Annotated in this window: 110 protein-coding genes and 1 tRNA gene (2 of these 111 only partly in view); 69 read left to right on the top strand and 42 right to left on the bottom strand. The window is 70.7% G+C overall.

The genetic code is table 11. The annotated features are described in order from the left end of the window. The 17 genes from ACFVU2_RS13765 to ACFVU2_RS13685 all read left to right on the top strand — a co-directional run. A protein-coding gene (locus tag ACFVU2_RS13765) for a TlyA family RNA methyltransferase (protein WP_387875218.1) crosses the window boundary here: on the top strand, positions 1 to 435 show its 3' portion. Its footprint begins 357 nt before the window's first position; only the last 435 of its 792 coding nucleotides appear in the window; its start codon lies beyond the left edge, outside the window; it ends in the stop codon at positions 433 to 435. Positions 436 to 569: 134 nt separating this feature from the next. Further along, positions 570 to 1,487, top strand: a complete 918-nt coding sequence (locus tag ACFVU2_RS13760; RefSeq protein WP_387875216.1) for an NAD kinase — start codon at positions 570 to 572, stop codon at positions 1,485 to 1,487. Continuing rightward, the gene (recN, locus tag ACFVU2_RS13755) at positions 1,480 to 3,204 is read left to right on the top strand and encodes a DNA repair protein RecN (RefSeq protein WP_387875214.1); all 1,725 of its coding nucleotides are present in this window, start codon (positions 1,480 to 1,482) and stop codon (positions 3,202 to 3,204) included. Before ACFVU2_RS13760 ends, recN begins: the two co-directional genes overlap by 8 nt. Positions 3,205 to 3,249: 45 nt before the next feature. Next, positions 3,250 to 4,977, top strand: a complete 1,728-nt coding sequence (locus ACFVU2_RS13750; RefSeq protein ID WP_387875771.1) for a CTP synthase — start codon at positions 3,250 to 3,252, stop codon at positions 4,975 to 4,977. Further along, entirely contained in the window at positions 4,977 to 5,609 is a 633-nt protein-coding gene (locus tag ACFVU2_RS13745) for an NUDIX domain-containing protein (protein ID WP_387875212.1), read from the top strand. Before ACFVU2_RS13750 ends, ACFVU2_RS13745 begins: the two co-directional genes overlap by 1 nt. Then, positions 5,606 to 6,511: a site-specific tyrosine recombinase XerD gene (xerD, locus tag ACFVU2_RS13740; RefSeq protein ID WP_387875211.1), complete on the top strand. Its 906-nt coding sequence runs from the start codon at positions 5,606 to 5,608 to the stop codon at positions 6,509 to 6,511. Before ACFVU2_RS13745 ends, xerD begins: the two co-directional genes overlap by 4 nt. Before the next feature lie 117 nt (positions 6,512 to 6,628). Further along, the gene (locus ACFVU2_RS13735) at positions 6,629 to 7,528 is read left to right on the top strand and encodes a ParA family protein (RefSeq protein WP_387875209.1); all 900 of its coding nucleotides are present in this window, start codon (positions 6,629 to 6,631) and stop codon (positions 7,526 to 7,528) included. Next, a complete protein-coding gene (locus ACFVU2_RS13730; RefSeq protein ID WP_387875207.1) occupies positions 7,512 to 8,360 on the top strand; it encodes a segregation and condensation protein A in 849 nt (282 codons plus the stop codon). Before ACFVU2_RS13735 ends, ACFVU2_RS13730 begins: the two co-directional genes overlap by 17 nt. Next, the gene (gene scpB, locus ACFVU2_RS13725) at positions 8,350 to 8,985 is read left to right on the top strand and encodes an SMC-Scp complex subunit ScpB (protein WP_387875204.1); all 636 of its coding nucleotides are present in this window, start codon (positions 8,350 to 8,352) and stop codon (positions 8,983 to 8,985) included. Before ACFVU2_RS13730 ends, scpB begins: the two co-directional genes overlap by 11 nt. Beyond that, entirely contained in the window at positions 8,975 to 9,751 is a 777-nt protein-coding gene (locus ACFVU2_RS13720) for a pseudouridine synthase (protein ID WP_387875201.1), read from the top strand. The genes scpB and ACFVU2_RS13720 overlap by 11 nt, the downstream gene beginning before the upstream one ends. Before the next feature lie 26 nt (positions 9,752 to 9,777). After that, positions 9,778 to 10,866, top strand: coding sequence for a prephenate dehydrogenase (locus ACFVU2_RS13715; protein WP_387875199.1), 1,089 nt, complete (start codon positions 9,778 to 9,780; stop codon positions 10,864 to 10,866). Further along, entirely contained in the window at positions 10,863 to 11,561 is a 699-nt protein-coding gene (gene cmk, locus ACFVU2_RS13710; RefSeq protein ID WP_387875196.1) for a (d)CMP kinase, read from the top strand. The genes ACFVU2_RS13715 and cmk overlap by 4 nt, the downstream gene beginning before the upstream one ends. Continuing rightward, the gene (gene der, locus ACFVU2_RS13705; RefSeq protein WP_387875194.1) at positions 11,554 to 13,059 is read left to right on the top strand and encodes a ribosome biogenesis GTPase Der; all 1,506 of its coding nucleotides are present in this window, start codon (positions 11,554 to 11,556) and stop codon (positions 13,057 to 13,059) included. The genes cmk and der overlap by 8 nt, the downstream gene beginning before the upstream one ends. A 227-nt stretch (positions 13,060 to 13,286) precedes the next feature. Next, on the top strand, positions 13,287 to 15,623 hold the full coding sequence (locus ACFVU2_RS13700; protein WP_387875192.1) for a glycosyltransferase family 2 protein: 2,337 nt from the start codon (positions 13,287 to 13,289) through the stop codon (positions 15,621 to 15,623). Then, on the top strand, positions 15,623 to 17,233 hold the full coding sequence (locus ACFVU2_RS13695) for a chitinase (RefSeq protein ID WP_387875189.1): 1,611 nt from the start codon (positions 15,623 to 15,625) through the stop codon (positions 17,231 to 17,233). Before ACFVU2_RS13700 ends, ACFVU2_RS13695 begins: the two co-directional genes overlap by 1 nt. 250 nt (positions 17,234 to 17,483) lie before the next feature. Next, positions 17,484 to 17,557: transfer RNA gene (locus ACFVU2_RS13690), tRNA-Pro, on the top strand. 523 nt (positions 17,558 to 18,080) lie between these two features. After that, positions 18,081 to 20,486 (top strand): hypothetical protein, encoded by a 2,406-nt coding sequence (locus tag ACFVU2_RS13685; RefSeq protein ID WP_387875186.1) that lies wholly within the window; start codon positions 18,081 to 18,083, stop codon positions 20,484 to 20,486. 40 nt (positions 20,487 to 20,526) lie between these two features. On the opposite strand, the gene ACFVU2_RS13680 is transcribed toward ACFVU2_RS13685, so the two are convergent. From ACFVU2_RS13680 to ACFVU2_RS13670, 3 genes are all read right to left on the bottom strand, one after another. After that, a complete protein-coding gene (locus tag ACFVU2_RS13680; RefSeq protein WP_387875184.1) occupies positions 20,527 to 21,807 on the bottom strand; it encodes an RNA polymerase sigma factor in 1,281 nt (426 codons plus the stop codon). Further along, complete coding sequence (locus ACFVU2_RS13675; protein WP_387875182.1) at positions 21,804 to 22,184, bottom strand: YciI family protein; 381 nt, start codon at positions 22,182 to 22,184, stop codon at positions 21,804 to 21,806. The genes ACFVU2_RS13680 and ACFVU2_RS13675 overlap by 4 nt, the downstream gene beginning before the upstream one ends. A 126-nt stretch (positions 22,185 to 22,310) precedes the next feature. Continuing rightward, positions 22,311 to 22,913, bottom strand: a complete 603-nt coding sequence (locus tag ACFVU2_RS13670) for a TetR/AcrR family transcriptional regulator (protein WP_387875179.1) — start codon at positions 22,911 to 22,913, stop codon at positions 22,311 to 22,313. 94 nt (positions 22,914 to 23,007) lie between these two features. Here ACFVU2_RS13670 and ACFVU2_RS13665 point away from each other — a divergent pair, with 94 nt between their 5' ends. Together ACFVU2_RS13665 and ACFVU2_RS13660 are read left to right on the top strand one after the other, a co-directional pair. Next, positions 23,008 to 24,696 carry an amidohydrolase gene (locus tag ACFVU2_RS13665; protein ID WP_387875177.1) on the top strand — a complete coding sequence of 563 codons (1,689 nt, stop codon included), beginning with the start codon at positions 23,008 to 23,010 and terminating at the stop codon, positions 24,694 to 24,696. 88 nt (positions 24,697 to 24,784) lie between these two features. Next, on the top strand, positions 24,785 to 26,173 hold the full coding sequence (locus ACFVU2_RS13660) for an APC family permease (RefSeq protein ID WP_387875175.1): 1,389 nt from the start codon (positions 24,785 to 24,787) through the stop codon (positions 26,171 to 26,173). A gap of 30 nt (positions 26,174 to 26,203) precedes the next feature. On the opposite strand, the gene ACFVU2_RS13655 is transcribed toward ACFVU2_RS13660, so the two are convergent. The 3 genes from ACFVU2_RS13655 to ACFVU2_RS13645 all read right to left on the bottom strand — a co-directional run bounded on the left by ACFVU2_RS13655 (position 26,204) and on the right by ACFVU2_RS13645 (position 28,349). Then, a complete protein-coding gene (locus ACFVU2_RS13655) occupies positions 26,204 to 26,560 on the bottom strand; it encodes a hypothetical protein (RefSeq protein WP_387875173.1) in 357 nt (118 codons plus the stop codon). Positions 26,561 to 26,606: 46 nt separating this feature from the next. Further along, positions 26,607 to 26,729: a hypothetical protein gene (locus ACFVU2_RS13650; RefSeq protein ID WP_387875170.1), complete on the bottom strand. Its 123-nt coding sequence runs from the start codon at positions 26,727 to 26,729 to the stop codon at positions 26,607 to 26,609. 189 nt (positions 26,730 to 26,918) lie between these two features. Next, positions 26,919 to 28,349 (bottom strand): MFS transporter, encoded by a 1,431-nt coding sequence (locus ACFVU2_RS13645; protein ID WP_387875167.1) that lies wholly within the window; start codon positions 28,347 to 28,349, stop codon positions 26,919 to 26,921. A 64-nt stretch (positions 28,350 to 28,413) separates the two neighbouring features. Between ACFVU2_RS13645 and ACFVU2_RS13640 the strand changes: the two genes are divergently transcribed. The 6 genes from ACFVU2_RS13640 (at position 28,414) to ACFVU2_RS13615 (ending at position 34,237) form a co-directional block, all read left to right on the top strand. Beyond that, positions 28,414 to 29,004 (top strand): TetR family transcriptional regulator, encoded by a 591-nt coding sequence (locus tag ACFVU2_RS13640; RefSeq protein WP_387875165.1) that lies wholly within the window; start codon positions 28,414 to 28,416, stop codon positions 29,002 to 29,004. A 205-nt stretch (positions 29,005 to 29,209) separates the two neighbouring features. Continuing rightward, positions 29,210 to 30,319, top strand: a complete 1,110-nt coding sequence (locus tag ACFVU2_RS13635) for an ABC transporter substrate-binding protein (protein WP_387875162.1) — start codon at positions 29,210 to 29,212, stop codon at positions 30,317 to 30,319. Beyond that, the gene (locus tag ACFVU2_RS13630) at positions 30,316 to 31,101 is read left to right on the top strand and encodes an ABC transporter ATP-binding protein (protein ID WP_387875159.1); all 786 of its coding nucleotides are present in this window, start codon (positions 30,316 to 30,318) and stop codon (positions 31,099 to 31,101) included. The genes ACFVU2_RS13635 and ACFVU2_RS13630 overlap by 4 nt, the downstream gene beginning before the upstream one ends. Further along, positions 31,094 to 31,939, top strand: a complete 846-nt coding sequence (locus ACFVU2_RS13625; RefSeq protein WP_387875157.1) for an ABC transporter permease — start codon at positions 31,094 to 31,096, stop codon at positions 31,937 to 31,939. The genes ACFVU2_RS13630 and ACFVU2_RS13625 overlap by 8 nt, the downstream gene beginning before the upstream one ends. A 46-nt stretch (positions 31,940 to 31,985) precedes the next feature. Beyond that, positions 31,986 to 33,350, top strand: coding sequence for an NtaA/DmoA family FMN-dependent monooxygenase (locus tag ACFVU2_RS13620; RefSeq protein ID WP_387875154.1), 1,365 nt, complete (start codon positions 31,986 to 31,988; stop codon positions 33,348 to 33,350). 5 nt (positions 33,351 to 33,355) lie between these two features. Next, positions 33,356 to 34,237: a ribokinase gene (locus tag ACFVU2_RS13615; protein ID WP_387875768.1), complete on the top strand. Its 882-nt coding sequence runs from the start codon at positions 33,356 to 33,358 to the stop codon at positions 34,235 to 34,237. 28 nt (positions 34,238 to 34,265) lie between these two features. On the opposite strand, the gene ACFVU2_RS13610 is transcribed toward ACFVU2_RS13615, so the two are convergent. Continuing rightward, on the bottom strand, positions 34,266 to 34,844 hold the full coding sequence (locus ACFVU2_RS13610) for a PadR family transcriptional regulator (protein ID WP_387875151.1): 579 nt from the start codon (positions 34,842 to 34,844) through the stop codon (positions 34,266 to 34,268). 138 nt (positions 34,845 to 34,982) lie between these two features. Here ACFVU2_RS13610 and ACFVU2_RS13605 point away from each other — a divergent pair, with 138 nt between their 5' ends. Both ACFVU2_RS13605 and ACFVU2_RS13600 read left to right on the top strand, forming a co-directional pair. Next, positions 34,983 to 35,486: a flavin reductase family protein gene (locus tag ACFVU2_RS13605; protein ID WP_387875149.1), complete on the top strand. Its 504-nt coding sequence runs from the start codon at positions 34,983 to 34,985 to the stop codon at positions 35,484 to 35,486. Positions 35,487 to 35,491: 5 nt separating this feature from the next. Further along, positions 35,492 to 35,875, top strand: coding sequence for a riboflavin kinase (locus tag ACFVU2_RS13600; protein WP_387875146.1), 384 nt, complete (start codon positions 35,492 to 35,494; stop codon positions 35,873 to 35,875). Between the two features lie 38 nt (positions 35,876 to 35,913). Here ACFVU2_RS13600 and ACFVU2_RS13595 read toward each other — a convergent pair whose 3' ends face one another. The 3 genes from ACFVU2_RS13595 to ACFVU2_RS13585 are packed head-to-tail and all read right to left on the bottom strand — an operon-like array spanning position 35,914 to position 38,670. Next, a complete protein-coding gene (locus ACFVU2_RS13595; RefSeq protein ID WP_387875144.1) occupies positions 35,914 to 36,795 on the bottom strand; it encodes a LysM peptidoglycan-binding domain-containing protein in 882 nt (293 codons plus the stop codon). A gap of 56 nt (positions 36,796 to 36,851) precedes the next feature. After that, the gene (locus tag ACFVU2_RS13590) at positions 36,852 to 37,757 is read right to left on the bottom strand and encodes a serine hydrolase (RefSeq protein WP_387875141.1); all 906 of its coding nucleotides are present in this window, start codon (positions 37,755 to 37,757) and stop codon (positions 36,852 to 36,854) included. Then, entirely contained in the window at positions 37,750 to 38,670 is a 921-nt protein-coding gene (locus ACFVU2_RS13585) for a LysR family transcriptional regulator (RefSeq protein WP_387875138.1), read from the bottom strand. The genes ACFVU2_RS13590 and ACFVU2_RS13585 overlap by 8 nt, the downstream gene beginning before the upstream one ends. An 87-nt stretch (positions 38,671 to 38,757) precedes the next feature. Here ACFVU2_RS13585 and bla point away from each other — a divergent pair, with 87 nt between their 5' ends. Further along, positions 38,758 to 39,681, top strand: coding sequence for a class A beta-lactamase (gene bla, locus ACFVU2_RS13580; RefSeq protein WP_387875135.1), 924 nt, complete (start codon positions 38,758 to 38,760; stop codon positions 39,679 to 39,681). Between the two features lie 15 nt (positions 39,682 to 39,696). Here bla and msrA read toward each other — a convergent pair whose 3' ends face one another. The 3 genes from msrA to ACFVU2_RS13565 form a co-directional block, all read right to left on the bottom strand. Beyond that, positions 39,697 to 40,209, bottom strand: a complete 513-nt coding sequence (gene msrA, locus ACFVU2_RS13575; protein WP_387875132.1) for a peptide-methionine (S)-S-oxide reductase MsrA — start codon at positions 40,207 to 40,209, stop codon at positions 39,697 to 39,699. Then, entirely contained in the window at positions 40,209 to 40,661 is a 453-nt protein-coding gene (msrB, locus tag ACFVU2_RS13570) for a peptide-methionine (R)-S-oxide reductase MsrB (protein ID WP_387875129.1), read from the bottom strand. The genes msrA and msrB overlap by 1 nt, the downstream gene beginning before the upstream one ends. Before the next feature lie 85 nt (positions 40,662 to 40,746). Continuing rightward, on the bottom strand, positions 40,747 to 41,334 hold the full coding sequence (locus tag ACFVU2_RS13565; protein WP_387875127.1) for a hypothetical protein: 588 nt from the start codon (positions 41,332 to 41,334) through the stop codon (positions 40,747 to 40,749). A 161-nt stretch (positions 41,335 to 41,495) separates the two neighbouring features. Here ACFVU2_RS13565 and ACFVU2_RS13560 point away from each other — a divergent pair, with 161 nt between their 5' ends. The 10 genes from ACFVU2_RS13560 to ACFVU2_RS13515 all read left to right on the top strand — a co-directional run bounded on the left by ACFVU2_RS13560 (position 41,496) and on the right by ACFVU2_RS13515 (position 52,033). Beyond that, the gene (locus tag ACFVU2_RS13560) at positions 41,496 to 42,050 is read left to right on the top strand and encodes a PadR family transcriptional regulator (RefSeq protein WP_387875124.1); all 555 of its coding nucleotides are present in this window, start codon (positions 41,496 to 41,498) and stop codon (positions 42,048 to 42,050) included. A gap of 4 nt (positions 42,051 to 42,054) precedes the next feature. Next, on the top strand, positions 42,055 to 43,776 hold the full coding sequence (locus ACFVU2_RS13555; protein WP_387875121.1) for an ABC1 kinase family protein: 1,722 nt from the start codon (positions 42,055 to 42,057) through the stop codon (positions 43,774 to 43,776). A gap of 107 nt (positions 43,777 to 43,883) precedes the next feature. Further along, a complete protein-coding gene (locus ACFVU2_RS13550) occupies positions 43,884 to 44,408 on the top strand; it encodes a hypothetical protein (RefSeq protein ID WP_387875119.1) in 525 nt (174 codons plus the stop codon). A gap of 100 nt (positions 44,409 to 44,508) precedes the next feature. Continuing rightward, entirely contained in the window at positions 44,509 to 45,483 is a 975-nt protein-coding gene (locus ACFVU2_RS13545) for a PfkB family carbohydrate kinase (RefSeq protein WP_387875116.1), read from the top strand. Then, the gene (locus ACFVU2_RS13540; RefSeq protein ID WP_387875113.1) at positions 45,480 to 47,858 is read left to right on the top strand and encodes an extracellular solute-binding protein; all 2,379 of its coding nucleotides are present in this window, start codon (positions 45,480 to 45,482) and stop codon (positions 47,856 to 47,858) included. The genes ACFVU2_RS13545 and ACFVU2_RS13540 overlap by 4 nt, the downstream gene beginning before the upstream one ends. An 85-nt stretch (positions 47,859 to 47,943) precedes the next feature. Continuing rightward, positions 47,944 to 48,843, top strand: a complete 900-nt coding sequence (locus tag ACFVU2_RS13535; protein ID WP_387875111.1) for a carbohydrate ABC transporter permease — start codon at positions 47,944 to 47,946, stop codon at positions 48,841 to 48,843. A 1-nt stretch (position 48,844) separates the two neighbouring features. Further along, entirely contained in the window at positions 48,845 to 49,699 is an 855-nt protein-coding gene (locus ACFVU2_RS13530) for a carbohydrate ABC transporter permease (RefSeq protein WP_387875109.1), read from the top strand. Further along, positions 49,696 to 50,766 (top strand): nucleoside hydrolase, encoded by a 1,071-nt coding sequence (locus tag ACFVU2_RS13525; RefSeq protein ID WP_387875107.1) that lies wholly within the window; start codon positions 49,696 to 49,698, stop codon positions 50,764 to 50,766. The genes ACFVU2_RS13530 and ACFVU2_RS13525 overlap by 4 nt, the downstream gene beginning before the upstream one ends. Further along, a complete protein-coding gene (locus tag ACFVU2_RS13520; protein ID WP_387875104.1) occupies positions 50,763 to 51,515 on the top strand; it encodes a sulfite exporter TauE/SafE family protein in 753 nt (250 codons plus the stop codon). Before ACFVU2_RS13525 ends, ACFVU2_RS13520 begins: the two co-directional genes overlap by 4 nt. Positions 51,516 to 51,541: 26 nt before the next feature. Continuing rightward, positions 51,542 to 52,033 carry a hypothetical protein gene (locus ACFVU2_RS13515; protein WP_387875102.1) on the top strand — a complete coding sequence of 164 codons (492 nt, stop codon included), beginning with the start codon at positions 51,542 to 51,544 and terminating at the stop codon, positions 52,031 to 52,033. Here the strand turns inward: ACFVU2_RS13515 and ACFVU2_RS13510 are convergent, their stop codons facing one another. Further along, positions 52,034 to 53,185 carry a hypothetical protein gene (locus ACFVU2_RS13510; RefSeq protein WP_387875099.1) on the bottom strand — a complete coding sequence of 384 codons (1,152 nt, stop codon included), beginning with the start codon at positions 53,183 to 53,185 and terminating at the stop codon, positions 52,034 to 52,036. Between the two features lie 241 nt (positions 53,186 to 53,426). On the opposite strand from ACFVU2_RS13510, the gene ACFVU2_RS13505 reads away from it, so the two are divergent. Then, positions 53,427 to 53,720 (top strand): hypothetical protein, encoded by a 294-nt coding sequence (locus tag ACFVU2_RS13505; protein ID WP_387875097.1) that lies wholly within the window; start codon positions 53,427 to 53,429, stop codon positions 53,718 to 53,720. Here the strand turns inward: ACFVU2_RS13505 and ACFVU2_RS13500 are convergent. The 5 genes from ACFVU2_RS13500 to ACFVU2_RS13480 all read right to left on the bottom strand — a co-directional run bounded on the left by ACFVU2_RS13500 (position 53,704) and on the right by ACFVU2_RS13480 (position 60,276). Continuing rightward, complete coding sequence (locus ACFVU2_RS13500; protein ID WP_387875094.1) at positions 53,704 to 55,503, bottom strand: 2-isopropylmalate synthase; 1,800 nt, start codon at positions 55,501 to 55,503, stop codon at positions 53,704 to 53,706. The two genes, ACFVU2_RS13505 and ACFVU2_RS13500, sit on opposite strands and share 17 nt — an antisense overlap. A 178-nt stretch (positions 55,504 to 55,681) precedes the next feature. Further along, complete coding sequence (locus tag ACFVU2_RS13495; RefSeq protein WP_387875091.1) at positions 55,682 to 56,047, bottom strand: DoxX family protein; 366 nt, start codon at positions 56,045 to 56,047, stop codon at positions 55,682 to 55,684. Between the two features lie 79 nt (positions 56,048 to 56,126). Next, on the bottom strand, positions 56,127 to 57,890 hold the full coding sequence (locus ACFVU2_RS13490) for a DUF4434 domain-containing protein (protein WP_387875088.1): 1,764 nt from the start codon (positions 57,888 to 57,890) through the stop codon (positions 56,127 to 56,129). A gap of 129 nt (positions 57,891 to 58,019) precedes the next feature. Beyond that, entirely contained in the window at positions 58,020 to 59,528 is a 1,509-nt protein-coding gene (locus ACFVU2_RS13485) for a DUF4127 family protein (protein WP_387875087.1), read from the bottom strand. Between the two features lie 34 nt (positions 59,529 to 59,562). Next, complete coding sequence (locus ACFVU2_RS13480; RefSeq protein ID WP_387875085.1) at positions 59,563 to 60,276, bottom strand: GntR family transcriptional regulator; 714 nt, start codon at positions 60,274 to 60,276, stop codon at positions 59,563 to 59,565. Positions 60,277 to 60,465: 189 nt separating this feature from the next. On the opposite strand from ACFVU2_RS13480, the gene ACFVU2_RS13475 reads away from it, so the two are divergent. Genes ACFVU2_RS13475 through ACFVU2_RS13450 form a run of 6 tightly spaced genes read left to right on the top strand, consistent with a single transcriptional unit; the run spans position 60,466 to position 65,828 of the window. Next, positions 60,466 to 61,752: an ABC transporter substrate-binding protein gene (locus ACFVU2_RS13475; protein ID WP_387875083.1), complete on the top strand. Its 1,287-nt coding sequence runs from the start codon at positions 60,466 to 60,468 to the stop codon at positions 61,750 to 61,752. Beyond that, positions 61,752 to 62,675 (top strand): carbohydrate ABC transporter permease, encoded by a 924-nt coding sequence (locus ACFVU2_RS13470; RefSeq protein WP_387875080.1) that lies wholly within the window; start codon positions 61,752 to 61,754, stop codon positions 62,673 to 62,675. Before ACFVU2_RS13475 ends, ACFVU2_RS13470 begins: the two co-directional genes overlap by 1 nt. Continuing rightward, positions 62,656 to 63,561: a carbohydrate ABC transporter permease gene (locus tag ACFVU2_RS13465; protein ID WP_387875078.1), complete on the top strand. Its 906-nt coding sequence runs from the start codon at positions 62,656 to 62,658 to the stop codon at positions 63,559 to 63,561. The genes ACFVU2_RS13470 and ACFVU2_RS13465 overlap by 20 nt, the downstream gene beginning before the upstream one ends. Beyond that, positions 63,542 to 64,270: an N-acetylmannosamine-6-phosphate 2-epimerase gene (locus ACFVU2_RS13460; RefSeq protein WP_387875076.1), complete on the top strand. Its 729-nt coding sequence runs from the start codon at positions 63,542 to 63,544 to the stop codon at positions 64,268 to 64,270. Before ACFVU2_RS13465 ends, ACFVU2_RS13460 begins: the two co-directional genes overlap by 20 nt. Next, on the top strand, positions 64,267 to 65,187 hold the full coding sequence (locus ACFVU2_RS13455) for an ROK family protein (protein ID WP_387875073.1): 921 nt from the start codon (positions 64,267 to 64,269) through the stop codon (positions 65,185 to 65,187). Before ACFVU2_RS13460 ends, ACFVU2_RS13455 begins: the two co-directional genes overlap by 4 nt. 56 nt (positions 65,188 to 65,243) lie before the next feature. Further along, positions 65,244 to 65,828 carry a YdeI family protein gene (locus ACFVU2_RS13450; protein ID WP_387875070.1) on the top strand — a complete coding sequence of 195 codons (585 nt, stop codon included), beginning with the start codon at positions 65,244 to 65,246 and terminating at the stop codon, positions 65,826 to 65,828. A 76-nt stretch (positions 65,829 to 65,904) separates the two neighbouring features. Here ACFVU2_RS13450 and ACFVU2_RS13445 read toward each other — a convergent pair whose 3' ends face one another. Both ACFVU2_RS13445 and ACFVU2_RS13440 read right to left on the bottom strand, forming a co-directional pair. Continuing rightward, a complete protein-coding gene (locus ACFVU2_RS13445; RefSeq protein ID WP_387875067.1) occupies positions 65,905 to 66,969 on the bottom strand; it encodes an SDR family NAD(P)-dependent oxidoreductase in 1,065 nt (354 codons plus the stop codon). Next, complete coding sequence (locus ACFVU2_RS13440; RefSeq protein ID WP_387875064.1) at positions 66,966 to 68,648, bottom strand: FAD-dependent oxidoreductase; 1,683 nt, start codon at positions 68,646 to 68,648, stop codon at positions 66,966 to 66,968. Before ACFVU2_RS13440 ends, ACFVU2_RS13445 begins: the two co-directional genes overlap by 4 nt. Positions 68,649 to 68,693: 45 nt before the next feature. On the opposite strand from ACFVU2_RS13440, the gene ACFVU2_RS13435 reads away from it, so the two are divergent. Continuing rightward, positions 68,694 to 69,245 carry a TetR family transcriptional regulator gene (locus ACFVU2_RS13435; protein WP_387875061.1) on the top strand — a complete coding sequence of 184 codons (552 nt, stop codon included), beginning with the start codon at positions 68,694 to 68,696 and terminating at the stop codon, positions 69,243 to 69,245. Positions 69,246 to 69,312: 67 nt separating this feature from the next. After that, positions 69,313 to 69,639 (top strand): hypothetical protein, encoded by a 327-nt coding sequence (locus ACFVU2_RS13430; protein ID WP_387875059.1) that lies wholly within the window; start codon positions 69,313 to 69,315, stop codon positions 69,637 to 69,639. A 42-nt stretch (positions 69,640 to 69,681) separates the two neighbouring features. Here ACFVU2_RS13430 and ACFVU2_RS13425 read toward each other — a convergent pair whose 3' ends face one another. Beyond that, positions 69,682 to 70,083, bottom strand: a complete 402-nt coding sequence (locus ACFVU2_RS13425) for a MarR family winged helix-turn-helix transcriptional regulator (protein WP_387875056.1) — start codon at positions 70,081 to 70,083, stop codon at positions 69,682 to 69,684. 112 nt (positions 70,084 to 70,195) lie between these two features. On the opposite strand from ACFVU2_RS13425, the gene ACFVU2_RS13420 reads away from it, so the two are divergent. Next, positions 70,196 to 71,269, top strand: a complete 1,074-nt coding sequence (locus ACFVU2_RS13420) for a hypothetical protein (RefSeq protein WP_387875054.1) — start codon at positions 70,196 to 70,198, stop codon at positions 71,267 to 71,269. 5 nt (positions 71,270 to 71,274) lie between these two features. Here the strand turns inward: ACFVU2_RS13420 and ACFVU2_RS13415 are convergent, their stop codons facing one another. Both ACFVU2_RS13415 and ACFVU2_RS13410 read right to left on the bottom strand, forming a co-directional pair. Continuing rightward, a complete protein-coding gene (locus ACFVU2_RS13415; protein ID WP_387875051.1) occupies positions 71,275 to 71,994 on the bottom strand; it encodes a hypothetical protein in 720 nt (239 codons plus the stop codon). A 1-nt stretch (position 71,995) separates the two neighbouring features. Then, a complete protein-coding gene (locus tag ACFVU2_RS13410) occupies positions 71,996 to 72,481 on the bottom strand; it encodes a hypothetical protein (protein WP_387875049.1) in 486 nt (161 codons plus the stop codon). A 174-nt stretch (positions 72,482 to 72,655) separates the two neighbouring features. Here ACFVU2_RS13410 and ACFVU2_RS13405 point away from each other — a divergent pair, with 174 nt between their 5' ends. From ACFVU2_RS13405 to nhaA, 3 genes are read left to right on the top strand one after another with little or no spacing between them, the layout of a single operon-like run. Continuing rightward, the gene (locus tag ACFVU2_RS13405) at positions 72,656 to 73,762 is read left to right on the top strand and encodes a hypothetical protein (protein WP_387875046.1); all 1,107 of its coding nucleotides are present in this window, start codon (positions 72,656 to 72,658) and stop codon (positions 73,760 to 73,762) included. Between the two features lie 49 nt (positions 73,763 to 73,811). Continuing rightward, entirely contained in the window at positions 73,812 to 75,155 is a 1,344-nt protein-coding gene (locus tag ACFVU2_RS13400) for an MFS transporter (RefSeq protein WP_387875043.1), read from the top strand. Between the two features lie 17 nt (positions 75,156 to 75,172). Further along, positions 75,173 to 77,053: a Na+/H+ antiporter NhaA gene (gene nhaA / locus ACFVU2_RS13395; RefSeq protein WP_387875040.1), complete on the top strand. Its 1,881-nt coding sequence runs from the start codon at positions 75,173 to 75,175 to the stop codon at positions 77,051 to 77,053. On the opposite strand, the gene ACFVU2_RS13390 is transcribed toward nhaA, so the two are convergent. The 8 genes from ACFVU2_RS13390 to ACFVU2_RS13355 all read right to left on the bottom strand — a co-directional run bounded on the left by ACFVU2_RS13390 (position 77,010) and on the right by ACFVU2_RS13355 (position 83,659). Next, the gene (locus tag ACFVU2_RS13390) at positions 77,010 to 77,696 is read right to left on the bottom strand and encodes an alpha/beta hydrolase (protein ID WP_387875038.1); all 687 of its coding nucleotides are present in this window, start codon (positions 77,694 to 77,696) and stop codon (positions 77,010 to 77,012) included. The genes nhaA and ACFVU2_RS13390 overlap by 44 nt on opposite strands. After that, entirely contained in the window at positions 77,693 to 78,604 is a 912-nt protein-coding gene (locus tag ACFVU2_RS13385) for a VOC family protein (protein WP_387875035.1), read from the bottom strand. The genes ACFVU2_RS13390 and ACFVU2_RS13385 overlap by 4 nt, the downstream gene beginning before the upstream one ends. Positions 78,605 to 78,787: 183 nt before the next feature. Then, positions 78,788 to 79,435: an NADPH-dependent F420 reductase gene (locus ACFVU2_RS13380; protein ID WP_387875032.1), complete on the bottom strand. Its 648-nt coding sequence runs from the start codon at positions 79,433 to 79,435 to the stop codon at positions 78,788 to 78,790. Positions 79,436 to 79,516: 81 nt separating this feature from the next. Next, complete coding sequence (locus ACFVU2_RS13375; protein WP_387875029.1) at positions 79,517 to 80,707, bottom strand: OmpA family protein; 1,191 nt, start codon at positions 80,705 to 80,707, stop codon at positions 79,517 to 79,519. A gap of 16 nt (positions 80,708 to 80,723) precedes the next feature. Further along, positions 80,724 to 81,623, bottom strand: coding sequence for a hypothetical protein (locus ACFVU2_RS13370; RefSeq protein WP_387875027.1), 900 nt, complete (start codon positions 81,621 to 81,623; stop codon positions 80,724 to 80,726). A gap of 24 nt (positions 81,624 to 81,647) precedes the next feature. After that, positions 81,648 to 82,001 (bottom strand): hypothetical protein, encoded by a 354-nt coding sequence (locus ACFVU2_RS13365; RefSeq protein ID WP_387875024.1) that lies wholly within the window; start codon positions 81,999 to 82,001, stop codon positions 81,648 to 81,650. Next, on the bottom strand, positions 81,988 to 82,611 hold the full coding sequence (locus ACFVU2_RS13360) for a hypothetical protein (protein WP_387875021.1): 624 nt from the start codon (positions 82,609 to 82,611) through the stop codon (positions 81,988 to 81,990). Before ACFVU2_RS13360 ends, ACFVU2_RS13365 begins: the two co-directional genes overlap by 14 nt. A gap of 88 nt (positions 82,612 to 82,699) precedes the next feature. Next, positions 82,700 to 83,659, bottom strand: coding sequence for a DUF1996 domain-containing protein (locus tag ACFVU2_RS13355; protein WP_387875018.1), 960 nt, complete (start codon positions 83,657 to 83,659; stop codon positions 82,700 to 82,702). A gap of 122 nt (positions 83,660 to 83,781) precedes the next feature. Here ACFVU2_RS13355 and ACFVU2_RS13350 point away from each other — a divergent pair, with 122 nt between their 5' ends. The 7 genes from ACFVU2_RS13350 (at position 83,782) to ACFVU2_RS13320 (ending at position 88,649) form a co-directional block, all read left to right on the top strand. Continuing rightward, on the top strand, positions 83,782 to 84,471 hold the full coding sequence (locus ACFVU2_RS13350; protein ID WP_387875015.1) for a response regulator transcription factor: 690 nt from the start codon (positions 83,782 to 83,784) through the stop codon (positions 84,469 to 84,471). Beyond that, positions 84,464 to 85,864 (top strand): ATP-binding protein, encoded by a 1,401-nt coding sequence (locus ACFVU2_RS13345; protein WP_387875012.1) that lies wholly within the window; start codon positions 84,464 to 84,466, stop codon positions 85,862 to 85,864. Before ACFVU2_RS13350 ends, ACFVU2_RS13345 begins: the two co-directional genes overlap by 8 nt. A gap of 23 nt (positions 85,865 to 85,887) precedes the next feature. Further along, a complete protein-coding gene (locus ACFVU2_RS13340) occupies positions 85,888 to 86,472 on the top strand; it encodes a DUF5666 domain-containing protein (RefSeq protein ID WP_387875008.1) in 585 nt (194 codons plus the stop codon). A gap of 71 nt (positions 86,473 to 86,543) precedes the next feature. Beyond that, a complete protein-coding gene (locus ACFVU2_RS13335) occupies positions 86,544 to 87,221 on the top strand; it encodes a FadR/GntR family transcriptional regulator (protein ID WP_387875005.1) in 678 nt (225 codons plus the stop codon). Next, positions 87,218 to 88,051: an ABC transporter ATP-binding protein gene (locus ACFVU2_RS13330; protein ID WP_387875002.1), complete on the top strand. Its 834-nt coding sequence runs from the start codon at positions 87,218 to 87,220 to the stop codon at positions 88,049 to 88,051. The genes ACFVU2_RS13335 and ACFVU2_RS13330 overlap by 4 nt, the downstream gene beginning before the upstream one ends. Before the next feature lie 56 nt (positions 88,052 to 88,107). Continuing rightward, on the top strand, positions 88,108 to 88,386 hold the full coding sequence (locus tag ACFVU2_RS13325; protein ID WP_387874999.1) for a type II toxin-antitoxin system Phd/YefM family antitoxin: 279 nt from the start codon (positions 88,108 to 88,110) through the stop codon (positions 88,384 to 88,386). Beyond that, positions 88,383 to 88,649, top strand: a complete 267-nt coding sequence (locus tag ACFVU2_RS13320) for a type II toxin-antitoxin system RelE/ParE family toxin (protein WP_387874997.1) — start codon at positions 88,383 to 88,385, stop codon at positions 88,647 to 88,649. The genes ACFVU2_RS13325 and ACFVU2_RS13320 overlap by 4 nt, the downstream gene beginning before the upstream one ends. A 2-nt stretch (positions 88,650 to 88,651) precedes the next feature. Here ACFVU2_RS13320 and ACFVU2_RS13315 read toward each other — a convergent pair whose 3' ends face one another. After that, entirely contained in the window at positions 88,652 to 89,596 is a 945-nt protein-coding gene (locus tag ACFVU2_RS13315) for an NAD(P)/FAD-dependent oxidoreductase (protein ID WP_387874994.1), read from the bottom strand. Between the two features lie 65 nt (positions 89,597 to 89,661). Here ACFVU2_RS13315 and ACFVU2_RS13310 point away from each other — a divergent pair, with 65 nt between their 5' ends. Further along, positions 89,662 to 90,270 (top strand): helix-turn-helix domain-containing protein, encoded by a 609-nt coding sequence (locus tag ACFVU2_RS13310; RefSeq protein ID WP_387874992.1) that lies wholly within the window; start codon positions 89,662 to 89,664, stop codon positions 90,268 to 90,270. An 11-nt stretch (positions 90,271 to 90,281) separates the two neighbouring features. Next, positions 90,282 to 91,076, top strand: a complete 795-nt coding sequence (locus tag ACFVU2_RS13305; RefSeq protein ID WP_387874989.1) for an alpha/beta fold hydrolase — start codon at positions 90,282 to 90,284, stop codon at positions 91,074 to 91,076. Between the two features lie 17 nt (positions 91,077 to 91,093). On the opposite strand, the gene ACFVU2_RS13300 is transcribed toward ACFVU2_RS13305, so the two are convergent. Next, positions 91,094 to 92,485, bottom strand: a complete 1,392-nt coding sequence (locus ACFVU2_RS13300; protein ID WP_387874986.1) for a DUF2252 domain-containing protein — start codon at positions 92,483 to 92,485, stop codon at positions 91,094 to 91,096. A 100-nt stretch (positions 92,486 to 92,585) separates the two neighbouring features. Here ACFVU2_RS13300 and ACFVU2_RS13295 point away from each other — a divergent pair, with 100 nt between their 5' ends. Continuing rightward, positions 92,586 to 92,930 carry a hypothetical protein gene (locus ACFVU2_RS13295; protein ID WP_387874984.1) on the top strand — a complete coding sequence of 115 codons (345 nt, stop codon included), beginning with the start codon at positions 92,586 to 92,588 and terminating at the stop codon, positions 92,928 to 92,930. Here ACFVU2_RS13295 and ACFVU2_RS13290 read toward each other — a convergent pair. Continuing rightward, complete coding sequence (locus ACFVU2_RS13290) at positions 92,920 to 93,129, bottom strand: hypothetical protein (protein ID WP_387874981.1); 210 nt, start codon at positions 93,127 to 93,129, stop codon at positions 92,920 to 92,922. The two genes, ACFVU2_RS13295 and ACFVU2_RS13290, sit on opposite strands and share 11 nt — an antisense overlap. A 56-nt stretch (positions 93,130 to 93,185) precedes the next feature. Here ACFVU2_RS13290 and ACFVU2_RS13285 point away from each other — a divergent pair, with 56 nt between their 5' ends. Both ACFVU2_RS13285 and ACFVU2_RS13280 read left to right on the top strand, forming a co-directional pair. Next, complete coding sequence (locus ACFVU2_RS13285) at positions 93,186 to 94,277, top strand: ATP-binding protein (protein WP_387874978.1); 1,092 nt, start codon at positions 93,186 to 93,188, stop codon at positions 94,275 to 94,277. A 7-nt stretch (positions 94,278 to 94,284) separates the two neighbouring features. Further along, entirely contained in the window at positions 94,285 to 94,821 is a 537-nt protein-coding gene (locus ACFVU2_RS13280; protein WP_387874975.1) for a hypothetical protein, read from the top strand. Positions 94,822 to 94,845: 24 nt separating this feature from the next. On the opposite strand, the gene ACFVU2_RS13275 is transcribed toward ACFVU2_RS13280, so the two are convergent. From ACFVU2_RS13275 to ACFVU2_RS13260, 4 genes are read right to left on the bottom strand one after another with little or no spacing between them, the layout of a single operon-like run. Next, positions 94,846 to 95,517, bottom strand: a complete 672-nt coding sequence (locus tag ACFVU2_RS13275) for a GAP family protein (protein ID WP_387874973.1) — start codon at positions 95,515 to 95,517, stop codon at positions 94,846 to 94,848. A gap of 35 nt (positions 95,518 to 95,552) precedes the next feature. After that, positions 95,553 to 96,752: an AI-2E family transporter gene (locus tag ACFVU2_RS13270; RefSeq protein WP_387874971.1), complete on the bottom strand. Its 1,200-nt coding sequence runs from the start codon at positions 96,750 to 96,752 to the stop codon at positions 95,553 to 95,555. Continuing rightward, positions 96,739 to 98,451 (bottom strand): SulP family inorganic anion transporter, encoded by a 1,713-nt coding sequence (locus ACFVU2_RS13265; protein WP_387874970.1) that lies wholly within the window; start codon positions 98,449 to 98,451, stop codon positions 96,739 to 96,741. Before ACFVU2_RS13265 ends, ACFVU2_RS13270 begins: the two co-directional genes overlap by 14 nt. Before the next feature lie 39 nt (positions 98,452 to 98,490). After that, complete coding sequence (locus tag ACFVU2_RS13260; protein ID WP_387874967.1) at positions 98,491 to 98,955, bottom strand: SHOCT domain-containing protein; 465 nt, start codon at positions 98,953 to 98,955, stop codon at positions 98,491 to 98,493. 234 nt (positions 98,956 to 99,189) lie between these two features. Here ACFVU2_RS13260 and ACFVU2_RS13255 point away from each other — a divergent pair, with 234 nt between their 5' ends. The 4 genes from ACFVU2_RS13255 (at position 99,190) to ACFVU2_RS13240 (ending at position 105,997) form a co-directional block, all read left to right on the top strand. Next, positions 99,190 to 100,911, top strand: coding sequence for a fibronectin type III domain-containing protein (locus tag ACFVU2_RS13255; protein WP_387874965.1), 1,722 nt, complete (start codon positions 99,190 to 99,192; stop codon positions 100,909 to 100,911). Next, complete coding sequence (locus tag ACFVU2_RS13250; RefSeq protein WP_387874963.1) at positions 100,908 to 101,837, top strand: immunoglobulin-like domain-containing protein; 930 nt, start codon at positions 100,908 to 100,910, stop codon at positions 101,835 to 101,837. Before ACFVU2_RS13255 ends, ACFVU2_RS13250 begins: the two co-directional genes overlap by 4 nt. A 198-nt stretch (positions 101,838 to 102,035) precedes the next feature. Beyond that, complete coding sequence (locus tag ACFVU2_RS13245; protein ID WP_387875765.1) at positions 102,036 to 104,390, top strand: arylsulfatase; 2,355 nt, start codon at positions 102,036 to 102,038, stop codon at positions 104,388 to 104,390. A 5-nt stretch (positions 104,391 to 104,395) separates the two neighbouring features. Then, positions 104,396 to 105,997, top strand: a complete 1,602-nt coding sequence (locus ACFVU2_RS13240; protein WP_387874960.1) for a SulP family inorganic anion transporter — start codon at positions 104,396 to 104,398, stop codon at positions 105,995 to 105,997. Between the two features lie 20 nt (positions 105,998 to 106,017). On the opposite strand, the gene ACFVU2_RS13235 is transcribed toward ACFVU2_RS13240, so the two are convergent. Beyond that, entirely contained in the window at positions 106,018 to 107,280 is a 1,263-nt protein-coding gene (locus tag ACFVU2_RS13235; protein ID WP_387874958.1) for an amidohydrolase family protein, read from the bottom strand. 114 nt (positions 107,281 to 107,394) lie between these two features. On the opposite strand from ACFVU2_RS13235, the gene ACFVU2_RS13230 reads away from it, so the two are divergent. After that, positions 107,395 to 107,967, top strand: coding sequence for a TetR family transcriptional regulator (locus ACFVU2_RS13230; protein WP_387874955.1), 573 nt, complete (start codon positions 107,395 to 107,397; stop codon positions 107,965 to 107,967). 51 nt (positions 107,968 to 108,018) lie between these two features. Here the strand turns inward: ACFVU2_RS13230 and ACFVU2_RS13225 are convergent, their stop codons facing one another. Both ACFVU2_RS13225 and ACFVU2_RS13220 read right to left on the bottom strand, forming a co-directional pair. Further along, positions 108,019 to 108,936 carry a hypothetical protein gene (locus tag ACFVU2_RS13225; protein WP_387874952.1) on the bottom strand — a complete coding sequence of 306 codons (918 nt, stop codon included), beginning with the start codon at positions 108,934 to 108,936 and terminating at the stop codon, positions 108,019 to 108,021. 10 nt (positions 108,937 to 108,946) lie between these two features. After that, positions 108,947 to 109,786, bottom strand: coding sequence for a helix-turn-helix transcriptional regulator (locus ACFVU2_RS13220; protein ID WP_387874951.1), 840 nt, complete (start codon positions 109,784 to 109,786; stop codon positions 108,947 to 108,949). A 102-nt stretch (positions 109,787 to 109,888) separates the two neighbouring features. On the opposite strand from ACFVU2_RS13220, the gene ACFVU2_RS13215 reads away from it, so the two are divergent. Beyond that, on the top strand, positions 109,889 to 110,478 hold the 5' portion of the coding sequence (locus ACFVU2_RS13215) for an SDR family oxidoreductase (protein ID WP_387874949.1). Its footprint extends 205 nt past the window's final position; 590 of the gene's 795 nt are visible here — the first part of the coding sequence; its start codon is at positions 109,889 to 109,891; its stop codon lies beyond the right edge, outside the window.

Below are 110,478 nucleotides of genomic sequence, written 5' to 3'. Positions count from 1 at the left end.
CTCGACGAGCGGCTGTCGTCGTTCGAGGGCGTCAACGTGCGCTCCTTGAGCGCGGAGCAGCTGGAGGGGCTGACCGGATCGCCGGCGCGGCCCGACCTCGTCGTCGCCGACCTGTCGTTCATCTCGCTCGGCCAGGTGCTCCCCGCCCTGCGCGGCACGGCGGAGCCGGGGGCGGACTTCGTCCTGCTGGTCAAGCCGCAGTTCGAGGTCGGGCGCACCGGCGTCCGCGAAGGCATCGTCCACGACCCGGTCCTGCGGGCGGACGCCCTCACCGGGGTGCTCTGGGCGGGGTTCGATCTGGGACTCGGCACGGCGGGCGTGATCGCGTCGCCGATCGCGGGATCGCACGGGAACCGCGAGTTCCTCATCCACCTGACGGAGCGCGGGGCCAACCCGACGCAGTGGCTCGACCGGGCGCAGGAGCTCGCCGGCTGACCGCGGGAGGCACGGGCCGCAGCGCACGCGGAACATCCCGTGAATTCTCCACAGGTGCGAAGGAACGGCCCAGACCGGGCCGATTCTCCGACAGAATGGAAATGACGAAGGCGACCGGAGGGAGAGTGTCGGGTATGGGAGCAGCGACGCGATACATCCTCGTCGTCGCGCACACCGGTCGTCAGGACTCCCTCGCCGCAGGCGTGCGCGTGTGCACCCAGCTGCTCGAGGCGGGCGTCGTCCCGGTGCTCAGCGCGGACGAGCGACGCGACCTCCTCGCGGCGGAACCGGGGCTCGACCGGATCGCACTCCTGGGCGAGGAGGTGCCGGCGAGCGAGCTGGAGCTGGTGATCGTGCTCGGTGGCGACGGCACCATCCTCCGCGCGGCCGAACTGGTCCGCGGCTGCAGCGCCCCCCTGCTCGGTGTGAACCTCGGCCACGTCGGCTTCCTGGCGGAGAGCGAGCGCGACGACCTCGAGATCGCGGTCGCCCGCGGTCTCGCCAAGGACTACGAGGTGGAGGAGCGCATGACGCTCTCCGCGCGCGTGAAGGTCGGCGAGATGGTCGTCTACGAGAGCTGGGCCCTCAACGAGGCGACGGTCGAGAAGGCCAGCCGCGAGCGCATGCTCGAAGTCGTCATCGAGGTCGACGGCCGCCCCATGTCGAGCTTCGGGTGCGACGGCGTCGTGATGTCGACTCCGACCGGCTCGACCGCCTACTCGTTCTCCGCGGGGGGACCGGTCGTCTGGCCGGGCGTCGCCGCGCTGCTGCTGGTGCCGCTCAGCGCCCACGCCCTGTTCTCGCGACCGCTCGTCGTCGACGCGGAGTCGTCACTCGCGGTCGAGCTCCTGGACCGCACCGGCGGCGCGGGCATCCTCTGGTGCGACGGCCGCCGCGCCTTCGATCTGCCGAGCGGTGCCCGTGTGGTCGTCCGCCGGTCGCCCATCCCGGTGCGACTGGCACGCCTGCACCCGGGGCCGTTCACCGACCGGCTGGTGCACAAGTTCGATCTTCCCGTCACGGGATGGAGGGGGCCCGCCGGCCGTGACTGACACGCGTGGAGCGATCGAGGAGATCTCGATCAAGGACCTGGGCGTGATCGCCGACGCCTCCCTGCCGCTGGGCTCGGGATTCACGGCCATCACCGGCGAGACCGGCGCGGGCAAAACCATGGTGGTGTCCGCGCTCGGACTGCTGCTCGGCTCGCGGGCCGACACCGGCGCCGTGCGCCTCGGCAGCGGCCAGGCGTGGGTGGAGGGCCGCTGGCGCGTTGCCGACGCGGGCGACGTCGTCGAGCGGGTCCGCGACGCGGGCGGCGACGTCGACGAGCTGGGCGGGGGAGCGGCCGAGCTGGTGCTGAGCCGGTCGGTCTCCGCTGAAGGTCGCTCGCGGGCCGTCGTGGGCGGCCGCAGCGCCCCGGTGAGCGTTCTGACGGAGCTCGGCGAGCAACTTGTCGTCGTGCACGGGCAGTCCGATCAGATCCGTTTGCGGTCGGCCGTCGCGCAGCGCGAGGCGCTCGACCGGTTCGCCGGTCCCGCCTTCGGCGCCGCGGTCGAGGCGTATGCGCAGGTCTTCCACCGCTGGCGCGACAACCGGTCCGAGCTCGACGAGCTCGTCGCCGACCGCGACCGGCGGTCGAGGGAGGCGGACGACCTCCGGCTCGCGATGTCCGAGATCGAGACGGCCGCGCCGCAGCCGAGCGAGGACGACGAGCTCGCGGAGCGCGCCGAGCGCCTCACCAATCTCGAAGAGCTGCGGCTCGCCGCGGCAGGCGCCCGCGAGCTGCTCTCCGCCGAGGAGTCCGAGGGCGCCGACGCGCTCGGACTGCTCGACAACGCTCGCCGGCAGCTGGAGCGCATGGCGCCCCACGACACGGCCCTCGGGCCGCTCGCCGAGGCCGTGGCCAACGCCAACTACCTCGTCTCCGACGTCGCCGCCCAGCTGTCGAGCTACCTCGACGGGCTCGACACCGACGGCGCTCACGAGCTCGAGATCGTCCAGGAACGGCGGTCGGAGCTCGCCGTCCTGGTCCGCAAGTACGGCCCCGCGCTCGACGACGTGATCCGCACCCTCGAGACCGGCAGCCTGCGACTGCTGGAGCTCGACGGCGACGCCGACCGCATCGACGAGCTGACCCGCGAGGTGGAGGCCGACCAGGCCCTCGCCGCCGAGCTCGCCGCCGACCTGAGCGCCCGCCGCCGAGAGGCCGCCGAACGGCTCTCCGCGGCGGTCTCGGACGAGCTCTCCGCCCTCGCGATGCCGGACGCGCGCGTGGTCATCGACGTCACCGAGCGCGACGAGTACTCGGCCACCGGCCGCGACCAGGTCTCGATCCTCCTGCAGCCGCATCCCGGCGCGGAGCCGCGCCCGCTCGGCAAGGGCGCATCGGGCGGCGAGCTCTCGCGCGTGATGCTCGCGATCGAGGTCGTCATCGCCGGCGCCGACCCGGTGCCGACGTTCATCTTCGACGAGATCGACGCGGGCGTCGGCGGGGCGTCTGCGACCGAGATCGGCCGCCGGCTCGCCCGGCTCGCCGAGAGCGCGCAGGTCATCGTCGTCACCCACCTCGCCCAGGTGGCCGCCTTCGCGACGAACCATCTCACCGTGGTGAAGGGCAACGACGGCTCGGTCACCGCCTCCAGCGTCCGCCGCCTCGACGGCGACGAGCGCATCGCCGAGATGGCGCGGTTGCTCTCCGGCCTGCCCGACTCCGAGAGCGGCCTGGCGCACGCCCGCGAGCTCGTCGAGATGGCCGCCGCCGCACGCTGACTGTCCGTGGTGCACGCCGCGCTTCGTGCGGCGGGCACCGAGCCGATGGTGATAAGCTGCAAGCCCGTGGTGGATAAATCTGAAGCGGGCATCTCGAACGGCATTACCAAGCACATCTTTGTGACCGGTGGTGTCGTTTCTTCGTTGGGCAAGGGCCTCACAGCGGCCTCCCTGGGCAACCTTCTGACCGCACGCGGACTCCGCGTCGTGATGCAGAAGCTCGACCCCTATCTGAACGTGGATCCGGGCACGATGAACCCGTTCCAGCACGGCGAGGTCTTCGTGACCGACGACGGCGCCGAGACGGACCTCGACATCGGCCACTACGAGCGGTTCCTCGACATCAATCTCGGCCAGTCGGCCAACGTGACCACCGGCCAGATCTACTCGAACGTGATCGCCAAGGAGCGCCGCGGCGAGTACCTCGGCGACACCGTCCAGGTCATCCCGCACATCACCGACGAGATCAAGCGCCGCATGCGCCTCCAGGCCCAGCCCGGGCCGGACGGCGAAGCCGCTCCCGACGTCATCATCACCGAGATCGGCGGCACCGTCGGCGACATCGAGTCGCAGCCGTTCATCGAGTCGGCCCGCCAGGTGCGTCACGAGCTCGGCCGCAAGAACTGCTTCTTCGTGCACGTCTCGCTCGTGCCGTTCATGAACGCGTCCGGCGAGCAGAAGACCAAGCCGACGCAGCACTCCGTCGCCGCGCTCCGCTCGATCGGCATCCAGCCCGACGCCCTCGTGCTCCGCAGCGACCGCCCGGTCTCCGAGAGCAACAAACGCAAGATCGCGCTCATGTGCGACGTGGACGAGGCGGCCGTGGTCAACGCGGTCGACGTGCCGAGCATCTACGACATCCCGACCATGCTGCACGACCAGGGGCTCGACGCCTACATCATCGACCAGCTCGGCCTCGACAAGGCGGCCGACGTCGACTGGAACGGCTGGGCGCGCCTGCTGGAGGCCGTGCACGACCCGAAGCACGAGGTCGTCATCGGGCTGGTCGGCAAGTACATCGACCTGCCCGACGCGTACCTCTCGGTCACCGAGGCGCTGCGGGCCGGCGGCTTCGCGCACCAGACCAAGGTGAAGCTCAAGTGGATCCCGTCCGACGAGTGCCAGACGCCCGAGGGGGCGGCCGCGCAGCTGAGCGACGTGGACGGCATCTGCGTGCCCGGCGGCTTCGGCGTGCGCGGCATCGAGGGCAAGGTCGGAGCCCTGCGCTTCGCCCGCGAGAACGGCATCCCCGCGCTCGGCCTGTGCCTCGGCCTGCAGTGCATGGTCATCGAGTACGCCCGCCACGAGGCCGGTCTGACCGGAGCCTCGTCGTCGGAGTTCGATCCCGAGACCGAGTTCCCCGTCATCGCGACGATGGCGGAGCAGGTCGAGATCATCGCCGGCGGCGACCTGGGCGGCACCATGCGCCTCGGCCTCTACCCGGCCGTGCTCGCCGAGGGCTCCCTCGCCGCCGACCTGTACGGGGCGGACGAGGCGAGCGAGCGCCACCGCCACCGCTACGAGGTCAACAACAACTACCGCGAGCAGATCGCCGATGCCGGCCTGTGGTTCTCGGGCACCTCGCCCGACGGCCACCTGGTCGAGTACGTCGAGCTGCCGCGCGACGTGCACCCGTTCTACATCGGCACCCAGGCCCACCCGGAGCTGCGGTCGCGCCCGAACAACGCGCACCCGCTGTTCGCCGGACTCGTCGGCGCGGCGCTCGAGCGCCAGAAGGCGAGCCTGCTCTTCGAAGTCGCCGCGGAGGGCTGATGAGCGACCGCCTGCTGTCGGACGAGCCGTTCCGCCCCGAGATCGTCTCGTCCGAGATGGTGTTCGACGGCAAGATCTGGGACGTGCGACGTGACGTGTTCCGCTACAACGGCGCCGAGATCACGCGCGAATACGTCGATCACACCGGCGCCGTGGCGGTGCTCGCACTGGACGAGCAGGGGCGGGTGCTCCTGATCAAGCAGTACCGGCATCCGGTGCGGCACCGCGACTGGGAGATCCCGGCCGGTCTGCTCGACATCCGCGGCGAGGACCCGCTGACCGCGGTGCAGCGCGAGCTGGCCGAGGAGGCCGACCTCGTCGCGGACGAGTGGAACGTGCTGGCCGACATCTTCACGAGCCCCGGCGGCAACGACGAGGCGATCCGCATCTACCTCGCACGTGGCGCGCGCCCGGCCCCACAGGTCTTCGCCCGCGAGGAGGAGGAGGCCGACATCGAGACGGTGTGGCTCCCACTCGACGACGCCGTGGACGCCGTGCTCGCCCGGACGGTGCACAACGCACCGCTCATCATCGCGCTGCTGGCCGCCCGGACGGCCCGCGAGAAGGGCTGGGCCACGCTCGGTGCGGCCGACGAGCCGTGGCCGACCCACCCGAAGCTCGGCAAGGGATGACCGCAGCGGCGGAGGTGGACGCCTTCCTGAGGCACGTGACGATCGAGCGCGGCCTCTCGGCGAACACCGTCGCCGCCTACCGGCGCGATCTCGCCGTCTACACGGCGTGGCTCCAGGAGCGGGGGGTCGCCGAGCTCCGGGAGGTGACCTCGCCGATGGTCTCGGAGTTCGTGGCCCACCTCGGGACGCGGGAGGAGCGACCGCTCACGGCATCCTCCCTCGCCCGGGTGCTCTCGACGGTCCGGAGCTTCCACCGTTTCCTGCTCGAGGAGGGACGGGTCGAGCGGGACGTCGCCCACGAGGTGCGTCCGCCGAAGCTCCCGAGCCGCCTCCCGAAGGCGATCACGATCGACCAGGTGGGTGCGCTGCTGGCCGCGACCGACGGCGAGGAGGTCGCGAACCTGCGCGACAAAGCGCTGCTCGAGCTCATGTACGCGACGGGCGCCCGCGTCAGCGAGGCCGTCGGCCTGAACGTCGACGACGTGATCGACGCCGACATCGTGCGGCTCACCGGCAAGGGCAGCAAGCAGCGCATCGTCCCGCTCGGCAGTTTCGCGCGCACCGCCGTCGACGCCTATCTCGTGCGGGCGCGACCGCTGCTCTCGAGCAAGGGGCGTGCGACGCCCGCGCTCTTCCTCGGGATGCGAGGCGCGCGGCTCTCCCGTCAGAACGCGTGGCTCATCATCCGGGCCGCGGCCGAACGGGCCCACCTGCCCGTCGAGATCTCGCCGCACACCCTGCGCCACTCCTTCGCCACGCACCTCCTGGCCGGAGGGGCGGACGTGCGCGTGGTGCAGGAGCTGCTCGGCCACTCGTCCGTCGCGACGACGCAGATCTACACCCTGGTCACGGCCGACACCCTGCGCGACGTGTACACGTCGGCGCACCCGCGGGCGCGCTAGAGCCAGCCCGGCAGCGCGCCCCGCGAACCGCCGCCCGGACGCCCGGCGGCGGCGGTTCGCCGCGGATAGACTGTCCCCTTGAACAGACCGCCTACGAGAGGGACGAGGAACACCCCGGTGACGCGCAACGACGAGGTCAGGACCGAGCTTCCCGGCATGGACGAGGCTTCCCTCACCACGAAGCTCGGACCCACCGGGCGACCCCTGCGCGCGTTCCCCGCACCCTCCCCGCTCGCCCAGCACGGCCCGGCCCGGATCGTGGCCCTCTGCAACCAGAAGGGCGGGGTCGGCAAGACCACGACCTCCATCAACCTCGGCGCCACCCTCGCGGACTACGGACGCCGGGTGCTGGCCGTCGACTTCGACCCGCAGGGGGCGCTCTCGGCCGGTCTCGGCGCGCAGACGCACGACGTGCCGACGATCTACGACCTGCTGCTGAACCGCAACGCGGACGTGCAGGGCGCCATCCAGACCACCAGCGTCCCCGGGCTCGACATCATCCCGGCGAACATCGACCTGTCGGCCGCCGAGGTCCACCTCGTCAACGAGGTCGCCCGCGAGCAAATCCTCGCCTCGGTGCTGCGCAAGGTGAGCGCCGACTACGACGTCATCCTGATCGACTGCCAGCCGTCGCTGGGCATCCTGACCGTCAACGCCCTGACCGCGAGCCACGGAGTGCTCATCCCGCTGGAGTGCGAGTACTTCGCGCTGCGCGGCGTCGCGCTGCTGATCGAGACGATCGACAAGGTGCGCGAGCGGCTCAACCCGGCGATCGAGCTCGACGGCATCCTGGCGACCATGTACGACTCGCGGACCCTGCACTCGCGCGAGGTGCTAGAGCGCGTCGTGGACGCGTTCGGCGACCGGGTGCTCGAGACGGTGATCTCGCGCACGGTGAAGTTCCCGGATGCATCGGTCGCGGCCGCGCCGATCACCCAGTTCGCGCCCGAGCACGCCGCCGCTGAGGCCTACCGTCAGCTCGCGCGGGAACTGATCTTCCGTGGCGCCGTCGCCTGACGACGCGCCGCAGGGCACCCTGGCGACCCCGCCCGCCGCGGGCCCGGAGGGAGCCGGCTTCCGCGTCGCGGTCGGGGAGTTCGAGGGGCCGTTCGACCTCCTGCTCTCCCTGATCACCAAGCACGAGCTCGACATCACCGAGATCTCGCTGAGCCGGGTGACCGACGAGTTCATCGCCTACCTGCGCGCCCTCGACACCGAGGACAGCCTGGACGAGGCGAGCGAGTTCCTGCTCGTCGCCGCCACCCTGCTCGACCTGAAGGTCGCCGGCCTGCTGCCCCAGGGCGAGCTCGTCGACGCGGAGGACGTGGCGCTGCTGGAGGCGCGCGACCTGCTCTTCGCCCGGCTGCTGCAGTACCGCGCGTTCAAAGAGGCGTCGGCGTGGTTCGCGGGGACGCTGGAGGCCGAGAGCAGCAGGCACACCCGCACGGTGCGGCTGGAGGACAAGTTCCGGCAGCGCGACCCCGAGCTGGTATGGACCCTCGGGCTCGACGACTTCGCGGCGCTCGCCACCCTGGCGATGACACCGCGCGAGATCCCCGTCGTGGGGCTCGACCACCTCCACGCGCCACTCGTCAGCATCCGGGAGCAGGCGGCCGTCGTCGTCAGCCTGCTGCGCGGAGGCGACCAGCTGACCTTCCGTCAGCTCGTGGCCGGAGCGGAGCAGAAGGGCGTCGTGATCGCCCGGTTCCTCGCCGTGCTCGAGCTGTACCGGCACGCGGCCATCGCCTTCGAACAGCTGGAGCCGTTGGGCGAGCTGACACTGCGCTGGACGGCGGAGCACTGGTCGCAGGAGAACCTGTCCACCCTGGGAGCGGATTATGACGGTTGAGAACCTGTCGGAGGTCACCGAGACGGAGGCCACCGACACCACCGAGGTCCCGGCGCCGGTCGGCGACGCCGACATCGAGCGCGCCCTCGAGGCGATCCTCATGGTCGCCGACGAGCCGATGAGCATCGTGACCCTGGCGACCGCCGTCGGAGCGCCCGTGAAGCGGGTCCGCCAGGCGATCGACGTGCTGGTCGAGGACTTCGACGGCGAGGCCCCGGGCGGGAGCGTGCGTCGCGGCTTCGAGCTGCGCGAGGTCGGCGGAGGCTGGCGCGTCTACGTCCGCGCCGAGTACGACCAGGTGGTCGCCGGCTACGTGCTGCAGCAGAACCCCACCAAGCTGTCGCAGGCCGCGCTCGAGACCCTCGCCGTGATCGCCTACAAGCAGCCGATCAGCCGCGGCGCCATCGCCTCCATCCGCGCGGTCAACGTCGACTCCGTCGTGCGCACGCTGCTGGGCCGCGGGCTCATCACCGAACTCTTCACCGACAGCGAGACGGGGGCCATCAACTACGGCACCACCGATCTGCTGCTCACCCAACTCGGCATCAACTCCGTGGACGAGCTGCCCAAGATCTCCCCGCTGCTGGCGGATGGAGCGGAAGGATTCGATGCCGATGTCCGATGAGGATGAGCGCGTGGACGCCCCGCAGGGCGAACGCCTCCAGAAGGTCATGGCCGCGGCGGGGGTCGCCTCCCGCCGCGTCTCCGAGCAGCTGATCGTCGAGGGCCGCGTGGCCGTCAACGGCCAGGTGGTCACCGAGCTCGGGCGGCGCATCGACCCGGAGAACGACCGTGTCGCCGTCGACGGCACCGCGGTGCAGCTCGACACCAGCCGACGCTACGTCATGCTCAACAAGCCCGTGGGCGTCGTGAGCTCCATGCGCGACGAGCAGGGCCGGCCCGACCTCTCCCGCTTCACCGCGGACTTCGAGGAGCGCCTCTTCAACGTGGGGCGGCTGGATGCGGAGACCTCCGGGCTGCTGATCCTCACCAACGACGGCGAGCTCGCGCATGTGCTCGCGCACCCCAGCTTCGGCGTCACGAAGACCTACATCGCCCGCGTGCGCGGCCAGGTCACGCCGCAGACGATCGCGCGCCTGACCCGCGGGGTCGAGCTGGAGGACGGCCCGATCTCCGCCGACCGCGCCCGCCTGCTCCAGGGAGGCGGCGGGGCGAACGACAGCCTCGTGGAGCTCACCCTGCACTCCGGCCGCAACCGGATCGTGCGCCGCATGATGGCGGAGGTCGGGCATCCCGTGATCGAGCTCGTCCGCCGGCAGTTCGGGCCCCTGCACCTCGGCACCCTCAAGGTCGGTGCGATGCGCGACCTGACGAAGGAGGAGCTGGGCAAGCTGCTCACCATCTCCCGCGAGGGCGACGCTCCGAGCTGACCCGCCGTGCTGACTAAGGTGGATCCGTGAACGAAACCGCCTCCCGGCTCGCCGGTCCCGTCCGCGTCGTCGGTGCAGGGCTGCTCGGCGCCTCCGTCGGACTCGGGCTGCGCGCCCGGGGCGTCGACGTGCTGCTCGCCGACGCCTCGCCCGCCCACCTGCGGCTGGCCGCCGACTATGGAGCGGGACGCGCGGACGACGGGGGAGCGGAGCCCGCGCTGATCGTGGTCGCGGTGCCGCCGGACCTGGTCTCGCGCGTCGTCGCGGAGGAGCTCGCCGCGCATCCCGCGGCCGTCGTCACCGACGTCGCCAGCGTGAAGGTCGCCCCGCTCGCCGAGCTGCAGCAGGCAGGCGTCGACCTCTCCCGCTACGTCGGATCGCACCCGCTCGCCGGCCGCGAGCGCGGCGGCCCCAGTGCGGCCCGCGCCGACCTCTTCATCGGCCGCCCCTGGGTGGTCGCGGCCCGGCCCGAGAACCCGCGCGAGGCCGTCAGCCTGGTGGAGGCGCTCATCCTGGACCTCGGCGCGACGCCGGTCGAGATGGCCGCCGCCGACCACGACGCGGCGGTCGCCCTCGTCTCGCACGCCCCCCAGATCGTGTCGAGCCTGATGGCCAAGCGCCTCGCCGGCTCCACGGACGCCGCCCTCGGCCTCGCCGGCCAGGGCGTGCGCGACGTCACCCGCATCGCGGCGAGCGAGCCCGAGTTGTGGGTGCAGATCCTCGGGGCGAACGCGCCGGCGATCGTGGAGATCCTGCACGCCTACCGGGACGACCTCGACCGCGTGCTCTCCGCCCTGGGAGATGTGGATGCCGCCGGATCGCGCCGCGCGATCGCGGAGGAGATCGCCGGGGGCAACGTCGGCGTCGCGCGCCTGCCCGGCAAGCACGGCCAGGACAAGCGGTACAGCTCCGTGGTCGTGATGGTGGAGGACCGCCCGGGCGAGCTCGCGCGCCTCCTGAACGAATTGGGCGACCTCGACGTGAACCTGGAGGACCTGCGGCTGGAGCACTCGCCGGGAGCCGCGTTCGGCCTCGCCGAGATCGCGGTGCTGCCCGAGGTGCTGACCCGCACCGTGAACGACCTGACCGACCGCGGCTGGAGGATCGCCGGATGACAGAGCTCGCACAGACCCCGATCGTGGTGGCGGTCGACGGCCCCGCCGGCAGCGGCAAGTCGTCGGTCTCGAAGGCGACCGCCCGCCGGCTCGGCTGGGCCTACCTCGACACCGGCGCCGCCTACCGCGCCCTCAGCTGGTACGTGGTGCACCGCGACGTCGACCCGACCGATGCGGCCGCGGTGATCGACTCGCTGCCCGACTTCGACTACCGGATCGGCACGGACCCGGCCGGCGCCGACCCCGCGGACACCGGTGTCTTCGTGGGCGACCACGACGTGACCGAGGCCATCCGCGAGCCCGAGGTCACCGCCGTGGTGAGCGCCATCGCCCGGGTCCCGGAGGTGCGGGCGTTCCTCACCGCGCTCTTCCGCGACATCGTGCGGCGCACCGACAAGCCGGGCATCGTGGTCGAAGGCCGGGACATCACCACGGTCGTCTGCCCCGATGCGCCCGTGCGCATCCTGCTCACCGCCGACGAATCCGTTAGAATTGCCAGACGTTCTGCTGAGCTGATCGGCCATTCCGCCGCCCACGTCGGCGAGGCGCTGCTCCGGAGGGACGCGGCCGACTCGCGTGTGGTCGACTTCATGAACGCCGCGGACGGTGTGACCACCGTCGACTCCACCGACCTCGACTTCGACCAGACCGTGGATGCGGTCATCCAGGTCGTACAGAAAGAGACCCATGTCTGACATCGAAAACGAGCCCCTGGGCGCCGACGACCTCGTCGAGCGGCTGGCCGAGCTGGACGACGGTCTCGCCGTCCAGCGCGCCGCCGCCCTCCGCAGCGGCCTCGACGACTACGAGCTCGACGAGAGCGACCTCGACATCCTCGAGACCGTCAGCGAGGACCCGAACGCGATCACGTTCCTCCCCGCCCTGCCGGTGCTCGCCATCGTCGGCCGCCCCAACGTGGGCAAGTCCGCGCTGGTCAACCGCATCCTCGGCCGCCGTGAGGCCGTCGTGGAGGACACCCCGGGTGTCACGCGCGACCGCGTGTCGTACCAGGCGGAGTGGAACGGCCGCCGCTTCACGGTCGTCGACACCGGCGGCTGGGAGCCCGACGCCCGCGGCATCGACGCGTCCGTCGCCGCCCAGGCGGAGGTCGCGATCGACCTCGCCGACGCCGTGCTGTTCGTCGTCGACGCCGTCGTGGGAGCGACCGCGACCGACGAGCACGTCGTCCGCATGCTCCGCAAGAGCGACAAGCCGGTCTTCCTCGCCGCCAACAAGGTGGACGACGCCCGCCAGGAGCCGTACGCGACCGAGCTGTGGTCGCTGGGCCTCGGCGAGCCGCGCCCCGTCTCGGCCCTGCACGGCCGCGGCGTCGCCGACCTGCTCGACGACATCCTGAAGGCGCTGCCCGAGGTCTCGGCCGTCGCCAAGCAGGAGGTCGGCGGACCCCGCCGCGTCGCGATCGTCGGCCGGCCGAACGTCGGCAAGTCCTCCCTCCTGAACAAGGCCGCGGGGGAGGAGCGCGTGGTCGTCAACGAGCTCGCCGGCACCACCCGCGACCCGGTGGACGAGCAGGTCGAGCTGGGCGGCAAGGTGTGGCGCTTCGTCGACACCGCCGGCATCCGCCGCCGGGTGCACCTGCAGCAGGGCGCCGACTTCTACGCGTCGCTGCGCACCTCCACTGCGCTGGAGAAGGCGGAGGTCGCGGTCGTGGTGCTCGACGTGAGCCAGCCGATCAGCGAGCAGGACGTGCGCATCATCGACCTCGTGCTCGAGTCGGGCCGTGCGCTGGTGCTGGCCTTCAACAAGTGGGACCTGCTGGACGACGAGCGCCGCCGCTACCTGGAGCGCGAGATCGAGCAGGATCTCGCCCACGTCGCGTGGGCGCCGCGCGTCAACATCTCGGCCCGCACCGGCCGCCACCTCGAGAAGCTCGTCCCGGCGCTGGAGCTGGCGCTCGAGTCGTGGGACACCCGCATCCCGACCGGCAAGTTCAACGCCTTCCTGGCCGAGCTCACCGCCGCCCACCCGCACCCCGTGCGCGGTGGCAAGCAGCCGCGCATCCTGTTCGGCACGCAGGCGACGAGCCGCCCGCCGACATTCGTGGTCTTCACCACCGGGTTCCTGGACCCGGGCTACCGGCGCTACATCATCCGCCGGCTGCGCGAGGTCTACGGCTTCGAGGGCACGCCCATCGTGCTCAACATGCGCGTGCGCGAGAAGCGCCAGCGCTAGCGCGGCGCCTCTTCGCATCCCCCGTGGGCCGCTGGGCCAGGCGGCGTCAAGCGGACACGCGGGAGCGCATCCTGAGAGAAAGGGTGACGAGTCACCCCCAGATCGGGGGCGACCATGTTGGGGGTATTTGTCCCCCGCTGTGTCCTCACTAATGTGGACATCCGAGAGCTACCCGACCGCGCCGACCCGAAGGTGCGGGCTCTCTGTATAAGGACGCATACCCGACCATGAGTTCTACAAGTTCATATTCCCCTGCCCGAAAGCGCCAGCTCGGCTCCGAGAAGCGCACGACTCCGCTCCTGACGGTCCACCCGAAGCCGTCCGACCGCAAGGTCACGTGGAGCCGTGTCGCCATCGTGCTGACGATCGTCTTCTGGGCGATCTACGTGGTGACGACGATCATCCGCCAGTTCCTCGTGCTCGGCACGCAGGACTTCCGCTTCACCATGGAGGCGATCGGCTACACCGTCGTCGTCACCTTCCTCACCTTCTCCGCGCTGATGTACCTCGTCGCCCGTCAGGGCGCCCTCCAGCGCTTCCAGAAGCACGTGCGTGTTCCCCGCGCCGAGCTCGACCGCCACTTCTCCGAGAACCAGCCGACCATCACGGTGCTGGTGCCCTCCTACGCGGAGGAGCCGGAGGTCGTCCGCATGACGCTGCTCTCGGCCGCGCTGCAGGAGTTCCCCTCCAAGCGGGTCGTGCTGCTGCTGGACGACAACCCCAACCCGACCGACCCGGCCGTGATCGAGCGCCTCGAGGCCACCCGCGACCTCGCCCGCAGCATCAGCGACCAGCTGTCGGAGCCGCGCTTCCGCTTCACGGACGCGCTGCTGCGCTTCGAGCTGGGCGAGGGCAGCGCGTTCGCCTCCGCCGACGACGCCCGCGAGCTCGCCGACCACTACACCTGGGCCGCCGAGTGGCTGTACGCCCAGGCCGACGCCCACACGATCGACGACCACGTCGACAAGTTCTTCTCCGACCAGGTGCTGCGCGCCCTCGGCGACGACCTGGCCCTCACCGGGGAGGCCGTGCGCGCCGCGATCGACGAGGGCGCGACCCTCTCGACCGAGCGCGTCGCCCAGCTCTACCGCCGCCTGACCTGGACCTTCGACGCCGAGCTCGCCGTCTTCGAGCGCAAGCAGTGGGCCTCCCTCTCGCACGAGGCCAACAAGGCGATGAACCTGAACGCCTACATCGGCCTCATGGGTGGCGTGTACCGGGTCGAGGAGACGCCGGACGGCCCCATCCTGAGCCCGGTCCCCGCCGGCCAGCGCCGCCCGGGCGACATCGAGATCCCCGACAGCGACTTCCTGCTGACGCTCGACGCCGACTCGATCCTGCTGCGCGAGTACTGCCTGCGCCTGACGTACTTCCTGCAGCAGCCGGACAACGCCCGGGTCGCCGTCACCCAGACCCCGTACTCGTCGTTCCGCGGCGCCGGCACCCGCATCGAGCGCCTCGCCGGTGCGACCACCGACATCCAGCACATCCTGCACCAGGGCAAGTCGTACTACGGCGCGACCTTCTGGGTGGGCGCGAACGCGGTCATCCGCAAGCGCGCGCTGGAGGACATCGTCGAGACCGAGTTCGTCGGCGGCTTCGAGGTGCGCCGGTACATCCAGGACCGCACCGTCATCGAGGACACCGAGTCGAGCATCGACCTCGGCACCCACGGCTGGACGCTGCAGAACTACCCGGAGCGCCTCAGCTACTCGGCCACCCCGCCGGACTTCGGCTCCCTGATCGTGCAGCGTCGCCGTTGGGCGAACGGCGGTCTGCTGATCCTCCCGAAGCTGTGGCGTCAGGTGAAGGAGCGCAAGCGCCGCGGGGAGAACGTCTCGCGCATCGAGCTGCTACTGCGTGTGAACTACATGGCCTCGATCTGCTGGGCGAGCTTCGGCCTCGTCTTCCTGCTGGCCTACCCGTACGACGGCCGCCTGCTCAGCCCGATGGTGCTGCTGGCCGCGTTGCCGTACTTCATCAGCCAGGCGAGCGACCTGCGCTACTCCGGCTACAAGGCCACCGACATCTTCCGCATCTACGGCTTCAACCTGATCCTGCTGCCGGTGAACCTGGCCGGTGTGCTCAAGTCGATCCAGCAGTCGCTGACCGGCAAGAAGATCCCCTTCGCCCGTACCCCGAAGGTCAAGAACCGCACCGCCTCGCCGCTGCTCTACGTGGTCGCGCCGCTGGCGATGGTCGCCTTCTCGCTGTTCACCCTGTGGCGCGACTGGAACGCGCAGAACTGGGGCAACGCCGCGTTCGCCGCCTTCAACGCGACCCTCGCGATCTGGGCGATCATCTCCTACATCGGCATCGGCGCCACCATCGTCGACATCTGGCTCGGTCTGACCAAGCCGCTGTACGTCGAGAAGGGCAAGAAGCAGGCCGCCGCGGCGCCGCAGCCCGTCACGGAGTCGATCGACTGGCGTTCGGTGCTGTACCACGGCCACTCCGGCGGGGACGTGCCCCACGTGGAGCGTGCTGCCGCGGCCGGCTCCGTGCCGACCGGGTCCGTGACCGGCGACGCCGTGCTCGGCGATTCCGAGAAGCAGGCCGCCTGATGGCTCGCGACACGAAGGCCGCCGAGGCGGCCCAGATCGAGCGCGCCCAGGCGCCCGAGTCCACCTCCGGCCGCCGCCTCGGATTCTGGCGGGTCGTCGGTGCGACGCTCGTCCTCGCCCTGCTCGTCACCGGTGGTGTCGTCGGCTTCCAGTGGTGGAGCGCCCGCGCCGCCGTCGACTCGAAGCCGTGGTTCGCCTCCTACGTCGACGTGACCGCCACCCCGCGGTTCGCGTTCGAGAACATGGGCGCCACCGACTCCAAGGACGCCGTGCTCTCGTTCGTCGTCTCGTCGAAGGAGGACGCCTGCACCCCCTCGTGGGGCGCCGCGTACACCCTCGACCAGGCGCGTTCCTCTCTCGACCTCGACCGTCGCATCGCACGCCTGCAGCAGCAGGGCGGGACCGTCGCCGTCTCGTTCGGCGGACTGAACAACGACGAGCTCGCCGTGAAGTGCACGGACGAGTCCGCGCTGAAGAGCGCGTACTCCGCCGTCGTCGACCGGTACAAGGTCGGCACCATCGACCTCGACCTCGAGGGCAACGGCCTGACCGACACCGCGGCCGCCGACCGCCGGGCCTCCGCCATCGCCGACCTGCAGAAGGAGCGTCGCGCCGCCGGCAAGAGCCTCGCCGTGTGGCTGACCCTGCCCGTCTCGCCCAGCGGCATGACCTCCGACGGCACCAACGCCATCGCCGCCATGCTCAAGGCCAAGGTCGACATCGCCGGCGTCAACGTCATGACCATGGACTTCGGCCAGTCGAAGGACGCCAAGAAGTCCATGGCGCAGAACGCGCAGGCCGCCGTCACCGCCGCCCAGCGTCAGCTCGGCGTGCTCTACGACCGTGCCGACCTGCACCAGAGCGATCCCAGCCTGTGGGCCAAGATCGGCGCCACCCCGATGATCGGCCAGAACGACGTCGAGGACGAGGTGTTCAGCCTCAAGGACGCCACCGCCTTCAACACCTGGGCCGTCTCCGAGGGCGTCGGACGCATGTCCATGTGGTCCGCCAACCGGGACAAGACCTGCGGGTCGAACTACGTCGACACCTCCGTCGTCTCCGACGCCTGCTCCGGTGTCAGCCAGGGCAAGCAGACCTTCGCCGGCATCCTCTCCAAGGGTTTCGACGGTCACATCTCGCTCGGCGAGTCGTCCGTGACCACCGCGGAGCCCACCAGCACTGCCGTCGCCGACGATCCCGCCACCTCCCCGTACGCCATCTGGACCCAGACCAACTCGTACCTCAAGGGCACCAAGGTCGTGTGGCACCGGAACGTGTACGTCGCCAAGTGGTGGACCAAGGGCGACGTGCCCGACAATCCCGTCCTGAACGCGTGGGAGACCCCGTGGGAGCTCGTCGGGCCCGTGCTGCCCGGTGAGACGCCCATCCCGCAGCCCACCGTGCCTGCCGGCACCTACCCCGAGTGGACCGGCACTGCACAGTTCGACAAGGGTCAGCGTGTGCTGTTCGACGGCGTGCCCTTCGAGGCCAAGTGGTGGACCCAGGGCGACAGCCCCGAGGCCGCCAGCTCGGACCCCGACTCGTCCCCCTGGACCCCGCTCACCCAGGACGAGATCGATCAGATCCTCGGCGGTTCCACCGCCGGATGAGACTCGGCGGCGGGATGCAGACCCCCTGCTCGCATCCCGTCGTCGACCCAACTGGACACATCCGCTGCGGGGCGGAGGTTCCAGGCGTCGAAACGCGCCGGCTTCGTCGGGAAGCCACCAGACGCGCGTCCGACGCCGTGTCGGCGGGGCCGTCAACGCGCCTTCGGGTTGGTGCACGACGCACCCCCGCCGACACGCTAAGATAGTGGAGTTGCCTCGCTTGGTGCCTAGCGCCTGGGTGGGGGAACGACGGGCTGTGGCGCAGCTTGGTAGCGCACTTGACTGGGGGTCAAGGGGTCGCAGGTTCAAATCCTGTCAGCCCGACGTCACGACAAAAAGAGAAGGGTTCCGAGTCGCTCTGCGACTTGGGGCCCTTCTCTTTTTGTCGTGACTCGCTGCTGTCTACCCGGGTCCCCGCCGCGAGGGGCCCCAGGCGCCGTCAAACGCGAAGCGTGCAGGCGGCGTTTGGGGGAGCGGTGGGGTGCAGCCCGTGGTGACATGCGTTGTAGCCGGAGCGCGAAGCGGTTCGGTGACTTGGGTCGCACGGTCGTCGAAACTGCTCGCAGACCGTCCGATCCGAGATCCCGAATCGCTGCGATGAGTACACCGCATTGATGGCCGGTACCGTCATCTACACAGTGTGCTTCGGAGGCGACGAGCGCGCGTAGTCACTCCTTGGCTGCCGCAGATCTCGCAAAATGTGGCTCCAACGGGGCACAGACGTTGAGAATAGACGCAGTTATTCTGGCTGCAGTCTCGCACCCGGGGGTCAACGTTGCCATCGCCTTTGCTTTCAAAGAACCAGCTGCTCGAAAAGTATCCGAGCGACGAATGGCGAGAAAGATTCATGAGACTTAGTGATCTCACCGAACTACTCGCGGAATGCATCATCCGCAGTGACTACTCGGTTCCCGACGAATTCAACACTGCCATAGCGTTCACCCCGTATGGTTCGGGCTTCGTGCAGAAGCTCATGCAGAAATATGGAGTCAAGCAGGCAAACGGCGTCCCCGCCGTATTGAAGACAAAAGACGTTCGGTTGATGTGCTTCTTGGCCTTCACTCACCTGGATGTCCTGGTGGACGTCATGGCAACGGACATTCAAGCGCTAGAAGTGTCGATTGGCGAACAGGTCCTAGCTAAAAGGATTCGCTACCCGTTTGTCTTTGGTCGAGAGCTATACGATCGGGCTGCGGACCTGTTTCCGACAGAGCGTACGTCGCTGAGCATCGAGGAAACAGACGAGCTTCTTGACGGAACGAGCCCAGGCGTGTTGCAGGCTGGGCCATACCTGTTGGGACCTTTCGGCCTACTGAAGAGTAGTCAGATGCGGGACATTTCGGTGTACCGAGGTGTGCCACTTTTCCACTGCGCGGACGCTGACTGCGATCGAGTGCATCACACGGAGTTGGCGACGGATTTCGACGCATCGGTGAATCAGAACCGAGACAAGCTACGTCGACTCCTCGACCTGGAGTCCAAGGAGAGCTCGGCCTGGGGGAGCTTTCTGTCAGAAATTAGCGGCTACGAGACCGCATATTTCGCAGAGGCTGCCACAGAAACGTTGCCGTTTCTTTTGGGCGATGGCCTAAGTGATGGAGAGCTTCTGAAACTCGCGGTATCGCTCGCCCAAGCCAAGGAGAGTGCCCTGACAGCATCGCTGACGACACTGCCCGAGCCGCTTGCCTTCGAGAGAGGGCGCTTCACACGGACTTTGAATCGAGCAGAGCTCCTTCAACTCGTACTAACGTGCTCCGACGAGAGCATCGTCTCCACTTTGGACAACCTCGTGCGACGTCGTCTGATCGAGGTGCCCGCAGGTGAGATTCGACGTCCTAAGGTCAACCAAGGCGCCAGATTTGGAGCATTCGCGTTACAAGCGCAGCTTGGCGAGCACGGCGTGGCGATGCGGCCGGCGCACACTAGCGTTGCAACCGCACGGTTCCGACGCTTGCTCGATCGGTTGTACGAGGCCGGGAAGGTTGATGAATCGGAGTTGGATTGGCAGCTCCGAGGTGTCGACGCGCCGGAGCGTGACGACAAGCTGGAGGAGTTCTTTCGCAACGGACATCCGCGGGAGGTTCTGAAACGCCTCGTGTTCTCTCGATATGGGGACATGGTGACGGCTAGTCAGGAACTAGGTATCCGACTACTCGCCATCGGGGAGCAATCTGATGATGAGTTACTGGACGCGATCTTCTGGAAACTTGGATTTCGAGTCCCGCCCAGGTCTGGCGAGCACTCGCGGTTCTGGCGGCTGCATGAGAGCCTCCACCGGCTAACCAGCGAGGCGGGCGTTTCGACCTTAAGCGACGTTGAATCCATCCGGTCCGTGGCGAGCAACTACTTCGTCTCACTCGAAGAACTCCTGGTTGACGCTCTGCACTTCAGTACTTGGGCATTGCTCACGGACCACTACTCCGAAAATCAGCGGTTCGTATACGATCCCGATGACTGCAGGCCACAGGTGGTCTCCCGTCTTCAAGACATTGCAGAGCGAAACGCGAACGAGTTCGAAAAACTCACATACACCGAGGAGCGAAACGAGCTGTTCGCGTTGTGCCGCGGGTTCGCGTTAGTTGCGGGAGAGCTGAACGACATGCGCTCGCACAAGTCGGACTTCCTGCGTCCGGAGGCGGACTGGCCGACATACAGCAGGCATACTGGTCTGCAAGACTTTCCGTTCACGCACACGGTGCCGTTCCTAGATTTGAGCGTACGGGCGCAGGACGAGGTAGTAGCTACGCTGAAAGATCTCTCCGCGAGGCTGGTGAATGCGCAGGTATCGGATGTCCGTAACAGCTATCTCCATTTCCGCAGATCGAACGCAGAGTTGGACCAGATGGTCGCTGCTCTTGAGGCAACCTCCCATGCGGTCGAGGAGCTTGAGCGGACAGGGCTGGCGAGAATGCTTTACCGACAGGTGAACATGAAAATGGATGAGTGGGGACGAAGTACTACAACCCTGCGAAGCGAGTCTGGTCGAGAGGTCACTTTCGCCCGACCGTCGCGCCTTGATTGGATCGGACTACCGGCGACGTCGATTGCCCAGTACGTAATGCCAATAGCCAAAATGGGCGAGCCTCCAGAGAGGCTTCGCTTTATTCCGGGTGAGTCATCCGAATACAGCAAGATGTGGCAGGGCTATCCTCGCAGGCGGCTCAGAAACGAGGATGCGTTCGTGGGCGACGCTGCAGTTGGCAAGAACTTTGAGCGTCACAGCGAGATTCGTCAGCCGGTAGTTGCGAAGTAACCCAAGAGCCGGTTTTCGTCCGCGTAGCGCGTTGACAACTTCAGGATCGTGCGCCGTGAGGGCGACCCGCTTGGCCAAATAGCGAGCGACAGTCAGCGGAGGCCACGCTCGTTGAAGGCAGCGCGCATGGCCTCCACGAGATCTGCGTGACGCGCGCTGCCGGGTCGGGGGAGAGCCCAACTGCATCTCCTGAACCGCTTTCGCCCGCCTCCTCCTCCAGCGCCACCCAAAGCCGCCGCGCCGGGTCGAACGTGTCGGGGATGCCGTCGAGGGCGGCGAGGCCCGCCGCCGCCCCGTCGAGTCGCGCGGTCACCGCGGCGAGCGAGACGCGCGCACCGAGGGTGGGGGAGACCTCCACCAGCGCCGCCGTCAGCGCCCGGACCGCCGGCCAGTCGGTCTCCGTGCCGAAGAAGCGAGCAACGTGCGCCGACTGGATCGCGGCTTCGAGCTGGAAGCGGCGCCCCGCCGACGGTGACGCGGAAGCCAGCTCGTGCGCCCGCGTCAGATACGCCTCGCCCTCCGCGATGAGGCCCGCATCCCAGAGGGCAGGATCCTGCGCGTCGAGCGGCACGAACACCCCGTCGACCTCGCGGGCGGCCGCGCGCGACGACGACAGCGCGATCAGCGCCGCGAGCCCAAACGCCTCGGGTTCATCGCCGAGCAGCGCGGCCAGCGTTACCGCCAGGTACAGCGCCTCACCGGCGAGCGACGTCTCGCTCGTACTGTCCCAGTCGATCGCGAAGGCGCCGTAGATCGCCTCCAACACAGCAGGCAGCCGGTCGGCCATCTGGTCGCGCGACGGGACGGTGAACGGGATCCCCGCATCCCGGATGCGGCGCTTCGCCCTCACAAGCCGCTGGGCCATTGCGGATGGCGGGACGGCGAAAGCCTGCGCGATCTGGGCAGCCTCCAGTCCGAGCACGGTCTGCAGCATGAGCGGCGTGCGGATGCTCACGTCGATCGCCGGATGCGCGCACACGAACAGCAGTTCGAGCCGCTTGTCCGGGAGGGCGTCGAGGTCGGGGAAGGCCGCATCGATGTCGATCACGCCGTCTCCTTCCTCCAGTGGTGCGGATGTGCGGCGGGCGGCCGACTTGAACACGTCGCGCTGGCGGTTGCGGGCGACGGTGAGGAGCCAGCCTTCGGGGTTGTCGGGGATGCCGCGGCGCGGCCAGGTGGTGAGCGCCTGTTCGAAGGCGTCGGCCAGGGCGTCCTCGGCGAGCGCGAGGTCGCGGGTCGGAGCCGCGAGGATCGCGACCAGCCGGCCGTAGGATGCGCGAGCGGTGCGTTCCGCGACCGCCCGCGCATCCGCGGCCGTCATGGCGCGGAGACCCACTCGCCGTCGACGACGTACGTCGCGGTCGGGCGCACCTCGACCGGGCCCCACGTGACGGACGGCGCCTGCTTCGCCCACGCGAGGGCGGCATCCAGGTCGGGGACGTCGATGACGACGGTGCCGCCGAGCTGCTCCTTGGTGTCGGCGAACGGGCCGTCCTGGATCTGCGGGCCCGCCTCGGTCACGCGGAGCGTGGTCGTCGCGGACGACGGCTGCAGCACCTCGGCCGAGCGGAGCACACCGGCGGCGTGCAGGTCTCGCGCGTACTTCGCGAAAGCGGCCATGCCCTCGGCGAGTGCGGCCTCGTCGAGTTCGCCGCTGGCGGCCATCTCGGGGTAGTGCATCAGGATCGTGTAGCGCATGGTGAGAGTGTCCTTCCGGATCGTTCGATGATGACACTGGGATGACGATCGGGCCAGGCCGGAATCGACACTTCTGCCGGAATCGACACTTCTGCCGGAATCGACACTTCTGCGCGGATCAGCTGCTCACACCCGCGTCGGCGCCCCCAGCCCTTCCGCCGCCGCGACCATCGCGGCTCGCGCCGACTCCACCGTGATCAGGCTGTTCCCCGCGACGATGTGGAGGCCGTAGGCATCCTCCAGCGCCACCAGGTTCATTGCGAGGGTCGGCACCTCCAGCCGCGGCGCGAACACCCCGGCGGCGACTCCGCGTTCCAGGATGCCGGTGTACGTGGCCAGCTGCCGCAGGTACATCCGCTCGACCAGTTCGTCGTGCAGCTGCGACGTGCCGGCCAGCACGTCGAACTCGTAGAGCAGCCGCATCAGCGCATCATCCGGGCCGCTCGGCAGCCCCTCCCGGATCGCCGCCGCCAACTGCAGCTGCGGCGAAGCGATCTCGGCGACGACCGCATCCCGGTGGTCGCAGAACCGCTCCAGGCCGGCCCGGTGCGCCTCCACGAGCAAGGCGTCGAGGTCTTCGTAGTAGTAGAGGATCGCCCCGCGGGTGAGCCCGGCCTTCTCGGCCACATCGGCCAGCGACAGCGAGCGGAGGCCGTGCTCGCCGACGGCCGTGAGCGCCGCCTCGACGAGGTCGGCGCGGCGTTCATCCTGCTTGCGGGGGCGGGCCATCAGTTGACACTAGCCGATCGGCGTGAGACGCTTTCGGAATTCTTTGACGCGAGTGTCAAAGAATGATCCAGTTCATCGCCGAGAGGGATTTCCCGTGACCGACCTGCTCCTCACCAACGCGTCCGTCCGCACGTTCGACGACGCCCGGCCCTGGGCGCAGGCCGTCGGGATCACCGACGGTCGCATCAGCTACGTCGGCACCCTCGACGATGCGCCCGCCGCCCGCGAGACCCGCGACCTCGGCGGCGCCTCCCTTACACCCGGCGTCATCGACAGCCACAACCACCTGCTGCTCGGCTTCGACCAGGACGCGGTCAGCCTGGAGGGCGCCGACACCCTCGAGGAGGTGCGCCGTCGCATCCGCGAGCTCGCCGAGCGCCGCCCGGATCTCGACTGGATCTGCGCCGAGAACGCCGTCTACTCCATCGTCAGCGGCCGCCGCCCGAACGCCGACGACCTCGCCGGTCTCACCGACCGCCCGATCTTCGTCACCACCTACGACCAGCACTCGGTCTGGCTCGACGAGAAGGCGATGCGCGTGCTCGGCATCGCCGACGGCGGCGACATCCCGTGGGGGAGGCCCGAACGCCGCGCCGACGGCAGCCCGACCGGCTGGGTCACCGACTTCTACACCAGCGCTATGACCACCGCGGGGCTCGCGGGACTGCAGCGCGACATCCCGATGTACTCGCCCGAGCGCCGCTACCGCAAGCTCGTCGGCAGTCTCGAGCTCGCGACCGCCAGCGGCATCACCACCGTGGTGGAACCGCAGGTGCCGCTCGCCGAGATCGACCTGATGTACCGGGCGCAGGCGGAGGGGAGGCTCAGCTCCCGCGTGATCACCGCGCTGTTCCACCCGATCGATGCCGACGCCGCCTTCCGCCGCGACCTGCGCGACGCGGTCGACTCCGCCCCGCAGGACGACCGCCTCCGGTTCGGCCCCGTCAAGCTCTACGCGGACGACGTGATCGAACCGCACACGGCGTGGATGCTCGACGACTACGCCGACCAGCCCGGCCACCGCGGCCACCCGAGCGCCGCGGTCGGAGAGCTCACCCGCATCGTCACCGAGCTCGACCGCCTCGGTTTCCAGACCCACACGCACGCGACCGGCGACGGCGGCATCCGGCTGGCGCTGGATGCGATCGAGCACGCCGCCCGCACCAACGGCACCGTCGACCGCCGCCACGGCATCGTGCACGTCGAGTGCCTGCACCCCGACGACCTGCCCCGCTTCGCCGCCCTCGGCATCACCGCGGCGATGCAGCCCCGGCACTGCTCTCCCGACCTCGTCGCGGGCACGTGGATGGAGAACGTCGGCGAGCAGCGCTGGGACCGCGCCTGGCGCATCCGCTCGCTCATGGCCTCCGGAGCGCACGTCGCCCTGTCGAGCGACTGGCAGGTGGGGGAGATGGACCCGCTCGTCGGCTTCTACTCCGCCCTCACCCGCGCCGGCCTCGACGGCCGCGCCGCGTGGACGCCGGGCGAGCGCACGACGCTCGACGACGCCCTGCGCGGCTACACCGGCGAGGGGGCCTGGGCCTGGCACTCCGACGGCGACCTCGGGGTGATCCGCGTCGGGGCGACGGCCGACCTCGTCGCCTGGTCGGACGACCTCTACGCCCACGAGGCGGACCCGGCCGGCCTGCTCGACCAGCGGGCCGAACTGACCATCGTCGGCGGCGAGATCGTCCACGACGCCTCCACCGCCCCGGCCACGCCCACCACCTACGGCGGGCTCGCGCACTGCTCCGCCCATGCCGAGAGCACGCCGGCGCACTGATCGCACGGCACACCCTCCACCAGAACATCCCTCCACCCGAACCTCCCTCCACCCGAACCTCCCTCCCACCGTCGCGAAGGAAACCCCCATGTCCCAGCTCGACCCGGCCATCGCCCCGTCCCGGACCGCGGAGGCGCCGCACGCGCCCGGCGCTCCCGGCCTCCGCCGCACGCTGAAGCTGCGGCACATCGTCTTCCTCGGCCTCGCCTACATGGCGCCGCTCGCGGTCTTCGACACGTTCGGGATCGTCGCCGACGTCACGCACGGGCACGTGCCCCTCGCCTACCTCGTCGTGCTCGTCGCCGTGCTGATCACGGCGCTCAGCTACTCCCGGATGGTCAAGGTCTTCCCGATGGCCGGCTCGGCGTACACGTACACGCGGGAGGCGATCAACCCGCACCTCGGGTTCCTGGTCGGCTGGGCGGCCACGCTCGACTACCTGCTGCTGCCGATGATCAACGCACTGCTGTCGGCGATCTACATGTCGGCGGCGTTCCCGGCCGTGCCGTCGTGGGTGTGGATCCTGTCGACCATCGTGATCTGCACGGTGATGAACCTGATCGGCGTCCAGATCGCGGCGAAGGTGAACGTGATCCTCGTCGTCATCCAGGTCGTCGTGGCCGTCGCGTTCGTCGGCCTGACGATCAAGAACATCGTGGACGGCGCGAACGGGGCGTCGTTCTCGATGACCCCCTTCTTCTCGCCCGGCCTCGACGTGCCCGCCATCGGCGCCGGGGCGGCCATCCTCGCGCTGTCGTTCCTGGGGTTCGACGCGGTCAGCACGCTCGCCGAGGAGGCGGAGAAGCCGCGCCGCGACATCCCGCGCGCCATCCTGATCATCGTCGCCGTCGCCGGCGTGTTCTTCGTCGGCGTCACCTACACGATGCAGGTGCTCTTCCCCGACGTCGCGACGGTCGGCAACATCGTCGGGGCCTCGCCCGAGATCGCGAAGTACATCGGAGGAGCGGCATTCCAGGCCGTCTTCATCGGCGGCTACATGGTCGCCGTGCTCGGCTGCGGCATCACCCAGCAGATGAGCGCCGCCCGACTGCTCTACGCGATGGGGAGGGACGGCGCGCTGCCCAAGCGATTCTTCGGCTCGCTGAACCGCGCGGGGGTGCCCGCGGCGAACGTCCTGCTCATCGCGGCGCTCGCATGCTCGGCGGTGTTCCTCGACCTGGGGCGGGCGGCCTCCCTCATCAACTTCGGCGCGTTCGTCGCCTTCATCTTCGTGAACCTGGCGGTGATCTTCACCTACATCCGGTTCGTGAAGGAGCGCGGCTGGCGGGTCGCGCTCGGCTACCTCGTGCTCCCGGGGCTGGGCGTGGCGATCAACGTCGCCCTCTTCTTCAGCCTCGAGCCGAGCGCGATGATCGTCGGAGGTATCTGGGTGGCGATCGGGCTGGCGTACCTGCTGTGGCGCACCCGGTTCTTCCGGGTGAGCCCGCCGCCGCTGCACGGGCCTACCGACCTGTAGCGGACCGGCGCCCGGCTACTCCACCTCGCCCTACTCCACCTCGCCGGGCGCCTCCACCTCACCGTCGGCGTCGCGCCGGGTGCCTTCCAGCACGGCGTCGTTCGGCCGCCCGCTCGGGCCGTATCGGAGGGCGCGGGGCAGGTCGCAGGCGTGCGCGAACTCACGCAGATCGAAGTTCGGGTCGGCGTGTAGCAGCACCTGGCCCACCACCCAGGCGACATTCGTCTTGACGCGCCCGGTCTCCTCGTCGGAGAGCACCTGGTCCGAGCGCTGCGCGTCGTCGTCGTCCAGCCGTCGATGCCCCGCCTGGTCGGTGCGGTACGGGGCGTCCGACCAGTCGTGGGCCCGGATCTCGGCCGCGAACTCGGCGGCGAGACGGCTCAGCACGCGTCAGCCTGCCTGATCGTCGACAGCCGGGTCGCCGGGCCTCGGTTCATCGGTCATCGGCTCCACCGCCCGACGCCGTGTCCTCGCCCTCTTCGCGCGGCTCGCCCTCGCTGCCGGAACCGTCGGGCAGATCGTCCGGGTCGGGCCGTGCGTCCTTCTCGTGGTCCATGCGCGCGCTCCTTCGTGTCGGTTGCGTTGCGACCGTACGCCGCCGGGCGCTCCGGCGGCAGGGGGTTGCGGGCGGGCGAGCGGGTGACCTCGGGGCTGTAGACGGCGACTGCGTCACCGCGGTACGACTGCGCTCCCGCGACGGGGCGCACTCGTACCGCGGGGGCGCAGTCGTCTGCCCACTCGGTGCTCAGTCGCCGAGCACGCCCTCCGGGATCGCCGTCTCGGCGCCCTTCTTCGGGTGGGGGATGAACGCGGCGAGGATCACACACAGCACGGCCGCGCCGAGCCCGAGAGCGAGCGTGATCATGAAGCCGGACTCGCTCGGCCCGACCACGCCGTGCACCGTGGTCACCGACTGCGCCAGGATCGCGCCGACCACGGCCGCGGCGACCGAGGTGCCGAGCGAGCGCATGAGGGCGTTGAGGCCGTTGGCGGCACCCGTCTCGCTCGCCGGGACGGCGCGCATGATGAGCGCGGGCATCGCCGCGTAGCCGAGGCCGACGCCGATGCCGAGCAGGATGTTCACGATCAGGATCTGCCAGAACTCCGCATGGAACAGCAGAGCGGCGCCGTAGCTGACGGCGATCACCGCGGCGCCTGCCACGAGCAGCGGCTTGGGCCCGCGGATCCGCTCCAGACGCCCGGCGACCGGGGACATCGCCATCATGGCGAGGCCCGAGGGGGCGAGGACCATCGCCGCCACGACGAGGGAGAGGCCGAGGCCGATCCCGGTCGCGGTCGGGAGCTCGAGCAGCTGCGGGAAGACGACGTTGGAGGCGAAGAGCGCGAAGCCCATCGCGACCGACGCGAGGTTGGTCAGGAGCACGGCGCCGCGTGCGGACACCCGCAGGTCGACCAGGGGATCCTTCACCCGCAGCTCGTAGACGCCCCACACCAGCAGGATGACCACGCCGCCGATCAGGAAGCCGAGGGTGCGGCCGTCACCCCAGCCCCATTCGCCGCCGCGGGAGATGGCGATGAGCGTGCCGACGAGGCCGAGGGCCAGGCCGATGATGCCGACGACGTCGAGGCGGCCGGGGGAGCGGAGGGTGCTCGCGGGGACGACGACGGCGTACAGCACGAAGCAGGCGATGGCGATGCCCGCGGCGAGCCAGAAGAGCGCGTGCCAGTCGAAGTTCGCGGCGACGAACGCGCTGAGCGGCAGGCCGAGCGCGCCTCCCACGCCCAGGGTCGCACTGACCAGGGCGATCGCCGAGCCGAGTCGCTTGGCGGGCAGCACGTCGCGGAGGATGGAGATGCCGAGCGGGATGACGCCGGCGGCCATTCCCTGCAGCACGCGCGCGATGATCATCGGGACCAGCGTCTCGGACAGGGCGGCGAGGATCGCGCCGCACGCCTGCAGCAGCAGGAGCGCCATCGCGATCCGCCGCTTGCCGTACATGTCGCCCAGCCGGCCGGCGATCGGGGTGCAGACCGCGGCCGCCACGAGGGTGGCGGTGATGACCCAGGGGGTGTCGTCGCTCGACGCCGAGAGGAGTCTCGGCAGTTCGGGCTGGATCGGGATCAGGATCGTCTGCATGAACGACGCGCCGAGGCCGGCGAATGCGAGCACGGCGATGATGAGCCCGAACGGTCTGTGCGGGGCGGTGGATTCCACAGGGGTCCTCTCGTGAGACGGAGTCGCAGCGACGAGCTACCGTATCATGACTAGACTCGCTGACATGAACAACGACGTCCGCGAGCGGAGCCGCGAGATCCTGCGCGCGGAGATGGCCAATGCGGCGTCGGACTTCTGCGCCGATCACGGCTTCAGCTCCGTCACCGTCGAGGACATCGCCCGCGGCATCGGGATCTCGCGCGCCACGTTCTTCCGCTACTTCGCGTCGAAGGAGGATGCCGTCGTGACCGCGGCGCGCCTCGGGCGCCACTCGCTGACGGCCTCCATCGCCGAACTCGACATCCCGACGGGGACGAACGCGCTGTCCGTCGTGCGGGCCGCTCTGGAATCGACCGTCGTCGCGGCGCGCGCCGAACCGGACCGCGTGCGCTCGCGCATCGCCATGATCCGCCAGGAGCCGGCCCTCAAGTCGCGGCTCGCGGCCGACCGGGCCGAGGAGTCCCAGGCTCTCGCCGCCGCTCTGGAGGCGATGATCGCCGACCCGCTCGACGCCCGCGCGGTGGCGGTCACCGCGATGGCCGCCACCGACCTCGCCTGGGGCCTGTGGTCGGCCGACGACCGCAGCGACCTGGGTGATCAGCTCGACCGGGCGTTCGCGCTGGTCGCCGCCGTCGGGGACGTCGCGATCGGCTGAGGCCGCGCCTCCGCGCCTCTGCGCCTCCGCTCCTCCATTCGCCCCGTCGCTTGCCGCCGCCCGCGGGCGTCATTCGTCGCGCCGGAAAAAAGACCGCCCACCCCTTTGTAACGATTCCTCGACAACCTTGTTCAGTCAATCTTGACTATGTTACTTTGACCTAGCCATCCAACGACGGACCCGGCAAGGAAGGAATCCCGTTCCCGTGACCACACACCTTCACTCGAGCACGCGGCGTCTGGCCGCCGGTGTCGCCGGCCTCGCCGCCGTGCTCCTCGCCCTCTCCGGCTGCGCCGCGAACACGGGCAGCCCCGCGTCCACCGACGACGCCGGCGTGCTCATCGACAAGGCGTCCTGCGACCGCAACCGCGCGGCCGGACCGATCTCCTACATCTCCGGCTACGGCTACTCGGCCAGCGCCGGCCAGATGGACGTGTTCCTCGCCAAGGAGCTCGGCTACTTCAAGGCCCTCTGCCTCGACGTCGAGATCAACGCCTCCGGGGCGAACGGCCAGCAGCTCGTCGCGAGCGGGCAGGCGCAGTTCACCGCGCTCGGCTCCGCCTCCGACGTGATGCTCGCCGCCGCGAACAGCAAGAACCTGACCGCGGTCGCCACCTACGGCACCACCTCGCCGTTCTCGATCTTCGCGAACGAGAGCGTGAAGTCACTCAAGGACCTCGAGGGCAAGAAGCTCGGCTACTTCATCAACCTGACGCCCATCGCCTCCGCGATGCTGGACGACGCGGGCGTCGACGTCTCCAAGGTCGAGCTGGTCAAGATGACCAACTACGACCCGACGGTCGTCACCCGCGGCCAGGTCGACGCGATCGTCGGCTACGCGTCCAATCAGCCCGAGAAGCTGCGCGCGGCGGGGCTGCCGTTCACCGAATTCCTCCCGGAGGACTACGGAGTGAAGGGCACCTACAACGTCATGGAGGCCAACACCGGCTTCCTGAAGAAGAACCGCGAGGTCGTCGCGGACTTCATGCGCGCCGACCTCAAGGCGGTCGAGTACTGCCTCGCGAACAAAGACAAGTGCGTCGACATGATCTCGAAGCTCGCAGCCGACAACAACCAAGGCTCGGCGTTCCCCGCCGACCAGCAGGCCCGCACCTGGGCGGTCGAGTCGTCGTGGGTCGAGAACTCCACGGCGGGCGCCCCCGGCGTGCAGACCGAAGCGGAGTGGAAGCCCGAGTACGCGCTCGTCAAGAAGTACGGCGACGTGAAGCAGCTGCCCGCCATCGGCACGATGATGGACCCCGAGCTCGTCGCCGGCCTCTACAAGGACGGCACCCTCGTCTGGCCGGGCAAGTGACCGGCGGCGTCACCATCTCCGGCGTCACGAAGGCCTTCGGGCCCGAGGGGCGCCGGACCACGGTCCTCGACGACGTCAGCCTGACGATCGGCCGCGGCGAGTTCGTCTCGGTCATCGGGCCGAGCGGATGCGGCAAGTCCACCCTGCTCAAGGTCGTCGCCGGGCTCATCCCGGCCGACTCCGGCTCGGTCTCGATCGACGGGGAGAGCGTCAGGACGGCGACCCGCGACAAGCTGATCGGGCTCGTCCCGCAGTCGCCGGCCCTGCTGCCGTGGAAGACGGTGCTCGACAACGTGCGCCTGCCCATGAAGATCAACGCGAAGGCCAACGCCGGCCGCTCGCTGCGCGACCCGGAGGAGCTGCTCAACTCGTTCGGCCTCGGCCAGGCGCTGCACAAGTACCCGTCGCAGCTGTCGGGCGGCATGCAGCAGCGCGCTGCCATCGCCCGCGCCTTCGTCTTCGACCCGGGCGTGCTCCTCATGGACGAGCCGTTCTCGGCGCTCGACGAGATGAACCGCGACCAGCAGCGCCTCGGCCTGCTCGAGTTCTGGCAGTCCAACCGCAAGTCGGTGCTGTTCGTCACCCACTCGGTGCCGGAGGCGATCATGCTCTCGGACCGGATCGTGGTGATGGCAGCCCACCCCGGCCGCATCGCCGAGGTGATCGACGTCGACCTGCCCCGCCCGCGCTCGGTCGAGGCGTACGCGACGGATGCGTTCCGCGATCTCGAGGGCCGCGTGCGCGACACCCTGCACAGCGTGATGGAGGAGACCCATGTCTGAGACCCAGACCATGGCGACGGCGCGCATCGCCGCCGCCTCAGCCCCCGCTCCCGCGGCCGGACCCGGGCTCGCCAAACGCCTGCGCCTCACGACGTGGCTCCCGCCGCTGATCGCGTTCGCCGTCGCCGCGGTGCTGTGGCAGCTGGTCGCGATCAGCAACCCGTACGTCATCCCCACGCTCGACGCCATCGGCGCCAGCCTGGTGAGCGACGCGGGGATGTACTTCTCGAACCTGCTGGTGACGGCGCAGGAGGTCGTCATCGGCGCGGCCGCGGGCATCCTCGGCGGCTTCCTGCTCGCCGTCGTGATGGCCGAGTTCCAGCTCGTCGAGCGCGCGGTCATGCCGCTCGTGGTCGTGGTGATGGTCACGCCGATCGTCGCCATCGCCCCCGCTCTCGTCGTCGCCTTCGGGTTCGGGATGATGCCCAAGTACATCGTGACCGGACTCGTCGTGTTCTTCCCGATGCTCGTCAACTCCCTCGCAGGGCTGCGCGACGTCGACGGCCGGGCGCTCGACGTGATGAAGACGCTGCACGCCAGCCGCTGGGAGATCTTCCGGCACCTGCGCCTGCCGGGCAGCATGCCGTACTTCTTCGCCGGCCTCCGCATCGCCCTCCCGCTCGCCATCGTCGGCGCCGCGGTCGCCGAGTTCGTCGCCGCCGGCCAACAGGCCGGCCTCGGCTCGCTCGTCACCGTCTCCGCCGCGCAGGCGAACCTGCCGGTCACCTGGGCCAGCATCGCGCTGCTCTGCCTGATGGGCGTCGTGCTCGTCTCGCTGCTCGCGATCGTGCGCAAGCGGGTGCTGTGGTGGAGCGACGGCGACATCGTCGCCCGCTGACCGCGCCCCCACCGACCACATCCACCGAATCAGGAAGCTGAGGATCATGAGACAACTGCGCTTCGGGCTGTTCGAGAACGCCCAGGCCAACGACTCCGGCACCGCCACGTGGCGGTACCCCGAGAACAAGAGGCACCTCTTCGACACGCTCGCCTACTGGCAGGAGATCGCGAGGATCTGCGAAGACGCGCACTTCGACTTCCTCTTCCTCGCCGACGCCTGGGGCTGGGCCGACGTCAACGGCGAGCGGCCCGACATCTGCTCGGTCGAGGGGCTCGACCTGCCGCGCCTCGACCCGGCGATCGTCGCCGCCGCGCTCATCCCGACCACCGAGCGACTCGGCCTGGTGATCACGGGCTCGACGCTGCTCGAGCAGCCGTACGCCTTCGCCCGCCGGATGGCGACCCTCGACCACCTGTCGGGCGGCCGCATCGGCTGGAACGTGGTCACCACCGGCACCGCCGAGACCGCCGTCGAGGCGTTCGGTGTGCCGATGGTCGCCCACGACGAGCGCTACCGGATGGCCGACGACTTCATGGAGCTCGTCTACAAGCTGTTCGAGGGCGCCTGGGAGCCGGACGCGCTCGAACGCGACAAGCTCGGCCGCTACGCCGACCCCGACAAGGTGCACCGCATCGAGCACGACGGCCCGTACTTCCGTTCGCGCGGCTACGGCAACACGTCGTACTCGCCGCAGGGCACGCCCGTGCTGTTCCAGGCCGGCAGCTCGCCCGCGGGCAAGGCGTTCGGCGGCAAGCACGGCGAGGCGATCTTCCTCGGCGGCGGCAGCGTCGAGAAGCTGGCGGAGCACGTCCGCTCGATCCGCGCCGAGGCGGTGGCCGCCGGCCGCCGGCCGGACGCCGTGAAGCTGATGTCCGCGTTCGCCTGCGTCGTCGCACCGACGCGCGAGGAGGCGCAGGCGAAGTACGACGCCATCCTCTCCTCCCAGAGCCCGGACGTCGCCGTCGCCTCGTACGCGTGGTTCACCGGCCTCGACCTCTCGTCGTACGCACCGGACACCCCGATGACCGACCTGAGCACCGAGCTGTCGCAGACCCAGATCGCGCGCTTCGCCGGCCAGACCGTCGGCGACGTGCTGAAGGACTGGCATGCGCACGGCGTGGGGGTGATCCCGTTCGTCGGCAGTGCCGAGGAGGTCGCCGACCACCTCTGCGCGCTGGCCGAGGGAGCAGACCTCGACGGCTTCCTGCTCACGCCGCAGGTGCAGCCGGGCTCGACGCGCGACTTCGTGGAGCTCGTGCTGCCGATCCTGCGCGAGCGCGGCGTCGCCCCGACCGGCTACTCGGCGACTACGCTGCGCGAGCGCCTGCTCGGTCAGGACGAGTCGACCCTCCCGGCCGACCACCCCGGCGCATCGGCGCGTGCGGGTGCCGCCGCGGCGGTCGCTTGACCGCGATGACCGCCGGTCTCGTCTGCGTCGTCGGGAGCGTCAACCTCGACACGCTGGTGCGCCTCGAACGGCTGCCCGAGGTGGGGGAGACCCTGCTCGGGCAGCCGCTCGGCTCGCTCCCGGGCGGCAAGGGCTTCAACCAGGCCGTCGCCGCGGCTCGGAGCGGAGCGCCGACGCGGTTCTGCGCCCAGGTCGGAGACGACCCGGCCGGAGCGGAGCTGCGGCTCACGATGCTGCGTGCCGGGCTCGACGTCGATCTGCATGTCTCGCCCGGGGCGCCGACGGGGTCGGCCTACATCGCCATGCTGGCCGACTCGGAGAACAGCATCATCGTCGCGCCGGGGGCGAACGCCGAGCTGACGCCGGAGGCGGCGGCAGCGGCCGTCCCGGGCGCGAGCGTCGTGCTCACCCAGCTCGAGATCGACCCGCGGACGGCCGAGGCCGCACTGGCCGCCGGTCGCCGGGCCGGGGCGCGCACCATCCTGAACGCCGCGCCGGCGGACGGCGTGACCCCGTCCCTTCTCGCGGTGACGGATCTGCTGGTCGTGAACGAGACGGAGGCCGACGCCCTCGGCGGCGTCGACGCCCTGCTGCGCGCGGGTCCGGACGCGCTGGTCGTGACCCTGGGGTCGCGCGGAGCCCGCTGGCTCACCCCGGGTGGCGACGACCTCTCGGTGCGCGCCTTCGACGTCGACGCCGTCGACACGACCGGTGCGGGCGACGCCTTCTGCGGCGCCCTCGCCGCGGCGCTGGCCGGGGGAGCGGATGCGCTCAGCGCCCTGCTGCGGGCGTCCGCCGCGGGCGCGGTCACCGCCACGGCGGTGGGCGCTCAGACCGAAGCGCTCACGCCTGCGGCGATCGACCGCCTGCTGGTGGCGGCGGGCTGAGCCGCCGGAACCGGGCTGCGCCGTGGCGTCAGGAGGCGGTCTTCTCGTCGGCGAAGACGTATTCGCCGGCGAGGAGCCGCTCGCGCAGATCGCGGGCCCACTGCTGCTCGGCGCGCAACCGGATGCTGGAGAGCTCGAAGATCTCGCGCACGTAGTCCGGCGTCGTCGACGACTTGGCCGTGTCCTCGATGTTGTACGCGTTGCTCAGCACGATCGCGTCGATCTTGCTGATCCGGTGCTCCAGTGCCTCGACCACCTCGCGGCGGCTGAGGACGTGCATGAACGAGGGGATGGACATGACCGGCTTGGTGTCGAACACCTCCACCTCCCACAGCGCGGAGCGGAACAGGCGCAGGAACTCCACCTCGCCCTCCGGGGTGATGGTGAAGGTGGTGCGCGCCGGGCGCTTGCCCTCGACCTCGGTGGTGTCCTCGGCGACGTAGCCGTCCTTCTCCAGCGACCGGAGGGCGTTGTAGATCGAGCCGGGCTGGATGTTGGCCCACTCGTCGACGTGCCAGGTCATCAGTTCGCGGCGGAGGAAGTAGCCGTGCACGGGCTGGAACTGATGGACGGCTCCGAGCACGACGAGTCGGGTGGTGGACGACATGGCTCGATCCTAGTGCCATCCGGTATCTCAGGGTTGTTTGCATGATCAAATCTGCATAGTATTCAGACACATAGACAAACTTGACTAATCGCGTCGTCGCAACGATGCGGACGCGATGACCCAGGAAGGCCGACCCACATGAGCAACGACACCGCCCTCAGCGACTCCCCGCAGCTGGCGCTGCGCCGCGCCTTCGCCGCGTACCCGACCGGGGTCGTCGCCGTCGCCGCCCTGCGCGACGGCAGCCCGGCCGGCATGGCCGTCAACTCGTTCACCTCCATCTCGCTGGAGCCCGCGCTCGTCGCCGTGAGCGTCGCGCGCACCTCCTCCACCTGGCCGGTGCTCGCCGAGAGCACGCGCCTCGGGCTGAGTGTGCTCGGCGCCGACCACGGCGCCCTCTGCCGCCGGCTCTCGTCGCGCACCGGCGACCGGTTCGAAGACGCCGAATGGCACCCCACCGCCGAGGGCGCCGTGCTCATCGACGGCGCCGCGCTCTGGCTGGAATGCGGTGTCAGCGCGACCTTCGACGGCGGCGACCACGAGATCGTGCTGCTGGAGGTCCACGCCGCAGAGGTGTTCCCCGACGTCGCGCCCCTGGTGTTCCACCAGAGCGCCTTCCACCGGATCGGGACGGCGTCCTGACCTCCGTGTCGTTCCGCGGCGTCGTCGCGGCGGGGGATCGGCGGGGCCGTCTGCTCGGCTTCCCGACGGCGAACCTCGCCGTCGTCGCGGGTGAACCGCCGGCCGACGGCGTCTACGTCTGCTGGGTGACGCTCGACGGGGAGGACGCGCCGCGCGGAGGGACGGTCAGCATCGGCGCCAACCCGACCTTCGACGATGTGGAGGAGCGGCGGGTCGAGGTCCACATCCACGACTTCGGCGCGGATCTCTACGGCCGCCAGGTCGCGGTGGAGATCGTCCGCCTGCTGCGGGAGAACGTGCGACTCGCGGGGGTGGGGGAGCTCACCCGCAAGAGCGCGGAGGACGTGCGGCGCTCGCGCGCCATCCTCTCGCGCCTCCTGGTCGCCTGACCCCGTCCGGCGGCCCTCCCGCGGCTCTCCGCGTGCGCTTAGAGGCTGTCCGGGTCGAGGTTCAGCTCGGTGCCCTCGAAGACGTACTGCTGCGAGCCTGTGGACGGCTGGTCCGGATTGAGCCAGAACAGATCCTGCACCGAGATGCCGAAGCGCTGAGCCACGCCCGCCGGTGCGTCGCCGGGCGACACCAGGTAGGTCTTGGGTGCTCCCGAGGAGGTGGTGGCCGTCACCGTCCCGCTCGCTCCGGGGATCGCGCCGCTGTCGGCGGGGTGGACGTTCGACTGCCGCACCGGCACCGACCAGCGGACCGTGTTGACGGCGAGGACCTTGTCTGGGCCGAGCTCCTGCGGCACCCCGTCGAACGACGGGGCCGAGGAGTACGTCACCAGGGCCACGAGGTACGACGGCTGTCCGACGCTGCCCAGGCGGCTGGAAGACGCGGCGGCAGCGGCAGTGGTGGGGCCGCCGAGCTGGAAGTCGCCGACACCGTGATAGGTCAGGCCGTCGCCGACCGACGGCGGGGTGTCGAGGAAGGTGACCGACACCGGAACCGGAACGGAGGAGGTGAAGCCCGAGTACTGGGCCGAATAGGTGTTGTCGCCGTTCGAGACGACCCGGTAGTGGTAGTGGATGCTGCCCTTGGGGGAGGCGACATCGCCCTCGGCCACGACGGTTCCGGCGGCGACCGGGCTCAGCGTCGGCGGGACGACCGGCGTCGGCGCGGCGGAGGAGCCCACTCCGGAGCGCGATGCATCGCCCGTCGGTGTCGGCGTCGGTGTGGGCGTCGCGCTGCGCGTGTGCGACGGGGTGGGATGGGGTTTTCCGGCGAAGAGGGCGCACCCGGACAGCACGAGAAGCACCGCCATCGCGATCCCGACACCCGCGACCGATCGGCGCACGATACCCCTGGCCACCATCTTCCCCCTGCCCACGAGCGCCACCCCGCGGTCTCGTCTTCGTGAATCCTAGACGATCACCCCACGTCGTCGCGCACCCGCTCGTGCATCTTCCTGGTGGCCGCGCCGAGGGCCGCTTCGGCGGCGGGCTGAGCCGATGCCGGGACACTCGACGTGCTCAAGGCGACGATGGCGAAGCGCCTCCCGTCGGCGTGCTCGGCGACTCCGGCCTCGTGGCGGAGGTTCAGCAGCGTCCCCGTCTTCGAGGCCCAGACGGTGTCGTCGGCGACGATGTCGGGGGAGAGGCGGTGACGGATGAGACTGGCGCCGAGATGGCCGCGGAGCCGGGCGGCCACCTCGGGTGGGACGCCCCGCTCCCGCCAGATCGCTTCCAGGAGGTCGGTGAAGGCGCGCGCCGTCCCGGCGTTGGTGCGAGCGGTGTCCAGCTGCCGGATCGGGTGGCCGTGCGCCGGCGTGCTGCCGCGGATGGCGAGGGTGTGCGCGAGGTGCGCTTCGCCGGCCGGGAAGCGCTCGAGCGGGGTGTCGGAGAGATCGGCGAAGGGATGCCGCACCGCGATGCCGTGGATCCCGAGCGCATCGAGGTCGGCGGACACCGTGGCAGGGGGCACGAGCCCAAGGAGGGCGTCCGCGGCTCCGTTGTCGCTGATGGTGAGGGCGAGGGAGACGAGATCGTCGATGGCGACGACCGACGGGTGCCGGAAGCGGGTGGTCCCAGGGAGGCCGCTCTCGGGATCGCCGGCGGGTACGGCCACGGCCGAGGAGCCGTCGAGGCGGCCGTCGGCGGTCCGGAGCAGCACCGAGAGCGCGATCGGGATCTTGGCGAGCGACGCGGTCGGGGTCGCCAGGTCGCCGTCGAGGTCGATCCCGCGGCCGGTGTCGAGGTCGCGGACCACGATGGAGGCCCGGAGCCCCGCCTGCTCGAGGTCGCCCCGCACGGAGTCGAGGAACCGAGCGTCATGCATCCGGCTGCTCCGTCTGCGTGGCCGTGGTGCTCGCCGGGACCGCCCCGAGGGCGGCGGCGAGTTCGTCGGTCACGGCCGCCGCGACGGCCGCGACGTCGCTCTCACTCTCGCCGACGAGAGTGAATCCGCGCGCGAGGCGCAGCCCCGTGAACGGCCGCCAGTGCAAGCCGAGCTCGCGCGCCTCGGCACCGGTGCAGAGCAGCAGGTCGCCATCGGCGAGCACCGAGGCCAGGGAGGAGGTGACGGTGGAATCGACAGGGAGCTGGCCGGGCAGGAGCCCGACCGCGAACGCGGAACGCGTCAGCGCGTCGCGGATGTGGGGCACGTCGTCCTCGGGCCCGATCCGGAGACGAGTGCCGGCGTCGTCGTCGCGCGAGCGGCCGACCCGCGCGGCCCGGAGGTCGTCGAGGCGCAGTGCGACACCGGATGCGCGGCGGCCGGCAGCGCCGAGCGGGGCGATCCAGGCGGCCTCTTCGGAGGGGACGCTCGCGACCGACAGGCGCACGGAACGGGTCGCGACGAGATCCGCGCGTCGCGCAGGCGGCTCGGCGCGGAACTCGAGACGAAGCCCGGCGACCCGGCCGGCGGCATCCACGACAGCGAGCTCCCGTGTGGAGCACCCGGGCGGCACGGCGATCGTCACGGGTCGCAGACGCGCGTGGGCGGCATCGACCTCCATTTCGTCCGCCAGCCGGATGAGCCGTCGCGCCGACGGCAGCAGGTCCCGCGCGAACGGTGTGAGCACGGCGCTGCGCGCGGTGCGCTCCAGCAGGGGACCGCCGAGGTGCTTCTCCAGGGCGAGGACGCGGCGGCTCGCGACGGACTGCGCCACCTCGAGCGCGATCGCGGCGCGCGTCACGCTGCCACGGTCGCCGACCTCGACCAGGACGCGGCACGCGGCGATCAGATCCATCCCTCCACCCTAGACGCATGCCGAATCAGCATCGATCGGCGCATTTCCGTCTTGGACAGGATCGTCGCCACGGGTGAGGCTGCGGAGATGGACATTCGCAAACGGATCCTCACGATCACCAGCGGTGCGGCAATCACCCTCGCTGTCGCCGTCTCGGGATGCGCGGCCTCCTCGGTCGCTCCCGTCGAGGCGGCGGTGGCGTCGAGCGCGCCCGCCGCGTCGAGCGGCGCCGCGACCCAGCGCGCCTTCGCCGATCTGGAGCGGACGCATGCCGCCACCCTCGGCGTCACGGCGATCGACACCGGCACGGGCCGCACCGTCGCTTACCGCGGTGGAGAGCGGTTCCCGTTCGCCTCGTCGAACAAGACCTTCATCGCGGCGGCGACGCTCCAGACGTCGTCCGACGCCGACCTCGACTCGGTGGTGCACTACACCAGCGCCGACCTGCTGTCGTACGCCCCGATCACGAGCCGCTTCGTCGATACCGGGATGACGGTGCGGGAGCTGCTCGACGCCATGCTGCGTTTCAGCGACAACACGGCGGCGAACCTCCTCGTCGCCCTGCTCGGCGGCCCTGGTGCCGTCGAGCAGTGGCTGCGCGGCATCGGCGACCGCACCACGAACGTCGCCCGCATCGAGCCCGACCTCAACGAGGCGTTGCCCGGAGACACGAGGGACACGACCACCCCCGTCCAGTTCGCGGCCGACCTGCGCTCGGTGCTGCTCGGCACGGCGCTGGAGACGAAGGACCGCACTCTCCTGCGTAACACGATGCTCGACTGCACGACGGGGGACGGCACCATCCGCGCCGGCGTGGATCCGGCGTGGCCCGTCGCGGACAAGACCGGCACGGGGGAGTACGGCGTCCGCGACGACATCGCGGTCGTCTACCCGGCCGGGCGCGCGCCGATCATCGTCGTCACCCTGTCGCGCAAGGCCGCGGCAGACGCCGCGCCCGACGACTCCCTGCTCGCCGCGGCGACGAAGGTCGCGGTCGCCGCGCTGCGCTGAGGACGCGCGACCGGGCTATCCGGCCGCACCGACCTCGTCGCTGAGCACCCAGTCGGGCCGCACGTAGTGGCAGGTGTAGCCGCCGGGGTGCTTGCGCAGGTAGTCCTGGTGCTCCTCCTCGGCGTCCCAGAACGTGCCCGCCGGCTCGACCTCGGTGACGACCTTGGCGGGCCAGCGGCCGGAGGCGTCGACCTCCGCGATGGTCTCGCGGGCGACCTGTTCCTGCTCGGGGGAGAGGTACAGGATGACCGAGCGGTAGCTGGTGCCAACGTCGTTGCCCTGGCGGTTCTTCGTCGTCGGGTCGTGCACCTGGAAGAAGAACTCCAGCAGGTCGCGGTAGGTGATGACCGAGGGATCGAAGTCGATCTCGACCGCCTCGGCGTGGTCGCCGTGGTCGCGGTAGGTGGCGTTCTCGGTGTGGCCGCCCGCGTAGCCGACCCGGGTGGCGAGCACGCCCGGCATGTCGCGGATGAGCTCCTGCAGGCCCCAGAAGCAGCCCCCGGCGAGGATGGCGCGTTCGGTGGCCATCAGGCGCCGGCCTTCTCGAACAGGGGGGCGTACTGGCCGTAGCCGTCCTTCTCGAGGTCGGCGAGCGGGACGAAGCGGAGCGCCGCCGAGTTGATGCAGTAGCGCAGGCCGCCCTCGTCGGTGGGGCCGTCGTCGAAGACGTGGCCGAGGTGGCTGTCGCCGTGGCTCGAGCGCACCTCGGTGCGGACCATCCCGAGCGAGGTGTCGGAGTTCTCGACGATGTTCTCGGCCGAGAGGGGCTTGGTGAAGCTCGGCCAGCCGCATCCGCTGTCGTACTTGGTGGTGGAGGCGAAGAGCGGTTCGCCGGAGACGACGTCGACGTAGAGGCCGGCGTCCTCCTTGTCCCAGAACTCGTTGTCGAACGGCCGTTCGGTGGCGGCCTCCTGGGTCACCGCGAACTGCTCCGGGGTCAACCGGGCGATCGCGTCCGGATCCTTCGTGTACTCGGGCATCTCGTGCGTCCTCTCTGCGTCGTTCCTCGCAACGGCAACGGTACTGCGCCGAGTGGGGAGAGACCAGGGGACGGGTGTCGGAACGTCATGCGACGAACGTCGAAGGGCGCTCCGCGAGCTGAGCGGCATTGCGTGCGCACAGGCAGCCGAGCAGGGTCGCGGTGCCGTACCAGACGGCCGGGGCGATCAGGATGGGCGTGACCGCGGACACCGTCACCGCGGCGGAGAGCATCAGGACGACCGTCGTCGCGGCGATCCCGGCGAGGATCCGGGCGCGGGGGAGGGAGCCCGGGAGCAGCGCGGGCACCAGGAGGAGGATGCACACCGCCGCCCACATCCACAGCGACCGCAGCTCGTACGGCACGGCCGTGACGATCGCCCAGAACGCCCAATACGGGGCCGCCGCACAGCCGATCCAGCCGAAGGCGATGGCCGCCCGGCGGGAGGCGACGTCGTCCCAGGCCCGGGCCATCCAGGCGAGGACGGGTGCGAGGACGGCGGCGAGCAGCTGGAGGGCCGCCGTCCCGATGATCAGCAGTTCGGCCCTGTTGTCGAGCAACCGGCGGTCGGGGGAACCGAGCCATACTGCGACGGGGATCCAGAGCAGGAATGTGGCCAGCGAGTAGACGCCGAGGACGGCGAGCTGACGTGCGAGTGTCGCGCGCGGTCCCATCGTGCGCTCCTTCCTGATCGGCGTCCTCGGCCACGGTCCCACGCTGCAGGAGGCTCTCGCATCGGTCGTGAGGAGGAGAATTCACAGCGCACGCCAAGGGTCGTTTGAGAGCGAACGATATATCGTTGAGTATCGTTACCGACCAAGCGGAGGTGGACATCATGAGCGGTTCGTTCCCGGCCGGAGGCTTCGGCCCCGGCATGACGGCGGATGGCATGTGGCAGGCGTTCGAGCAGTTGCGCTCGACGTTCGAGAAGCGTGTCGGCACGAGGATGGGCCGCGGCGATGTGCGCGCGGCCGTGCTCGCGCTGCTCGCCGAGAAGCCGATGCACGGCTATCAGATCATCCGCGAGATCGAGGAGCGCAGCGGCGGCAGCTGGAAGCCGAGCGCCGGTTCGGTCTACCCGACCCTCCAGCTGCTCGCCGACGAGGGACTCCTCACGGCCGAGGAGTCGAACGGCCGCAAGACCTACGCGCTGACCGAGGCAGGCCGTGCCGAGGCAGAGGAGGCCGGCCCCGCCCCGTGGGAGTCCGGATCCGGCAGCTCCGGCGGTGCTCCCGGGGACGCGTTCGGACCCCTCCCCAAGGCCGGGGTCGAGCTGGCGCAGGCGGCCGCCCAGGTGCGCCGCACCGGGACGCCCGAGCAGGTGCAGCAGGCCGTGACCGTGCTCGACGAAGCGCGGCGACGGCTGTACTCGATCCTCGCTCAGGACTGACGGGGTGACGTCCGTTCGTCCGGAGTCCGGCGGGCAGACGGGGGCGGAGGCCGCCGCGGGAGACACCCGCCGGCGGTACCGCCGCATCCTGCGCTTCGCCGGCTGGAACCTCGCGGTCACCTGGTGGTACGAGCTGCTCCTGCCCCGGATCGGGCTGGCGCGGGTCGCCGAGCGCACGCGGTCCAAGCGGATGCGGAGGTTCGCGCAGCGCTTCCACGTGCTGGCGGTCGACCTCGGCGGACTGATGATCAAGGTCGGGCAGTTCATGTCGTCGCGACTCGACGTGCTGCCGCCGGAGATCACGGCCGAGCTGGAGGGGTTGCAGGACGAGGTGCCGGCGGTGCCGTTCGCGGCCATCCGGGCGCTCGCCGAGGACGAGCTGGGCGTGCCGCTGGAGCGTGCCTTCGCGTGGGTCGACGAGACCCCGGTCGCCGCGGCCTCCCTCGGTCAGGCCCACCGGGCGCGGCTCTCGGCCCAGGATGCCGAGGAGACCGGGCTGGAGGAGGTCGTCATCAAGGTGCAGCGGCCCGGCATCGGCGCGATCGTGGACGTCGACCTGTCGGCTCTGCGTCGGGTCGGCCGGTGGCTCAGCCATGTGCGCCTCGTCTCCGACCGGGTCGACGCCCCGGAGCTCGTCGAGGAGTTCGCCCGGACCAGCCTGGAGGAGATCGACTACCTGCACGAGGCGGCGAGCTCGGAGCGGTTCGCGGAGGATTTCGCGGACGACGACCGCGTCGCCGTCCCCGCGGTCGTGTGGGAGCGCACCACGCGGCGCGTCCTCACCCTCGAGGACGTCACCGCGATCAAGATCACCGACGCGGCGGCGCTGAAGGCGGCGGGCATCGACCCTGCCGAGGTCGCCCCGGTGTTCGCGGCCGTGATGTTCGACCAGCTCTTCTCGGACGGCTTCTTCCACGCCGACCCCCACCCCGGCAACATCTTCGTCTCGCCGGTCCCGGACGCCGCCGAGGGGGAGCGGCCGTGGCGGCTGACCTTCATCGACTTCGGCATGATGGGCGAGGTACCGACCACGCTGCGCACGGGCCTGCGCAAACTCCTCATCGCGGCGGCCTCCCGCGACGGCAAGGGTCTCGTCGACGCGATGCGCGACGTGGGGGTGCTGCTGCCCTCCGCCGACACCTCGCAGCTGGAGCAGGCCATGACACAGCTCTTCGCCCGCTTCGGCGGGATGGGCTTCGCCGAGCTGCGCGAGGTGGACCCGCGGGAGTTCCGCGACTTCGGCCGGCAGTTCGGCGACGTGGTGCGTTCGCTGCCGTTCCAGTTGCCCGAGAACTTCCTCCTCATCGTGCGCGCGATGTCCCTGACCTCGGGCGTGTGCAGCGCACTCGACCCCGAGTTCAACCTCTGGGACTCGGTGGAGCCCTATGCGGCGCAGCTGCTGCGCGACGAGCGCGGCAACGTCGTCCAGGACTTCGCGAAGGAGGCGCTGAGCATCGCCGGCGTCGCGTGGCGGCTGCCGAAACGTGTCGACGCCCTCATCGACCGGGTCGAGGAGGGCACCATCGCGGTGTCGTCGCCTCGTCTCGAACGGCGCGTCGAGCGGCTGGAGCGCACGGCGCGGCGCCTCGTCGCGGCCGTGGTCTTCTCCGGCGTGCTCGTCGCCGGGGCGATCGTCCACGCCCAGGACGCCGTGCTCGGCACGGTGCTGATGATCGCCTCCGTCGTGCCGCTCGCGGTCGCGGTCTTCGCAGGCCGGCGGAGGTAGTGCCTCCACGCACCTGAACCGGGTGCCCGCCCCATCCCCAACCCGTCGCCCGAGTGCTTGACTGTGGCCGCCATCAGACGGAACACACTCACTAGGGGAGGCAGACGATGGACACGACAGCACACACAGTGATCGGGATGACCGACGGGATGCGGGCCGCGCGAGCGGAGACGCGACGGATCATCGAGGCGAACAAGGGGGACTTCGTCGCCGATCAGAAGGACGTCCTGATGCGGTTGCACGAGGGCGGCCTGATCACGGCCGAAGAGGTCGAGACGCTCGTGCAGATGTACCGGCACGTCATGGAGGCGAGCCACGACAAGGGGGACGTCACCCGCGCGTACTTCGGCGCCCGCGAGATCCACGACCGGATGGCCGCGAACCTCGTCACGTCGCCGGTCGCGCTCGTGATCGCGGGAGCGACGCTCGGAGCGTTCGAGATCGATCCCGGCGACGACGGGGGATCGCCGACGGTCACGGTCTACCGGGTGAGCTACGGCGGAGCCCTGGCCGGGATCGGCGCCGGCCTGGGCGCGCTGCTCGGCGGTCCGGCCGGCGGGGTCCTCGGCGGCCAGATCGGCGGCTTCATCGGCGGGATCATCGACGACAAGAAGGGCGACAAGAAGAAGTAGACGGGGCCCACCAGGCGGTGCGACTGCTCTGACGAGAAGGGAGTTGACGCGCGTAGACAATGCGCGTAGATTCAACTCACTTCCCGTCAGAGAGGACCCGATGAACGAGCACCCGTCGCCCGACCGCACCGCCGCGGAGCTGCTCGTGATCGGCTCGGTGAACGAGGACCGGTTCACCTTCGTGGAGCGGTTCCCCCTTCCGGGAGAGACGGTCGCCGCCGTCGCGGGGCGACGCGGGCTCGGAGGCAAGGGTGCGAACCAGGCCGTCGCGGCAGCCCGTGCCGGTGTTCGGGTGGCCTTCGTCGCGAAGACCGGGACGGACGCCGCTGCCGTCGAGGCCGTCGACGCTCTGATGGCGTTCGGCGTGCGCACGGAGGCGGTCGAGCGCGATGCGCGGGCCGCCACCGGCACGGCCTCGATCGCGGTGGACGCGCTCGGGGAGAACTGGGTGATCGTCGATGCGGGCGCCAACGCCCGGCTCGGGGCCGAGGATGTGCTGCGCGCCTTCGCTCGAGGTGGCTCTGCTCTTGGCGGCTCAGCTCCCGTCGTCCTGACGCAAGGGGAGATCCCCGAGGCGGCGATCCTGCAGGCGGCGCGCAGCGCCGAACTCGTCGGCTCCCGGTTCGTGCTCAACCTCGCACCGGTCGTCGATCTCCCGGACGAGGTGCTGGCCCAGGCCGACCCGCTCGTGGTGAACGAGCACGAAGCGGCCGACATCGCCGCGAGACGCGGATCGGATGCGCGCGAGCACATCGAGCTCCTGAACGCACTGGCCGCCGTCTCCCGGTCGGTCGTCATCACCCTCGGCGCAGCCGGAGCCATCGCGACACGCGACGGTGAGACCTGGTCGGTGCCGGGCTTCCGTGCCGGAGCGGTCATCGACACCACCGGCGCGGGGGACTCCTTCGTCGGCTCGCTCTGCGCTCGCCTCGCGCGCGGCGCGGACCTGCAGGACGCGATGGTCTGGGCCTCCGCCGCGGCATCCCTGTCCGTCGCGCGCCCGGGTGCGGCGGAGTCGTACGCGACCGCCGACGAGGTCGAACGGCAGCTCGCCAGCGCTGGAGCGGCGGCATGACCGCCAAGCGGGTCACCCGCGGCGACGTCGCACGCGCGGCGGGAACGTCGGAGGCTGTCGTCAGCTACGTCGTCAACAACGGACCGCGGCCGGTCGCCGAGGAGACGCGGATGCGCGTCCTGGCGGCCATCAAGTCCACGGGCTATCGTCCCAACACGATCGCGAAGGCGCTCGCGTCCGGGTCGTCGGGCGTGCTCGGACTTGTCGTCCCCGACATCTCCAACCCCTTCTTCGCCGCCCTCGCGCGTGCCATCGAAGACGAGGTCTTCGCGACCGGCCGCGTACTGCTGCTCGGCAACTCCGCCGAGAGCGGGCAGCGCGAGGCCCGGCTGATCGACAGCTTCATCGGACGACGCGTCGACGGCCTGCTCTATGTCGGCGTGGGTCATCACGCGCATGTGGAGGCCGCGCTCGACGAGGGGACACCCGTGGTCGTCCTCGACCGGTACGACCCCTCACTCGGAGTCGCGTCCGTCGTCGTCGACAACTTCGAGGGCGCCGTGATCGCCACCGAGCACCTGATCGGCCACGGCTACCGGCGGATCGCGACGGTCGCCGGCCCGTCCGCCCTGTTCACCGCGGTCGAGCGGATCGGCGGCTGGCGCAAGGCGCTCAAGGCCGCCGGTCTGCCCAACGGCGACGACCTGCTCGTGCAGGCGCCGTTCACCCGGGCAGGCGGCTACGCCGCCGGAACCGCGCTCTTCGCCGCGGACGTGCCCGACGCGGTGCTGGTCGCGAGCGAGCAACAGGCGATCGGCCTGCTCGCGGCGGCGGCCGAGAACGGCATCCGCGTTCCAGAAGACGTCGCTCTGATCTCGTTCGACGGAACCGACGAGTCGCGCTTCAGCACCCCTCCATTGACCACGGTCACCCAGCCGTTCCACGAGATCGCACGCCACGCCGTGGCGCTCGCGCGTCCCGTGGACGCGGGCGGGATCAGGCACCTCACCTGTGAGATGCAGCTCGTCCGACGCCGCTCCTGCGGCTGCCCCTATCCGAAGAATGAGAACCACCAGGCGCCGACCGAGTTGGCGAACACTGAAGACGCCTGGCAGTCCCCACCGAAAGAGGAACCTAGCATGAATCGAACCGTCAGAGTCGCGGGCGCCGTCGTCGCCGCCGCGGCGATGTCGCTCACCGCCGGCTGCACAGCAGGCGGAGGATCGGGATCCGGGTCCACCGGAACCCAGACGATCACCTTCGTCACCCCCCACCAGGGCGTCTACGACGACGTCATCAAGACCTTCGAAGCGGACCACCCCGACGTCAAGGTGGACCTCCAGGTCATCCCGTTCACCGAGATCGCGGCGCAGACACAGGCACGCCTCGGCTCGAAGGACACCTCGATCGACCTGATCGCGGTCGACCCGCCCCGCCTGCCGTCGATGGTGCAGAAGGGCTTCCTCGCCGACGTGTCGTCCGACGCGAAGACGATGAAGGAGGACCTGACGGCCGGCGGCGTGAAGTCCGTCACCTGGAACGACAAGCAGTGGGCCTATCCGCTGTGGACGAGCGACAACTTCCTGTTCTACAACAAGGATCTGCTCGCGGCGGCCGGAGTCACCGCACCCGGTGCCGACAACGCGAGCAGGTGGACCTGGGAGCAGACGCTCGATGCCGCGAAGAAGGCGCAGAGCGCAGGCGCCCAGTACGGCTTCGCCTTCGAGCAGGTCGACGCCTACTACGCCCTCCAGCCCGTGCTGATGTCGATGGGGGCGGGCACCGGGCTCTCCGGGAACGGCAACCTCACCCCCGCCGTCGACACGGCCGACTGGAAGAAGTTCGGCGACTGGTACAAGGCGCTCTACGCCGATGGTCTGTCGCCGAAGGGCATCCAGTCGGCGCAGATGCCCGACCTGTTCAAGTCGGGCAAGGTCGCCTTCTACGTGGCAGGTCCTGCGCGCATCACCGACCTGCAGAAGAGCGCCCTCGCCGACAAATGGGGGATGGCGCCCTTGCCGTACGAGGACGGCGGCAAGGTCGTCACCCCGACCGACTCGTGGGCGGTGGGCGTGAGCGCCTACAGCCAGCACAAGGCGGCCGCCCAGGAGTTCGCCCGATACCTCTCGCTCGACAGCGATGCGGCGGTCGGGACCTCCACCAAGTTCAACCTGCCCCCGGTGAACCAGAAGGCGTACCCGAAGTACATCCACTACATCGACGGTGTGGCCCCCGAGGAGACGACGCAGTACGGCAACGTGCTCACCACCGACTCCGACGAGCACGCCGCGCGCCGCCCGTCCTCGATCGGCTACGCCGACTTCGAGACGGTCGTGAACAAGGCCTTCGCCGACCTCCGGTCCGGCGGCGACGTCGGGTCCATCCTGAGCGACGCCCAGAGCGCGCTCGAGCGGCAGCTCGCCCAGTACAAGTGACCCGGTGCGGGGCCGGCGGCGACCGCCTGCCCCGCACGGTCACCCTGGCCACTCCCTAAGGACAATCGTGTCTCAGACTTCTGCGATGCCGCGCGCCCGGAACGCCGCCGCATCGACCTCCCGCGCCCGCTCCCGGAGGGCCGCCCGCTTCCGCGTGTGGCTCACCGCAGCCGCCTTCCTGCTCCCCGCGATCATCGGGTTGCTGATCCTTCGCATCATCCCGACGCTCCAGGCCATCGGCACCTCGCTCACCACCCAGGCGGGCTCGTTCACCTTCGCGAACTTCGGCTACGTCTTCACTGATCCGGCGTTCCTCAACGTCCTCAAGGTGACGCTGCTGTTCTCGATCATCATCAACCCGGTGCAGATCGCGCTCGCGCTCTGGCTCGCCGTCGTGCTGACGAAGCGGGTGCCGGGGGTCGGGATCTGGCGCACCCTGATCCTGCTGCCCATCGCCGTTCCCCAGATCGTCTCCGCGATCGTCTGGGGCGTGCTCTTCCGCCCGGACGGCCCGCTCAACGGCATCCTCGAGTCCCTGGGCATCGCGCCGGTGCCGTGGCTCGTCAGCCCCGACACCGCGCTGCTGTCGATCATGATCATCTGCACCTGGGTCGGCGTCGGGTACTGGATGACGTTCCTCGTCGCCGGGATCAAGGACATCCCGGGCAGCCTGTACGAAGCGGCCGAGCTCGACGGTGCCGGTGGGTGGCAGCAGTTCCTCTACATCACGCTGCCCGGCCTCCGCCGACCGCTCCTGTTCGTGCTCGTCGCCGACACGGTCGCGAACTTCCTGGTCTTCGCGCCGGTGCGCATCCTGACGCAGGGCGGCCCGCAGGGCTCGACGAACCTCATCATGAACTTCATCTTCGAGCGGGCGTACACCCTCGCCGACCCGGCCGGAGCGGCAGCGGCGACCATCGTCCTCGTGCTCATCGTCGTCTGCGTCGTCGGCGTGCAGTTCCGCCTGCTCCCCGGAAAGGACTGACATGTCCGACGTCATCGACAACCGCCGTCAGCGGCGCGCAGGGCGCATCGCGCTCATCGTGGCCGTGCCCGTCGCGGTGCTCTCCATCCTGCCGCTGCTCTGGGCCCTGATCTCGTCGCTCCGGCCGAGCTCCGAGATCTTCGCCCACCTCTCGCCGTTCACCCTCCAGACGATCTGGCCGTCGAGCGTCTCGCTCGACAACTACCTCGCCGTGCTCGACAGCGACTTCACCCGTTCACTGATCAACTCGGTGATCGTCGCGTTCTTCAGCGTCGCCCTCGGCCTGGTCGTCTCCTCCCTGGCCGCGTTCGCGCTCGCCGTCCTCGACTTCCCGGGTCGCGGGGCCGTGTTCGCGGTCATGGTGGTGAGCTTCCTCGTCCCGTTCGAGGCGATCGCCATCCCGCTGGCCAACACCTTCCGCGACTGGAACCTGCAGAACACCCTCGTCGGCCTCGTGCTCCCCGCCATCGGGAACGGGCTGTCGATCTTCCTACTGCGGCAGTTCTTCCTGAACATCCCGTACTCGCTCGCCGAGGCCGCGCGGATGGACGGCCTCAGCTGGTTCGGGATCTACCGGCGGATCTACCTGCCGCTCTCACGGGCGTCGCTGGTCGGCGCCGGGCTGATCCTGTTCGTGTTCCAGTGGCAGTCGTTCCTGTGGCCGCTCCTGATCGCGCCGGCTCCCGACTCCCGGGTCGCACCGGTGGCGATCGCCGACTTCGCGCAGGAGTCCGGAGTCGACTTCGGTCAGATGTTCGCCGCGGCGATCCTGACGGCGGCCGTGCCTCTGATCCTGCTCCTGGTGTTCCAGCGCCAGTTCACCGGCTCGCTCGCCTCCTCCGGGAGCAAGGAATGATCGCCGGGCCGGCGCGCGAGACGCGTCGCCTGATCATCGATTGCGACCCGGGCAACGGAATGCCCGCGGCCGACGTCGACGATGGGCTCGCGCTCGCGCTCGCCGTGGCACGTGCCGACCGATTGTCTCTGGAGGCGATCACGGTCGTCTCGGGAAACACGCACCGCGATGTCGGCTTCGCGGTCGCCCGCGACTTCGTCGAGCGCCTCGGCATCGACGTGCCCGTGTATGCGGGAGCCGAGCGTGCCCTGGTCGAGCCGCCGGCGCCGTGGCGCGATCGGCAGGATGCGAACGAGCACCGACCGGACGTCGTCGAGGCCTGGCGCGGCGTCGCCCGTCCGCGTCCCGCGCCGACCGGAGTGCCCGACGCGGTCGTGCGGATCGTGGAACTGCTCCGGTCGGCACCCGGGGAGATCACCATCGTCGCGATCGGCCCGTTGACGAACGTCGCGATGGCTCTCGCCCTCGAACCGCGGCTGCCGGAACTGGTGCGCGACCTCGTGATCATGGGTGGTGCGTTCGATGTCCCCGGATTCCTCCAGGAGCTCAACTTCGGAATCGATCCCGAAGCGGCGCACCTCGTGCTCGCGAGCGGAGCGCCGATCACCCTCGTCCCCTTGGACACCACCTCGCAGACACTGTTCACCCACTCCGATCTCGACCGTCTTGTCGACAGTGGCGGCGCCGTGGCGGAGTACGTCGTCGAGACGACGCGCCCGTGGATCGACTACGCCGCCGCGTGGCGGAAGATCGACGGCTGCCTGCTCCACGATCCGCTGACGGTGGCACTGCTGCTCGATCCCGGGATCGCCGAGTACGAGGAGCGGATCGTCGACGTCGAGCTGCTGGGTTCGCTCACCCGGGGGAGGGCGGTGTGGTGGACCGAGGAGAATCTGCGGCTGCATGTCGGACTCCGGGTGCCGTCGGGGCGCCGGCCGGTGCGGGTGGCCACGCGGGTCGACAACGCGCTGCTGGTCGAGTTGTTGGTCACGTCGTTCGGCGCGGATGCCGCCGACGACGGCGCCGACGCCGGCGTCCGCGCGGCCGCCGCCACCCCGCCGCGATGACGACGGGCGCTCTGATCACGGTTGCCGCGGCGATGTTCGTCGGCGCGGTGGCCCAGCGGCTCACCGGGATGGGCTTCGCCCTGGTCGTGTCGCCGTTCCTGGTGCTGCTCCTCGGTCCGTTCGACGGCGTGATGCTCGTCAACCTGGCGAGCATCGTCTCGGCGCTGATCGTTCTCGTGACGGTGTGGCGCGACGTCGACCCGCGGGCGTACGGATGGCTGGCGTCGGCTGCCGTCGTCGGCGTCATCCCGGGCGCACTTCTCGCGGCGCGGGTCGACCCTGCCGTGCTGGAGACGATCGTAGGGGCCGTGCTGCTGGTCTCGCTGACCGCGTCGCTGCTGGTGGCCCGCCTTCCGATCACGGTCGGCGGGCGGACGCCGCGGCTGCTGGCCGGGTTCGCGTCCGGTCTCATGAACGCGGCGGCTGGAGTCGGCGGTCCCGCTGTGAGCGCCTACGGGATCCTCAGCCGGTGGCCGCAGCGCAGCTTCGCCGCGACACTGCAGCCCTACTTCGCGACGGTCGGGCTCGCATCGGTGGTGGCCAAGCTGATCATCGCGCCGGGCTCGTTCCCCGACCTCGGCGTCGTCGGCTGGTCGGGCGCGCTCGCCGCGTTGATCGCCGGCGTCGTCACGGGGACGTTCGCTGCGCGCCGCCTGCACGTGCGCTGGGCGCGGCTCGCCGTGATCGTGATCGCGTTCGTCGGCGCCGCGGTCGCACTGGTCTCCGGTGTCGTCCATCTGACGGCCTGACCGGCCCTGTCGCTATTGTGTGTGCCATGCAGCAGGACCACGCGCCCTCGCCCGGAACCCCGTCCCGCGGGCTGCGCATCGCCCTCGCGGTCGTCGCCTGGTTCAACGTCGTGTCGGCCCTCATCGGCATGGTCGGGCTCACGATCGGCGGTGGGATGGGCATCCCGCTCGAGTGGATCGACGGCGTGTTCGACTCGTACTTCTGGCCCGGCGTCATCCTGGGCGTCGTCGTCGGCGGATCGCAGGCGCTCGCCCTCGTCGCCTACTACCGGCGCTACCGGCTGGCGTGGGGTCTGCAGGCCGCGGCGGGACTCGTGATGCTGATCTGGATCTTCGTGGAGATCGCCCTCATGCTCGTCTGGTCGCCGTTGCACGGGCTCTACTTCGTGACCGGGCTGATCCAGACCGTGCTGGCAGTGCTGGCGCTCGGGGCCTGGCCGCGACCCTTCCTCGGGCGGGTGGCCGCATGGAAGCCGGGAGCGACCGCATCTGCAGGGCCGTCGCAGCCCGAGAGCTGATCAGAGCGCGCGGTCGTGGATGTGCACGCCGCCGGGGAACCGGCTCGGCGTGTAGCGGAGCTCGATGATCTCGCGCGCGTCGGACATGTAGAAGATGTTCTGGGTCGCGGCGACCGGGTCCGCGAAGGCCGTCGGGGCGGACGCCGCGGGGAACGACCCGTCGCCGCCGGTCAACGGGTTCACGTGCCAGCCGGACGGGTCGTTCCAGAACTCGTAGATCAGACCGTCGGCTCCGGTGAAGATGACGTGGCGGGTGCCGACGGGGACGGCCGGGTTCGATTCGAAGGCGTAGCCGGCGGGGGCGAGCCCGGGCATCGGCGACGGCGCCCCCAGGTCGCTGGTCAGGTTCTTCGGCGACCAGGATCCGCCGGCGAACGACAGCTCGTGGATGTCGCGGTCCTGACCCTGCCAGGGGACGTGACGGCTCCCGTCGCCCGCGAAACCGTAGCCGGTGGGATGCGGCAGGATGTCGTGCGACGCGCCGACGTTGACGCCGAGGTCGTGAGGCGTGCCCCACGAACCGCCGGTCATCACGTACTCGTACATCAGCTGATCGTCGCCGACCATCGTGATGTGCTGCGTCTGCTGTGCGTCGAAGGCGTACCCGGCCGGGGCGACGGCGGCGTGCGGCCCGGTGGGGGTCGTGAGGGTGTGCTGGACCCAGGAGGCGTCGTCCCCGGTCCCGCGGCTGAGGAGGTGCACGGTGCGGTACTCGTCGCGGAAGACCACGTGCTGGGTGCCGTAATGAGCGGAGGCCCATCCCATCGGCGGATCGATCGCGCGGACGACGGTGCCGGACGAGTCCATCAGATCGCCGTGGTGCCATCCGTCGGACTGGTAGAGCTCGTGGACGTGCCCGTCTCCGCCGCTCAAGAAGACCACGTGCTGGCTGCCTTCGCTGTCGAAGACGTAGGCCGACGGATCGGAGGTCGACGAAGGCGCCCCCGCCTCATTCGTGATGTCCTTCGCATGCCAGACGTCGTCGGTGCCGCAGTAGAGCTCGACGAAATGGCCGGTGGAGGTGGAGCTGTCGCTCAGCTCCAGATACACGACGTGCCGGGTCTTCTCTGCGGCGAACAGGTAGGAGACGGGGCCCGAGAATGCCCGGGGCGCTCCGAACTGCCGAGTGAGGTTGCGTGCCGTCCAGCCCATGTCCAGCTCCATTCGTGGAATGCAGCGTCGGCGGTCGCCGACCGGCCACCCCCTGTGGTCGGCCGACGTCGACGCCGGTCCCGCCGATCGACGAGGCGGAGAAGGCCGGCATCGGTCTCTCGCGTTCCTGACGGCTGCATGATGCACCCGTCGGGAGGCTCCCGGCAACCACCAGTTAGCTAGTTAGCGTGTATAAATCGTCACTCGACGCACAGCGGTCACGAGGCGCATCATTCTGCCCATGAGCGACCTCGACGTCACCGCCCCCACGACGCTCGGTCCCGGACACGTCCCCGGCGGCATCCCCCTGAAGATCCACCTCGGCGAGATCGAGTACGCGGCACTGGTCCGCATCGCCCAGAACCGCCACGCGACCGCGGCGCAGCTGGTCGAGCAGCTCGTGCTCCACGCGCTCAGCACCACTCCCGTCCCGCCGCCGGCGGAGTCGCAGCCCAAGCGCAAGCACACCACCTACGAAGAGGCGACCCGCGGCTACCGCGCCGACCCGGCCCAGGCCGTCAGGCCGGTGCCGTAGCCGGCTCTGTGCGTTCGTCCGCCACGCGGGAGGCCGCGGCGGTGACCGCGGCGAGGGTGGCGGCCAGCACGGAGCGGTCCTGGCCCGCGGCCCAGCGGCTGCCCTCCTCGTCGCGGTACTCGAGGAGGGTGAGCGCCTGGCTGCCGGCGCCCGAGCCGATGCTCGTCTGGTGCAGGGCGAGCACCTCGAAGGGGAGGTTGCGCCCAGCGAACGCCTCGACCAGCACCTCCACCGGCCCGACACCGTCGTGCGTCGACGTGGCCTCGGTCCCGTCGACGCGGACGGTCACCGTGGTGCGCGTCACGTCTCCGGTCTGGGCCGTCGCGTAGTCGACGAGGTGGACCGCGACCTCCTGCTCCGCGAGATAGACGCTGCGGAACAGCGCCCACAGCTCGTCCGCCGTGGCCTCGTGCCCGGTCGTGTCCGTGTGCTGCTGCACGTGCCGGGCGAAGTCGATCTGCAGGCGGCGCGGCAGTTCGATGCCATAGCCCGACTCCAGCAGGTACGCGATGCCGCCCTTGCCCGACTGCGAGTTCACCCGGATGACCGCGTCGTAGCCCCGGCCCAGATCGGCGGGGTCGATGGGCAGATACGGCACGCGCCAGTCCAGCTCCGACTCCGGCCGGCCCTCGGCCGCGGCCCGGGCGCGGTGCTCGGCGAAGCCCTTGCGGATCGCGTCCTGGTGGGTGCCGCTGAACGCCGTGTGCACCAGGTCGCCCACGTACGGGTGCCGGGGATGCACCTCGATCCGGTTCGCGTGCTCGACGGTGCGGCGGATCCCGTCGATGTCGGAGAAGTCGATCATCGGGTCGACGCCCTGCGCGTGCAGATTGAGCGCGAGGGTGACGAGGTCCACGTTGCCGGTGCGCTCGCCGTTGCCGAACAGGCAGCCTTCGACCCGCTGGGCGCCGGCGAGGACGGCGAGCTCCGCGCACGCGACGCCGGTGCCGCGGTCGTTGTGCGGGTGCACCGACAGGATGACCCCGTCGCGACGCGCGAGGTTCTTGTGCATGTACTCGATCTGGTCGGCGTAGACGTTGGGCGTCGCGATCTCGACGGTGGCGGGGAGGTTCAGGATGACGGGCCGCTCCGGGCTCGCCTCCCACAGCTCGGTCATCGCGTCGCAGACCTCCAGTGCGTAGTCCGGCTCGGTGAGGTTGAACACCTCGGGTGAGAACTCGAAGCGCACGTCGGGCAGGTCTGCGGAGAGTTCGAGCACGTCGCGGCCTCCGGCGAGGATCAGCTCGGTCAGGGCGCGGCGATCGTGCCCGAGCACGACATCCCGCCAGATCGGCGCCGTGGCCGTGTAGAGGTGGATGACGACGGGGTTGCGCAGTCCGCGCACCGATGCGACGGTGCGCTCGATGAGGTCGCGGCGGGCGGCCGTGAACACGACGATCGTGACGTCCGTCGGCGCGAGGCCGGTCTCGGCGAGCAGGCGGACGAAGTCGAAGTCGGTCTGCGAGGCGGAGGGGTAGCCGACCTCGATCTCCTTGTAGCCCATCGCCAGCATGAGCTCGAAGAACCGCCGCTTGCGGGCCGGATCCATCGGCTCGGCGAGGGCCTGGTTGCCGTCGCGCAGGTCGACCGGCACCCAGAGCGGAGCCTGGGTCAGCCTCCGGGTCGGCCAGTCGCGCTCGGTGAGCGGGACGTCGACGCGCGAGAAGACGTCGCGGTACCGGTGGGAGGGCATCTGCGATGCGCGCTGCCGGTTCCAGGAGGGGGCGTCGGCCGGGACGGGGCCGGCGGGCGAGGAGAGACGGGGAAAGGCGGTGCTGGTCATGGTTCGAGTCCTTCGAGTGCGGAGCGGGAGGACCGGCGCAGCCCAGCGGCCACGACGGGGAGCCGGTCGGCTAGACCCCGCCGTGGCGGCGAAGAAGGAGGGACTCGATGCGAAGCATGTGCCGACTGTAGCACAACTCCTCAGACAAGTAGACGGGTGAGCGGGAAGTCGGGGACGCTCAGAGCCAGACGGTGGCGAGCCACGCGGCCACGCCGGCGAGCACCAGCAGGCCCACGTTGATCCCGATGATCCGCACCTCGCCGCGACGGAGGTGGACGATCAGGCCGCCGATCTGCACGAGCACCAGCCCGATCGCCGCCACGAGCGCGAGCCACGGGGCGATGCCCGTCAGTGGCGGGAGGATGAGGCCGAGCGCGGCCAGCACCTCCAGCGCTCCGATGACCCGGACGAACGCGAACGGCATGTCGTCCACCCAGCCCATCATCGGGCGCAGGCCGTCGCGCGAGCGCACCACCTTGATCCCTCCGGAGTAGAGGTAGAAGAAGGCGAGGATTCCGGCGACGATCCAGTAGGCGACGATCATCCCTTCATTCTGGCGTGAGGTTCACGACGTCGCGGTCACGGAGGTACGCATGACCACGACGTCGTGAACCTCGGGGCGCCTAGAAGCCGCGAACGGATGCCTCGTCCACGAACGACCAGGCACTGCTCGCCGGTGTCACGGTGAACCGTACGTAGCGCCCCGACCCGGCGAGCCCGTACGCGGCGTAGGTGTACCGCTGATCGGTGTCGCTGACGTTGGGCGCGGGCAGCGTGACGAGCGGCGTGAAGGTCGATCCGGTGGTCGATACGGACACCTGGATGCTCGACGGCAGGAAGATGTACAGCGATTTGGCCTGCAGCCAGGACGTGCCGACCTGCGTCACCGTCTTCGTCGACCCGAGGTCGATCGTGAAGCTGTACGGGCTCCCGGTGTTGCGACCCTGCCAGGCGGCATCCGCATACCTCGTCGACGCGGAGATGCCGTTCGTCAGCTCGGCTCCGGCGGTGTCGGGGTAGCCGGCGTCGGCGGCGGGGGTCGTGGTGTAGGTCTTGCCCGACGACACGAGCGGGTTGGCGGTGGGTGCGGCGGCAGTGGTGGCGCTCGCCGCTGAACTCTGTGCAGAGGCGTTCCCCGCTGCGTCGAAGGCGGCGAGCGTGTAGCTGTAGGCCGTCGACGGGCTGAGGCCGGCGTCGGTGAACGTGGTCCCGGCGCCCTGGATCACCTTCACGAGCGCGCCGCCGCGGTAGAGGCGGTATCCGGCGATGCCGATGTTGTCGGTGGACGCCGTCCAGCTGAGATTCACCGAAGTCACCCCTCCGGAGGCAGCGGTGAGGCCGGTGGGGGTGGTCGGGGCCGAGGTCTCGACCGTGCCCGTCGACAGGTAGTTGCGGTAGGTGGTGTCGTACACCGCGGCGACGACGAGCGGGCTCTGATAGTGGTCGTACGAGAAGGACAGGGTCTTCGTCACGTACGGCGCCACCGCGTTCAGATCGGCGACCAGCTGGCTGATCGACATCGGCGTGAAGTCGGGGTTGAATGTCTCGCTGTCGGCCCAGAGCTTCGTCGCTGGGCGGGCGCTCGTGATCGCGCTCTTCGTCGCGGCGAACCAGGTGGCCAGCTGGGCGGTCGTCGCGTGGCCCGCTCCGACGCCGTCCTGCAGGGCGATCACGTCGATCGGGGCGGACGCGAGGATGCTCGTCCACATGGTGGTCCACTGGCTGCTCGTCTGGCCGCCCGCCGTGTTGAAGAACGGACTGATGATGACGGGCTTGCCCGGAGTGAGCGCGTGGAGATGGTTCGCGATCGTCGTGTAGAAGGTCGCCATCGCGGCCCACGATGCCGTCGAGGTGAAGTTCCAGTTGTCGACCTCGAACGGCAGATACCAGCCGGCGAACGACGTGTGCGTCCCGTACTTCGCGTAGAGGTCGTCGGCGAGGGCATTGGCCTTCGCGGCCTGGCCATTCAGCCAGGTCGCGTCGTTCGCGTAGGTGTTCCACCAGTCATCGTTCGTCTGGAGTCCGAGGTACTCGGAGACGCCGGCGGAGTCGGCGGCGGTGAGCACGCGGGCGACCACGTCGGTCGACGTGCTCTGGGTGTATCCGCTCAGGCTGCTCGGGTAGATGGTGGCGGACGCCTTGGTGTCGGCCGTCCACTGGATGACCTGGCTCGTGATGCAGGCATTGGTGAGAGTGGTGAACTCGGAGGCGAGCTGGGTGGAGCTCCAGCCGTCCACGAGGGCCGGCTGGATGAAGCTGCCGTCGATGCGCGGGGTGGTGGTGCAGGTCGGTGCGGCGACCGCGGCGGTCGCGGGGACGGCCAGTGCGGCCGCGAGGGCCGCTCCGGCGATCAGTGCCGCGACGCGGCGCCCGGTGCGATGTCTCATGCCTACTCCTTCGATGGGTGTGCGAGATCGGCGACAGTGCCGATTGCGTTAATGGTGTACACCACTTGCGAAGGCTTAAGCAATGAATTCCTTTAATCAAAAGGAATGCGCTCCGAATGGTTCAGACCATTACTGCGCGCGCAGCTGAAGACCGATCTCGAAGCTGCGCCGCCAGGGCAGCGTCACCCGCTCGATCCGCCAGGTGTCGCCCGCCGGCAGGATGGCGGCGAGGTAGTCGCTCAGCTCGCGGGTGATCCGGATGATCGCGGCCTCCTGGGCCGAGGCGTCGACCGGCGCGATGCTGCCGCCGAACTCCGCCGCGTGCATGGCCAGCCGGGTGCCGCTCTGGTAGGCGCGGTCGTCGAGGATGCGCGTCAGCAGCGCCTCCCGCACGGCGGGCTCGTCCGCCGTGCCGAGCGTCCGGCCGACCCAGAGTGCGGTCGCCTGGGCGACGGCCCCGCCGATCGCGTTGCCCGCCGTGTTCCAGCCGCCGTACGAGGCGAGGCGGAGCAGCAGCCCGTCGTCGGCGAGGCGGTCGACGAGCTCCGGGTCGCCGCCGTTGCTGAACCGCACGTCGGCGAGGGCGACGATCGCGCCGGAGTCCAGGGCCGCGCGGACCGCGTCCACCGTCCCCTGCGTGGCGGCCGGGTCCGAGTCGGGCCGGGCGCCGAAGAAGTCGCCGCGGGCCGGGTCGGGCGCGTGGGCGACGACGACGAGATCGGCCGGCTCGCCCGGTTCGGCCAACCTGCCGCCGGCGGCGACGATCTGCCGGGTGAGGCTGGCGCGCACGGGCGCGTTCTCGAAGTTGGGCACGCGGTCGAGACCGTCGGGCTCGCCGCACTCGATCCGCCAGACCGGCACGCCGACGCCGGAGGCGAGGGCGCGAGCGACCAGCACGGCGCCGACCTCGTCCGCGCCCGGGTACATCAGCACCTCGTGACCGCGGGGGAGGGCGCGCGCCCAGTGACGCAGCCAGACCTGCTCGGCCGAGCCCGCCGAGTACGGCGCGGTGTCGTCGGCGGTCAGTGTCAGCGTCTCGACCGTGCGCTCCTCGTGGAGGGTCAGCGCCGCCAGGTTGATGGTGTGGTTGCGCAGCCGCCGCCGCTCGAAGTCGCTGCGCACCTCGTCGGGAGCGGCGATGGACGGTGTGAGGGCCGCCGCCTCGCCGCGGGTGACATCCGCCTCCAGTGCGTAATGGAGCGCGCCGCCGAGGGCGTGGAGCTCGCGCCCGAAGTCGCTCCAGTACGCCGGCTCCTCCACCGCGGAGTACGAGTCGCTCGCTCGCATGATGAGCGATGCCGCGGTGATGCGCAGCGCGGGTGCGGCCGACTTCAGCTCTCGCAGGACGTCGAGGCGGCGGAGCGCCGTCGTGGTCGTGTCCGTGGTGATCCGCGCCGGGATGATGCCGCCGTGAACGAGCGTGTCGACGCACACGACGAGCCGGTCGATCCGGTCGTCGCCGTCGGCGGGAAGGCCGCGCAGCCAGTCGTGCAGCGCGGCGACATCGGCGGGCCGGCGGAAGTCGGGCATCGCCGCCGTCGGCGGCAGCAGCAGCTCCGCGCCCGCGATGGCCGCCACCTGGCGGGGGAGGTCGACGTTGACCGGGCGTTCGTCGAGGGGGACGAGGGCGATGCGCATGGGGCTCCTCTGCTCAGCGCGGGTGGTGGACCGCTCAGCGCGAGCGATGGATCTGGAGTTCGTAGTGGTACCGGTCGCCCCGATAGGTCGACTCGGCGTACTCGACCGCGCGGTCCTGGGCGTCGAAGCTGGTGCGGGTCACGTAGAACGCGGGGGAGAACGGGGGAGCGCCGAGCAGGCCGGCCTCGTCGGGTTCGAGCACGCTGGCGTGGATGCTCTGCTCGGCCCACTCGATGCGCATCCCGTACTCGGTCTCGAGGATGCGGTAGAGCGACTCGCTCCCGACGTTGTCGATCAGACCGGGGAACAGCTTGGGGTTGAGGTAGGAGTCCTCCAGCGCCATCGGCTCCCCGTCGGCGGTGCGTGCACGGCGGATGTGGAAGACGTCGTCCGACGGGCTGACCCGCAGCTTCGCGCCCAGTCGCGCGCCGGCCGGGATCGTCTCGGTCACGAGCACGGACGATCCGGGCTCGAGGCCCCGGGCGCGCATGTCCTCGCTGAACGAGGTCAGCTCGACGGACTTCGTGATGCGCGGAGCCGCGACGAACGTGCCGGCGCCCTGCACCCGGTAGACCAGGCCTTCGTGCTCGAGCCGGTCGAGCGCGCGGCGCACCGTCAGCCGGCTGACGTCGAACTCGGTCGCGAGGTCGCGCTCGGTCGGCAGCTTGGAGTGCGGCTCCAGACCCTGGTCGATGACCTCGACCAGGTGCTGGCGCAGGCGCTCGGACTTGGTGTGCTGCTCCGCCATGGGTCTCCTCCGCGGATCGTGGTTCCGGAATCGATGATGCTGATTGGTGACAACCATTTTAGGGAGAAGTGCACCACTCAGTGCAAGTATCTGCTGATTTCATCGAATCGGTTGACACCTGTCGAAGAAATGGAGTACACCAATTGACAAGCAATCCCATTCCGAACCCTCACACCCGTAAGGAAACCCATGGAATCCAGGATCACCAGACGACGGACCGCCCTGCGTGCCATCGCGTTGACCAGCGTCGCCGCCGCCGCTGTCGCGCTCACCGGCTGCTCGGGGGCGGCGCCCTCCGGCCCGACGACCATCACCTTCTCGTACCTCTGGGGCGGTGAGGAGGCGAAGGCGCTCGAGAAGGTCATCGCCGACTTCAACGCGAGCCAGTCCGGCATCAAGGTCGTCGGCGTCTCCAGCCCCGACGCCCAGAAGCAGCTCACCTCGATGTCGTCGAGCAACGGCAGCTTCGACATCTCGGACAACTTCGGCAACACCGTCGGATCGTGGGCGTCGAAGGGCATCCTCGCCCCGCTCGACGACTACCTGAAGACCGAGAAGGTCGACCTCGGCGAGTTCGCGCCCGCCTCGCTCGACCAGATGAAGTTCGACGGCAAGACCTACGCCCTGCCGATCGCGGTGCACACTCAGCAGCTCATGTACAACAAGGATCTGCTCGAGAAGGCGGGCGTGCAGCCTCCGACGACGATGGACGAGCTCGCCGCCGCGGTGAAGAAGCTGACCGTCACGGACGCGAACGGCGCCATCACCCAGATCGGCCTCGGCAACCCGTCGGCGTCGACTCTCTTCACGACCCTCGGCTATGCGTTCGGCGGCACCTGGGACGGCACGGACAACAAGACCCCGTCGCCGGCCGACCCCAAGAACGTCGAGGCGCTGGACTGGTACACCAAGACCCTGACGGACACCTACGGCGCCGACAAGATCACGTCGTTCACCGCCGGTCTCGGCCAGTACATGTCGGCGCAGGACCCGTTCTACACGGGCAAGGAGGCCATGGTGGTCGACGGCGAGTGGCAGGCCGTCAACATCCCCAAGGTCGCGCCGAACCTCAACTGGGGGGTCGTGGACATCCCGGCCGCCAGCGACGACCTCGCCGGCACCACCCAGGTGACGACGAGCACGCTCTTCATCCCGAGCAACTCGAAGCACAAGGCGGAGGCGGCGAAGTTCCTCGCCTACATGGTGAGCGACAAGCCGATGACCGACTTCACGCTGGCGCTCGGCAACCTGCCCTCGAAGACCGCCCTGCTGACGGACTCGGCCTACAGCGACATCCCGAACTTCGACTCGTGGCTGAACGCACTGAAGAGCCCGAACGCGAAGTCGCTCGCCAGCCAGCCGTACAGCGCGCAGTACTCGACCGACCTGGCGACCGCCTTCGACGACGTGGTGCGCGGGGTCGCGACGCCCGAGAAGGCGCTGCAGTCGGTGGCGGACAAGGCGAAGTCCTACTGATGTCGGCCACGACCGCCAAGCGCGGTGCGCGACGCCAGACCCTCCTGGGTCTGGCGTTCGCGTCGCCGTTCATCGTGGGCGCGGCGGTGTTCATCGTGTGGCCGGTGCTCGCATCGGCCGGGTACAGCTTCACGGACTTCAACCTGTTCCAGTCACCCTCCTGGGTGGGGCTCGACAACTACGCGCACATGCTGAACGACTCCACGTTCTGGAAGGCGCTCTGGAACACGCTGTTCCTCACGGTGACCGGGGTGCCGCTGACGATCATCATCTCGATCGTCGGCGCGCACTTCCTCAACCTCCCGGTGCGCGGGCAGCCGCTGTACCGGGCCCTCGTCTACCTGCCGACGATCGTCCCGGTGGTCGTCGGCGGCTACCTGTGGCGCTGGCTGCTCAATACGCAGTACGGCTTCGTGAACTACTTCCTCGGGCTGCTGCACCTGCCGCAGCCCGAGTGGCTGGAGCAGCCCGACTGGGGCAAGCCGGCCATCCTGCTGATGTGCCTCTGGACCATCGGCGGCACCATGATCATCTACCTCGCGGCGATCAAGGACGTGCCGAGCGAACTGTTCGAAGCGGCCGAGCTCGACGGCGCCGGCTGGTTCAAGCGGTTCCGGTACATCACCTGGCCGACGATCTCTCCGGTCACGCTCTTCCAGGTGATCGTGACCGTGATCGCCTACCTGCAGATCTTCACGCAGCCGTACCTGCTGACCCAGACCCGTCTCAACGAGGCGAGCGGCGGGCCGGGGCAGTCGATGATCAGCTACGCGATGTACCTGTACCAGAACGCGTTCGTCTTCCTGAAGATGGGCTACGCCTCGGCGATGGCGTGGGTGCTCTTCCTGATCACCCTGATCATCACCCTGCTGCTGCTCTGGTCGTCGAAGAAATGGGTTCACTATGGTTCTGAACGCGACTGAGACCCGGCCGGCGCCCGGCGCGAGCGCGCCCCGGCCGAACGGCGAGCGGGCCTCCCGGCTGCGCCGCCGCCGCCCGGGGCGCACCACCGGGCGCTACGTGCTCGTCTGGGTCATGACCCTGGCGTTCGTCTTCCCGTTCCTGGCGATGCTCAGCACGGCCTTCAAGCTGCCGGCCGACATCTTCAGTGCGCCGCCGACCCTGTGGCCGAAGGAGTGGACGCTCGACAACTTCGTCGCGGTCTTCGACGAGATCCCGTTCTGGCAGTACCTCTGGAACACCATCGTCATCGCGGCGCTGTCGGTGCTCGGGATGCTGATCGCCTCACCGCTCGTCGCCTATTCGCTGGCGAAGATCGGGTGGCGCGGGCAGCGCCCGCTGCTGATCATCGTGATGGCGACCATGATGCTGCCGCCGCAGGTGACGATGATCCCGCTGTTCCTGATGTGGAACGGGCTGGGAGCGACGAACTCGATCATCCCGCTCGTCGCCCCGGCGTTCTTCGGCACGCCGTTCCTGATCTTCATGCTGCGGCAGTTCCTGATGTCGGTGCCCAACGAGCTGCTCCAGGCGGCGCGGATCGACGGCGCCAGCGAGTTCCGCATCTACTGGTCGATCGTCCTGCCGCAGGCGCGGCCCGCGCTCATCACGGCGGTGATCTTCCAGTTCGTGTGGGCGTGGACCGACTTCCTGAACCCGTTGATCTACCTCAACGACTCCTCCAAATACACCCTCTCGATCGGCCTGTACTCGTTCTTCGGCGAGCACAACGTCGAGTGGGGGCCGCTGATGGCCGCATCCGTCCTGTTCACCGTTCCCGCGCTCGCACTCTTCGTCGTGTTCCAGCGCTACTTCGTAGGGGGTATCAGTGCTGGCGCACTCAAGTAGCGACGAGGGTGCGCTCGAGCGCACCGACAGCAGGACGGAGGCCCTCCTGGCTGCGCTCGCCGGCGGTCTCGTCGTGTCGTGCCAGGCCTCGGCCGGGTCGCCGATGCGCGACACACCGACCATCGCCCGGCTCGCCGTGAGCGCGTTGCAGGGCGGCGCGGTCGCGCTGCGCGTCAACGGCGTCGACGACATCGCCGCGGTGCGGGCGCTGACCGAGGTGCCGATCATCGGCCTCGACAAGCGGATGGGCCCGCGCCGCAACGTCATCACCCGCACGGACGAGCAGGTGGTCGCCTTGATCGGCGCCGGAGCCGACATCGTGGCGGTGGATGCGACCGACGAGGTCGCAGGCGATGTGGAGGCCCGGGTGCGGGCCGCCGTCGTCACGGCCGGCCCGCGGCCGATCATGGCCGACGTCTCCACCCTCGACGAGGGTCTGCGGTCGTGGGAGGCGGGAGCCGCCTTCGTCGGCACCACGCTCTCCGGATACACCCCGTACTCGCGGGCCGACCCGACGCCCGACGTGGAGCTGGTCGCCCAGCTCGCCTCGCGCGGCGTCCGGGTGCTCGCGGAGGGGCGGTTCCAGACGCCGGCGGATGTCGGCCGAGCCTTCGACGCCGGCGCCTTCGCCGTCGTGGTCGGCGGTGCCATCACCGATCCGGTGGCGATCACCCGGCGCTTCGCGTCGGCGGCGCCGCGCGCACGATGAGCGCCGTCGTCGGCATCGACATCGGCGGCACGAAGATCGCGGCCGCCCTCGTCCGGCGCGACGGTCGCGCGAGCCACCGCGTCGAGAGGCCGACCCCGGCCGGGGAGGGTGCCGAGGCGATCCTCGACGCGGCGGCGGCCGTGGCGGCCGCGGTCTCGGAGCGCGCGGGAGTGGTGCCGGTCGCCTACGGCGTCGGCAGTGCGGGCGCCTTCGACGAGGGAGGAGTCGTGGTCCACGCCACCGATCACCTCGCCGGCTGGCTCGGCACCGACGTGGCAGGCGGGCTCGGCACCCGGCTCGGCGCCCCGGTCCGCGTCGTCAACGACGTACACGCCGCGGCGCTCGGCGAACGGGCACTGGGCGGTGCGCCCGACCGCTTCCTCTTCGTCGCGGTCGGCACCGGGATCGGCGGTGCCGTGGTCTCGGACGGGCGCGTCCTGCGCGGCGCCTCGGGCATGGCCGGCTCGGTGGGCCACGTGCGCATCCCCTCGTCGCGCCGCCGGATCTGCTCGTGCGGGGGAGTCGACCACATCGAGGCATTCGCCAGCGGCCCGGGCATCGAGCTCACCTATGCCGAGTTCACCGGGCGTAGGTTAGGGCTCCGCGAGATCGGCCGGCTGGCCGCCGGAGGGGACGTGGTGGCCGCGCAGGTCATCCGGGTGGCAGCCGAGGATCTCGGGGAGTCCCTCGCGTCCTCCCTGGTGGCGATCGACCCCGGCACCGTCGTCATCGGTGGGGGAGTCGCCGGCCTCGGACCGCTGTTCATGGAGCCGCTGACGGATCGACTGCGCGGCGCGCTCCAGCCCCCGTTCTCCGAGGTGGAGGTCGTGCCGGCACGTGCGGGCAACGACGCGGCCCTGCTCGGGGCGGCTGCGCTGGCGGGCGCGTACGACGGCGCGGCGACGCCCTTCGGTTGATGATCTCCGCGCGAGCGCCGCTCCCGGAGGGCGACCCGACCCCTACGATGGCACGCATGACACAGAGTGCGCCGGAACCATTTGTCGTCGCCGACGCCGCCGCCTGGCGGGGCTGGCTCGATCGTCATGAAGACGACTCCGACGGCGTCTGGCTGGTGCTGGCCAAGAAGGGCACCACCGAGCCCACCTCCCTCAGCTACGCCGACGCGCTCGACGAGGCCCTGTGCAGCGGCTGGATCGACGGGCAGAAGCGCAGCTTCGACGCCGCCACGTTCCTCCAGCGGTTCACGCCGCGGCGCAAGGCCTCCCTCTGGTCGGAGCGCAACATCGGGCTCGTCGCTGCGCTGACGGCGGAAGGGCGGATGCGGCCGCGCGGGCAGGCGGAGATCGATCGGGCGAAGGCCGACGGCCGGTGGGAGCGTGCCTACGCCGGCGCCTCGTCGGCGCAGGTCCCCGACGACCTGGCCGCCGCCCTCTCGGTATCCCCGGCCGCCGCCGCCCTCTTCGCGTCCCTCAACGGCACGAACCGGTACGCCGTGCTGCACCGCATCATGACGGCCACCAACGCCACCACCCGGGCCAACCGCCTCGAGAAGCTCGTCGCCATGCTCGAGCGCGGCGAGACGCCGTACCCGCAGTAGGCCGTACCTGCAGGATGCCGTACTCGCAGGAGGCCGGAGGTAGGAGGCTGCCGGAGGTCGCCCCGCCGCTCCCGCGTCAGGCGGCGGACCAGCCTCCGTCGCTCGCGAGCACGACGCCGTTGATGTTGACCCCGTCGTCGCTCAGCAGGAAGGTGATCGACGCGGCGAGGGCGTCGGCGCCCGCAGGGTCGGGCATGACGGCCATGGCGGTCTGCACGCGCTCGGCGCCGAGCGGGGAGCCGAAGCTCGCCTCGATGTTGGTGATGGTCGGGCCGGGGGCCACCGCGTTCACGCGGATCCCGCTCGGGCCGTACATGAACGCGCTGCTCTTCGTGAGCCCGACGACGGCGTGCTTGGACGCCGTGTAGGCGACGCCGGCGGCCGACCCGCGCAGGGCCGCCTCCGACGCCGTGTTGACGATCGACCCGGCTGCGGCGGCGAGCATGGCCGGCACGACGGCCCGCATGAGCTTCATGGTGCCGTCGACGTTGACCGCGAACACGCGCCGCCAGACGGCGTCGGACAGCTCGTGCACAGGGGTCATGTCGTCCATGATCCCGGCGATGTTGGCGAGCCCGTCGATGCGGTCGCCCGCGGCGTCCACGATCTGCGCCACCCCCGCGTCGTCCGTGATGTCGGCGGTGAGTGCGACGACATCGGCGCCCGGGTGATCGGCGACGAACTGATCGAGACGCTCGCGCGAGACGTCGACCGCGACGACGCGGCCGCCTTCGCGCGCGATGCGGGATGCGGTGGCACGGCCGATGCCCGAACCGGCGCCCGTCACGATCACGGTCCTGCCCGCGAACCGGCCGGGGGTGATCCGCTCGACCCACTCGGCGGGCTCCGGAGCGGCGGCGGTGGGGGAGTCCTCGGCAGCGGTCGGCGCGGCCGGCGTCGGGGCGGCGCCGGCTCCGCCGTCCGCCGAGTTGGCACGGCGGACGAGGTCGTCCACCATCTCCTGCGAGAAGGCGCCCTTGCTCAGCTTGATGAGACGCTTCAGCGCGAGCCTGCTCACCGGGCGGAGCACCTCCGGGCTCTGGCCCGCCTGCGCCAGCAGCTCGCGGATGATCGGGCCGCCCGTCGGGTGCTCCAGCCAGGTCTTGATGGAGTCGTCGGCGCTCAGGGATGCGTTGGTCATGCTCGGGTCTCTTCCTCGTGCTCGGGGGCGGTGGGGGATCCGGCTCCGGCCGCGTGGCGGGCGGCGAGGTAGCCGAAGACGGCGGCGGGCCCGATGGTCGAGCCGGGCCCGGGATAGGTGTGGCCCATGACCGAGGCGGTCGTGTTGCCCGCGGCGTAGAGCCCGGGGATGGGCTCCCCGGCGTCGGTGAGCACGCGCGCGTGCTCGTCGGTGACGAGTCCGCCCTTCGTGCCGAGATCACCCGGGACCAGCGTGACCGCGGTGAAAGGGCCCTTCTCGATCGGCCCGAGGTTGGGGTTCGGCTTCACCCGCGGGTCGCTGTAATACCGGTCGTACGCCGTGCGCCCCCGCCCGAAGTCCTCGTCGACGCCGGTGCGGGCGAATCCGTTGAAGCGCTCGACGGTCGCGCGGAAGGCCTCCTGGTCGACGCCCATCGCGACGGCGAGGGCGTCGAGGGTGTCGGCCTTCACGGCGATCCCCTCGGCGAACAGTTTCTTGCCGCCCACCAGCAGGGCGGAGAACATGTAGCGGCGGCGATGGCGCGCATCCATCACCAGCCAGGACGGGTTCGCCGGCGTGACCCGGTCGCGGGCGAGCAGGTCGTGCCCGAAGTCGATGTAGCTCTCGGACTCGTTGAGGTACCGCCGGCCGCTCTGGTCGACGACGATGCTGAACGGGTCGCTGCGCTCGTTCAGCACGAAGAGCGGCTGTTTGCCCGGCAGCGGCACGGACGCACCCCACCAGGCGTCGTCCATGTAGTCGAGCGCGGCTCCGGCGTCGCGGCCGAGGGCGATCGCGGTGCCGAGGTCGCCCTCCGCAGCCGAGCTGTAGCCGGGGATGCCCTGGTACTGCTCGCGCCAGGCGGTGTTGTTCGCGAAGCCGCCGGCGCCGAGGATGACGCCGCGGCGGGCGCCGACGCGCAGCGGGCCGTCCGCGGTGTCGAGGACGGCGCCGGTCACGCGGCCGGCGGAGTCCTTCACCAGTTCGGAGACCGGGGAGGAGAGCAGCAGGTCGACACCCTGCCGCCGAGCGATGTCGCCGAGGCTCAGCATGAGCGCACCGCCCATGCCGACCAGCTTGCGCCCGGTGATCAGTCCGCCGAGCGTCCGGAACACGAAGGCCGCGCCCGCGACGAATCCCGACACCGTCGACCAGGCGCGCGACAGCAGGTAGACGTCTCCATTGCGCAGCGGCACCGGGATGGCGTCTCCGATCCGGGAGGTCGCGAGCCAGTCGCCGAGCCGCCGTGCGTTGAAGGGCTTCACCTCGAGGGACCGGCCGATCGTGCCGCCCGGCCGGTCGGGGTAGTAGTCCGGATACTTCACGGCGGGGATCCACTCCACGCCGAGCCGGGAGAGCAGGTCGACGAGCGGGGTGACGGTGTCGACGAACGCTTCACGACGGGCGGTGGACGAGGCGGTGTCCGGATCGCCGATCGCCGCCTGCAGATAGGTGAGCGCCGCCTCCCGGGAGTCGGGGATGCCGGCGCGTTTCATCACGGGATTGTCCGGCAGCCAGAGCCCGCCGCCGGAGCGCATCGTCGTGCCGCCCCATCGTTCGGTGCTCTCGGCGACCAGCACGCTCAGGCCCAAATCGGCGGCGGTGACGGCGGCCGTCATCCCTGCCGCGCCGGACCCGGCGACCAGCACATCCACTTCACGATCCCACTGCTCGGCCATGACGCCTCCAACCGGACTCCTGTGTCCGGTTGTACGCTAGCACCCGTGCCAGGTCAGGGGAAGAGCAATCGGGGGCCGAGCGCGGGCCCGGAGAACCGGCGCGCGCTGATCGCGGCCGCGCGGGAGATCTTCGCCACCGCCGGATACGGTGCGCCCCTCAACGCCGTGGCCAAGCTCGCCGGCGTCGGGCAGGGCAGCCTCTACCGGCACTTCCCCACGCGCACAGCGCTCGCGGTCGCCGTCTTCGACGAGAACATGGCGGTGCTGGAGGCGATCGCGGCCGAGCCGGAGGCGACGCTCGACGTGCTGCTGGACCGCGTCGTGGAGCAGGCGCTCGTCTCCACGGCCTTCATCGACATGCTCAACGCCGACCAGTTCGGCGAAGGGACCGTGCAACTCGGTGCACGGCTGGAAGCGATCGTCTCCGCCCTGCTCGCCCGCGACCAGGAGGCGGGGCGCGTCGGCCGCCAGGTCGAGGCCGCGGACGCTCTGCTCGCCATCGAGATGCTTGCGGACCTGCTGGCGCGCACGCCGGTGGATCGACGCGCGGCGACGGCGGCCCGGGCTCGCGCGCTCTTCGACGCGGCATTCGCCTGACGCGCGGGTCCGTCTCTCTTGCAGCCCGTCGCCTCCGCACGGCACGATGGGCGCGGAGGTGATGACGATGTCACGCCGTAGACCCTCGGTGGCCGCGCGTCTCATCGCCGTCCCCGCTGCTGCGGCGCTGCTGAGCGGCGCCGCGCCGAATCCCGGAAGCCAGCCGTGGCTGGTCGTGGGCCTCGTGTTCTTCGGAGCTGCGGCGATCGTCCTGCTCGCGGCTGTCGGCGTCAAGATGCGGCGGACCCCCGGAGCGCCGGACAAGTCCGCACGCGAGCGGGGACACGGCACGGACGAGGCTCCGCCGGATGCCGACTCCCTCGATGAGCTCTCACCCGCCGAGCAGGACGAGGAGAACGAGCAGGGCGCAGAAGGCGAGGGGACCGAGCGCTGACCGGACTCCGGCGGCGGGAGGCGAGTCGTCGGCCGAGGACCGTCAGTCCTCGGCCGCGTTGTAGCGGGCGAGCATCCCGGCGAACAGGGCGAGCTCGTCGGCCGACCAGCCCGCCAGCCGCTCGTCGAGCGCTGCGCGCACGCTCCCGGCGGCACGGTCGAGCGATTCCCGCCCGCGCTCGGTGACGACCAGCGCGTGACCGCGACCCGAATCGGCGTCGGCTCCCGCGATCAGTCCGAACTCCGCGAGCGCCCCGAGCTGGCGGGAGACGGTCGAGCGGTTGAGCTGGAAGTGGGCCGCGATGTCGACGGCCCGGCATCCGGGGTTGCCGCGGATGAATGACAGGAGGGACTGATCCACGAAGGAGAGGGTCTCGTCCTCCCGGCGCACCCGCGCCGTGCCGCGGCGGGCGATCGTCGTGAGCTCCGTCTGGATGCGTTCCACGGCCGTGGTCCTGTCAGCACTCTCAGTGTCTCGGGCGGTCACGGGACCCAGCATAGCGGTTGCACTGTGCAACAATTGATGTTGCTCAATGCAACTCTGAACCTAAGGCGCCATGTCCACCCACCGCATCGTCCCCCTGACCGTCCCGCCGCGTCCGTCGTTCTGGCCGGCCGCCTCCTTCTGGAAGGCCCTCGGGTCGCACCTGCTCATCCCGCTCTTCCTCGCGGCGGGGATGGCGCTGGCCTACCTGGGCGCGTTCCACCAGCCGGAGCCGCACGACCTCCCGATCGCGATCGTGGGCGACACCCCCGCCGCCGACGTGTTCGCGCAGACCCTCAACGACGCGGCGCCGCAGAAGCTCGACGTGACGACGGTGAAGGACGAGGCCGCGGCACGCGCCGCCGTCGAGCGACGCGACATCGCGGCCGCGTACGCGACCGACGCCACGCACGCCACGATCATCGTCGCCAGCGCCGCCTCCGAGACCACGGCATCCGCGGCCGAGAAGCTCCTGCTCCCGATCGCTTACCAGCAGCACCTCCCGGTGACCGTCGACGACGTCCGCCCCGTCGGCGCGCAGGACGGCACCGGGCAGGGGCTGTTCTTCCTCCTCGTCGCCCTGAGCGTCGGCTCGTACGCGAGCGCCATCGCGATCGCCGCCGTGACCGCGCGGATCGCGCTCGGCTGGCGGGTGGCCGTGGCCGGCGCCGCCGCACTGGTGGTCGCGGGCATCGGCGTCGTCGTCGCCGGGCCGGTCTACGGGGTGCTGTCGGGCAACGAATGGAGCATCTGGCTGCTCGCCTCGCTCTACGTGTTCGGCATAGTGACGATCGGCATCGGACTGCATCCCGTGCTCGGCAAGTGGACGACACCCGTACTCACCCTGCTGTTCGTGATGCTCAACTTCACCAGCTCCGGCGGGATCTTCCAGGCCGTGCTCTCCCCGGCGCTCTTCGCCGGGCTCAACACGTTCTGGAACGGGGCCGCCTGGCTCGAGGCCGCTCGTGCGCTCACCTACTTCCCGGGGGAGGCCTTCGGGTTCGCCGGCCTCCGGCTCGCCCTGTGGGCCGCGGCCGGCGTGCTCCTCATCGTCGTGACGCACGTGGTGAGCCTGCGGCGGCGCCGGCTCGCCGACGAGTCGCGCCTGGTCACCGCCGAGGAGGAGGAGGCCGTCGTCGCGGCCTGATCGCGTCAGCGCGTCTTCAGATTGCGCAGGCCGCCGGTGGTCGACCCGAGGTCGACATGGATGTGGGTGCAGTAGTCGGTGAAGCGCGAGATGTTCGCGAGTCCGGGCATGCTGTACACCCCGCAGTCGTCGCCCCCGGACGCCTGCCCTGCTCGGGATCCGCTCGGCAGGAACGAGTCGAGGAATCTCAGCAGGATGCCCGAAGCGGAGTCGTTGCCGCGCGTCCTCGCGCCGCCGATGTACGTGATGTCCATCGCGTTCGGCCCCGTGCTGGGAACGCAATGGCGTGACGTCGGGTTGCTCCCGCATGTGGCGACGCCGTCGTTCGCGCAGTGGCGGTTGAGATCGCTGACCTGCACCGACCCGTAGTTGCGGATGATGATCACGAGCGTCTGCAGGGTGCGCGTGTCGATGTTGCATTGCGGGGTCTGGCCGATCGTGCCATTGGCGATCGGCTGGATCTCGGCCGGGATGATCGCCCGCTCCGCCCATTCGATGATCAACGTGCCGTTGCCGTACGACGTCATCAGGCTCTGTGCGGCCGCTTGAGCGGTTGCCGGGACATTGGTGCACGTGTCGGAGCACACCGACTCGGCCGGTTGCGCAAGCGCAGCGTGTGCCTGATCCGCGGGAGTCGCCAGCGGGACTCCCGCGGCGACGGCGCAGATCATCGCGACGACGAGCACTCGAACGAGGGCCCAGGACCGGGTGCGGTTCTTCCTCATCTCAGTCCTGACTCACCTGGACGCCGGCATGGGAGAAGCACTCCTGGGCGACAGCGGACGCATCATCGACGGTCTTCTGCGGTCCGACTCCCGTCTCAGGATCGATCGGATTGTCCCGGATGAATGCGAGGTCGTCGGCGAGCGCCTGCCATGCCTGGTCGTTGCGTGCCGCCTCGGCGGCCAGCGGTGCTGCTGCGGCGACGTTCGAGGCCGAGAAGCCGGGGGCGACCGACTGGCACGCGCGGACGGCGGCCGCGAGACCTGCGGCCGTGTCGGGAGCTCCGGCGGGCGGGTCCGAGGTGACTGGGGCTCCGGTCGCCGGAGGCGGCGTCATGGACGGTGTGGCCGTCGGCCGGGCCGTTGCCGTCGGTGACGACGAGCCCGACGCTGTCGCGGTCGTCGCGGTCCGGCCGGGCGCGCACCCCGCGAGGACCGTCGCGACCGCGACGGCGACGAGCGCTCCGCGAAGCGCGCGAGATGAGACCATGATTCCCCAAGTTCCCCGGACAGGTACGTTCGCGACGATAGCCGATCATCCGGACCGCGCGCGGGTGCCGCGCTGACGGGCGCGGGAGCCCATCCGTCGTACCGGGCTGACAGGGGTCACCTACTTCCCGGGGGAGGTCTTCGGGTTCGCCGGCGGTCTCGCTAGGCTCGGCGCATGGGGATCGACGCATCATCGCTGCTGTCCGGGCCGCGCGGCCGGCGGATCTGTCTGGAGCTCGCGCAGGGCCGGTTCGACGTTCCGGATCCGACCGGGCCCGACCCGGCGTCGACTGCCGTGTTCTTCGCCGCGTACCACCGTGCCCGGGAGGCCGGGGATGCGATCTCGCTGATGACGCTGACCGACGGGTCCGGCGATGACGGGGGTTCGGGCTCGGTGCCGGAGCCGACGACCGAGGAGGTCGCCCGGCTCCTGGGCGCGCGGACCATCCCGGATCCGTCCGCCGCGGCGCTGCTCGAGCTGCTCGGCACGGCGGTCGACAGCGCCCGCTCCTGGCAGGGGCCGGACGGCGACGACCTCCTGGCGGCGGAACCGGCGCTGCGGACGGCGCTGCGCCGGGCCGCCGACGTCCTCACGCGTTCCGCCCTCACCCCGTGGTGGGCGACGCCCACCGCCCTCGGGGACCAGTGGCAGGTGCAGTTCGACGGTGGCGGCTGGGAACGCCGCGTGGACTCGGCGGCGGTGCTGGCCGAGTGGTCCGCCGCGCAGGCGGCCGACGAAGTGCGCTGGGCACCGCACGTGGCCGGTGAATCGGCGGTGTCCGGTTCGTGGTGGTCGACGCCGCCGCACGGGCTCCGCCGATCGAGTCGTGCCCTGGCGGACGGAGCGGGGCCGGTCGGGCTGCGCCTCGTCGAAGACGGTCTCGGCTGGCGCACCGCCCAGACACGCCGGCTCGGGGTCTCGCCCTCCGCCCGTGTCTACGAGATCGACGGCGCGGCGGCGTGGGCGGAGCTCTGCGGGCGCTACCCGTTCGACGTGACGGCCTCTCGGCGCTGGGACTGGGCGCGGGCGACCGGGCGCGAGGGGCGATGGCTGATCCCCGACTGGGCTCAGGTCGCCGCCGACGTCGACGGTGTGCACGTCTCCGTCGCCGGGTACCTCGAGACCGCCGGCCGGGCGGTCGAGGTGGGCGACGGCTGGGCCGGGCTGCTCGCCGGATGGAATCCCGACGAGACGGTCTGGCTCAACGACGGGGTGACGGTGCCGCTCGAGGATGAGCAGACCTGGCGCACCGACGACGACGGCGACTGGGTGCGCGCGTGATCGTCCTCGCGGGCTGACAGGGGGAGACGGTTGCCGTAGCCTCTGTGGCATGACGGAGACGTCCGCTCCCGGACTCCGCACCTTCGCCCAGGTGCTGGTGAACACGGCCGTGGCCAACGTCACGACCTCGTTCCTCTGGTTCGCCCTGACCTTCTGGGTCTACCTCGAGACGCGCTCCGTGCTGGCGACGGGAATCGTGGGCGGCGCGTACATGCTGCTCGTCGCCGTGTTCTCCATCCTGTTCGGCACGATCGTCGACCGGCACCGCAAGCACCAGGTCATGCTGTTCGCCGGTACCGTCACCCTCGTCGCGTTCGCCGTCGCCGGAGCGCTGTACCTCGTGTTCCCCGAGTCGGCCCTGCTCGACCTGGGCGGCCCGATGTTCTGGGTGTTCGCCGGGGTGATCCTGTTCGGCTCGGTGGTGGAGAATATGCGCAACATCGCGCTCTCCACCACCGTCACACTGCTGGTTCCGGTCGAACGGCACGCCAACGCGAACGGCCTGGTGGGCACGGTCCAGGGCGTCGCGTTCATCGTCACGAGCGTGTTCAGCGGTCTCGCCATCGGGCTGCTGGGAATGGGATGGACGCTGGTCATCGCCATCCTGCTGACCGCGGCGGCGCTGGGCCACCTTCTCTTCCTGCGCATCCCCGAGGAGAAGCCGCAGACGGAGGAGGGCGCGACGCCGTCGATGGACCTCCGCGGGAGCATCGCGGCGATCCGGAGCGCGCCCGGCCTCTTCGCGCTCATCATCTTCTCCACGTTCAACAACCTCATCGGCGGCGTCTACATGGCGTTGATGGACCCCTACGGGCTGGAGCTGTTCGCCGTGGAGTGGTGGGGGGTCGTGCTCGGCATCTCGGCCACGGGATTCATCGTCGGCGGCCTCCTGGTGGCCCGCTTCGGGCTCGGGCGCAACCCGATCAGGACGATGCTGCTGCTGGTCGCCCTCATGGGACTGCTCGGCGCGTTGTTCACGATCCGGGAGTGGTGGCTCCTCTACGTGGCCGGCATCTGGCTGTACATGACCCTGATCCCCGCCGTCGAGGCGTCGGAGCAGACCGTGATCCAGAAGATCGTGCCGTACACGCGCCAGGGTCGTGTGTTCGGGTTCGCGCAGGCGTTCGAGTCCGCCGCCGCGCCGATCACGGCCTTCCTGATCGCACCGCTCGCGCAGTTCGTCATCATCCCCTACATGGGCACGGGAGCGGGCGAGGCCACCTGGGGCTGGCTGCTGGGCGAGGGGGACGCGCGCGGGATCGCACTCGTGTTCCTCTTCTCCGGCATCGCTCTGGTCGTCCTGGCGCTCCTCGCCTTCACCACCCGCTCCTACCGCCTGCTCTCGGCCGAGTACCAGGGCGAGCGCGAACCGGCCCCGCTCGGGTCGGTCTGAGACCGGAAGACGCAGCCGTGACCACGAACCTCACGATCATCCAGCGCTCGCCCGACCCGGAGCGCAGCGGCACGTCGAACGACCGGCGGCCGACCCTCGCCGAGCGCTTCCGTGCGGCCGGCCGGAGTCGGATCGGCGCCGTGCTGCTCCTGCTCGCCACGGCGATCGCGATCGTGTGGGCGAACATCTCCTTCAGCGGCTACGAGGCGTTCTGGGAGACGCACCTGACGCTGGGCCTCGGCGAGCTGCATCTCGACTTCACCCTGCACGCGCTGGTGAACGACGCGCTGATGGCCATCTTCTTCTTCACCGTCGGGCTGGAGGTGCGCCGCGAGTTCGCGATCGGAGAGCTCACGAGCTGGTCGCGCGCGGTGGTGCCGGTGGTGGCGGCCCTGTTCGGGCTCGCGGTGCCCGCGCTGATCTTCGTGCTGTTCACGGCCGGCACGGGCGACGCGCACGCCTGGGGGATCGTGATCTCGTCCGACACGGCCTTCCTGGTCGGAGCGCTCGCCTTGATCGGCCCCCACGCCACCGGGCGCCTCCGCGTGTTCCTCCTCGCACTGGCCGTGGTCGACGACATCGGCGCGCTCAGCATCATCGCCCTGGTCTACACGAAGGACTTCACCCCGCTCCCGCTCATCATCGCTGCGGTCGGCCTCGTCGGGGTCTACCTCACGCGCTACCTCCCCGCCGGGCGCGGCCCGGTCTACGCCACGCTGGCGATCGTCGTGTGGCTGTCGTTCCTCGCGTCGGGAGTGCATCCCACGCTCGCCGGCGTCGCGATCGCGCTGCTCATCCCGGTCTACCGGCCCGACCGGCGCGACGTCGAGCACGCTCTCGACCTCGCACGCACGTTCCGGCAGTCCCCGAACACGGAGTACGCCCGTGCGGCGGCCAACAGCCTCCGGGAGTCGATCTCGATCAACGAGCGCCTGCAGTCCGCGTGGTCCCCGTACGTGGCGTACGTCGTGCTCCCGCTTTTCGCCCTCGCCAACGCAGGGGTGCGGCTGGACGGCGGCATCCTCGCCGGCGCGCTGGTCTCGCCGCTCGCGTGGGGCGTGGTGGCCGGCCTCGTCGTCGGCAAGTTCGTCGGGGTCTTCGGCTCGACGTTCGCGATGCGGAAGCTGCGGATCGGCGACTTCGGCCCGGGGCTCACCGTCGACAGGCTCGCCGGAGGGGCGGCGCTCTGCGGCATCGGCTTCACGATCTCGCTCTTCATCGTCGACCTGGCCATCCCGGACGAGACGGCGCAGAACGCGGCGCGGGTCGGCGTGCTGGCGGCGACGGTCATCTCGTTCGCCGTGGCGACGGTGATCTTCCGGATCTCCGATGCGCGACGCCCGAAGGAGGAGGCCGGTCTGACGCTGGTGCGTCCGGTCGACCCGGCGCGCGACCACATCTTCGGCGACCCGGACGCCCCGCTCACCCTCGTCGAGTACGGCGACTTCCAATGCGGGTTCTGCCTGAAGGCGACCGGGTCGGTCGGGGACGTGCGCGCCGAGCTGGGGGACCGGGTGCGCTACGTCTGGCGGCACGCCCCGCTCACCCGCTTCCACCCGAACGCCCTCGCGGCGGCCGAGGCCTCGGAGGCGGCGGCACGTCAGGGGAAGTTCTTCGAGTTCGAGCGCAGCCTGTTCGCGGACCAGGAGCACCAGCTGCCGTCGGACATCCTGCGTCGCGCCGAGGACCTCGGCCTCGACCTCGACCGCTTCGAAGCCGACCTCGCCTCACCGGAGGTGACCGCGCGCGTGCGCGACGACATGCTCGACGCGGAGGCGATGGACATCACGGCGGTGCCGACGTTCTTCATCAACGGCCGCCGCCACATCGGCCCCTACGACGCGCAGACCCTGATCAGGGTGCTGCAGGAGACGGCGCCGGCGGCGTCGTCGCGGTGAGTTCCGCACCCGGCGGAACGGTCGAGAGGAAGCGGCGCAGGTCGTCCGCCTCCTGAGCCGCGATGCCGTGCCCGAGTCCGGGGTAGACGTGCTGCTCGAGGGTGGTGTGCGCGGGCAGCCAGAGCGCGGTGCGGTCGACGGCCGGACCGGCGATCACGCCGTCGGCGTCCCCGCGCCCCCAGAAGGCCGGAGGCCGGGTGGAGACGAGAAGGTCGTCGGCGGGCTGCGGTGCGGCCTGCACGAAGCCGGCGAGCACGGCGGTCGCAGCCACCCGCTCGGGACGGGTCCGCAGGAGCTGGGTCGCCATGAGACCGCCCTGCGAGAAGCCGATCGGGACGATCCGGGTGCCTGCGCCGAGCTGCGCGTCGACCCACTCCCAGATCGCGTCGGTCGCCGCGGCGACCGGAGCCGGATCGGGGCTGCCCGGGGTCGAGATCGGGAACCACGCGGCGCCGCCGTTCGGCGTCGCGAGCGGCGCACGCAGGGAGTACCAGGGCAGTGCCCCGGGGAGCGTGGAGGCGAGAGCCGTGAGGTCGTGCTCGTTCGAGCCGTAGCCGTGCAGGAGGAGGGCCGCCACGGGGGCGTCCACGGGCTGGCCGGCCGGCGCGATCGCCTGGGAGACCGCAGGTCCGGCGGCCGTCATCGGGCGAGGAGCTCGTCGGCGGTGACGTCCGGAAGCACGACGCTGACCTGGGTGTCCCACGGGTCCGCGACGACGACGGAGCGGCCGTCGTCGGCGAACGGGATGCCGTGCTCGCGCAGCCGGGCGGCGAGCGCATCGAGGTCGGTGCGGTCCGGGACGGTGATCGCGACCTCGCCGAGACCCAGGCTGGCCGCGCGCGGACCGGAGCCGGCGCTGTTCCACACGTTCATCGCGATGTGGTGGTGGTACCCGCCTGCGGAGGCGAAGAGCGCGCCGCGGTACTCGCTGAGCGTGGACTCGAAGCCGAGCGCATCCACGTAGAAGGCCTTCGCCGTCGGGATGTCGCCTACCTGCAGGTGCACGTGGCCGACGGTGCCGTTCAGCGCGGAACCCGCATCCAGCACCTCCTGGGCGAGGTTGGCCTGCAGGTACGCGTTCGGGTCGAGCCAGGTGGTGTCCATCAGGATCTGCCCGCGTTCGAGCTTCCAGGCGTCGCGCGGGCGATCGGTGTAGAGCTCGACGCCGTTGCCCTCGGGATCGGTGAAGTAGAACGCCTCCGAGACGAGGTGGTCGCTGGAACCGACGAACCGGCTGCGCGGGTCCTGTGCGGCGCGGTAGACGGTCGCGGCGAGGTTGGCCGCATCGGGGAAGAGGAAGGCGTTGTGGAAGAGGCCGGACTGGCGCGGGTCGACCGGCGGCAGGTCGGGCGTGTGGATGAGCGACACCATCGGCGTGCCGTTGCGGCCGAGCACGCGGTGCACCTCGCGGCCGCGGGCGTCGGCCTTCTCGTCGAGCGCTTCGAAGGCGAAGGCGGCGGAGTAGTACGACGACATCAGCTCCAGGTCGCCGACGCGGAGGGTGGGGGCCGCCATGTGGGTGGCGGCGTCGAGCAGCTGGTCGGTGGTCATCGTGGGTCCTCGATCGATTCGAAAGGTTGTCGTGTCAACAATCCTACGCGCATTTCGTTGAAGCTTCAACCATTCACCCGCAGATCGCGCACGCACATTCGGCACGAATGTCGGGAAACGGCGGGCGTTTCGCGACATTCGTGCCGAATGCGGGCGGTGCGAGTGGGGGCTCGGGGGGCTCGACTACATGTCGCGGTAGCGGCGGGCGGCGGCCAGGGCGTCGCGCAGGCCGGCGGCGTCGAACCGCTTGACGTATCCGGGGGTGTCGCGCTGGATGCGCCAGCCTTCAGCGAGCGGGCCGATGTCGACGGCATCGAAGCCGAACTGGTCGATCAGCGCGGCGACGCGGTCGCGCGCCTCGGCGTCGTCGCCCGCGACGATCAGCGCGCGGCGGTCGGCCGTGCCGGCCGGCTGGCCCTCGGTGGTGAGGGCGGCGGCGCCGATGTGGTTGAAGGCCTTGACGACCTTCGAGGTCGGCAGCGTCGCCTGCAGGCGCTCGGCGACGGTGGTCGACTCGTCGTCGAGCTCCGGGACGCTGCCGTCGCGCTGCGGGTAGTAGTTGTTCGTGTCGATGACGATCTTGCCCGCGAGCTCGGCGACCGGGAGGGTCGCCTCCGCGGCGAGCGGAACGGTGACGACGACGAGGTCGCCCGCGGCCGCGGCCTCGGCGGGAGTCGCGGCGCGTGCCTGCGGCCCGAGTTCTGCGACGAGGCCGGCGAGGGTCTCGGGGCCGCGCGAGTTGCTCAGCACCACGCTGTAGCCGTGGGCGACGGCGAGACGGGCGAGCTGGGAGCCGATGTGGCCGGAACCGATGAGTCCGATGGTTGTCATACTCGTCTCGAACCGGTGGTCCGGCCGAGTCATTCCCCGGGCCGGCAAGCCGTCAGGACATACCCGGCAGGCGCCCGGCTGTCAGGCGCAGAGCCCGACCCCGGCCGAGGTGAGCACGACCGTGCGGTTCTGCGCCGCGATGGCGTCGGAGTAGGCGCCCGATGCGTCCGTCTCGGTGCGCCAGCCGCACCAGTCGTGGCCGACGCCCGCGGTGGTCAGCTCCGCCGCGGGGACGCCCAGAGCGACGAGGGCGGCCTTGACGGCGGCGGCACGGCTCTGCGAGAGGGCGAGGTCGGCGGTGTTGCTGGTCGCCTGGTCCTTCGAGGCGGTGCCGGTGATCGTGACGACCTGGCCGTTCTGCTCGATGGCCGGGACGAGGGAGGCGAGCACCTGGTTCGCGGCGGCGGGGTCGGCGAAGTCGGCGGTGTTCTTGGTGAACCTCAGGTCGCTGTCGCGGATCACGACGGGGTGCGTCCAGTCGGTCTTGGTCGCGACGGCCTCGACGGGGACCGGCGTCACTGCGGGCAGCCCGGCGGCGGCTGTGCCGGAGGCGGGCTCGGGCAGTAGGGAGAGCGTCCCGCCGGCCGCCTTCACGATGGCCGTCCAGATCGCCTCGAGGTTGCTGCGCGCCGGGATGGTGAGGGGCTGCTGCGCTCCGGCGGTGTCGCCCATCCCGGACCAGTAGACGGTGACGCCCTTCAGGTCGGTCGGCAGCAGGGACCGGGAGGTCAGGTCGGCGACGACCTGCGCCGGGTCGGCCGAGAGCAGGCCGCTGCCGGCGAAGTCGAGCGGGTCCGTGGTCTGCAGGCCGCTGCCGACGACGAGGACGCCCATCGGGTTCTTCCCGAGGTTGCGCGCGGCCTGGTCGATGGCGCCCAGGAAGTCGACCTGGGCGTTCGCGGCCTTGAGGCCGTCGATGTACTGCGTGATCTGGGTGAGCTTCGTGCGCTGCTCGTTCTGGCACACGATGGCGTCCTGCGCGGTGGATCCGATGAGCGTCGTGCCCATCACCTGCGGCGTCCCGGAGGGGATGACGACCGTCACGCTGCCATTGCTCGCGCCGACGGCCTTCAGCTGGCTGGTGGCCGAGGCGGGAAGGGCGGTCGTCGGGGCGTTGGCCGTGCTGCCGGCGACGACGCCCAGGTTGCGCGGGGCGGACTGGTCGCAGGCCGCACCGGATGCGGTCGCCGACGAGCAGGCGGTGAGGCCCGCCGCGAGGGCGATCACGCCGGCGAGGGCGAGCGCGGTGCGGAGGCGGGGGAGGGTGGTCACGAGTGGCTCCTCGAGGTCAGGACTGGGCGGGCCAGGCGGGGTGCTCGGGCGGCGGGGTGGAGGCGGCGTGCGCGCCCGGCCCGGCCTCGACCGCAGCGGCACTGCGCCGGGCTTTGAGCTCGCGGATGATCTGGCTCGTGCTCTCGGGGTCGCGTTCGCGCTGTGCCAGGCGGACGCCGAGCTGCGCGCGCACCACATCCACCCTGGAGTGGAACGTCACGCGCGCCCCGGTGTAGCGGATGGCGTCGTGGGCGTCGAGCTGGAACGCCAGCCGGGTCGCCTCGCCGGCCGCGACCGACTCCCCGCGCAGCTTGTCGCGGTGCAAGCGCAGCCGCTCGGCGTGCGCGTGCGCCTTCTCGGCAGCGGTGAGCAGCGGCTTGGTGGTGACCCAGGCGATCACGAAGCTGACGGCGCCGGAGGTGGCGAGCACGCCGAGCATCAGGAACGCCATGATCGTGTCGGGCGCCGTCCACGAGAACGCCGGCGCCGACGGCGCGGTGCCGCCGCCGACCAGGCCGGTCAGCCCGCCGGAGGAGGAGGCGTCCATCCCGGCTTTGATCCGGGCGACGGTGATCGCGGCGAGGAGCGCCGCCCACACCAGGCACAGGGCGATCGCGGCGGGGATCCATCCCCTCGCCATGACCCGGGCCTGCACGCGCCGCAGGACGATGGCGACGGCGTGGGGCAGCGTCACGACCGCCAACGAGATGCCGAAGGTGATCACGTACATCTGCAGGCCGATGGAGCCGTACTGGCTGTCGTTGCGCAACAGCAGCGTCAGTGCCTGGGCGAGCAGGATGTAGTCGACCGCGAGCATGGCGACGAGCAGCACGTAGACGAAGACGTGCGCGACGGGCGAGAGGTGCCCGACGGTCGGGCGGTGGCGAGGCGGGCGGGTGACGATGTCCCTGGCCATGGTCGTCCTTCCTGTTCAGGCTGTTCAGGCGTAGTTGTGGAGGTCGGGATCGCTCCCGAGCAGGCGGGCGTCGAGCCGCTGGACGGCCTCGTCGGCCCGGCGGATCTCGGCTTCGGTGCGTTCGAGCGCGCTGCGGATGAGCTCCTCCCGCGCTTGCGCCTGGGCGACCCGGTCGGAGCAGACGGCGATGTTGCGCGTCCGCTGCCGTTCGAGCTCGGCCGCGCCGGCACGCTCGAAGGCGGCGAGCTCGTGCTCGAAGACCTCCAGCGTCTCGACGTCGACGGCGTCGCGCAGCTTCCGCAGCCGCCACAGCAGCCGGCGGCGCAGCCGCGAGACGTTCGGGACTCGGTACTCCGTGAGCCGGTCACGCTTGGCCATCGGTTCCCCCTTGCCAGTGTTCGAGTGCGTCGGTGCGCGTGGTCAGCCAGTCGGAGCGGCGGAGCTCGGGAGCACCGGCCCGGTCCGGGATGCGGTCGGCGGCCTCCCGGGGCAGCGCCCCGCGGTAGGCGCCCCAGTAGACGGCGATCTTCTCGTCGGATCGGTCGAAGTGCCGGGCCGCACGGAGCCGCGCGAAGGTGAAACGGGCGTGGATCACGGCGGCGAGCTCCTCGGCGCGGCGATGGCCGCGGGCGATACGCCGCTCCAGGCGCCGCAGCTCGGCGTAGGCCGGCCCGTCGCCCACGGCGATGCGCGCATGGTCGCGCTCGGCCGGCGGGAGCGCGTCGAGCCGCTCGTCGAACGCGTCGAGATCGGTGCGCACGGCGGCGGTCAGGAGGCGGTGCTCGGTCAGCTCCCGGCGTACGCGACGGTGGAAGCGCTGCTCCTCACGGCGGGCGTACGCGTTGGCGCGGGCCTGGAGCGCGGCCACGGTCGACGGCGCGCCGGTCTCGGGTGCGGGCGCGCCGCGGAGCGCCTCGGCGTCGTGCCGTGCGCGTTCTTCCAGGCGGCGCCGGGTCAGCGGGCCGACCCTGAGCGGCTGCGTCGTCATGGGATGGGAGCGTAAGGAACGCCACTGAGCGGAAACTTTGGGTTGTTCGAACGTTTCCTGAAAGTGACCGAACCGTGACCTCGCGGCGTCAGCGCTGCCTGCCGCCCTGCGGGACGGCCTGCTCTCCGCGGACCGGGCCGCACCGCACCTGAGCGTCCACGCAGGCGGAGACGTCCGCCGCCATGCGGGTCTGCTGCCAGCCGTCGACGAAGTCGGCGTGCCCGGTGACGGGCGGCCCCTGCGTCTGCGGGCCGGTCGAGAGGGTGATGCCCGCACCGCTGGAGGTGGGGTATGCGACGTGCATCACGATCTGGGGGATCTGGATCGGGTGGGAGGACGGACATCCCGCTGCCGTCGCGTACACGGCGCCGGAACGGTCGCGCCCGTCCATGGTGTGCCCGTCCCAGCAGTTCGGGAACGTGATCACCAGTCGCAACTGCGCTCCTCCCGTGCAGTCGTGGGGAGCGGCGGAGCGACTCGGGCGCCGGTCCGCCGGTGTCGTGGTGCAGGTCCAGTCGACGACGGAGGTCGACTGGGGTGCGGTCGCCGTCTCGTCGCCGGCGATGAGGCTGATGCCCTCGGGCATCGCGTGGGTGGCCGATGCGGTGGCGGCGGGAGCCCGCCAGTAGAGCAGCGTGCGCGACGGGGTGAGGGGAGTTCCGTGCTGGTACACGACGGGGGTCCAGTAGGCGGAGGAGTCGGCGGCGGTCGAGCAGGTCGTGCGCCCGCCCCGGAGCGTCGCCGCCGTCGACGAGGCGATGACCGCCGGGTTGCCGAAGAAGTCGTGCTGCATCGACATCCCGGTCATTCCGGGCATCATGATCGGGTCGTTCGGCGCCGTCCGGCTGCGGGTGCAGGTGTCCGTGAAGATGCCCGGGTCCCGGCCGCCCGCGGGGAATCCGGCGGTCGACACCGCCGGCGGCGTCGCCGCAGTGACGGCCGTGGTCGTCAGGGCGGCGGTTCCTGCTGCCGTGCCGACGGTCAGGGCGAGGACGGCCCCGGCGGCGAGGGCGAAGCCGGCGGTGGAGAGCGATCGGAGGTGCGACATGCACGCCAGTGGACGCCCGGCGCGTTCGGGTCGTGAGAGCCGGATGTAAAGAAACGGTAAGAGCGCCCTGAATCGGTTCCGTGGCGACGCACGCGCACCGTGGCCGCGGCGAAGATGGTCACGTGGGTGAAGAGCGAGGCCTCGTCCTGGTCGTCGAGGACGAACCGACGATCAGCGATCTCGAACGGCTGTACCTGACGGGCGCCGGCTTCGGCGTGCACGTCGAGTCGGACGGCCGCCGCGCCCTCGAGGCGGTCGGACGGCTGCGACCCGTCGCGATCGTGCTCGACATCGGGGTGCCGGGCGCCGACGGCATCGAGGTCTGCCGCGCCCTCCGCGGGCGCGGCGATTGGACCCCCGTCGTCTTCGTGACCGCACGCGACGACGAGGTGGACCGGATCGTCGGCTTGGAGCTGGGCGCCGACGACTACGTCACCAAGCCGTTCTCGCCGCGCGAGCTCGTGGCGCGGGTGCGCGGCCTGGTCAGGCGTTCGTCCGGGGAGGCCGTCTCCCCGGCCCGCAGACTCGGGCCGGTGTCGCTCGACACGGGGACGCGGCGGGTGGAGGTCGGCGATCGACGGGTGGAGCTCACCGCGACGGAGTTCGAGCTGCTGGCGTACCTCCTGTCGCAGCCCGGCCGGGTGTTCACGCGCGAACAGCTCCTGTCGACGGTCTGGGGCGTCGCCGACTACAGCAGCAGCCGCACGGTGGACGTGCACGTCGCGCAGCTGCGGGTGAAGCTGGGCGAGGCGGCCGGGATGATCCGCACCGTCCGCGGGGTCGGCTACAGCATCGCCGACGTCGATGACTGAACGCAGGCGGCGCCCGGCGTCGCTGACCGGCCGCATCGTAGTGGTGACGTTCGCCGTCGCGCTCATCGCGGTGCTGATCACGGCGCTCGTGTCGGTCCAGGTCGTCCAGTCGGTGGCCGAGGGGCAGGCGCGTCAGCAGCTCAAGGCGCAGGCGGTCGCGCTCGTGCGGGACGAGGCCACGACCTCGACCCGGCTCGATCGGCTGACGGAGCGGCTCACGGTGCTCGGCGACCGGTTCGCCGTCGTCGGTGCGGACGGGACGGTGAGCGGGCCGGCGCGGGCCTCGGTGGATCCGGAGGTGGTCCGCGCGCTGCAGGACGGCCGTTCCGTCTCCGCGTCGACGACACTGGGCGGGACGGACGCCGTGCTCGTGGGCATCCCGGCGACGGGCGGTGGCGGCGTCGTCGGCGTGCGCCGGGTCGCGGACATCGCGGCGGGCAACGCGGAGCTGATCCGCTGGATCGTCGTCGCCCTCCTCGTCGGGCTGGTCGTCGCGACCGTCGCCGGCGTGCTGCTCGCGCGACGGCTGGGGCGGCCGATGACGCGGCTCGCCGCGGGTGCGCGTGAACTCGCGAGCGGGCGCCGCGGGGTCGTCATCGCCGATCAGCGGGTCGCCGAGATCGACGACGTCGCGCAGGCGCTGCGCACGCTGGACGACGCCCTCTCCGCCAGCGAGGACCGCCAGCGGGAGTTCCTGCTGTCGGTCTCGCACGAGATCCGCACCCCGCTCACGGCCATCCGCGGGTATGCCGAGGCGCTGACGGACGGCGTCGTCCCGGCCGACGAGGTGGCCAGCGTCGGGGCCACTCTGACGGCGGAGTCGGAGCGGCTGCGGCGTTTCGTCGACGACCTGCTCGAGCTCTCGCGGCTCGAGGCCGACGACTTCGCGATCGATCCGCAGGAGTTCGACGTGCGGGGGACGCTCGAACGCGCAGCGCTGGCCTGGGCCGCGGCGTGCTCGCGGGTCGGAGTCGAGCTGCGCACCGAGCTGCCGGAGCAGGCGCTGCCGGTGGTCACCGACGAGATGCGGCTGCGGCAGGTCGTCGACGGGCTCGTGGAGAACGCGCTACGCGTGACCCCGGCGGGGCGGCCGATCGTCCTGTCGGCCGGTCCGGGGGCGGACGGGGTCGTGATCGCGGTCCGCGACGGGGGACCGGGCATCGACGACGCCGACAGCGCCGTCGCGTTCGACCGCGGTGCGTTGCACGACCGCTACCGGGATGTGCGCCCGGTGGGCACCGGTCTCGGGCTGTCCATCGCCCGGAGGCTCGTCGGCCGGCTCGGCGGCACGATCGCCGTGGGCCGCGCGGGGGAGGGCGGAGCGGAGTTCGCCGTCCGCCTCCCGTTCGCGGCGGCTTTACGTCCCCCGAACACTCCGCTCGCGAGACCCTGACGCCCGCGTCGCAGGGTGGGGGCATGAACGACGACACCGACCCCACCCGCCCCCTGCCCGAGGCCCGGCAGGACACGCAGCCCGTGCCGACGGGCCCGCAGTCCGCGCCGCCGGCGGCGGGCTTCCTGCGCCGGCACGCCGTCGGCGTCGCGATCGCCGGGGGCGCCCTCGCGGTGGTCCTCGTGGCCGGAGCGACGGCCTGGGGCGTCTCCGCTGCCGTCGCCGCTGGTCAGACGAACCCGCCGATGGCCTCCACCTCTCAGTCCCATGGCACGACTCAGTCCCATGGCACGACTCAGTCCCATGGCACGCCGAACACGGGGAAGGCGGCGCGGAAGAAAACGGCGCACGGCGTCCGCGGCACGATCACGGCGATCGACGGCGGCACCTGGTCGATCCGGTCCGCATCGGGCGCGACCGTCACCGTCACGATCGGGGCGTCGACCGCCTTCGGCACGACGTCATCGCCCGCCGAGCGGTCGTCCTTCGTCGTCGGCGATCAGGTCGGCGTGCTCGGGATGCGCAGCGGCGACACCATGACCGCAACGCGTGTGGTGATGGCGAAGTCTCGCTCGACCGCCGCGCCGACACCTGCGCCCACCACTTGACCGGGCATCCGGTGTGCGAGTACTCCTCAGACAAGCAGACAAGAAAGCACGACGTCCCGTAGACTCGGGCCATGCCAGTGCTCCGCGCCCCTCTCGCCGACCAGGCCGCCGATGCGCTCCTCGAGCGCATCCGTGCGGGTGAATGGACCCTGGGGCAGAAGCTGCCGGGCGAGACGACGCTCGCGCCGCAGCTCGGCGTCGGGCGCTCGACGGTGCGCGAGGCGATCCGTCAGCTGGCGGGCCGTGGCGTGCTGCAGTCCCGGCAGGGCGCCGGCGTCTTCGTCACGGCGCTCGATGCACCGGAGGACTGGGACGTCGTGCTGCGCCGCGCCGACATCGTGTCGGTGATCGAGGCGCGCATCGCGATCGAATCGGAGGCCGCCGCGCTGGCCGCCGCACGGCGCACGCCGCAGGAGCTGCGGGCACTGCGCCGCGCGCTCGACGCGCGCCGCGGCCACGATGAGGGCCCGCAGGGCGAACTCGAGGCGCACGTGGACGCCGACACCGCGTTCCATCGCGCCATCGTCGCCGCAGCCCACAACGACATCCTCGCCGAGCTCTTCGACGGCTTCGTGCCCCGCTTGCGGCAGGCGATGGTCGAGATGCTGCGGTTGCGCCCGGTGGCCGACGAGGGGGCCGACCACGACGCGCACCGCGTCCTCCTCGACGCCATCGCGGACCGCGACGCCGACGCCGCCGCCCGCCTCAGCCGCGACCACCTCACCTCGCTGAAGGAGCGTCTCTCGTGACCCTGCCCTCCATCGCCGCGGCCTCCATCGCTCCGGCCGTGCTCGAGCTGCGGGAGGTGACGTTCCGCCGCGACGGCACGCACATCCTCGACGGCATCGAACTCACCGTGCGCGCGGGCGAGCACTGGGCGCTCCTCGGCCCGAACGGGGCCGGCAAGAGCACCGTGCTCGGCTTCTGCGGCGCGCTGACGTTCCCCACCTCCGGCACCGTCGACGTGCTCGGCCGGCGCCTTGGCCGCGTGGAGCTGCAGGAGCTGCGCCGTCACATCGGCCACGTGAACCCCCGGCACCCGGTGCGCTCGCCGCTGACCGTCACGGAGGTGGTGCTCACCGGGCTCACGGGCACGCTCGAGCCGCCGATGCGGTGGGAGGCGACGCCCGAGCAGACGGTGCGCGCGCACGAGCTGCTCCACTCGGTCGGCCTGGACGACCGGCGCGAGGCACGCTGGCCGACGCTCTCGCAGGGGGAGCGGGGGCGCACCCTGATCGCACGGGCGCTGATCGCCGATCCGCGCCTCCTGCTGCTCGACGAGCCGACGACGGGGCTCGACGTCGCGGCGCGGGAGCAGCTTCTCGAGACGATCGACGGACTCGCTCACTCGGCGCCCGAGCTCGCCTCGGTGCTGGTGACGCACCACCTGGAGGAGCTGCCCGAGACCACCACGCACGCGTTGCTGATCGCCCACGGGCGGATCGTCGCGACCGGCCCGATCGGCGAGGCGGTCACGACCGAGACGGTGACCCGCGCGTTCGAGCACGCGATCCGCGTCGACCGCGCGGACGGCCGCTGGAGCGCGCGGGCGGTGCGGGAGCGCACGGCCGTGCGCTGACGGTCGGATCCGAATAAAAGTCTGTGTTAGACCAGAATTCGGACTAGAATCGTCGTATGCAGACCCTGTCCATCTCGTCCGCCAAGGCTCGCCTGAGCGAGCTCGTCGAATCCGCCGCACGGACTCGCGAAGAGGTCGCCATCACCGTCAACGGTTCTCCCGCGGCGATGCTGATCGGCATCGACGAGTGGGAGGAGCTGCAGGAGCGTCTCTACTGGCTGTCGTCCGGTGACGATCTCGTCGCGAAGCTCGCCGAGGCCAGGCAGGAAGTCGCGGCCGGCGGCGGACACACCGAGGACGACGTCCGTGCCCGGTTCGGCGTGCCGAAGCGGTGACCTACGAGATCGTCTTCGCATCGACGGCGATCCGGGATCTCGAGCGGATCCCGCCACGGATCGTCCCTGCGGTGATCGAGTTAGCCTACGGGGACCTCGCCCGGAACCCGAAACGGGTGGGCAAGGCACTCGAACGGGAGCTCGCGGGTCTCTACAGTGCGCGACGGGGCCCGTACCGCATCCTGTACGAGATCCACGACGAGGAGGTACGGGTGATCGTCATCCGAGTCGACCACCGCGCCGACGCCTACCGCCCGCGCTGACCTCAGCCGCGCCGACGGTCCGCGACGGCGCGCTCGACGTCCTCCTGCACCAGGTCCATGTTGAGCTGCGCGGCGGCGAAGGCCGCCCCTGCGGCCGCAGCGCCGACCTGGGCGATCGGGTCCGTCACGTTGCCGGCCGCCCAGACGCCCGGCACGGAGGTGCGGCCCGTCGGGTCCGCCGGGAGGTGCTCGCCGATGCCCGACGGATGCTCCGCGACGGCGAGACCGAGCCCGGCGAGGAACGGTAGCCGCACCAGCGCACGAGGGCCGATCGCGATCGTCGCTCGCGGCACCACGGTCCCGTCGGCCAGGCGCACACCGCTGACACGACCGTCCACCGACTCCACGGCGACGACCGCGCCGTCGACGACCCGCACGCTGCGCGCCTCCAGCTGCTCGCGCTCGTCGTCGTCGGCCACGACGAGGTCGTTGGCGAAGAGGATCACGTCGTCGCTCCACTGGCGGAAGAGCAGGGCCTGGTGCACGGCACGCGGGGTCAGCGCGAGGACGCCGATGGCGGTGTCCCGCACCTCCCAGCCGTGGCAGTACGGGCAGTGGACGATGTCGTGGCCCCAGTGCTCGCGTACACCGGGCAGATCGGGCAGGTCGTCGACGAGCCCGGTCGCGACGAGCAGGCGGCGGGCGCGCAGCTCGTCGCCGCCGGCCAGGACGACGAAGAGGTCGCCGTCGCGACGTGCGTCCGTGACGGTCGCCTCGCGCACCTCGCCGCCGTACGCGCGCACCTCGGCGCGACCGCGTTCGAGGAGTTCGGCGGGCGGCACGCCGTCGCGGGCGAACAGGCCGTGCACGGCCGCGGCCGGAGCGTTCCGGGGCGCGCCGGCGTCGAGCACGAGCACGGAGCGGCGGGAGCGGGCGAGCATCAGCCCTGCGCTGAGGCCGGCGGCGCCGCCGCCGATCACGATCACATCGAATTCATCGTTCTGCATGCTCCGATCGTCGGTGGCGGCGAGCATTGTGGCAAACTTCCTTGCCGGAATGGCAAAATCGATGCATGACCGATGAGCTGGACCTGGCGCTGGAGGGTGTGGGCACGCGCCTGCGCGCCCTGCGGACGAAACGCGACCTCACGCTGACCGACCTCTCCGAGGCGACGGGCATCTCGATCAGCACGCTCTCGCGGCTGGAGTCGGGAGCCAGGCGACCGACCCTCGAACTGCTCCTGCCCCTCGCACGGGCGCACGGCGTCACGCTCGACGACCTGGTCGACGCGCCGCCCACGGGCGACCCGCGGGTGCACCTGCGCCCGCAGCGCCTGCACGGGCGAACGGTCGTCCCGCTCACCCGCCGGCCGGGCGGTATCCAGGCCTACAAGATGGTCATCCCGGGAGGCTCCGCCGTTCCGGAACCCGACCCGCGCACCCACGAGGGCTACGAGTGGCTGTTCGTGCTCAACGGGCGCCTGCGCCTCGTGCTCGCCGAGCACGACCTGGTGCTGGAGCCGGGACAGGCGGCCGAGTTCGACACGCGGGTGCCGCACTGGTTCGACCGTGCCGACAGCGGGAGCGTCGAGTTCCTCAGCCTGTTCGGCAAGCAGGGGGAGCGGATGCACGTGCGCGCCCAGCCTGCTCGGGAACGGCGCGACGGCGACGGCGGCGACTAGGCTGGACGACCGTGCCCGACTACGCCATCGCCGACGACGGGGCGCGCATCGCCTTCGCCGAGCGGGGGACCGGCGTCCCCGTCCTCCTCATCGCCGGCCAGGCGACGGGGATGCACGGCTGGGGGCCGTTCGCCGACGCCCTGGCCCGCGACTTCCGCGTCATCGTCTTCGACCACCGGGGGATCGGCGCAAGTGAGGCGCGGGCGGGCGGGCCCGGCGACGCGCAGTACACGACCCGCGCCTTCGCCCAGGATGCGGTGGCCGTGCTCGATGCGGCGGGGGTGGCCGCCGCCCACGTCGTCGGACACTCGATGGGCGGCCGCGTCGCGCAGTGGCTCGCGGCCGACGACCCCGAACGCGTGCGCAGGCTCGTGCTCATCGCGACAACCGCGAGCGACAAGGTCGGCGAACGCCGCGACCCGGCCGTCATCGCCGACCTGCTCAGCGGCGACCGCGAGCGGATGACGCCGCTCTTCTTCGACGACGACTGGGCGGCCGCGCATCCCGAGGCCGTCGACGGCTTCTTCACCCGTGTCGCGACCCGGGAGGCGCTGCGCGGCCACTTCGCCGCCAGTCGTGACCACGACGCGCGCGAGGTGCTCGCACGCATCACGGCCCCCACGCTCGTGCTGCACGGCGAGCACGACCCGCTCACCCCGCTCCCGCAGGCGGCTCTGCTCGCGGAGGCCGTTCCCGGCGCCACGTTGATCCCCTTCGACGCGCGCCACGGCCTGCACCTCGACACCCCGGCGGTCGCCGATGCCGTGCGCGAGTTCCTGCTCCCGCCCGGGCAGCGCCGCGGCTGACGCACGGCGCCGCGGCGTCACACGGTGACCGCGAACCGCCCGTCCCGTGCCGCCTCGGCGAAGGCGGCGTAGTCCGTCTCGGCCTGATCGGCGTATGCGGACGACCAGCGCGCGACCGCGCGGGGAAACGAGTCCCCGGTGCCGAGATAGCCGGAGATGAACGCGGCCTTGGGCGAGCGCGCGTGCGCCCGCGCCAGGACGACGGCGCAGATGCGGGCGTAGTCGCGGAACTGCTCCGGACTCATCGCCGAGATCTCGAACGACGCGTTCCGGTTGCGGAACAGCCGCATGTAGAAGGTGAAGCCGCTCTCCTCCAAGAACCCGAGGAACGGGTCCGAGACGGCCTGCAGGATGCGCTGACAGGCGACGACGCGGTAGCCCTGCTGCGCGGGGAAGAGCGCCGGATCGAGGTACCCGGGCAACGGGGACACACCGCCGAACTGTTCCACGACGGACGGCCCGGCCTCCTTCAGCTGCAGGACGAGCGTCTCCTCGGCCGGGCCGCGCAGCGCCAGGATGAAGCACCGGGTGCCGACGCTGCCCACGCCGACGACGCGTCGCGCGACATCCAGCAGCCGGTACTGCGACAGCAGCAGGGCGACGTTCGGCGGCACGGTCTCGCGGTAGCGGTGGAAGGCCTCGTCGGCGAGCTCCCGGATCTCGGGCTCCGCGCGCTGCAGGATGGGCGGGCGGTCGACGAACCGCAGGCCGCCCGCACCGTCGTCCTCGAGGGCGCGGGAGGCGACGCGCTGGCTCGTGCGCTTGCCGGAGGCCCGCGCCACCTCCTGGATCATCCGCTCGGTGTCCGGGTTCAGCCGTCGCCGACGCTCGTTCACCGAGGTGGGCCGGAAGTAGCGCTCGCGCAGGGTGCGGCGCAGCGTCCGTGCGAGCCAGTCCCGGTAGCTCGTCGCCGACTCCTCCGCGATGCGCACCAGGTCCGCCTCCGGCGCGCCCAGGGAGCGGCCGGCGATCACAACGCTGCAGAGCAGGCGCTTGAGGTCCCACTCCCAGGGGCCGACGGTCGCCTCGTCGAAGTCGTTGATGTCGAACACCATCGCGTTCTCGGGCGAGCGGAACATTCCGAAGTTCGACAGGTGGGCGTCGCCGCACACGATGACCTCGGCGCCCGTCGTCGGGCCGCCGGCGAGGTCGGCCGACTGGATGGCGGCTGTGCCGCGGTAGAAGGAGAAGGCGTCGGCGCCCATCCGCTCCACGCGCAGGTCGACCAGCTGCTGCAGCCGGGCCTCGTGCTGGGTGGCCAGGATGCCGAGGGGGTCACGGGCCGCCGACGGCGCGTATTCGGCGTGCGCGGAGCGCGGGACGCTCTCGCGTGCGGCGCGGCCCGCCTCGGCGAGCTCCCCTTCGTCGAGCGGTGTCTCGGCCCGGTAGCCGACGGTATCGATGTCCATGCTGCACCCTCCTAGCATCGCGGCGAGCCGACCGCGGGCGTCGGGATGCGCTCGCGGGCGCGCTCAGCTTAGCGGCGCGGCGGTCGGTAGGTTAGACCGTATGGAGGACTGGATCGAGCACCGCAGGGCGGACGGCGAGCGAGTGGGCTGGATGCGCCCCGACGGAGACCGGTTCGTGCCCGTCGACCTGCTGGGCCGCGACCTCACCGGGCCTGTCGACTGGCTGACCGCGGAGGAGACGCTGGACGCCGCCGGGATCGGCTATCTGGCCGACCTGTTCGAGCTGCGGCTCGACGACGGCAGCTGGTTGCGGGTGCGCCTGGCCGAGGTGTCGCCGAACCGTATCGTCGCCAAGCAGGACGACTTCGGCGCCGTCGGCGCACCGCAGCTGTTCTACACGCTCCCGTTCCCCCTGCCGGACACCCTGCGGCCGCTCAGCCGCTGACCGGCACGCCGGGGGAGAACCAGGCGGAGAGCCGCCGCGCGATCTCCCCGACGTCCTGGTCGGGGTACGCATCGCGTCCGAACAGTGTCGCGGCGGGGCGCTCGATCGCAGATCGCAGGAGCACGGCGTCGCGGATGACGGCGACCGGTTCGCCGCCGTGCACGGCGGCGATGACCAACGGGGGTGGTGCTGCGCGCATCCCTCTCGTTAGCATCGCGACAGACGGGGACGAAGCCCGGGAATGGATGCGACGCGATGATCCCGTTGACGATCGGCACACGGGCCGACGACCCCGAGAAGGCCGCCGTCATCGACGGCTCGCGCTTCAACCGGCACACCTTCTGGTGCGGTCAGAGCGGCTCGGGCAAGACTTATGCGCTGGGCGTGGTGCTCGAGCAGCTGCTCCTCGAGACCGAGGTCTCCATGGGGGTCCTCGACCCCAACGCCGACTTCGTGCATCTCGCGACGACCCGCGACGACGCCGACGCGGGCCAGGCCGCCCGGTACGCCGGGACGGACATCCGGGTGTTCCACAGCAGCACCGAGCGGGAGCCCCAGCTGCACACCCGGTACGTCGACCTCAGCGTCCGGTCGCAGGCGGCGGTGGGCCGCCTCGACCCGATCGCCGACGAGGAGGAGTACAACGCCCTCCTGCACCTGGACAAGAGCACCGGTCACTTCGAGAAGGCCGGGTTCCTGGACGCCCTGCTCGACTCGCCGGAGGAGGCACGGCGCCGGCTCGGGCTGCGGATCGACAACCTCGAGATCCTGGAGTGGCCGCTCTGGGCGTACGGGCACGCCTCCGCCGTGGACACGCTCGACGAGCGGCCGCGGGTGACGGTGCTCGACGTCGGCGGCTTCTCGCACGTCGGCGAGCCGCAGGCGGCGGCGCTCTGCGTGCTGGAGCACCTCTGGCAGCGGCGGATGGAGCGCAAGCCCCTGCTGATCGTCATCGACGAGGCGCACAACTTCTGCCCGCCCACCGCCCGCAACGACATCGAGCAGCAGCTGATCGAGCAGATCATCCAGATCGCCGCCGAGGGGCGGAAGTTCGGGCTGTGGCTCTTCCTCTCGACGCAGCGCCCGAGCAAGATCCACCCGAACGTGCTCTCGCAGTGCGACAACCTCGGGCTCATGCGCATGAACGCGCCCCGCGACCTCGCCGAGATCGCGGACGTGTTCGGCTTCGTGCCGCCCCATCTGCTGGAGCAGTCCCCGACCTTCCGCAAGGGCGAGGCGCTGTTCGCCGGCGGCTTCTCGGACGAGCCGCAGCTGGTGCGCATCGGACGCCGGCTCACCGTCGAGGGCGGCGGCGACCTGAACGTGCAGGCGAAGGTCGCGGGATGACCTGGTCGTGGAGCTGAACCAGCCCGACGAGCAGACCGTCCGGGTGCAGCGGGCACTCTGGCGGCACTGGGGGACGCCCGCGGCGATCTACGGGACGATCGTCTACGCGAGCGTGGTGGCGGCGGCCTCCATCGAGGACGACGACCAGGCGGCGGCGGTGCGGGTGCTCGTGTTCAGCGTCGTGAGCATCGCGGTGTTCTGGCTCGCGCACGTGTACTCCACGGCCCTCGGCTTCCACGGCGACGCCGACCGGGTCTCCGACCGCCTGCGCGACTCGCTGCGCCATGCCATGGCGGAGTCGGCGGGCATGCTGGAGGCCGCGGTCATCCCGAGCGTGCCGCTGCTGCTGGCGACGCTCGGGGTGCTGAGGCCGCAGACCGCCGTCACGATCGCGCTCTGGCTGGCGGTGCTGATGCTGGCGCTGCTCGGCTATCTGATCTTCCTCGTGCGCGGCCGCCCGGCCTGGGCGTGCGCCCTCGGCGCGGTCGTGACGGGTCTGTTCGGCGTCGTGGTGATCCTGCTGAAGATCTCGCTCCAGCACTGACGCCGCGTCGATCCGCCGCTCCGGTCAGAACGCGGCGATCCCCTTGCCGATGACGACGACGCCGATCACCAGCAGCAGCACCGCCATCACGGTCGCGTTGTTGCCGACCAGCCAGCCGCGCAGGGAGTCGAGCGGGCCGCGGATGCGGTCGGCGGCGACCAGGTAGCCGATCACCGGGATCGCGACCGAGGAGGCCGCGACGATCACGAAGATCGCGACCACCAGCACATCCGCTCCGACCGAGAGCCCGGCGGTGCCGATCGCGACCCCGGCGCCCGCGGCGAGCAGGAGGTTCTTGGGGTTCACCGCCGCCAGGATGAACGCGAGCACGAAGCCGCGGCCGGCCGTCATCTGGTCGATGGCGGCCATCCACTTCGGCAGCGTCGCCGTCTCGCCGGCCTTCGGGCGCGAGCGCCACTGCCGCACGGCGAGCAGGAGCAGGAGCACGCCCAGCACGATCTTGATCGTGCCGCCGATCGGCTGCGAGGCGTCGGGGTCGGCCGCCGGGATCAGCCCCGACAGCAGGGTGAACACGACCACGGCCACGATGATGCCGAGCAGCCAGCCGAGCAGGAACCCGACGCTCGTGCCGCGCGCCTTCGGCGACAGCAGCATCAGGATCGCCGCGATGATCGGGATCGGACTGATCGCGATGCCCAAGGCCAACGGAAGCGTGTCCCCGATCGCTCCACCCACGGTGTCTCCTCTTCTCCGGCGCGCGGCCGGGGTCGTCAGGTGCGCTTGTGCGCGTCCTTGCCCTCACGCCGCTGCTCCTTGCGCGCGACGGACTCCTCCTTCATCAGCTCCTTGGTCTCCCGCAGGTCGCCGATCGCCGCCCGCCAGACGCGCGCCCGCGGATCCGAGTCGACCAGCACGGCCCGCACGAGCAGAGTGAGCGGCACGGCCAGGATGGCCCCGAGCGGCCCCAGCACGACGGCCCAGAAGAGCACGGAGAAGAACGTGAGGGTCTGGCTGAGCGCGACCGCGTTGCCGACCACCTTCGGCTGCACGATCGACTGCACGACGGCGTTGATGATGCCGTAGACGACGATGACGGCGATGACCGTCCCCCACCCACCGGTCAGGTAGCCGAAGACGAGCGGCGGGACGAGCGCGATGAAGTAGCCGACGTTCGGGATGTAGCTGCAGAGGAAGGCGAGGATCGCCCAGAGCAGAGCCGCGGGCACCCCGAGCAGCCAGAGGGCGAAGCCGTTGATCACGCCCTGGACGAGTCCGAGCACGGTCGTCACGACCATGTAGCGGCGCACACTGTGCGCGAAGCCGCTCATCGCGAAGACCAGGTTGGGGCGGGTCGGCTCGAGCTGGCGCAGCAGGGTGGGGGTGTAGGCCGCGTCGGCGGGCATCAGGATGAGCATCGTCAGCACGACCACGCCGAACGACACGACGCCGAACGCTCCGCCGAGGAGGCCGGTGAAGAAGCCGAGGAACTTCGACGGGTCGAACCCCTCGGCGATGGTCTTCGCATCCTGCGGACTGACACCGACGCTCGACAGCCAGGAGCCGATCTGAGCGCCGAGCTGTGCGAACTGCGCCTTGTACTGCGGCAGCATCCCGACGAACTGACCGAGGGCCACCAGTAGCAGACCGGCGAATCCGGCCAGCAGGGCGAAGACGGTGAGCGCGACCGCTCCCGTCGCGATCCCGTCGGGGGTGCCGTGGCGGGTGAGCCACACGCGCACCGGCTGGGCGCAGATCGTGAGGACGAGGGCCAGGAGCGTCGGGGCCAGGATGCTGCCGATCGCGGCCATCCCGAACGCCACGACCACCGCGGCGGCGAGGGCGACGAGGATGCGCACACCACGCCCGGCGCCGGACCCCGACGCGTCGCCGCCCGCGTCCGTCGTCGTCGGCGGTTCGGGTTCCGCCTGCTTCGGCCGGCGGCGGAACGGCCACCACTCAGGGGCGCGCATGGTCGCCCGTGTCGGTGCGGAGGGCCGCGAGCGCCTCGCGGTTCGTGGCGAAGTAGCGCAGGCCCTCGCCCAGGTCGAGGTGCTCGATCCGCTCCCGGATTCCCGGGCGGACGCGGGTGAGCGAGAGGTCCGCGCCGTTCTTGTGGAGGTACTCCTGCAGCCCCTCCCACGATTCGGCGCCGGTGACGTCGATGTCGGTCACGGCCTCCATGTCGAGCACCAGGTGCTGCGCGCCGGAGGTGCCGATCGCACTCTCGACCGCTTGCTGGAACACCGTGCTGTTGGCGAAGAAGAGCGGGGCGGCCAGCCGGACGACGATCACGCCGGGGGCGGTCGCCTGGCCGGTCGCGGCCTCTTCGAGCAGGGACGCGTCGGGGTCGCCGTCGGCCTTGAGGGTGTCGATGGGCGGGTTCGCCGCGCGCCGGGTGACATTGATGACGGCCAGGACGAACGCGATGACGATGCCGGCGATCGGGCCGATGAGCAGAGCGCCGAGGAAGCAGACGGCGCCGATGACGAACTCGAAGCGGTCGAGGCGCCAGAGCCTCCGGAAGTCGCGGATTCCGAGCAGCGGCACGACGGCGACGGCGACGATGGTGCCGATCGCGGGGGAGGGGACGTCCTCCAGCAGCGCGGTGCCGAAGATCAGGAGCAGGAGGGTGCCGAGGGCGGCGACCAGGGTCGGGAGCTGGGTGCGGGAGCCCGCCTGGTCCATCGCGGCGGTGCGCGAAGTGGAGGAGCCGACCGTGAACGCGCCCGTGACCCCGGCGCCCAGGTTGGCGACGCCGAAGGCGAAGAGGTCGCGGTTCGGCCGGGTCGGGTAGTCGCGCTTCTGGCCGTAGGAGCGCGAGACGAGCAGTCCTTCGCCCATGGTGACCATCGTCAAGGCGATCGCCGACGGCACGAGGGTCAGCCACTCGGTCCACGCGATGACCGGCCAGGTGAAGGTGGGGGGCCCGGCGTCGACCTTGCCGAGCACGGCCACCCCGGCCTTCTGGGCGTCCGTGAGGACGACGACGATGGTCCCGACGATGAGCACGATCAGCGCCCACGGGACGGCCGCGGCGATCCGGCGGCCGACGAGGAGGACCACCAGCGCGCCGAGCGAGATGACGAGCGACCAGATGTTGAGCTTCGGCAGGCCGCCGATCAGGCCGGTCAGCTTCTCGACGAACTCCCCGCCGCTGTCGATCTTGACGCCGAGCATCTTCGCCGCCTGCGAGACGAGGATGTCGAGCGCCAGGCCGCCGACGAAGCCGATCAGGATGGGCTTGGAGAGGAAGTTCGCCAGGAACCCGAGCTTGAAGAACGAGCACAGCAGGAAGAGCACGCCGCCGATCAGCGCCTGCGCGAGCGCCAGGACGATGTAGTCCTTGCCCCCGGCGACGGCAAGGCCGCCGAGGGACGAGGCGACGAGCGCGGCGGCCGCGGCGTCGGGGGAGGCCACGAGCTGGCGGGAGGACACCGTCAGTGCGTAGAGCACCGCGGGCACGACCAGCGCGTAGAGGCCGGCGGTCGGCGGCAGCCCGGCGATCTGGGCGTAGCCGATGTTGAGCGGGATGGCGATCGCCAGCAGGGTGATCCCGGCCAGGACCTCCTGCAGCCAGTTGCGCCGGTTCAGCCCGGCGAGCGGGCGCATGCGCGACGGCGCCGGCGACCGGGTGGTCGCCGGCGCCGCCGATGAGGTGGATTCGGGCACGTCAACTCGCCTCTCGTGGTCCGGTGACGTCCCGGCCCCTTACGCGGTCGGAGCCGCCGGCGGGGTGGGGGCGGCCGGCGCGGCAGCGGCCGGGGCGGCGTGCGCGCCCGCCGCCTGGTGCCCGAGCGCGACCGACTTCAGGTGGGCGAACTCCTCCGGGGTGATCGCACCCGAGTCGAGCAGGGCCTTCGCCTTGGCGATCTCGTCGGCCGGGCTCGTGCCCGCGACCTGGCGGATGTACTGGTCGGCCGCCGACTGCGCCTGCTTGGCGTCGCGCTGGCTGCGCTCGGCCATGCCCGGCCCGCGGGCGATCAGGTACACCAGGGCGGTCAGGAAGGGCACGAAGATCAGGAAGAGGATCCACAGCGCCTTCCACCAGCCGTTCAGCTTGTGGTCGCGGAACAGGTCGCTGATGATCGAGAACAGCGCGAACAGGTACGCGATGAAAGCGAAGCTCCAGAAGAAGAGCCAGATGATGTTCCAGAAGTTGTCCCAGAAAGACATGATGTTCCTCTCGTGTCCAGGACGGGTGTGAGCCTGGATGTGAGCTGAGAGTAATGCGGCGCGGACCGGTTCGTCTAGAGGGATTGTCGCGAACCTTCGTTAGCACAGCCGGGTGAACGCCGAAGCCGTTATCAGTTCGCCTGTTATTTGATGTGAAGACACTCAGGTTTCCTACCGTGGGACCGTCCGGCCCGAGAACCGCGGCCGCTCCCACCTGCGAAGGAATCCCACACAATGCACCCTCCCTCGACCCTGCCCTCGGCGCGCCTGTTCGCGCGCGTCATCGCTGCGGCCGTCGCGCTCCTCCTCGTCGCCGCCGGCGTCGTCGCCGCGGGAGCCACCCGCGCGCTCGCCGCCGTCACGCTCCCCGCGACCCTGATCGACACCGCGTCGACCTGGCGCTACTCCGACGACAACTCCGACCCCGCGAAGGGCGACGCCGACCGGCTCGTCTGGGCGAAGGCCGGCTACGACGACTCGGGCTGGAAGTCCGCGTCGGGCGCGTTCGGCGCCAAGAACGGCAAGGCCACCGGTATCGGCGCCAACTTCCCGATCGCGACACTGCTGAACCAGTACATCGACGGGGTCGCGGCGCCGGACGTCAAGACGTTCCACTTCCGGTCGTCGTTCGATCTCACGGCCGAGCAACTCGCCGCGGTCAGCGGCCTCGGCGCGACCATCACCTACGACGACGCGATCCAGGTGTTCGTCAACGGATCCAAGGTGGCCGGCTTCGTCGACTCCGCCGTGGAGGCCGCGCCCGAGGAGCAGCGCAACCTGATGTACGCGGGTGCGAACGGCGGCGACCCCGTCACCAGCACCTTCACCATCCCGGCCTCGGCGCTCTCCGCCGGGACGAACACGATCGCGATCGCGCTCTACCAGGACCGCGCCACGAGCTCCGACATCTACCTCGACGTCAAGGAGATCATCCCGCTCGAGGCCGACGTCCCGGCGGCGCTCGACGACATCGTGCTGACCATCGGCGCGGACGAGAGCAGCCGCAACCTCACCTGGTACACGAACCGCGACACGACGCAGGTCGCCCAGCTCGCGAAGAAGTCCGAGATGGCGGGGAACGACTTCCCGGCCACGGCCAGGTCCATCGCGGCCTCGGGCGCCGCGACCACGAGCGGCGAGTTCAACCGCCGCGCCGAGCTCACCGGCCTGGCGGAGAACACCGAGTACGTGTACCGCGTCGGCTCGGCGGAGGACGGCTGGTCCGCCGCCTCCACGTTCCGCACCGGCGCCTTCTCGGGCGACTACGACTTCCTCTTCGTGGGAGACCCGCAGATCGGCGCCTCCGGCAACGTCGCGAACGACCAGGCCGGCTGGGCCGACACCCTCGACGTCGCGCAGCGGACCTACCCGGACGCGGAGCTGCTCTTCTCCGCCGGCGACCAGGTCGAGTCGGCGGGCAACGAGAACCACTACGCGGCCTTCCTCGCGCCCGAGCAGCTCCGTCAGCTGCCCCTCGTGCCCGTGAACGGCAACCACGACGTCGGCTCGAAGGCGTACGAGCAGCACTACACCGTCCCGAACCTCGACTCCTCGGCCGGCGCCGCGACCAGCGGCAGCTCGTCCGGCGGCGACTACTGGTTCGAGTACAAGGACGTGCTGTTCATGGTGATCAACTCGAACAGCCGCGACTACTCGACCCATGTTCCGTTCCTCGAGAAGGTCGTCGCGGAGCACGGCGCGACGGCGAAGTGGAAGGTCCTCGCGTTCCACCACTCCATCTACTCGGTCGCTTCGCACGTCAACGACAGCAGCATCCAGGATCTGCGGGCCAACCTGCCCGGCACGATTTCGGACCTCGGCATCGACCTGGTGCTCCAGGGTCATGACCACAGCTACACGCGCAGCTTCCTGGTCAAGGACGGCGCGCTGGCGACTCCACCGAGCTCCCGGGCCAGTCGGCCGTCTCGGCCAAGCCGGGCGAGGTGCTCTACGTGACGGCGAACTCGGCCAGCGGATCGAAGTACTACAACGTCATCGCGCCGAACGCCTGGTACGCCTCGGTGATCAACCAGGAGAAGGTGCGGAACTACTCGCACGTCTCGGTCACCGGCGGCGCCATCACCATCACGACGCTGCGCAGCCAGCAGAACGGCACCGAGAAGCCGGTGAACAGCGTGGTGGACGAGGTCACCCTCACCCGCGAGGACACCGTCGCGCCCGTTCTGACGGTCCCCGCGGACTCGTCGATCAAGGCGGGTACGTCGTTCGATCCGATGGAGGGGGTGACCGCGATCGACGCCGTCGACGGCGACCTCACTGCCTCCGTGACCGTCACCGGCGCCGTCGACACGGCGACGCTCGGCGACTACACGCTCGGGTACGCGGTCTCCGACGCCGCGGGCAACCCGGCGACGGCGAGCCGCATCGTCTCCGTCGTGGAGGGCTCCTTCACCGTGGGTGCGGCCCCGGCGATCTCCGGAACCGTCGCGGTCGGCTCGCCGCTGACGGCGACGGCGGGGACCTACACGCCCGCGCCGACCTCCGTCACGTACCAATGGCTGCGCAACGGCGTCGCCATCAACGGTGCCACGGCCGCGACGTTCACGCCCGCTGCGAGCGACGCCGGCCAGGCGTTCTCCGTGCGCGTGACCGTGCAGCGCGACGGGTTCGCCGACGAGGTCACCACGAGTGCGGCCGTCACGGTCCCGGCTGCGACGCCCGGCGGTACGGACGGCACTGGCGGTACGAACGGCACAGGCACGCCGGCGCAGCCGGGTACGCCCGCAGCCGACGCTGCCCAGGACGCTGCTCTCGCCTCGACGGGAGCCACGGCGCCGAACTTCCTGATCGTGCTCGCCGTGCTGCTGGTGGCCGGTGGCGCGACGATCGCGTACGGGCGCCGCGCGGCGACTCAGCGCTGATCACGGAGGGCGGGCATCGCGGGGGACCGCGGTGCCCGCCCTTCGTCGTCCCCTGACGGTCTCGCCGTCCCTGCCCGAGCGCGTGTCTAGACGGGCGTCCCGTGCCCGGATAGCCTGCGGATGAATTCGGTCGGCGCGCGCGCCGAAGAGCGCGAAGCTGCGCTCCGCCTGACGAGCACTGCCACGCACATCGAGGGGATGGACCCAGTGGCCAAGGAATTCTCCGGCAAGATCGAGCTCGACGTGAGGGACTCCGTCTCGGATTGGGATGCGTTCATCCCGCCGAAGGCACCCGACGGGTCGCCCAACGTGCTGCTGGTCCTCTACGACGACACCGGGCAGGCGGCGTGGTCGCCGTACGGCGGGCGCATCAACATGCCGACGATGGATCGGCTCGCGTCGCAGGGCCTCACCTACACGCAGTGGCACACCACGGCGCTCTGCTCGCCCACCCGCTCGACGCTGCTCACGGGCCGCAACCACCACGCCAACGGATTCGCGACGATCTCGGAGTCCTCCACCGGGTTCCCCGGCTACAACTCCCACATCCCGGCCTCCAACGCAACGATGGCGAACCTCTTACGCGACGCCGGCTGGGCGACCTTCTGGGTGGGCAAGAACCACAACGTCCCGATCGACGAGTGGACGGCCGGCGCCAGCAAGAAGAACTGGCCGCTCGCCCAGGGCTTCGACCGCTTCTACGGCTTCATCGGCGGGGAGACGAACAACTGGTACCCCTCCCTCGCCGAGGACAACCACTACATCGACCAGCCGTACCTGCCGGAGGACGGCTACCACCTGTCGAAGGACCTGGCGGACCAGGCCTTGAAGATGCTCCGCGACGTCAAGCAGACCGAGCCGGAGAAGCCCTGGTACATGTGGTTCTGCCCGGGCGCCAACCACGCGCCGCACCACGCGCCCCAGGAGTACATCGACAAGTACAAGGGCGTCTTCGACGACGGCTACGAGGCCTACCGCGAGTGGGTGCTGCCGCGCATGATCGAGCGCGGCCTCCTGCCGGAGGGCACGGAGCTGACCGAGATCAACCCGATGCCTCCGGGGACCTTCTCGCCGAGCGACGAGGTGCGTCCCTGGGCCGAGCTCTCGGCGGAGGAGCGCGCGCTGTTCTGCCGACTCGCCGAGGTCTACGCCGGCTTCTCCGAATACACGGACGCGCAGGTCGGGCGGATCGTCGACTACCTGGAGGAGTCCGGACAGCTCGAGAACACGCTCGTCATCTACTGCGCGGACAACGGCGCCTCCGGCGAGGGCAGCCCCAACGGGTCGGTCAACGAGGGCAAGATCTTCGGCGGCTATCCGGACGACCTCCAGGAGAACCTGACGATGGTCGACAAGCTCGGCTCGCCCGACACCTACAACCACTACCCGACGGGATGGGCGGCGGCGTTCTCGACGCCCTACCGCATGTTCAAGCGGTACGTGTACCAGGGCGGTGTGTGCGACCCGCTGGTGATCCACTGGCCGGCGGGCATTCGTGCGGCGGGCGAGGTGCGCAACCAGTACCACCACTCGACCGACGTCGTCGCGACCATCCTCGACGTGTGCGGCGTGGAGCTGCCGGAGTCGTACGCCGGGGTCGAGCAGCGTCCGCTGGACGGCGTCTCGATGGCGTACAGCTTCGATGCGCCCGCGGACGGCGAGACGACGAAGCAGACCCAGTATTTCGAGATGTTCGGCAACCGCGGCATCTGGCACGACGGATGGAAGGCGGTGACGGAGCACGGCCCGGTGAGCGGCAAGAGCGACTTCCCGAACGACACCTGGCAGCTCTTCCACACCGACGTCGACCGGTCCGAGGCGCACGACCTCGCGGCCGAGCATCCGGACAAGGTCGAGGAGCTGAAGGCGCTCTGGCTGGAGGAGGCGAAGCGCAACTTCGTGCTCCCGCTCAACGACCTCCAGATCATCGGCAACCCGAAGGACTACGAGACGTTCCTCACCATGGAGTTCTCCGTCCCGGTGCCCCCGAGCGGCCAGTACACCTACTATCCCGGCACGAGCGAGATCCCCGAGCGGTCGGCGGCGAACACCCACGGCGTCTCGTACAAGATCCTCGCGGAGGTCGAGACGACGGCGGACACGGAGGGGGTGATCTTCGCCCACGGGTCGCGCTTCGGCGGGCATTCCCTGTTCGTGAAGGACGGGCAGCTGACGTACGTGTACAACTTCCTCGGCATCCCGCCGGAGAACGTCATCCAGGCGCCGGTCCCCGGCCCGGGTAAGCACATCTTCGGCGTCTCGTTCACCAAGGAGCGGATGGGCGAGTACCGGGAGAGCATCGGCCCGCTCGCCCTCTACATCGACGACGAGAAGGTGGCGGAGCAGGAGATCCGCACGATCCTCGGCCACTTCTCGCTCTGCGGGGAGGGGCTCTGCATCGGCTACGACTCCGGCGACGCCGTGTCGAAGCTGTACGAGGGGTCCCGCTTCGAGTATTCGGGAGGGGAGATCGTCAAGGTCGTCTTCGACATCGCCGACGACGCGTACGTCGACGTCGAGGCCCACTTCGCGGCCGCCATGGCCCGCGACTGACGGCGATGACGACCGCGCCCCCGACCGCCCGGCGGTCGTGGCTGCTCCCGACGCTGGCGGGGTACCAGCGCGGGTGGCTCGGCCGCGACATCGTCGCCGGCGTCTCGGCGGGCGCGGTCGTCGTTCCGCAGGCGATGGCGTACGCCACCATCGCCAACCTCCCGGTCGAGGTCGGGCTCTACACGGCGATCGTGCCGATGCTGGTCTACGCCCTGCTCGGCGGGTCGCGCGCGATGAGCGTCTCCACGACCTCCACCATCGCGACGCTCACCGCGACGACCCTGGTCTCGGTCGGGGTCGTCGCGGGCTCCGATCAGATCCCGCGCGACCTCGTCACCCTCACCCTGCTCGTCGGGGTCGTGCTGTTCCTCGCCCGCCTGCTGCGGCTCGGCTCGCTCGTGGAGATCATCAACCGTCCGACGCTGCTCGGCATCCAGGTCGGGGTCGGGGCGACGGTCGCCGTCGGCCAGCTGCCCAAGCTGCTGGGGGAGACCACCGCTCCGACCGGCGGCGGGTTCGTGCACTCCCTGAACGCCGTGATCGCGGCGGTGCCGGTCGCGAACCCGTGGACCGCTCTGCTGTCGGTGTGCTCGATCGCCGCGCTCTTCCTGTTCAAGCGCTTCCTGCCCCGGGTGCCGGGGCCGCTGATCGTGGTCGCGGCGGGCATCCTGTTCGTCGCGTTCGGCGGAGCGCGGGAGGCCGGCGTCGAGCTGATCGCGCCGGTCGGGCAGGCGTTCCCCCTGCCGGTGCTGCCGTCGTTCGACCACGTCTTCCAGCTCATCCCGGGCGCCCTCGCGATCGCAGTGATGGCGTTCCTGGAGTCGGCGGCCGTCGCCCGCGGCATCCGCGACCTGCAGGATCCGCGGATCGACAGCAACCGGGAGCTCTTCGCCGTGGGCGTCGCCAACCTGGTCGGCGGCTGGTTCCAGACCCTTCCCGCGGCCGGCGGATTCTCGCAGAGCGCGGTGAACAAGGCGGCGGGGGCGCGCTCGCAGGTGGCGGCGCTCGTCACCGTCGTGCTCGCGCTGCTGATCGGGCTGTTCCTCGGCCCGGTGATCAGCCTCCTGCCCCAGGCGACCCTCGCGGCACTCGTCTTCGTCGCCGTCTTCGGGCTGATCGACGTGAAAGACCTGGTGCTCCTCTGGCGGATCAGCCGTCGCGACTTCACGATCGCGCTCCTCACCACGGTCATCGGGCTGACGGCCGGCCTGCTCGCCGCGGTCGCCGTCGGCGTGCTCTTCACGCTCGTGCTGGTGCTCTCCGCGATGAACAAGCCCCGCATCCATGCGGCCGCGGCGGCCGACGGCCACATGGCGGTGACCCTGCTCGGGCCGCTCTACACGGCGAACGTGCTCGCCACCGAGCAGGCCGTGCTCGACGCGGCGGACGCCTCCGCCCAGGTGGCGCCCCTCCGGGACCTGACGCTCGACTGCTCGACGCTGCAGGACATCTCGATCACCGTCATCCTGGCGCTGCAGAACCTCGACCAGGAGCTCGCGGGCCGCGGGATCCAGCTCCGCGTCCGCGGCCTCCCCTCGGCGGCGCGCACGGTGGCGGCGCGCACGAAGTGGTTCCAGGCGCTGGAGGCCGACGGGCGCGTGGTCTGAGCGCTCCCGCGGGACCGGGCCTACCGGCGGGGCGCCGGTGCCCGATCAGCGAGGAGCGGCGCGCCCCGCCGCCAGACCTGCCGGATGTTCAGCGTGTCGGAGATCTGTGTCGTCGGATCGCCGTCCACGAGGAGGAGGTCGGCGCGGAGCCCGCCGCCGATCCGGCCGCGATCGGTCAGCGAGAACCGGCGGGCGGGCACCGATGTCGCGGCGCGCAGTGCTTCGATCGGCGTGAGGCCGGCCTGCACGAAGAGCTGCAGTTCGTGATGGACGCTCGCGCCGTGAGCCATGCCGCCCAGCATCGGCAGCGGGAAGGACGCATCCGTGCCGACGAGGAGGTCGACCCCGGCGTCGTGGAGTGCTCGGACCGAGGCCAGGACGTCGTCCAGGACGCCCTGCGGGTAACGGTCGTAGCTGCCTCGGAGCGTCGCCGTCCAGGCCTCGTCGAGTCGGGATGCGACGCGGGGGTCGGCAGCCAGGCCGGTCGCCGGAATCCCCATCATGGAGGCGTTGAGCACGATGCACGGGACGACGAACGCGCCGCTCGCCGCGATCGCGCGCACCAGGTGCTCCGTGTGCGGCGTATCCATGAACAGGTGGGCCAGGCCGTCGATGCCGGCGTCGACCGCCGAGATCGTCGCCGCGGCGGTGAGGGTGTGCGCGACGGTGAGGAGCCGGCGTCGATGCGCCTCCTGGACCCCCGCGACGATCGTCGCATCGTCGAGCATCGGCAGGCCGGGTGCGCCCTCGACGGATCCGTCGTCGATCATGAACTTGATGTAGTCGGAGCCGGTCGCCTCCAGCTGCGGGATGTACGCCACGGCCTCGTCGGGCGTGGTCGCGAAGGGCATCACCACCTCCGACCAGCGTCCGTGGTCGGCCTCCGCATCGTCCTCCCACGGCTCCTCGTCGTCGCCCCCGGCCATGAGCTCGCTCGGGTGGCCGCCGGGCGGCGTGATGCCGAAGCCTGCGGACCGGACGTCCGCCAGGCGGTCATCGCCGCTCACGTGCTCGCGGTTGCCGCGGGTGAACACGCCCTGCATCTCGAGCTCCGTCGTCACGCCGAAGGTGAGCGCGAGTTCGAGGGCCTCGACCGAGGTGTGCACGTGGGCGTCGATCAGGCCGGGCAGCAGGGTGGCGCCCGCGGCGTCGATGACATGCGCGTCGGCCGGCGGCACTCCTCCGACGGATCGGATCTCGGACCCGTCGATCACCACGGTGGTGATTCCCCGGGCGTCCTTCCCGTCGAACACCCGGGCATTGACGATTGCTGTCGTGGTCATGGTTCTCCTTCGTGTGGATGTCGGCCGACGTTAGCACAGAAAACGGAAGTGACTACAGAAAAGAAATGAGTAGTAAATTGGGATGAGTGCGATAATCGGCCGTATGCTGAGGGGATGGCATCACCGACCGGACTCCGCGAGCGCAAGCGGGAGCGCACCCGTCGTGTGCTCCACGAGCAGGCAGTCCGACTGTTCCTGCAGCGCGGCTTCGACGACGTCTCCGTGGCCGAGATCGCGGAGGCGGCGGAGGTCGCCCTGACGACGCTCTTCACGTACTACCCGGAAGGCAAGGTCGCTCTGGTCTTCCTCCAGGACGAGGACCGCGCCGACGCGCTCGCCCGGAGCGTCGGCGACCGTCGGGCGGGAACGGACGTGTTGAGCGCGGTCGAGGAGTTCATGCGGAGCCGCCTGCCGTTCGCCGGGGACGACACACACTCGAAGCGCGTGCTGGACCTGATCTTCAGCACTCCTCAACTCCGGGCGTACGTGAGCAGGAAGTGGACGGACTGCGAGGAGACGGTGACCGCGCTGCTCGTGGAGGAGCGGCCCGATGCCGGCGCGGCCGGTCTCCGGGCCCTCGCACGATTCGTGCTCGAGGCTCCGGACGTCGCGGCGCGCGAGGCCGACCCCGACGTCGCGCTCTCGACGATCTTCGGGCACCTGCGCCGCGGCTGGGAGGACGGGTGAGAGCACACGTGAGCGCCACCCGATGAACCAGCCGTCGGCAGCGGGGCCCGCTCAGAGGGCGGGGCCGCTCGCCGCCCAGTCGAGCACCCGCAGAGCACGCAGCGTCTGCCAGCGGCTCGGCTCGCCGACAGCCTCCATCGCGATCGGGGTGCGGCCGGGGTACGCCGCCTCCAGCCGCCAGCGGCCGTCGGCCTCCCGCTTGCCCTCGACCAGGGACACGGCTTCCGCGACCCGCGCATCGGCGGGGACTCCCGCGGCGCGCAGATGGTCGAGTCCGCGCAGCACGTCGTAGCGCCAGTAGGTGGGGAAGCGGAAGGTCAGCCAGTCCTCGTCGATGACGGTGCCGTCGCTCTTGCGCCGCATCAGACCGCGCTCCAGGAGGTAGGTGTGCCCGCGGGCGATCGACGCGGAGACGTCGGTCGGGCCGTCCGCGTCGCGATAGGCGACCAGCCCCTCCAGTGCGCAGATGGTCGAGTGGAAGGAACCCGGGTCGGTGCGGTCCTCCGTATAGCAGTTCCAGCCGCCGTCGTCCTGCTGGTCGGCGAGGAGCAGCCCGACGATGCGCTCGCTCGCCGAGCCGAACGCGGCACCCGCGATCAGCACCCGTCCGTTGATGCACGGCTCGACCTCACCCTCGAAGAACGGGCTGTGCCCCCACTCCTCGCCCCAGTCGACGTTCGCGCGCACGCGCTGAAGTGCGGCGGCCACGCGCGGCCCCTCCGGCACCGCACCGAGGAGCGCGAGCAGGAGGACCGTGTCGTCGGTCGCATCCCAGTCCTCGGGCTTCCAGACGGAGCCGCCCCAGGTGCCGTCCGCATCCTGCGCGTCGAGCAGAGCGGCGCCCCAGCCCTCGCGCTCGACGGAGGCGCGCTCGGCCGCCCAGGTCTGCTCGGGCTCGTGCAGGAGGTCGCGCCGGGTCTGCCAGCGGATCGCCGGATCGCCGTCGAGGAGCCAGGAGGTCACGTCCATGGCGCACACGCTACCCCGCGAACGACTGCGTCCCCAGCACGCTCAGCAGGGCGAGCTTCTCGGCCGCCTCGGTGTGCGGCGGTGCGGTCAGCACGAGCAGGCACTGCGACAGGTCCTCGGTGAAGAGCGCCTGGCAGTCGAGCTCGATCGCACCCAGCTCGGGGTGGAGGAGGGTCTTGTGATCCTCGAAGCGGCGGGCGACCTCGTGCCGCTCCCATAGCCGGGCGAACTCGGGGCTCTCGCGCAGCAGGGCTCGCACGAGCTCGCCGGCGCGGGACCGCTCGCCCAGGGCGCCGTACGCGTCGCGCAGCGAGGCGACCTGCGAACGGCTCTGCCGCTCCCGGTCGTCCTCCGGGTACATCGACCGCGTCTCCTCGGGCTGCGTGAACCAGCGGTAGACCTCGCTGCGCTCCAGCCCGGTGTATCCGGAACGGTCGCCGAGCAGCGCGACGGCCATCCGGTTCTGCACCAGCGTCTCGCCGAGGTTCGACAGGATGAGCGCCGGGGTGTCCTCCAGCCGGTCGAGCACGCGCAGCAGCGCGGGCGGCACGTGCGCTCCGCCGAGCCGGTCGGGCGTGTTGTGCCCGACGATGCGATGCAGATAGTCGCGCTCGTCCGTCGTCAGTCGCAGCGCCCGGGCGAGGCTGGCGAGCATCTGCTCGCTCGGCTGCGGGCCGCGCTGCTGCTCCAGTCGGGTGTAGTAGTCGACGGACATCGCCGCCAGCAGGGCGACCTCTTCGCGGCGCAGCCCCGGTGCGCGGCGCCGGGCACCGACGGCCAGCCCGACGTCGGCGGGCTGCAGCGCCTCGCGGTGGCGGCGGAGGAAGTCGGCGAGAGCGGCACGGTCCATGCCTCCATCATGCGCCGTGCGCCCGCCCGCGAACCAGGGATCGCGGATCCCCCGATCGACGGGTCTCTCCCGCGGCCCGGCGACGTGACCGAGGCTGAGGGCATGGACATCACAGGGAACACCATCTTCATCCCCGGCGCGACCAGCGGCATCGGCCTCGCCCTCGCCGTCGCCCTGCACGACCGGGGCAACACCGTCATCGTGGGCGGACGCCGCACCGAGCTGCTCGAGCAGATCGCCGCCGAGCACCCCGGCATCGACATCGTCCGCATCGACACGGCCGACGCCGACAGCATCCGCACCGCCTCCGCCGCCGTGATCGAGCGCCACCCCGAGCTGAACGTGCTCGTCGCGATGGCCGGGATCATGCGGGTCGAGGACTGGCGCGACCCGGCCCGCTTCCTCGCGACGGCGGAGGCGACGGTCACCACGAACCTGCTTGGGCCGATCCGCCTCATCGCCGCGTTCGTGGAGCACCTGCAGACCCGCCCCGACGCGACGATCATGACCGTCTCGTCCGGTCTCGCCTTCACCCCGCTCGCCGTGACCCCGAGCTACAACGCCACCAAGGCCGCCATCCACATGCTCAGCGAGAGCATCCGCCTCCAACTCGCCGGCACCTCGGTGCGCGTGCAGGAGCTGGAGCCGCCGGCGGTGCGCACCGGGCTGATGCCGGGCCAGGAGGAGAGCCC

The organism is Leifsonia sp. NPDC058194 (assembly GCF_042883605.1).
Taxonomy (GTDB): domain Bacteria; phylum Actinomycetota; class Actinomycetes; order Actinomycetales; family Microbacteriaceae; genus Leifsonia.
This window is presented reverse-complemented; position numbering and strand designations above follow the sequence as displayed.

Coding starts and splice junctions, on each gene's coding strand:
- ACFVU2_RS13420 (WP_387875054.1), top strand. CDS start 70,196: ATGTCCACCCACCGCATCGTCCCCCTGACCGTCCCGCCGCGTCCGTCG.
- ACFVU2_RS13465 (WP_387875078.1), top strand. CDS start 62,656: ATGGTTCTGAACGCGACTGAGACCCGGCCGGCGCCCGGCGCGAGCGCG.
- ACFVU2_RS13490 (WP_387875088.1), bottom strand. CDS start 57,890: ATGAGACATCGCACCGGGCGCCGCGTCGCGGCACTGATCGCCGGAGCG.
- ACFVU2_RS13760 (WP_387875216.1), top strand. CDS start 570: ATGGGAGCAGCGACGCGATACATCCTCGTCGTCGCGCACACCGGTCGT.
- ACFVU2_RS13260 (WP_387874967.1), bottom strand. CDS start 98,955: ATGTCTTTCTGGGACAACTTCTGGAACATCATCTGGCTCTTCTTCTGG.
- ACFVU2_RS13480 (WP_387875085.1), bottom strand. CDS start 60,276: ATGGCGGAGCAGCACACCAAGTCCGAGCGCCTGCGCCAGCACCTGGTC.
- ACFVU2_RS13470 (WP_387875080.1), top strand. CDS start 61,752: ATGTCGGCCACGACCGCCAAGCGCGGTGCGCGACGCCAGACCCTCCTG.
- ACFVU2_RS13545 (WP_387875116.1), top strand. CDS start 44,509: ATGAACGAGCACCCGTCGCCCGACCGCACCGCCGCGGAGCTGCTCGTG.
- ACFVU2_RS13680 (WP_387875184.1), bottom strand. CDS start 21,807: ATGACGGCCGCGGATGCGCGGGCGGTCGCGGAACGCACCGCTCGCGCA.
- ACFVU2_RS13410 (WP_387875049.1), bottom strand. CDS start 72,481: ATGGTCTCATCTCGCGCGCTTCGCGGAGCGCTCGTCGCCGTCGCGGTC.
- bla (WP_387875135.1), top strand. CDS start 38,758: ATGGACATTCGCAAACGGATCCTCACGATCACCAGCGGTGCGGCAATC.
- ACFVU2_RS13285 (WP_387874978.1), top strand. CDS start 93,186: ATGATCCCGTTGACGATCGGCACACGGGCCGACGACCCCGAGAAGGCC.
- ACFVU2_RS13660 (WP_387875175.1), top strand. CDS start 24,785: ATGTCCCAGCTCGACCCGGCCATCGCCCCGTCCCGGACCGCGGAGGCG.
- ACFVU2_RS13370 (WP_387875027.1), bottom strand. CDS start 81,623: ATGGCCAGGGACATCGTCACCCGCCCGCCTCGCCACCGCCCGACCGTC.
- cmk (WP_387875196.1), top strand. CDS start 10,863: ATGACAGAGCTCGCACAGACCCCGATCGTGGTGGCGGTCGACGGCCCC.
- ACFVU2_RS13430 (WP_387875059.1), top strand. CDS start 69,313: ATGTCACGCCGTAGACCCTCGGTGGCCGCGCGTCTCATCGCCGTCCCC.
- ACFVU2_RS13335 (WP_387875005.1), top strand. CDS start 86,544: ATGCCAGTGCTCCGCGCCCCTCTCGCCGACCAGGCCGCCGATGCGCTC.
- ACFVU2_RS13530 (WP_387875109.1), top strand. CDS start 48,845: ATGTCCGACGTCATCGACAACCGCCGTCAGCGGCGCGCAGGGCGCATC.
- ACFVU2_RS13640 (WP_387875165.1), top strand. CDS start 28,414: ATGAACAACGACGTCCGCGAGCGGAGCCGCGAGATCCTGCGCGCGGAG.
- ACFVU2_RS13325 (WP_387874999.1), top strand. CDS start 88,108: ATGCAGACCCTGTCCATCTCGTCCGCCAAGGCTCGCCTGAGCGAGCTC.
- ACFVU2_RS13720 (WP_387875201.1), top strand. CDS start 8,975: ATGTCCGATGAGGATGAGCGCGTGGACGCCCCGCAGGGCGAACGCCTC.
- ACFVU2_RS13495 (WP_387875091.1), bottom strand. CDS start 56,047: ATGATCGTCGCCTACTGGATCGTCGCCGGAATCCTCGCCTTCTTCTAC.
- ACFVU2_RS13525 (WP_387875107.1), top strand. CDS start 49,696: ATGATCGCCGGGCCGGCGCGCGAGACGCGTCGCCTGATCATCGATTGC.
- ACFVU2_RS13560 (WP_387875124.1), top strand. CDS start 41,496: ATGAGCGGTTCGTTCCCGGCCGGAGGCTTCGGCCCCGGCATGACGGCG.
- ACFVU2_RS13585 (WP_387875138.1), bottom strand. CDS start 38,670: ATGGATCTGATCGCCGCGTGCCGCGTCCTGGTCGAGGTCGGCGACCGT.
- ACFVU2_RS13235 (WP_387874958.1), bottom strand. CDS start 107,280: ATGACCACGACAGCAATCGTCAATGCCCGGGTGTTCGACGGGAAGGAC.
- ACFVU2_RS13550 (WP_387875119.1), top strand. CDS start 43,884: ATGGACACGACAGCACACACAGTGATCGGGATGACCGACGGGATGCGG.
- ACFVU2_RS13505 (WP_387875097.1), top strand. CDS start 53,427: ATGAGCGACCTCGACGTCACCGCCCCCACGACGCTCGGTCCCGGACAC.
- ACFVU2_RS13345 (WP_387875012.1), top strand. CDS start 84,464: ATGACTGAACGCAGGCGGCGCCCGGCGTCGCTGACCGGCCGCATCGTA.
- der (WP_387875194.1), top strand. CDS start 11,554: ATGTCTGACATCGAAAACGAGCCCCTGGGCGCCGACGACCTCGTCGAG.
- ACFVU2_RS13620 (WP_387875154.1), top strand. CDS start 31,986: ATGAGACAACTGCGCTTCGGGCTGTTCGAGAACGCCCAGGCCAACGAC.
- ACFVU2_RS13225 (WP_387874952.1), bottom strand. CDS start 108,936: ATGGACGTGACCTCCTGGCTCCTCGACGGCGATCCGGCGATCCGCTGG.
- ACFVU2_RS13300 (WP_387874986.1), bottom strand. CDS start 92,485: ATGGACATCGATACCGTCGGCTACCGGGCCGAGACACCGCTCGACGAA.
- ACFVU2_RS13390 (WP_387875038.1), bottom strand. CDS start 77,696: ATGACGGCCGCCGGACCTGCGGTCTCCCAGGCGATCGCGCCGGCCGGC.
- ACFVU2_RS13515 (WP_387875102.1), top strand. CDS start 51,542: ATGCAGCAGGACCACGCGCCCTCGCCCGGAACCCCGTCCCGCGGGCTG.
- ACFVU2_RS13355 (WP_387875018.1), bottom strand. CDS start 83,659: ATGTCGCACCTCCGATCGCTCTCCACCGCCGGCTTCGCCCTCGCCGCC.
- ACFVU2_RS13750 (WP_387875771.1), top strand. CDS start 3,250: ATGGTGATAAGCTGCAAGCCCGTGGTGGATAAATCTGAAGCGGGCATC.
- ACFVU2_RS13520 (WP_387875104.1), top strand. CDS start 50,763: ATGACGACGGGCGCTCTGATCACGGTTGCCGCGGCGATGTTCGTCGGC.
- ACFVU2_RS13610 (WP_387875151.1), bottom strand. CDS start 34,844: ATGTCGTCCACCACCCGACTCGTCGTGCTCGGAGCCGTCCATCAGTTC.
- ACFVU2_RS13670 (WP_387875179.1), bottom strand. CDS start 22,913: ATGGCCCGCCCCCGCAAGCAGGATGAACGCCGCGCCGACCTCGTCGAG.
- ACFVU2_RS13415 (WP_387875051.1), bottom strand. CDS start 71,994: ATGAGGAAGAACCGCACCCGGTCCTGGGCCCTCGTTCGAGTGCTCGTC.
- ACFVU2_RS13385 (WP_387875035.1), bottom strand. CDS start 78,604: ATGACCACCGACCAGCTGCTCGACGCCGCCACCCACATGGCGGCCCCC.
- ACFVU2_RS13340 (WP_387875008.1), top strand. CDS start 85,888: ATGAACGACGACACCGACCCCACCCGCCCCCTGCCCGAGGCCCGGCAG.
- msrB (WP_387875129.1), bottom strand. CDS start 40,661: ATGCCCGAGTACACGAAGGATCCGGACGCGATCGCCCGGTTGACCCCG.
- ACFVU2_RS13500 (WP_387875094.1), bottom strand. CDS start 55,503: ATGACCAGCACCGCCTTTCCCCGTCTCTCCTCGCCCGCCGGCCCCGTC.
- ACFVU2_RS13440 (WP_387875064.1), bottom strand. CDS start 68,648: ATGGCCGAGCAGTGGGATCGTGAAGTGGATGTGCTGGTCGCCGGGTCC.
- ACFVU2_RS13450 (WP_387875070.1), top strand. CDS start 65,244: ATGACACAGAGTGCGCCGGAACCATTTGTCGTCGCCGACGCCGCCGCC.
- ACFVU2_RS13290 (WP_387874981.1), bottom strand. CDS start 93,129: ATGCGCGCAGCACCACCCCCGTTGGTCATCGCCGCCGTGCACGGCGGC.
- ACFVU2_RS13310 (WP_387874992.1), top strand. CDS start 89,662: ATGACCGATGAGCTGGACCTGGCGCTGGAGGGTGTGGGCACGCGCCTG.
- ACFVU2_RS13405 (WP_387875046.1), top strand. CDS start 72,656: ATGGGGATCGACGCATCATCGCTGCTGTCCGGGCCGCGCGGCCGGCGG.
- ACFVU2_RS13605 (WP_387875149.1), top strand. CDS start 34,983: ATGAGCAACGACACCGCCCTCAGCGACTCCCCGCAGCTGGCGCTGCGC.
- ACFVU2_RS13255 (WP_387874965.1), top strand. CDS start 99,190: ATGCACCCTCCCTCGACCCTGCCCTCGGCGCGCCTGTTCGCGCGCGTC.
- ACFVU2_RS13685 (WP_387875186.1), top strand. CDS start 18,081: ATGAGACTTAGTGATCTCACCGAACTACTCGCGGAATGCATCATCCGC.
- ACFVU2_RS13455 (WP_387875073.1), top strand. CDS start 64,267: ATGAGCGCCGTCGTCGGCATCGACATCGGCGGCACGAAGATCGCGGCC.
- ACFVU2_RS13295 (WP_387874984.1), top strand. CDS start 92,586: ATGGAGGACTGGATCGAGCACCGCAGGGCGGACGGCGAGCGAGTGGGC.
- ACFVU2_RS13365 (WP_387875024.1), bottom strand. CDS start 82,001: ATGGCCAAGCGTGACCGGCTCACGGAGTACCGAGTCCCGAACGTCTCG.
- ACFVU2_RS13615 (WP_387875768.1), top strand. CDS start 33,356: ATGACCGCCGGTCTCGTCTGCGTCGTCGGGAGCGTCAACCTCGACACG.
- ACFVU2_RS13220 (WP_387874951.1), bottom strand. CDS start 109,786: ATGGACCGTGCCGCTCTCGCCGACTTCCTCCGCCGCCACCGCGAGGCG.
- xerD (WP_387875211.1), top strand. CDS start 5,606: ATGACCGCAGCGGCGGAGGTGGACGCCTTCCTGAGGCACGTGACGATC.
- ACFVU2_RS13675 (WP_387875182.1), bottom strand. CDS start 22,184: ATGCGCTACACGATCCTGATGCACTACCCCGAGATGGCCGCCAGCGGC.
- ACFVU2_RS13380 (WP_387875032.1), bottom strand. CDS start 79,435: ATGACAACCATCGGACTCATCGGTTCCGGCCACATCGGCTCCCAGCTC.
- ACFVU2_RS13230 (WP_387874955.1), top strand. CDS start 107,395: ATGGCATCACCGACCGGACTCCGCGAGCGCAAGCGGGAGCGCACCCGT.
- ACFVU2_RS13270 (WP_387874971.1), bottom strand. CDS start 96,752: ATGCGCGCCCCTGAGTGGTGGCCGTTCCGCCGCCGGCCGAAGCAGGCG.
- ACFVU2_RS13535 (WP_387875111.1), top strand. CDS start 47,944: ATGCCGCGCGCCCGGAACGCCGCCGCATCGACCTCCCGCGCCCGCTCC.
- scpB (WP_387875204.1), top strand. CDS start 8,350: ATGACGGTTGAGAACCTGTCGGAGGTCACCGAGACGGAGGCCACCGAC.
- ACFVU2_RS13650 (WP_387875170.1), bottom strand. CDS start 26,729: ATGGACCACGAGAAGGACGCACGGCCCGACCCGGACGATCTGCCCGAC.
- ACFVU2_RS13475 (WP_387875083.1), top strand. CDS start 60,466: ATGGAATCCAGGATCACCAGACGACGGACCGCCCTGCGTGCCATCGCG.
- ACFVU2_RS13695 (WP_387875189.1), top strand. CDS start 15,623: ATGGCTCGCGACACGAAGGCCGCCGAGGCGGCCCAGATCGAGCGCGCC.
- ACFVU2_RS13590 (WP_387875141.1), bottom strand. CDS start 37,757: ATGCATGACGCTCGGTTCCTCGACTCCGTGCGGGGCGACCTCGAGCAG.
- ACFVU2_RS13510 (WP_387875099.1), bottom strand. CDS start 53,185: ATGGGCTGGACGGCACGCAACCTCACTCGGCAGTTCGGAGCGCCCCGG.
- ACFVU2_RS13565 (WP_387875127.1), bottom strand. CDS start 41,334: ATGGGACCGCGCGCGACACTCGCACGTCAGCTCGCCGTCCTCGGCGTC.
- ACFVU2_RS13240 (WP_387874960.1), top strand. CDS start 104,396: ATGACGACCGCGCCCCCGACCGCCCGGCGGTCGTGGCTGCTCCCGACG.
- ACFVU2_RS13245 (WP_387875765.1), top strand. CDS start 102,036: ATGGACCCAGTGGCCAAGGAATTCTCCGGCAAGATCGAGCTCGACGTG.
- ACFVU2_RS13360 (WP_387875021.1), bottom strand. CDS start 82,611: ATGACGACGCAGCCGCTCAGGGTCGGCCCGCTGACCCGGCGCCGCCTG.
- ACFVU2_RS13315 (WP_387874994.1), bottom strand. CDS start 89,596: ATGCAGAACGATGAATTCGATGTGATCGTGATCGGCGGCGGCGCCGCC.
- ACFVU2_RS13700 (WP_387875192.1), top strand. CDS start 13,287: ATGAGTTCTACAAGTTCATATTCCCCTGCCCGAAAGCGCCAGCTCGGC.
- ACFVU2_RS13445 (WP_387875067.1), bottom strand. CDS start 66,969: ATGACCAACGCATCCCTGAGCGCCGACGACTCCATCAAGACCTGGCTG.
- ACFVU2_RS13485 (WP_387875087.1), bottom strand. CDS start 59,528: ATGCGCATCGCCCTCGTCCCCCTCGACGAACGCCCGGTCAACGTCGAC.
- ACFVU2_RS13540 (WP_387875113.1), top strand. CDS start 45,480: ATGACCGCCAAGCGGGTCACCCGCGGCGACGTCGCACGCGCGGCGGGA.
- ACFVU2_RS13400 (WP_387875043.1), top strand. CDS start 73,812: ATGACGGAGACGTCCGCTCCCGGACTCCGCACCTTCGCCCAGGTGCTG.
- ACFVU2_RS13745 (WP_387875212.1), top strand. CDS start 4,977: ATGAGCGACCGCCTGCTGTCGGACGAGCCGTTCCGCCCCGAGATCGTC.
- ACFVU2_RS13595 (WP_387875144.1), bottom strand. CDS start 36,795: ATGGTGGCCAGGGGTATCGTGCGCCGATCGGTCGCGGGTGTCGGGATC.
- ACFVU2_RS13625 (WP_387875157.1), top strand. CDS start 31,094: ATGTCTGAGACCCAGACCATGGCGACGGCGCGCATCGCCGCCGCCTCA.
- msrA (WP_387875132.1), bottom strand. CDS start 40,209: ATGGCCACCGAACGCGCCATCCTCGCCGGGGGCTGCTTCTGGGGCCTG.